Source organism: Halomonas sp. V046, assembly GCF_052645355.1.
The window spans coordinates 114,487-207,400 of the sequence record NZ_JBQXYF010000011.1 but is presented as its reverse complement, the minus strand read 5'-3'; the positions used below and the strand labels follow the sequence as shown (position 1 = coordinate 207,400).

82 protein-coding genes, 3 tRNA genes and 2 pseudogenes (1 of these 87 cut by a window edge) are annotated in these 92,914 nt (G+C 63.1%); 36 read left to right on the top strand and 51 right to left on the bottom strand.

The annotated features are described in order from the left end of the window. Window positions 1–442 precede the first annotated feature (442 nt). From ACUN9Y_RS16260 to hisC, 7 genes are all read right to left on the bottom strand, one after another. Complete coding sequence (locus tag ACUN9Y_RS16260) at window positions 443–808, bottom strand: DUF1428 domain-containing protein (RefSeq protein ID WP_445461770.1); 366 nt, start codon at window positions 806–808, stop codon at window positions 443–445. Then, the gene (locus ACUN9Y_RS16255; RefSeq protein ID WP_445461769.1) at window positions 805–1,200 is read right to left on the bottom strand and encodes a YciI family protein; all 396 of its coding nucleotides are present in this window, start codon (window positions 1,198–1,200) and stop codon (window positions 805–807) included. Before ACUN9Y_RS16255 ends, ACUN9Y_RS16260 begins: the two co-directional genes overlap by 4 nt. 66 nt (window positions 1,201–1,266) lie before the next feature. After that, a complete protein-coding gene (locus ACUN9Y_RS16250; RefSeq protein ID WP_445461768.1) occupies window positions 1,267–2,088 on the bottom strand; it encodes a YciI family protein in 822 nt (273 codons plus the stop codon). Between the two features lie 76 nt (window positions 2,089–2,164). Further along, window positions 2,165–3,379 (bottom strand): RNA polymerase sigma factor, encoded by a 1,215-nt coding sequence (locus ACUN9Y_RS16245; RefSeq protein WP_445461767.1) that lies wholly within the window; start codon window positions 3,377–3,379, stop codon window positions 2,165–2,167. A 210-nt stretch (window positions 3,380–3,589) separates the two neighbouring features. Next, a complete protein-coding gene (locus ACUN9Y_RS16240; protein ID WP_445461766.1) occupies window positions 3,590–4,564 on the bottom strand; it encodes a 2-hydroxyacid dehydrogenase in 975 nt (324 codons plus the stop codon). A gap of 142 nt (window positions 4,565–4,706) precedes the next feature. Then, a complete protein-coding gene (gene gloA2, locus ACUN9Y_RS16235; RefSeq protein WP_445461765.1) occupies window positions 4,707–5,111 on the bottom strand; it encodes an SMU1112c/YaeR family gloxylase I-like metalloprotein in 405 nt (134 codons plus the stop codon). A gap of 71 nt (window positions 5,112–5,182) precedes the next feature. Further along, window positions 5,183–6,238 (bottom strand): histidinol-phosphate transaminase, encoded by a 1,056-nt coding sequence (hisC, locus tag ACUN9Y_RS16230; RefSeq protein ID WP_445461764.1) that lies wholly within the window; start codon window positions 6,236–6,238, stop codon window positions 5,183–5,185. Window positions 6,239–6,362: 124 nt separating this feature from the next. On the opposite strand from hisC, the gene ACUN9Y_RS16225 reads away from it, so the two are divergent. Further along, on the top strand, window positions 6,363–7,259 hold the full coding sequence (locus ACUN9Y_RS16225) for an AEC family transporter (RefSeq protein WP_445461763.1): 897 nt from the start codon (window positions 6,363–6,365) through the stop codon (window positions 7,257–7,259). A 94-nt stretch (window positions 7,260–7,353) separates the two neighbouring features. Then, on the top strand, window positions 7,354–7,812 hold the full coding sequence (locus ACUN9Y_RS16220; RefSeq protein WP_445461762.1) for a copper resistance protein NlpE N-terminal domain-containing protein: 459 nt from the start codon (window positions 7,354–7,356) through the stop codon (window positions 7,810–7,812). A gap of 146 nt (window positions 7,813–7,958) precedes the next feature. On the opposite strand, the gene ACUN9Y_RS16215 is transcribed toward ACUN9Y_RS16220, so the two are convergent. Beyond that, window positions 7,959–8,645 (bottom strand): PspA/IM30 family protein, encoded by a 687-nt coding sequence (locus ACUN9Y_RS16215; protein ID WP_445461761.1) that lies wholly within the window; start codon window positions 8,643–8,645, stop codon window positions 7,959–7,961. 4 nt (window positions 8,646–8,649) lie between these two features. Continuing rightward, window positions 8,650–8,919 (bottom strand): YiaA/YiaB family inner membrane protein, encoded by a 270-nt coding sequence (locus ACUN9Y_RS16210; protein ID WP_445461760.1) that lies wholly within the window; start codon window positions 8,917–8,919, stop codon window positions 8,650–8,652. Window positions 8,920–9,113: 194 nt separating this feature from the next. Between ACUN9Y_RS16210 and ACUN9Y_RS16205 the strand changes: the two genes are divergently transcribed. The 4 genes from ACUN9Y_RS16205 (at window position 9,114) to mnmH (ending at window position 13,809) form a co-directional block, all read left to right on the top strand. Beyond that, entirely contained in the window at window positions 9,114–9,884 is a 771-nt protein-coding gene (locus ACUN9Y_RS16205; protein WP_445461759.1) for a helix-turn-helix domain-containing protein, read from the top strand. A 325-nt stretch (window positions 9,885–10,209) separates the two neighbouring features. Then, complete coding sequence (gene radA / locus ACUN9Y_RS16200) at window positions 10,210–11,586, top strand: DNA repair protein RadA (RefSeq protein ID WP_445461758.1); 1,377 nt, start codon at window positions 10,210–10,212, stop codon at window positions 11,584–11,586. An 82-nt stretch (window positions 11,587–11,668) separates the two neighbouring features. Next, window positions 11,669–12,706 carry a selenide, water dikinase SelD gene (gene selD / locus ACUN9Y_RS16195; protein WP_445461757.1) on the top strand — a complete coding sequence of 346 codons (1,038 nt, stop codon included), beginning with the start codon at window positions 11,669–11,671 and terminating at the stop codon, window positions 12,704–12,706. Beyond that, window positions 12,703–13,809 (top strand): tRNA 2-selenouridine(34) synthase MnmH, encoded by a 1,107-nt coding sequence (mnmH, locus tag ACUN9Y_RS16190; protein WP_445461756.1) that lies wholly within the window; start codon window positions 12,703–12,705, stop codon window positions 13,807–13,809. Before selD ends, mnmH begins: the two co-directional genes overlap by 4 nt. Before the next feature lie 96 nt (window positions 13,810–13,905). Here mnmH and ACUN9Y_RS16185 read toward each other — a convergent pair whose 3' ends face one another. After that, the gene (locus ACUN9Y_RS16185; RefSeq protein WP_445461755.1) at window positions 13,906–14,595 is read right to left on the bottom strand and encodes a type 1 glutamine amidotransferase; all 690 of its coding nucleotides are present in this window, start codon (window positions 14,593–14,595) and stop codon (window positions 13,906–13,908) included. Window positions 14,596–14,669: 74 nt separating this feature from the next. Here ACUN9Y_RS16185 and ACUN9Y_RS16180 point away from each other — a divergent pair, with 74 nt between their 5' ends. Both ACUN9Y_RS16180 and ACUN9Y_RS16175 read left to right on the top strand, forming a co-directional pair. After that, a complete protein-coding gene (locus tag ACUN9Y_RS16180) occupies window positions 14,670–14,963 on the top strand; it encodes an MGMT family protein (protein WP_445461754.1) in 294 nt (97 codons plus the stop codon). A 37-nt stretch (window positions 14,964–15,000) separates the two neighbouring features. Continuing rightward, complete coding sequence (locus ACUN9Y_RS16175) at window positions 15,001–15,585, top strand: YjaG family protein (protein ID WP_445461753.1); 585 nt, start codon at window positions 15,001–15,003, stop codon at window positions 15,583–15,585. A gap of 184 nt (window positions 15,586–15,769) precedes the next feature. Here the strand turns inward: ACUN9Y_RS16175 and hisF are convergent, their stop codons facing one another. From hisF to hisB, 4 genes are all read right to left on the bottom strand, one after another. After that, a complete protein-coding gene (gene hisF, locus ACUN9Y_RS16170; RefSeq protein ID WP_445461752.1) occupies window positions 15,770–16,543 on the bottom strand; it encodes an imidazole glycerol phosphate synthase subunit HisF in 774 nt (257 codons plus the stop codon). 22 nt (window positions 16,544–16,565) lie between these two features. Next, the gene (gene hisA / locus ACUN9Y_RS16165; protein ID WP_445461751.1) at window positions 16,566–17,306 is read right to left on the bottom strand and encodes a 1-(5-phosphoribosyl)-5-[(5-phosphoribosylamino)methylideneamino]imidazole-4-carboxamide isomerase; all 741 of its coding nucleotides are present in this window, start codon (window positions 17,304–17,306) and stop codon (window positions 16,566–16,568) included. A 110-nt stretch (window positions 17,307–17,416) separates the two neighbouring features. Continuing rightward, a complete protein-coding gene (gene hisH, locus ACUN9Y_RS16160) occupies window positions 17,417–18,058 on the bottom strand; it encodes an imidazole glycerol phosphate synthase subunit HisH (RefSeq protein ID WP_445461750.1) in 642 nt (213 codons plus the stop codon). A gap of 56 nt (window positions 18,059–18,114) precedes the next feature. Beyond that, complete coding sequence (hisB, locus tag ACUN9Y_RS16155) at window positions 18,115–18,708, bottom strand: imidazoleglycerol-phosphate dehydratase HisB (protein ID WP_445461749.1); 594 nt, start codon at window positions 18,706–18,708, stop codon at window positions 18,115–18,117. A gap of 169 nt (window positions 18,709–18,877) precedes the next feature. Between hisB and ACUN9Y_RS16150 the strand changes: the two genes are divergently transcribed. The 7 genes from ACUN9Y_RS16150 (at window position 18,878) to ACUN9Y_RS16120 (ending at window position 23,789) form a co-directional block, all read left to right on the top strand. Next, the gene (locus tag ACUN9Y_RS16150) at window positions 18,878–19,327 is read left to right on the top strand and encodes an acetyl-CoA sensor PanZ family protein (protein WP_445461748.1); all 450 of its coding nucleotides are present in this window, start codon (window positions 18,878–18,880) and stop codon (window positions 19,325–19,327) included. Then, on the top strand, window positions 19,324–21,660 hold the full coding sequence (locus tag ACUN9Y_RS16145; RefSeq protein ID WP_445461747.1) for an AsmA family protein: 2,337 nt from the start codon (window positions 19,324–19,326) through the stop codon (window positions 21,658–21,660). The genes ACUN9Y_RS16150 and ACUN9Y_RS16145 overlap by 4 nt, the downstream gene beginning before the upstream one ends. An 89-nt stretch (window positions 21,661–21,749) precedes the next feature. Next, window positions 21,750–22,853: an A/G-specific adenine glycosylase gene (gene mutY / locus ACUN9Y_RS16140; RefSeq protein ID WP_445461746.1), complete on the top strand. Its 1,104-nt coding sequence runs from the start codon at window positions 21,750–21,752 to the stop codon at window positions 22,851–22,853. Between the two features lie 251 nt (window positions 22,854–23,104). Continuing rightward, complete coding sequence (locus ACUN9Y_RS16135) at window positions 23,105–23,377, top strand: oxidative damage protection protein (protein WP_445461745.1); 273 nt, start codon at window positions 23,105–23,107, stop codon at window positions 23,375–23,377. A 95-nt stretch (window positions 23,378–23,472) separates the two neighbouring features. Then, window positions 23,473–23,548: transfer RNA gene (locus ACUN9Y_RS16130), tRNA-Phe, on the top strand. A 7-nt stretch (window positions 23,549–23,555) separates the two neighbouring features. Beyond that, window positions 23,556–23,630 (top strand) — tRNA-Gln (locus tag ACUN9Y_RS16125). Window positions 23,631–23,713: 83 nt separating this feature from the next. Beyond that, window positions 23,714–23,789 (top strand) — tRNA-Thr (locus ACUN9Y_RS16120). A gap of 105 nt (window positions 23,790–23,894) precedes the next feature. Here ACUN9Y_RS16120 and ACUN9Y_RS16115 read toward each other — a convergent pair. The 5 genes and pseudogenes from ACUN9Y_RS16115 to ACUN9Y_RS16095 form a co-directional block, all read right to left on the bottom strand. After that, window positions 23,895–24,395 (bottom strand): hypothetical protein, encoded by a 501-nt coding sequence (locus tag ACUN9Y_RS16115; RefSeq protein WP_445461744.1) that lies wholly within the window; start codon window positions 24,393–24,395, stop codon window positions 23,895–23,897. Between the two features lie 64 nt (window positions 24,396–24,459). After that, on the bottom strand, window positions 24,460–24,648 hold the full coding sequence (locus tag ACUN9Y_RS16110; RefSeq protein ID WP_445461743.1) for a hypothetical protein: 189 nt from the start codon (window positions 24,646–24,648) through the stop codon (window positions 24,460–24,462). A gap of 182 nt (window positions 24,649–24,830) precedes the next feature. Beyond that, window positions 24,831–25,491: pseudogene (locus ACUN9Y_RS16105) on the bottom strand (IS30 family transposase); the annotation flags it as partial. A 101-nt stretch (window positions 25,492–25,592) separates the two neighbouring features. Continuing rightward, a complete protein-coding gene (locus ACUN9Y_RS16100) occupies window positions 25,593–27,185 on the bottom strand; it encodes a sodium:solute symporter family protein (protein ID WP_445461742.1) in 1,593 nt (530 codons plus the stop codon). A 203-nt stretch (window positions 27,186–27,388) separates the two neighbouring features. Beyond that, entirely contained in the window at window positions 27,389–28,696 is a 1,308-nt protein-coding gene (locus ACUN9Y_RS16095; protein ID WP_445461741.1) for an ArgE/DapE family deacylase, read from the bottom strand. A 172-nt stretch (window positions 28,697–28,868) separates the two neighbouring features. On the opposite strand from ACUN9Y_RS16095, the gene ACUN9Y_RS16090 reads away from it, so the two are divergent. The 3 genes from ACUN9Y_RS16090 (at window position 28,869) to ACUN9Y_RS16080 (ending at window position 32,357) form a co-directional block, all read left to right on the top strand. Beyond that, window positions 28,869–29,801, top strand: coding sequence for a LysR family transcriptional regulator (locus ACUN9Y_RS16090; RefSeq protein ID WP_445461740.1), 933 nt, complete (start codon window positions 28,869–28,871; stop codon window positions 29,799–29,801). 882 nt (window positions 29,802–30,683) lie between these two features. After that, complete coding sequence (locus ACUN9Y_RS16085; RefSeq protein WP_445461739.1) at window positions 30,684–31,688, top strand: hypothetical protein; 1,005 nt, start codon at window positions 30,684–30,686, stop codon at window positions 31,686–31,688. A 207-nt stretch (window positions 31,689–31,895) separates the two neighbouring features. Then, on the top strand, window positions 31,896–32,357 hold the full coding sequence (locus tag ACUN9Y_RS16080) for a LysR family substrate-binding domain-containing protein (protein WP_445461774.1): 462 nt from the start codon (window positions 31,896–31,898) through the stop codon (window positions 32,355–32,357). Between the two features lie 131 nt (window positions 32,358–32,488). Here the strand turns inward: ACUN9Y_RS16080 and ACUN9Y_RS16075 are convergent, their stop codons facing one another. Further along, the gene (locus tag ACUN9Y_RS16075; protein ID WP_445461738.1) at window positions 32,489–33,952 is read right to left on the bottom strand and encodes a Na+/H+ antiporter family protein; all 1,464 of its coding nucleotides are present in this window, start codon (window positions 33,950–33,952) and stop codon (window positions 32,489–32,491) included. Between the two features lie 448 nt (window positions 33,953–34,400). On the opposite strand from ACUN9Y_RS16075, the gene ACUN9Y_RS16070 reads away from it, so the two are divergent. After that, window positions 34,401–35,408, top strand: coding sequence for a zinc-dependent alcohol dehydrogenase family protein (locus ACUN9Y_RS16070; protein ID WP_445461737.1), 1,008 nt, complete (start codon window positions 34,401–34,403; stop codon window positions 35,406–35,408). A 620-nt stretch (window positions 35,409–36,028) separates the two neighbouring features. After that, window positions 36,029–38,092 (top strand): DUF2207 family protein, encoded by a 2,064-nt coding sequence (locus ACUN9Y_RS16065; RefSeq protein ID WP_445461736.1) that lies wholly within the window; start codon window positions 36,029–36,031, stop codon window positions 38,090–38,092. A gap of 214 nt (window positions 38,093–38,306) precedes the next feature. Here the strand turns inward: ACUN9Y_RS16065 and ACUN9Y_RS16060 are convergent, their stop codons facing one another. The 3 genes from ACUN9Y_RS16060 to ACUN9Y_RS16050 form a co-directional block, all read right to left on the bottom strand. Continuing rightward, the gene (locus ACUN9Y_RS16060; protein WP_445461735.1) at window positions 38,307–38,537 is read right to left on the bottom strand and encodes a hypothetical protein; all 231 of its coding nucleotides are present in this window, start codon (window positions 38,535–38,537) and stop codon (window positions 38,307–38,309) included. Between the two features lie 341 nt (window positions 38,538–38,878). Next, a complete protein-coding gene (locus ACUN9Y_RS16055) occupies window positions 38,879–39,358 on the bottom strand; it encodes a phosphatidylglycerophosphatase A family protein (RefSeq protein ID WP_445461734.1) in 480 nt (159 codons plus the stop codon). Between the two features lie 214 nt (window positions 39,359–39,572). Beyond that, on the bottom strand, window positions 39,573–40,487 hold the full coding sequence (locus ACUN9Y_RS16050) for a bestrophin family protein (RefSeq protein WP_445461733.1): 915 nt from the start codon (window positions 40,485–40,487) through the stop codon (window positions 39,573–39,575). 102 nt (window positions 40,488–40,589) lie between these two features. Between ACUN9Y_RS16050 and ACUN9Y_RS16045 the strand changes: the two genes are divergently transcribed. Beyond that, the gene (locus ACUN9Y_RS16045; RefSeq protein ID WP_445461732.1) at window positions 40,590–40,940 is read left to right on the top strand and encodes a hypothetical protein; all 351 of its coding nucleotides are present in this window, start codon (window positions 40,590–40,592) and stop codon (window positions 40,938–40,940) included. 313 nt (window positions 40,941–41,253) lie between these two features. On the opposite strand, the gene ACUN9Y_RS16040 is transcribed toward ACUN9Y_RS16045, so the two are convergent. Next, a complete protein-coding gene (locus ACUN9Y_RS16040) occupies window positions 41,254–42,291 on the bottom strand; it encodes a transglutaminase family protein (protein ID WP_445461731.1) in 1,038 nt (345 codons plus the stop codon). Between the two features lie 536 nt (window positions 42,292–42,827). Here ACUN9Y_RS16040 and ACUN9Y_RS16035 point away from each other — a divergent pair. Both ACUN9Y_RS16035 and ACUN9Y_RS16030 read left to right on the top strand, forming a co-directional pair. Continuing rightward, on the top strand, window positions 42,828–44,285 hold the full coding sequence (locus ACUN9Y_RS16035; protein WP_445461730.1) for a circularly permuted type 2 ATP-grasp protein: 1,458 nt from the start codon (window positions 42,828–42,830) through the stop codon (window positions 44,283–44,285). A gap of 4 nt (window positions 44,286–44,289) precedes the next feature. After that, window positions 44,290–45,267 carry an alpha-E domain-containing protein gene (locus ACUN9Y_RS16030; RefSeq protein WP_445461729.1) on the top strand — a complete coding sequence of 326 codons (978 nt, stop codon included), beginning with the start codon at window positions 44,290–44,292 and terminating at the stop codon, window positions 45,265–45,267. A gap of 67 nt (window positions 45,268–45,334) precedes the next feature. Here ACUN9Y_RS16030 and ACUN9Y_RS16025 read toward each other — a convergent pair whose 3' ends face one another. The 8 genes from ACUN9Y_RS16025 to ACUN9Y_RS15990 all read right to left on the bottom strand — a co-directional run bounded on the left by ACUN9Y_RS16025 (window position 45,335) and on the right by ACUN9Y_RS15990 (window position 55,826). After that, the gene (locus tag ACUN9Y_RS16025; protein ID WP_445461728.1) at window positions 45,335–46,306 is read right to left on the bottom strand and encodes an alpha/beta hydrolase; all 972 of its coding nucleotides are present in this window, start codon (window positions 46,304–46,306) and stop codon (window positions 45,335–45,337) included. After that, window positions 46,303–46,806: a GNAT family N-acetyltransferase gene (locus ACUN9Y_RS16020; RefSeq protein WP_445461727.1), complete on the bottom strand. Its 504-nt coding sequence runs from the start codon at window positions 46,804–46,806 to the stop codon at window positions 46,303–46,305. The genes ACUN9Y_RS16025 and ACUN9Y_RS16020 overlap by 4 nt, the downstream gene beginning before the upstream one ends. A gap of 124 nt (window positions 46,807–46,930) precedes the next feature. Next, window positions 46,931–47,461 carry a poly-beta-1,6-N-acetyl-D-glucosamine biosynthesis protein PgaD gene (gene pgaD, locus ACUN9Y_RS16015; protein WP_445461726.1) on the bottom strand — a complete coding sequence of 177 codons (531 nt, stop codon included), beginning with the start codon at window positions 47,459–47,461 and terminating at the stop codon, window positions 46,931–46,933. Beyond that, window positions 47,458–48,711, bottom strand: a complete 1,254-nt coding sequence (pgaC, locus tag ACUN9Y_RS16010) for a poly-beta-1,6-N-acetyl-D-glucosamine synthase (protein WP_445461725.1) — start codon at window positions 48,709–48,711, stop codon at window positions 47,458–47,460. Before pgaC ends, pgaD begins: the two co-directional genes overlap by 4 nt. Window positions 48,712–48,715: 4 nt before the next feature. Further along, window positions 48,716–50,614 (bottom strand): poly-beta-1,6-N-acetyl-D-glucosamine N-deacetylase PgaB, encoded by a 1,899-nt coding sequence (pgaB, locus tag ACUN9Y_RS16005; protein WP_445461724.1) that lies wholly within the window; start codon window positions 50,612–50,614, stop codon window positions 48,716–48,718. A gap of 1 nt (window position 50,615) precedes the next feature. Then, window positions 50,616–52,736 (bottom strand): poly-beta-1,6 N-acetyl-D-glucosamine export porin PgaA, encoded by a 2,121-nt coding sequence (gene pgaA, locus ACUN9Y_RS16000; protein WP_445461723.1) that lies wholly within the window; start codon window positions 52,734–52,736, stop codon window positions 50,616–50,618. Between the two features lie 997 nt (window positions 52,737–53,733). Continuing rightward, complete coding sequence (locus ACUN9Y_RS15995) at window positions 53,734–55,152, bottom strand: ATP-binding protein (RefSeq protein ID WP_445461722.1); 1,419 nt, start codon at window positions 55,150–55,152, stop codon at window positions 53,734–53,736. Next, window positions 55,149–55,826, bottom strand: coding sequence for a response regulator (locus tag ACUN9Y_RS15990; protein WP_445461721.1), 678 nt, complete (start codon window positions 55,824–55,826; stop codon window positions 55,149–55,151). Before ACUN9Y_RS15990 ends, ACUN9Y_RS15995 begins: the two co-directional genes overlap by 4 nt. 132 nt (window positions 55,827–55,958) lie before the next feature. Here ACUN9Y_RS15990 and ACUN9Y_RS15985 point away from each other — a divergent pair, with 132 nt between their 5' ends. The 4 genes from ACUN9Y_RS15985 (at window position 55,959) to ACUN9Y_RS15970 (ending at window position 59,882) form a co-directional block, all read left to right on the top strand. Continuing rightward, window positions 55,959–56,795 (top strand): glycosyltransferase family 2 protein, encoded by an 837-nt coding sequence (locus ACUN9Y_RS15985; protein ID WP_445461720.1) that lies wholly within the window; start codon window positions 55,959–55,961, stop codon window positions 56,793–56,795. Then, window positions 56,792–57,163 carry a lipid-A-disaccharide synthase N-terminal domain-containing protein gene (locus ACUN9Y_RS15980; protein ID WP_445461719.1) on the top strand — a complete coding sequence of 124 codons (372 nt, stop codon included), beginning with the start codon at window positions 56,792–56,794 and terminating at the stop codon, window positions 57,161–57,163. The genes ACUN9Y_RS15985 and ACUN9Y_RS15980 overlap by 4 nt, the downstream gene beginning before the upstream one ends. A 29-nt stretch (window positions 57,164–57,192) precedes the next feature. Then, window positions 57,193–58,923, top strand: a complete 1,731-nt coding sequence (locus ACUN9Y_RS15975; protein ID WP_445461718.1) for an ArnT family glycosyltransferase — start codon at window positions 57,193–57,195, stop codon at window positions 58,921–58,923. 275 nt (window positions 58,924–59,198) lie between these two features. Beyond that, window positions 59,199–59,882, top strand: coding sequence for a fumarylacetoacetate hydrolase family protein (locus ACUN9Y_RS15970; RefSeq protein WP_445461717.1), 684 nt, complete (start codon window positions 59,199–59,201; stop codon window positions 59,880–59,882). A 162-nt stretch (window positions 59,883–60,044) separates the two neighbouring features. On the opposite strand, the gene speA is transcribed toward ACUN9Y_RS15970, so the two are convergent. The 3 genes from speA to ACUN9Y_RS15955 all read right to left on the bottom strand — a co-directional run bounded on the left by speA (window position 60,045) and on the right by ACUN9Y_RS15955 (window position 63,556). Then, entirely contained in the window at window positions 60,045–61,964 is a 1,920-nt protein-coding gene (gene speA, locus ACUN9Y_RS15965) for a biosynthetic arginine decarboxylase (protein ID WP_445461716.1), read from the bottom strand. Further along, complete coding sequence (locus ACUN9Y_RS15960; RefSeq protein WP_445461715.1) at window positions 61,961–62,938, bottom strand: homoserine kinase; 978 nt, start codon at window positions 62,936–62,938, stop codon at window positions 61,961–61,963. Before ACUN9Y_RS15960 ends, speA begins: the two co-directional genes overlap by 4 nt. 345 nt (window positions 62,939–63,283) lie before the next feature. Next, window positions 63,284–63,556 (bottom strand): DUF2782 domain-containing protein, encoded by a 273-nt coding sequence (locus ACUN9Y_RS15955; protein ID WP_445461714.1) that lies wholly within the window; start codon window positions 63,554–63,556, stop codon window positions 63,284–63,286. Window positions 63,557–63,819: 263 nt separating this feature from the next. On the opposite strand from ACUN9Y_RS15955, the gene polA reads away from it, so the two are divergent. Together polA and ACUN9Y_RS15945 are read left to right on the top strand one after the other, a co-directional pair. Next, window positions 63,820–66,624, top strand: coding sequence for a DNA polymerase I (gene polA, locus ACUN9Y_RS15950; RefSeq protein WP_445461713.1), 2,805 nt, complete (start codon window positions 63,820–63,822; stop codon window positions 66,622–66,624). 34 nt (window positions 66,625–66,658) lie between these two features. Continuing rightward, window positions 66,659–67,372, top strand: a complete 714-nt coding sequence (locus ACUN9Y_RS15945; RefSeq protein ID WP_445461712.1) for a haloacid dehalogenase type II — start codon at window positions 66,659–66,661, stop codon at window positions 67,370–67,372. 128 nt (window positions 67,373–67,500) lie between these two features. On the opposite strand, the gene ACUN9Y_RS15940 is transcribed toward ACUN9Y_RS15945, so the two are convergent. The 11 genes from ACUN9Y_RS15940 to ACUN9Y_RS15890 form a co-directional block, all read right to left on the bottom strand. Further along, a complete protein-coding gene (locus ACUN9Y_RS15940; protein ID WP_445461711.1) occupies window positions 67,501–68,667 on the bottom strand; it encodes a glutathionylspermidine synthase family protein in 1,167 nt (388 codons plus the stop codon). Between the two features lie 3 nt (window positions 68,668–68,670). Further along, on the bottom strand, window positions 68,671–69,300 hold the full coding sequence (locus ACUN9Y_RS15935) for a DUF1190 domain-containing protein (protein WP_445461710.1): 630 nt from the start codon (window positions 69,298–69,300) through the stop codon (window positions 68,671–68,673). A 9-nt stretch (window positions 69,301–69,309) separates the two neighbouring features. Beyond that, entirely contained in the window at window positions 69,310–69,720 is a 411-nt protein-coding gene (locus tag ACUN9Y_RS15930) for a DUF350 domain-containing protein (RefSeq protein ID WP_445461709.1), read from the bottom strand. A gap of 24 nt (window positions 69,721–69,744) precedes the next feature. Beyond that, window positions 69,745–70,398, bottom strand: coding sequence for a YjfK family protein (locus tag ACUN9Y_RS15925; protein WP_445461708.1), 654 nt, complete (start codon window positions 70,396–70,398; stop codon window positions 69,745–69,747). After that, complete coding sequence (locus ACUN9Y_RS15920) at window positions 70,391–71,437, bottom strand: potassium channel family protein (protein WP_445461707.1); 1,047 nt, start codon at window positions 71,435–71,437, stop codon at window positions 70,391–70,393. Before ACUN9Y_RS15920 ends, ACUN9Y_RS15925 begins: the two co-directional genes overlap by 8 nt. Before the next feature lie 8 nt (window positions 71,438–71,445). Further along, on the bottom strand, window positions 71,446–72,129 hold the full coding sequence (locus ACUN9Y_RS15915; RefSeq protein WP_445461706.1) for a PspA/IM30 family protein: 684 nt from the start codon (window positions 72,127–72,129) through the stop codon (window positions 71,446–71,448). A gap of 13 nt (window positions 72,130–72,142) precedes the next feature. Then, complete coding sequence (locus ACUN9Y_RS15910; protein ID WP_445461705.1) at window positions 72,143–72,625, bottom strand: DUF2170 family protein; 483 nt, start codon at window positions 72,623–72,625, stop codon at window positions 72,143–72,145. Between the two features lie 673 nt (window positions 72,626–73,298). Then, window positions 73,299–74,339, bottom strand: a complete 1,041-nt coding sequence (locus ACUN9Y_RS15905; protein WP_445461704.1) for a sodium:calcium antiporter — start codon at window positions 74,337–74,339, stop codon at window positions 73,299–73,301. Window positions 74,340–74,468: 129 nt separating this feature from the next. Further along, on the bottom strand, window positions 74,469–75,182 hold the full coding sequence (locus tag ACUN9Y_RS15900) for a sulfite exporter TauE/SafE family protein (RefSeq protein ID WP_445461703.1): 714 nt from the start codon (window positions 75,180–75,182) through the stop codon (window positions 74,469–74,471). Next, window positions 75,179–76,648 carry an amidohydrolase family protein gene (locus ACUN9Y_RS15895; RefSeq protein WP_445461702.1) on the bottom strand — a complete coding sequence of 490 codons (1,470 nt, stop codon included), beginning with the start codon at window positions 76,646–76,648 and terminating at the stop codon, window positions 75,179–75,181. The genes ACUN9Y_RS15900 and ACUN9Y_RS15895 overlap by 4 nt, the downstream gene beginning before the upstream one ends. Continuing rightward, window positions 76,645–78,048, bottom strand: a complete 1,404-nt coding sequence (locus ACUN9Y_RS15890) for a uracil-xanthine permease family protein (RefSeq protein ID WP_445461701.1) — start codon at window positions 78,046–78,048, stop codon at window positions 76,645–76,647. The genes ACUN9Y_RS15895 and ACUN9Y_RS15890 overlap by 4 nt, the downstream gene beginning before the upstream one ends. Before the next feature lie 190 nt (window positions 78,049–78,238). Here ACUN9Y_RS15890 and ACUN9Y_RS15885 point away from each other — a divergent pair, with 190 nt between their 5' ends. Both ACUN9Y_RS15885 and ACUN9Y_RS15880 read left to right on the top strand, forming a co-directional pair. Further along, window positions 78,239–79,186: a LysR family transcriptional regulator gene (locus tag ACUN9Y_RS15885; RefSeq protein WP_445461700.1), complete on the top strand. Its 948-nt coding sequence runs from the start codon at window positions 78,239–78,241 to the stop codon at window positions 79,184–79,186. Window positions 79,187–79,297: 111 nt separating this feature from the next. Then, a complete protein-coding gene (locus ACUN9Y_RS15880) occupies window positions 79,298–79,831 on the top strand; it encodes a hypothetical protein (RefSeq protein ID WP_445461699.1) in 534 nt (177 codons plus the stop codon). Window positions 79,832–80,073: 242 nt separating this feature from the next. Here the strand turns inward: ACUN9Y_RS15880 and ACUN9Y_RS15875 are convergent, their stop codons facing one another. Then, a complete protein-coding gene (locus ACUN9Y_RS15875; RefSeq protein ID WP_445461698.1) occupies window positions 80,074–81,093 on the bottom strand; it encodes a Fe(3+) ABC transporter substrate-binding protein in 1,020 nt (339 codons plus the stop codon). Between the two features lie 211 nt (window positions 81,094–81,304). Between ACUN9Y_RS15875 and ACUN9Y_RS15870 the strand changes: the two are divergent. Both ACUN9Y_RS15870 and ACUN9Y_RS15865 read left to right on the top strand, forming a co-directional pair. Beyond that, window positions 81,305–81,869: pseudogene (locus tag ACUN9Y_RS15870) on the top strand (ABC transporter ATP-binding protein); the annotation flags it as partial. Between the two features lie 89 nt (window positions 81,870–81,958). Further along, complete coding sequence (locus ACUN9Y_RS15865) at window positions 81,959–82,438, top strand: TOBE domain-containing protein (RefSeq protein WP_445461773.1); 480 nt, start codon at window positions 81,959–81,961, stop codon at window positions 82,436–82,438. A gap of 108 nt (window positions 82,439–82,546) precedes the next feature. Here ACUN9Y_RS15865 and ACUN9Y_RS15860 read toward each other — a convergent pair whose 3' ends face one another. Further along, the gene (locus tag ACUN9Y_RS15860; protein ID WP_445461772.1) at window positions 82,547–84,163 is read right to left on the bottom strand and encodes an ABC transporter permease; all 1,617 of its coding nucleotides are present in this window, start codon (window positions 84,161–84,163) and stop codon (window positions 82,547–82,549) included. A 321-nt stretch (window positions 84,164–84,484) separates the two neighbouring features. Here ACUN9Y_RS15860 and ACUN9Y_RS15855 point away from each other — a divergent pair, with 321 nt between their 5' ends. The 3 genes from ACUN9Y_RS15855 to ACUN9Y_RS15845 are packed head-to-tail and all read left to right on the top strand — an operon-like array spanning window position 84,485 to window position 89,330. Then, window positions 84,485–85,090 (top strand): TetR/AcrR family transcriptional regulator, encoded by a 606-nt coding sequence (locus ACUN9Y_RS15855; RefSeq protein WP_445461697.1) that lies wholly within the window; start codon window positions 84,485–84,487, stop codon window positions 85,088–85,090. Beyond that, entirely contained in the window at window positions 85,087–86,265 is a 1,179-nt protein-coding gene (locus ACUN9Y_RS15850) for an efflux RND transporter periplasmic adaptor subunit (protein ID WP_445461696.1), read from the top strand. Before ACUN9Y_RS15855 ends, ACUN9Y_RS15850 begins: the two co-directional genes overlap by 4 nt. A 2-nt stretch (window positions 86,266–86,267) precedes the next feature. After that, window positions 86,268–89,330 (top strand): efflux RND transporter permease subunit, encoded by a 3,063-nt coding sequence (locus ACUN9Y_RS15845; protein WP_445461695.1) that lies wholly within the window; start codon window positions 86,268–86,270, stop codon window positions 89,328–89,330. Between the two features lie 185 nt (window positions 89,331–89,515). Here ACUN9Y_RS15845 and ACUN9Y_RS15840 read toward each other — a convergent pair whose 3' ends face one another. The 3 genes from ACUN9Y_RS15840 to ACUN9Y_RS15830 form a co-directional block, all read right to left on the bottom strand. Further along, window positions 89,516–90,202 (bottom strand): M48 family metallopeptidase, encoded by a 687-nt coding sequence (locus tag ACUN9Y_RS15840; RefSeq protein ID WP_445461694.1) that lies wholly within the window; start codon window positions 90,200–90,202, stop codon window positions 89,516–89,518. 995 nt (window positions 90,203–91,197) lie between these two features. Continuing rightward, complete coding sequence (locus ACUN9Y_RS15835; protein ID WP_445461693.1) at window positions 91,198–92,529, bottom strand: TRAP transporter large permease; 1,332 nt, start codon at window positions 92,527–92,529, stop codon at window positions 91,198–91,200. Further along, window positions 92,526–92,914 carry the 3' portion of a TRAP transporter small permease subunit gene (locus ACUN9Y_RS15830; protein WP_445461692.1) on the bottom strand. It continues 130 nt past the right edge of the window, so only the last 389 of its 519 coding nucleotides appear in the window; its start codon lies off the right edge, out of view — the gene reads right to left on this strand; it ends in the stop codon at window positions 92,526–92,528. Before ACUN9Y_RS15830 ends, ACUN9Y_RS15835 begins: the two co-directional genes overlap by 4 nt.

The following is a 92,914-nucleotide window of genomic DNA, read 5'->3' as shown; positions in this document are numbered from 1 at the left end:
ACTCAAGCTGGTGTCACCGTGCAAACACTGCTGTGCCACCAGCAGTTTGAACCACTCGTCGTATCGGTTGCTCATGAAAACACCCCGAAGGTTGGATGTGGGTGTCCAACTTTCGGGGTGCAGTTCAGGTCCGGCCTGGCTTTTCGTAACGGGGGGGGCTCGTGTCGTTCGTCCCCGCTTTTCTTGTTGCGGCGACGTTGCAACCCGCGATGGGACTCACCCCCATGTGAGCCCTATGTGAGAGCACCCGGAGCGCCGGCCCGTCCGTCAGGCACTTATTGTGAAAAGCCCAATTCCGAGAGGAGTTGGGCTTCTTTTTATAAAGAGCCGCATGCATGGGCTCTCTATACGGTCAGCCCGCTTGTTATCGGTGGGGCCGCGCCAAGCAGCACCCCCTCGGGCGAATCCCGAGGGGGGCGTGAGCTTCCGGCGCCTCACCGGGTCACTCGTCAATGACCACGGCAAAGCCACCATAGATCAACCGCTTGCCGTCGAAGGGCATGGGATTGTTCTGTTCAGACATGCGGGTGTCTTCCATGATCTTCGGCATCGCCTGATCCCGCACTTCCCGAGATGGCCAAGTGACCCAGGCGAAGACCACCGTTTCGTCGTCCCGGCATTGGACCGCCATGGGGAAGGACGTCAGGGTGCCTTGGGGGACGTCGTCGCCCCAACATTCGACCACCTTCAGCGCACCGTATTCCTTGAACACAGTAGCGGCGTCTTGGGCGTGCTTGAGATAGGCCTGACGATTGGCGTTAGGCACTGCTGCCACGAAGCCGTCTATATAGCCATTGACATCGTTCATGGAGTTTCTCCTATTTCGTCGTTGTCGTGCTGGTCATCTTTCGGGGGTAGCTCTCTGACGGGACGCACTTCGATGGTGCCGAAACGGGCCGGAGGAATGCGGCTTGCCAGTCGCAGGGCCTCTGTCAGGTCGAGTGCGTCGAGCAGGTAGAAGCCCGCCAGTTGCTCTTTGGTTTCGGCGAAGGGGCCGTCGGAAACGAGCACCTCGCCGTCCCTGACCTGCACGCTGCTAGCCTCGGCGACACTTTGCAGGGCTTGGCCTGCCACGAAGTGGCCTTGTTGTGTCAGGCGTTCGACGCCGGCGATGCACTCCTGGTTGAGTGCGTGCCATTCGGACTCGCTCATCGCGTTGATCAACTGCTCCTGGTAGTACACCAATGCGACATACTTCATCTCGAGGATCTCTCCGTTTGGTCGTTGTTGGTTCAGGGGCCCGCTCTGCGCAATATGCTTCGAGGCTCAGGGACACTCTTCGCTCGAGCAGGACAGCATCCATTGCACGCCGAAGCGGTCGGTCAGCATGCCAAACCCTTTCGCCCAGAAAGTGGGCTCGAAGGGCATGATCACCTCGCCACCGTCGGCCAGGCGAGCGAAGGCCTCACTGGCCTGCTCGGTATCGTCGTAGTCGAGGAACACCTGGGCCCCCTGGGGGGCCTTATAGCAGTCGCCCCATGCATCGGCGCCCATCACGCGGTGACCGCGGATGTTGAGCGAGGCGTGGGCGATCTGGTCGCGGCAGCTGGATGGGACTTCGCCGGCGGCCGGAGTGTCGCCGAAGCTGAGCATGGCTTCCAGGTGTCCACCGGTGACGTCCGCGTAGAACGCCATCGCTTCCCGGCAAGATCCGGGAAAGCTCAGGTGCACCTGTACCGCTTTCGGCATGCGTTCTTGGGCCAGGTGCTTGTCGAGACCTGATCCAGGTTCGAAGTCTTCCATGGTGGCGTAGCGTCGTAGTTCCAGGGTGGCATTGCCGTCGCTATCTTCACGCGGCCAACGCTTCGCCCATTCGATAGCTTGCTCCAGGGAGTCGACATCGATCACGGTGTAGCCGGCCAGCAGTTCAGTGGTCGCCGGGAAGGGCCCTTCGATGACGCTAGGTGTGGCTGCATGGAAGTCGAGGCGGCAGCCTTCGCGACTGGGTCGCAAGCCGTCGCCGGTGACGAAGACGCCTGCGCGAACCAACTGCTCGTTATAGTTTGCCATGGCCTCCATCAGTTCTTGGCTCGGAAGAACGCCTTGCTCGGTTTGCGCATCGGCCTTGCGCATCATCATGAATCTCATCGCACCACTCTCCTTCGTTGGGGGATATCAAGGAGTCGCGCGGCTCGTCAGGGAATCGACACAGGATCGAATTTTTTTAGTCGAGGTGATTCAGTTCTGCCAGACGGCGGGCGAGGAAGCGTTTCTCCGGGCCTTGGGCACACAGCAATAGAGCCTGTTGATAGGACTGGCAGGCTGCATGGCGGTGGCCTGCACGGCGATGAAGATCGGCCAGGGCGGCGTGGTACAGGTGATAGGTAGCGACATGCTTGTTGCTGGCCAAGGCTTCGAGCAACAGCAGGCCGGCCTCGGGAGTATCGCTCATGGCGACGGCAACCGCTCGGTTGAGAGCGACGACGGGCGAGGGCTGCCAGCGGTAAAGGGCGTCGTAGAGGCGTGCGATACGCTTCCAGTCCGTGGCGCCGGCGGTGCTTGCTTGGGCATGAACGGCGGCGATGGAGGCCTGTAGGGTATACGGGGCGGTGGGCGTCAGCGCCAGGGCTTTTTCGAGCCAGTTCATGCCATCCTCGATCTGCTCCTTGTCCCACAGGTCACGGTTTTGCTCCTCCAGCGGGACCAGGTTTCCCTCCGCGTCCTGGCGGGCGTTGCGCCTGGCGTCGTGCAGCAGCATCAGGGCCAGCAGGGCGAAGACTTCTCCTCGGGGGAGTTGTCGGGCGAGGGCCTGTGCCAGGCGAATGGCTTCGTCTGCCAGGCTCACCGCCACCACCGTCTCACCGTCGCTGCACGAGTAGCCTTCGTTGAAGATCAGGTAGATGACCCTGAGAACGTCGGGTAGTCGGCTTGGCAGCTCGGTGGTATCGGGGACCTCATAGGCAATGCCGGCATCGCGGATGCGACGTTTGGCTCGAACGATGCGCTGGGCCAGGGTCGCGGGCTTCTGGAGCAGGCCATTGGCGACTTGCTCGGTGGTGAGCCCCGCCATTTCGCGCAGCGTCAGGGCCACGCGGTCCGGCGTGGTCAGCACGGGGTGGCAGCAAGTGAACAGCAGCCGCAGAGGGTCGTCCTCGATGGCCAGGGCATCCGGTTGCGTGGCTTCTTCGGTATCAAGAAAATGGGCGTGCCGGCGGGCGGTCTGGCGGCGTCGAATCTGGTCGATGCCGCGGCGGTGCCCGACCCGGATCAGCCAGGCCACGGGATCATCGGGAACGCCCCGCGTCGGCCAGTCAGACACTGCCGCCACGAAGGCTTCGTGCAGGGCGTCCTCGGCCGAGTCGAAGTCGCCCAGGCGACGAATCAAGGTTGCCCGTACCCGCGGCGCGTAGTGACGATAGAGTGATTCGATGGATGGCATGCGTTACCCCTTCGCAAGCGCGACGTCGGAAGCAACCCCGGTTTCAGCGAACGTTCGAAGTCGACGTCAAGACACTAAAACCGTGCCACCAGAAAAACCAGTGGCACCGGGCGGTGGAGTGTCACGGTCCATGGCCACGAGCCCGTGGTGGTGGGGGAGCGGTTCGGCCGTGATCGGCGCCGCGGCCAACTGGGCTCGGCCGCTTCCCGCTTACAGCTCCCCGCTGAGGGCGGCGCCCCGTTCGAAGGCCGCGAGGCTATCGAGGGTCGTGGCCGCTATTTCCGCCAGGGCTTCCTCGGTAAAGAAGCCCTGGTGCCCGGTGACCAGAACGTTCGGGAAGCTGGTCAGGCGGGCGAAGACGTCGTCTTGAGGGATGCTATCGCTGCGGTCTCGGAAGAACAGCTCAGACTCCTGTTCGTAGACATCGATGCCCAGGTAACCCAGCTCTCCGGCCTTGAGAGCTTCGATACAGGCGCGGGTATCGATAAGCGCGCCGCGGCTGGTGTTGATCAGCATTGCCGTATTTTTCATGCGCTTGAACTCCGGCTCCCCGATCCGGTGGTAGGTGTCGTCGGTCAGCGGGCAATGCAACGAGACGATGTCGCTTGCGGCGAGCAGTTCGTCGAGATCGACCTGGGTGAAGTCGCCCTGTCGCGGTTCGTTATCGCAGACCAGTACATGGCAGCCGAAGCCCTTGAGGATACGCACCAGCGCCTGGCCTATCTGGCCATAGCCGATCACACCGGCGGTCTTGCCGGCCAGGTTGAAGCCCAGCAGGCCATTGAGATCGAAGTTATCCTCGCGCACCCGGTTATAGGCCTTATGGGTCTTCCGGCTCAGGGTCAGGATCAGCGCCAGGCAGTGTTCGGCGACGGCTTCGGGGCTGTAGGCGGGGACGCGGCAGACGCGAATGCCGAGTTCCCTGGCGGTCTCGAGGTCGACGTTGTTGAAGCCGGCGCAGCGTAGTGCCACGAGGCGCACGCCGACGATCGACAGGCGCTCCAGCACGGTGCGGTCGAGTTGGTCATTGACGAACACGCAGACGGCATCCAGCCCTTGGCAGAGCATGACGCTGCGCGCATTCAGCGACTGTTCGAAGTGCTCTATCACGACACCGTCACGAGCCCCTTCGGGGTAGAACGGACGTTCATAACGTTGGGCGCTGAAGAAACCGACCTTGAGCATGGCGAGGCCTTCTGTGTGCTATTGGCGGGTGGTCACTGGCAATGGTCGAGGGGGCCGGTGTGAGGGTGCCACGGCCCGGTTGATTGTGGGCGGTCTGTGGGACGCTCCCCTGCGACGTGAAGGATGACGCTATCGCAGGGTGTCATGAGGCCGCCTCGTAGAGCTCGATGGGCGTGCCATCGGGGTCGGCAAAGAAGGTGAAGCTGGCGCCGGTAAACTCGTCTCGTCGGAGGGGCTCGGGCTCAACGCCGCGTTCCCTGAGCAGAGCGATGCACGCCGTGATGTTCGCGGTGGCGAGGGCGAGGTGGCGCAGGCCGCAGGCTTCCGGGTAGCTCGGGCGCGGTGGCGGAGACGGAAAGGAGAACAGCTCGAGTCGAATCTTGCCGGGTAGGCGCAGGTCGAGCTTGTAGCTGTCCCGATCGGCTCTATAGGCTTCGTTGACGATCTCGGCATCGAGCACCTCGGTATAGAAGCGCTTGGCTCGCGTGTAGTCGGCGGTGATCAGGGCAACGTGGTGGACGCTCGACAAGGGCAGGCGAGAGGTCATATCGATTCCTGCTGGGGCAGAGTGGGGGCTCATAAAGGGCGCCACCAGGCGCCCATGGCAGAGAGCGGCGCCTAGCGACAGAGGTCTTCGAGGGCTTCGATCAGGCTCTCCATCTCGTCGTCGGTACCGATGGAGATGCGCAGGTAGTCGCGCAGCGCATCGGTATTGAAGTGGCGCACAAGAATGCCTCGCTGGCGCAGTCCGACGAACACCTGGGCGGCATCGTGCTCGGGATGGGTCACCAGTACGAAGTTGGTCTGGGACGGCAACACGCGAAAGCCGAGTGTCTCCAGGCGGGTGCGGGTGCGCTCGCGAGTTGCCATGACGGCCTCGCGGGTGGCGTCAAAGTGTGCCTTGTCGGCCAGCGAGGCGATGCCGATGGCGCTGGCCAGGGCGTCGACCGGATAGGAGTTGAACGAGTCCTTCACCCGGACAAGGCCCTCGATCAACTCCGGCGAGCCAACGGCGTAGCCCAGGCGCAGGCCGGCGAGGCTGCGGGACTTGGAGAAGGTGCCGGTCACCAGCAGGTTGGGGTATTGGTCGACCAGGCCGACGGCGCTCTCGCCACCGAAGTCGACGTAGGCCTCGTCGACCAGCACCACGCGATCGCTGACCTTGTCGAGCAGCGCGGCGATGGCGTCGTGGCCGTGGCCGTGGCCGGTGGGCGCATTGGGGTTGGCGAAGATGATGCCGCCGCTATCGCCTTCGAAGGCCTTCAGGTCGACTCGCCACTGGTCATCCAACGGATGTGCCTGGCGCTCGATGCCGTACATCGTGCAGTACACCGGATAGAAGCTGTACGAGATATCCGGGGTGGCGAGAGGGCGCGGTTGGCGAAAGAAGGCCTGGAAGGCCAGCGCCAGCACTTCATCCGAGCCGTTGCCGACGAAAACGTGGCCTGCCGGTACGCCGAGGACATCGGCCAGGGCTTCGCGCAGCCCCTGGGATGTCGGGTCCGGGTAGCGGCGCAGGTGGTCGGCGGAAAACTCGCGCAGTACCCGCTCGACCCCTGGGGCCGGCGAGTAGGGGTTTTCATTGGTGTTCAGCTTGATCAGGCGTTCGCGGGGCTGCTCGCCGGGAACGTAAGGCGTCAGCTCCCGCACGGCGGGACTCCACAATTGGCTCATGGTCACTCGCTTGGCAGGGGCGGAATTAACACTTTGGTCATGGTGACCCGAGCGCCTGCACCGCGCAAGTCGCGCGCATGCTACTCTGCGCCAAGCGCAGACGGTTCGCCCCCTAAGGATAATGATGACCGCCCAGATTCTTGCCACGCTGCTGCCCGTCTTTCTGATTTCCGGTGCCGGCACGCTTTATGGCCGCTTTCGCACGCCCGATATCCGCGGGCTCAACACGCTCAATATGGAGCTGTTCGTGCCGATGCTGGTGTTTGCCGTGCTTGCCGACCGCCAGGCGCCGTTGGCCGAGTATGGCCAGTTGGCGTTGGCGGCGGCCGTCGTCGTGCTGGGCTCGGGCTTGCTGGTGTGGCCGGTGGTGAAATGGCTGAAGCTGGAGGTGAAGACCTTCCTGCCGCCCATGATGTTCAATAACTCCGGCAATATGGGCATTCCCTTGCTGATTCTGGCCTTCGGAGAAAAAGCGCTGCCGGCGGCGGTGGTCACTTTTATCGTCGAGATGCTGCTGCATTTTTCCGTGGGCCTATGGATGCTGAGCCCGCAGACGCCGCTGTGGCGATTGTTTCGCATGCCCATTGTGCTGGCGAGTATCGCCGGGCTTGCGGTCAACTTGAGTGGCCTGGTGTTGCCGAGCTGGCTGCTCGAGGCGTTGCACATGCTCGGCGGGGTGTGTATTCCGCTGTTGCTGTTTGCGCTCGGCGTGCGCATGCTGGACATCGACTTCAGCGACTGGCGCACGGGGCTTCTGGGTGCCGTGCTGTGTCCTCTGTCGGGACTGCTGCTGGCTTGGCCGTTGATTGTGTGGCTGGAACTCGACGGCATGAAGGCGGCGACCCTGTGGGTGTTCGCCGCCTTGCCTCCGGCGGTACTCAACTATCTGGTGGCAGAACAGTACCGCCAGCAGCCGCATACCGTGGCGTCTCTGGTGTTGATTGGGAATCTGGGCAGCTTGATCGTCATGCCGATAGTGCTCGGACTGGTCTTTGTGCACGTGTTGCCAGCGGCAGGCTAGGCCGGGGGACTGTGCGCAGAAGGCATGGGAGGTTATGCTGTTCATCAGGCTGCCGTGTTGCACGGCTTGTTGCTCATAGGTTAGGAGGACTCATATGCAATTCAGGACTTTGCTGGCTGGTTCGGCCATGCTTGCCCTTTTGGCCGGTTGTGCCAGTAGTGGCCCGAGCGAGACCGGCACGAGCGGAGAAGCCATTCAGGCTAATTCGGCGACTTACCAGGGCACCCTGCCGTGCCGCAATTGTGATGGCATCGACCTGACCGTCACCATGGAAGGCGACGAGCAAAGCGGCGCGGCTCAGCGCAGTTTTGACCTGACCGCGGCGTACCGCAACCACCCTCAGAATCCGCCGGAAGAAAGCTACGCCGGCAACTGGGATGTGTTGACGGGTACCGCCGACAATCCTGAGGCCACCGTGTACGAGCTGGTGCCCAATGGTGAAGGCCAGACCTACTACTTCCTGCGCGTCAACCCGCAGACTCTGGAGCTGATCGACCCCCAGCGTCGTCGCTTCCAGAACAACAGCATGCTGCAGTTGACTCGTCAGCAGTAACGGCGCTGTTCGTTGTAGGTGTGATTCAGGGCGGCCTTTGGGCCGCCCTGAATCGTTTTCGCGCTAGTGACGACGGGCCGTGTATCCGCTGCTATCGATGAGCGGGGCGGCTCAGCTCTCAACACGGCAGGCCTCGAGGCCGTGGATCACCCCGGCGCTCTCAGACGTGTCAGCACCGCCTGGGCATCGTCTTGCTCGGTCGTGATGCCGGACGCCTGCAGACGCTGCTCGAGGTCGCTGTCATTGGCTTCGTGATCCAGCTCGCGCATCGCCTCCTCGACATCAGCCTGGTGCGTCTGGCGGGTCTTGATGCGCTCCAGAGACTGGGCGATGTCGTCCAAGCCGGTGCGCAGGCTGACGTGGTGCGCCCCCAGCTGCCGGGTGACGTGGGCACTGCACTGGTTGGCCTTGGCAAGCGCCAGTTCTCGCTTGTAGTACGTGAGCCCCCGCGCTGCATCGCGCAGACCGCTGCGCAGGGCCTGTTCCCGGCAGGCCAGCTGTGCCGCGTGCTGGCCCTGTTGCCGCAGCTGCTTTTCGTCCTCGGCGATGCGAGTCGCCAGTTCGAGCGCCAGCGCATCTTCGCTCCGGGCCATGGCAGCGCGGGCTTGGTCTTCTCGGCGGGCGATCTGTTGGGCCAAGCCCGTGTTGTGGCGCTCCAACTGCCGGTGGTGTGCCATCAGGCCCGCCAGTTCGTGCTTGGCTACCCGCATGGCCTGCTCGGTATCTCTCAGCTCCTGAGCCATGATTCTCAGCGCATGAGCATCGACCAGGCGTTCGGCCGGCTCATGGGCGGAGGCTCGCAGCAACGTGCTCATTTTTGTCCAGATCGTCATGGCATCACTCCGCGTATTCTTTCAGCAGCTGCTGGGTTCGGGCGTCGGAAATACGGTTGTGAACCCGCTGACTCTCGTGGTCGTCACGCAGTGTCTTGGACAGGGTGATGGTGGTGCTCACCAGGAAGAGCGAGCAGATCCCGAGATACCCCTTCACCAGCAGGTCAATGGGGGTAATGACGATGCCCACGGCCATGGCGACCACCGCCACGACGAAGGACACCTTGACGAAAAAAAGCCAGCCCGACGAGTTGCTGCGCAGTTCGTTTTCCATGGTCATCTCTCTCATGCGACTAGTGAGTTGAGGGGCGCCGGTGCGCCCCAGCCACCGTGTTGCTTGGCTGGCGAGTACTATGGCCAGCCGCTGTGGCCAGGCGCCAGCGGGATCGAAGAAGTCGCGACCGGTTGGCTATTGGGTAGCGTATTCTGCTACTTTTTCGGCTGTCTTCCGGGAAGGATGCAGAGGCCATGGCTCAGACTGCCGCTATCGTGGATGCGCTCAAGGCCGCTCTGAAGGCCCACGGCCTGACCTACCAACAGGTGGCCAGGGAGCTGGAGCTTTCCGAGGCCAGCGTGAAGCGACTGTTCGCCGAGCGTCAGTTCTCGTTGAAACGCCTGGATCAGGTCTGTGCCTTGATCGGCCTTGAGATCACCGACCTGGTGCGCCAGCTCGAGCCCGAAATCCGCATCGATCAACTCAAGCTGACCCAGGAACAAGAGCTGGTGTCGGACATGGCGCTGCTGCTGGTGGCCTTCTGCGCGCTGAATCGCTGGCGCTTTCACGAGATGCTCGACACCTATGCCCTGAGCGACCACGCGTTGATCTCTCACCTGACCCGGCTCGATCGCATGGGCTTGATCGAACTGCTGCCGGGAAATCGCATCAAGCCGCTGGTCACCTACGACTTTCAGTGGCACAAGAACGGGCCTATTCAGCGGTTCTTCGAGTCCCAGGTGCAGGGGGACTTTCTCGAGTGTCGCTTCGATCGGCCGGGTGAATTGCGCCTGTTCGTCAATGGCATGCTGTCACCGCGCTCCAACGAGGTGATGCACCAGAAACTGCGTCGCTTGGCGCTGGATTTTCGTCATTGTCATCAGGAGGATCTTGCCTTGCCCCTGGAGCAGCGCTTCGGCATCAGCATGATCGTCGCCGTGCGGCCCTGGGAGATCGCGGTCTTTCGTCGCTTTCGTCGTGCCGAGAAGGCCAAGGTGTATCCGGGGCAGGGGCCGCCAGCCTAGGCGCCGTGCGCCGCTGCCTACCCGGACCCGCCGCCGTGTGCCGCCGCCTGCGGCAACTGCCTACTCGGACCCGCCGCCGTGTGCCGCCGCTGGTGCTGGCGTGGGACGGTTGTCGTTGCCGCGCGGGTCGGTTCGAACCCGACGGGCGGGCCTGGCGGAGCATTGGACCCCAGGCAGCGACGGGGTACGCTTGGCGCTGCCGGATAGTGAACGATGTGGCTGGTGACTCGAGGCGCGCCTTGTTCCTTGCCGCGCCAGCCCCGGCCTTCCAGAACACGCCTTAGGCCGTTCAATCACCGACCACCAGCCCAGGAGAGACGTGTCCATGGCCAAGGCCAAGAGCGCCTTCGTCTGCACCGAGTGCGGCGCCGAGTATCGCAAGTGGCAGGGACAGTGCTCGAGCTGTCAGGAATGGAACACCTTGAGTGAAGTCAGGCTGTCGTCGCCGGCGCGGACTGGCTCGGCAGCTACCGGCGCGGGGCGAGGCGGCTATAGCGGCAGCCTGTCCCGTGAGGTAGTCGATCTCGCTAATGTCGACCTCTCGGAGGTGCCGCGACTGTCGTCGACGTTTGCCGAGTTCGACCGTGTGCTCGGCGGCGGTTTGGTGCCGGGATCGGCGGTGCTGCTCGGCGGGCATCCTGGGGCCGGCAAGTCGACGCTGCTGCTGCAGACTGCCTGCAAGCTTGCCCAACAACGCCGGGTGCTCTACGTCACGGGGGAGGAGTCCCTGTCCCAGGTGGCGATGCGAGCCCATCGCCTGCAGCTGCCGACTCAGGGCCTCAAGATGCTGGCCGAGACCAGCGTCGAGACGATACTGGCGGTGGCCGAGCGGGAGCGTCCGGAGGTGCTGATCATCGACTCGATCCAGACCATGCACCTGGAGGACATCTCGTCGGCGCCGGGCGGGGTGGCGCAGGTTCGCGAATCCGCCGCCGCGCTGACCCGCTTCGCCAAGCAGGGCAGCACGGTGCTGCTGCTGGTGGGGCACGTGACCAAGGATGGCACCCTGGCAGGCCCCAAGGTCCTCGAGCACATGATCGATGCCTCGCTGCTGCTCGAGGGTGGCGCCGACTCGCGCTTTCGCACCCTGCGGGGCCAGAAGAACCGCTTCGGTGCCGTCAATGAGCTGGGCGTCTTCGCCATGCTCGAGCACGGCATGAAGGAGGTGAAGAACCCCAGTGCGATCTTCCTGTCGCGCCAGCAGGAGCAAGCCTCGGGTAGCCTGGTGATGGTGGTGTGGGAAGGCACCCGGCCCATACTGGTCGAGGTCCAGGCGCTGCTCGACGAGTCGGCTCTGGGCAATCCGCGGCGGGTCGCGGTGGGGCTGGATGCCAATCGTCTCTCCATGCTGCTGGCGGTGCTGCATCGCCATGGCGGCCTCTTCACCGGCGATCAGGACGTCTTCCTCAACGTCGTCGGTGGGGTCAAGGTGCTGGAAACCAGCGCCGACCTGGCGGTGCTTCTGGCGGTGGTGTCGAGCCTGCAGGGCCGGCCGCTGGCGCGAGAGCTGGTGGTGTTCGGAGAGGTCGGCCTGTCCGGTGAGATACGCCCGGTGCCAAGTGGTCAGGAGCGCATTGTCGAGGCCGCCAAGCACGGCTTCACTCGGGCCATCGTGCCGCGTGGCAACGCCCCCAAGACGTCCCCGCCGGGCATGGAAGTGGTGCCCGTCGACAAGCTTTCCGAGGCCCTGGAGGTGCTGTAGGGGCCGACGGCGGGGCGGCTCTGGGCCGCGTAACCGCGGCCGCGTGGTGTAGAATGGACGAAAATTTTTCAAGGAGATCTCGATGAGCGCGATTCGCCTGACTCAGTACAGCCATGGCGCAGGCTGCGGCTGCAAGATCGCCCCCGATGTGCTCGATGCCATTCTGGCCAAGGCTGGTCCCGGCGCCGGGCATGCGCAGATGATCGTCGGCAACCAGGGGCGAGAGGACGCAGCAGTCTTCGATCTTGGCGATGGTCGCGGCATGATCTCGACCACCGATTTCTTCATGCCCATCGTCGATGACCCCTTCGATTTCGGACGTATCGCTGCCACCAATGCCATCAGCGATGTCTACGCCATGGGCGGCGACCCGGTGATGGCGTTGGCGATTCTCGGCTGGCCCCTGGACAAGCTTGGGCCCGATGTCGCCGGCGATGTGGTGGCCGGCGCCCAGGCGGTGTGTCGTGAGCTGGGGCTGGCGCTCGCCGGCGGCCATTCCATCGACGCCCCGGAGCCGATTTTCGGCCTCGCGGTCAATGGCCTGGTGGATCTCAAGCACCTCAAGCTCAACAAGGGGGCACAGCCCGGCGACTTGCTGTTCTTGACCAAGCCGCTGGGCGTCGGAATGCTCACGACCGCGGAAAAGCAGGGGCTACTGGAGGTCGGCCACCAGGGGCTCGCCCGGGAAACCATGCTGGTCTCCAACCGGATTGGCTCGGCGCTGGCCCGTATCGAGGGCGTGCACGCGATGACCGACGTGACCGGCTTCGGCCTCGCCGGTCATCTGTCGGAAGTGTGTGCCGCCAGCGGCGTGGCGGCACGGATCGATTTTCGCCGCCTGCCACGGCTGGCCGAGGCCGAGGCCTACCGACGCCAGGGCGCGGTACCCGGCGGGACGCGGCGCAACCGTGACGCCCTCGGTGCCAGCCTGCCGGCGATGGACGAGGCGCACTGGCAGTGGCTGTGCGATCCGCAGACCTCCGGCGGCTTGCTGATCTCTGTGCACCCATCCTGGGAAGACGACGTCGAGCGCGTCGGCCGCGCGCACGGCATTGAGCTCGCGCCCTTCGGTGAAGTGGTCAAGGCCGAGGGTGAGGCGCTGATCGAGGTGCGGGGATGAGTCTGCCCCTGGCCCCGGCCGATGTGTCGCTGCTTGAGCAAGGCCGAACGCTGATCGATGTGCGTGCGCCGGTGGAGTTTGCCCACGGCGCCTTGCCCGGCGCCATCAACCTGCCGCTGATGGATGACGAGGAGCGCCAGCGGGTCGGCATCGCCTACAAGCAGTCGGGCCAGGACAGCGCCATCGAACTTGGCAATAGCCTGGTGTCCGGCGAGGTCAAGGCGGCCCGGGTCGAGGCCTGGCGGCGTCAGCTTGAGGCCACGCCAGACGCCATCATCTACTGCTTTCGTGGCGGGTTACGCTCCCAAATCGCCCAGCAGTGGTTGCTCGAGGCCGGCATCGAACGTCCGCGCATCGAAGGGGGCTGGAAGGCCATGCGCCATGCCCTGTGCGAGCGCATCGATGGTGCCGCGAGCCGGCCGCTGCTGGTGGTCGGAGGGCTCACCGGCTGCGCCAAGACCGCGCTGGTGAACGGGCTCGACAACGGCTTGGATCTGGAAGGCTGTGCCCGCCACAAGGGCTCGGCCTTCGGCCGCCATCCACTGCCAGCTCCCTCTCAGATCGACTTCGAGCACGCCATGGGGCTGCGGCTGCTGTCGCTGCCGGGCCCGGTGGTGCTCGAAGATGAATCGCGCCATATCGGCAGCGCCAACATTCCGTTGAGGTTCTGGCAGGGCATGGAACCGGCCCCGCGGATACGCGTGGAAATGCCGCTGGACTGGCGCCTGCGCCAGATCCACAAGGACTACATCGACGACCTGTGGTCGATCTATCAGCATCAATTCGGCGACTGGCTTGGCTGGGCGCTGATGCGCAAGCAGCTCTCCAGCGCCCTCGGACGGTTGAAGAAGCGCTTGGGCAGCGCCCGTCTCGCCCGCCTGTCGCGTCTTCAGGAGCTGGCCTTCCGTGAGCACGAGAGGGGCAATCGCCAGGCGCACGAGGCCTGGCTTGCCCCGCTGCTGACCGAATACTACGACCCCATGTATCGCCACCAGCTCGAGAAGCACTCGGAGCGTCGTTTCCTGCACGTGGGCGACTGGGAGAGCTGCCTGGCTGCCGCCCGACAGTGGAGCGACGACCAGCAGGAGCCGGGCCGCTTTTGAAGACGCCTGGCGGGCCCCGCTCTTGTCGAGCTCGGGCCGCCGCCATGACTCCTCAGGCGCCGTGGCGCGGTGCAATCGAGGGCTCGAGAGCCTGTCTCAGTCGTTTGGTGCCGTACGCAGCCATTGGCTCAGTAGCCGATCGAGCAGCGGGGCCAGGGGGTCGAGGCGCTGGTGTTGCTCGAGGATCGCGTCCTGGCTTTGCACCCGCGGGCTGTTCTCGTGGCCTTCGGGGAGCGGAACGCCCTCGAGGTGAGCGCCAAGGCTCTCGCGGTGGTGATGCAGCAGACAGCCCAGGCCGACGACGCGGCCGGCGTCCCAGGCGAAGCCCAGCAGTGGACTTGCGTCGCTGCCACCCAGGGGCAGGGCATCCTCGGGCAGGCCGAAGACCTGGCGATGCCACAGCAGGGCGGTGAAGTCATCGGGTAGGTCGAACGGGCTGTCGTCGGCAAGCGTGATGGCATGCCAGCCCGCTTCGGCCTGAGTGCCGCGCCCGACGGGGGCATCGAGCGCTGCGGCAATGCGCTGAGCACCGACACCGATGCCAAGCAGCGGTTTGTGGCCGTCGAGCGCCTGTTGGATCAGCTTGCGTTCGGCCCTTGACCAAGGGCTGTCGGCGGCGCCTTCATGGTCGTCGAGCAGGATCAGGGCGTTGCAGTCGCCCAGGCGTGGCACCAGCTCACCCGCATAAAGGTGGAAGATGGTGAAGCTGTGGCCCATGCTGGACAGCCAGTCGCCGATGCGTGCCGGCCCTTGGTGGGGGCGGTGCTGAAGGAGATGAAGATGCATAGGGCCTCGCCGAGACTCGTGAGGCGGTCCAAGGCGGACGGCCTCAAAAAATTGCTGCGATGGCGAAAGGTTACATGAATCCGACCGTTCGAGAACAGATCCTGACCATCCTCGCCGAGATTCCTTGCGGTCGGGTCACCAGTTATGGGCGTATCGCCAAGATGACCGACGGCGCCAGCGCACGCATGGTGGCGAGAGCCTTGCGAGAGCTTCCCGATGGCCACCAGCTGCCCTGGTTTCGCGTGGTGACCGCATCGCGCAAGCTGGCCGATCACGGCGGCGCCGATGAACAGCGTCGACGCCTGATCGATGAAGGCGTCGCCTTCGACGTTCGCGGTCGTATCGCCCAAGAGCGCTTCTGGCCCTAGCGAGGGCCATCACCGATAGGGTTAACAGGACCGATTCATGGCACACCCCGGTTTCAATCAGCGCCTGCAGGCGCTGTCTCGCCCCCAGCAGCAGGCCTTCATGGCGGCGCTGACCGAGCGCTTGCTCCCGAATTACGCGCTTTACGCCGATACCACGGGCCACGGCGACCTCGCCGGGATGCGTGCCATCCTCGACCTGGTGTGGGAGCAATTGAGCGTCAAGAACGCCAAGATCGACTGCGACCTGCAGGCGGAGAAGCTCGCCGAGCTCGAGCCGCCCGCCGCAGACGACAGCTTCGGCGCTCGTCGAGCGTTGGATGCCGTGGTGGCGTTATCGGCGATCCTGGATACCCTGCGAGGGGATTCTCCGGGCGCGGTGCTCGAGGTCAGCCGCGTGTCCAAGTCCGCCGTGCGAGCGTTCATCGAGCTGACCGAAGGAGAAGAAGATGGCGAGAAACTCGCCAAAATGGTCAAACAGCACCCGCTGATGGAAGACGAGAACGACTTCCAGGATGCGGTGCTGGAAGGTGCCGAAGACGAGCTCGGCAAGAAGGAGCTCAAGGCACTGAAGCGGCTCGGACGCAACGATGGCGTGAGCAACCTAGGGCTGACGCTGGACTAGCTGCCCCTCCGTGGAGCCGTCCACGAGGAGCCGTCCGCGATGAGCCTGGCGCCGCCCAGGAGGCGTGCGGGACGCCTTGAACGGTGTCGTCTTGCCCGGCTCGCAAGCGCCCGGCTCGCAAGCGCCAGGGGCCGCACACGGCGGCCCTCGGTGTGCAGTTCCTATCGCTAGCCTTTACTGCCGGCTACAGCCTCATCGTAATGCCTTTCTCGGCCATGTAGCGCTTGGCCTCGGGAATGGTGTGCTCGGCGAAGTGGAAGATACTCGCCGCCAGAACCGCGTCGGCATGGCCTTCGGTGATGCCCTCCACCAAATGGTCGAGGTTGCCCACGCCGCCTGAGGCGATGACCGGGACGCTGACGGCGTCGCTGATCGCACGGGTGACGCCGAGATCGAACCCCACCTTGGTACCGTCCCGGTCCATGCTGGTCAGCAGCAGCTCCCCTGCACCGTATTCCACCATTTTCTGTGCCCACTCCACCGCATCGAGCCCGGTGGGGCGACGGCCGCCGTGGGTGAAGATCTCCCAGCGTGGCGTTTCGCCTTCCGCACTGACTCGCTTGGCATCGATCGCCACCACGATGCACTGGCTGCCGAAGCGTTCGGCGGCCTCGCGGACGAATTCCGGATTGGTCACCGCCGCGGTGTTGATCGAGACCTTGTCGGCGCCTGCGTTGAGCATGGTGCGAATATCGTCGCAGGTACGAATGCCGCCGCCGACCGTCAAGGGGATGAACACCTCACCGGCGATGCGCTCGACCATGTCCACGGTGGTATCGCGATCTTCGTGACTCGCGGTGATATCGAGGAAGGTGATTTCGTCGGCACCCTGCTGGTTGTAGCGCTGGGCGATCTCGACCGGGTCACCGGCGTCGCGGATGCCGACGAAGTTGACGCCCTTGACCACGCGGCCGGCGTCGACGTCCAGACAGGGGATGATGCGCTTGGAAAGTGCCATGACGGATTACCTCGGGTGTCGGTTACTGGCCGGTCAGCTCGTCGCACAGGCGCTGGCCTTCGGCCACGTCCAGGCTGCCTTCGTAGATGGCGCGGCCGGTGATGGCGCCGAGGATGCCGGGTTCGCCAGCCGCGACCAGGGCGCGCAGGTCGTCGAGATTGGTGACGCCGCCGGACGCGATGACCGGTAGGCCGCCTTCACGGGCGAGCTGCGCGGTGGCCTCGACGTTGACACCGTTCATCATGCCGTCCCGGGCGATATCGGTGTAGACGATGCTGGAAACGCCGTCGTCGGCGAAGCGCTTGGCCAGGTCGACGGCCAGCACCTCGGAGACCTCGGCCCAACCGTCGGTTGCCACGCGGCCGTCGCGGGCATCGAGGCCGACAATGATGTGGCCCGGGAAGGCGCGGCACATGTCGGTGACGAAGTCCGGTTCCTTCACCGCCTTGGTCCCGATGATGACCTGAGACACGCCGGACGCCAGGTAGTACTCGATGGTCTCGGCGCTGCGAATGCCGCCGCCGATCTGGATCGGTAGCTCCGGGTAGCGGCGGGCGATGGCGGTGACCGCGTCGCCGTTGACCGGACGCCCCTCGAAGGCGCCGTTCAGGTCGACCAGGTGCAGGCGACGAGCGCCGGCCTCGACCCAGCGTGCGGCCATCGCCACGGGATCATCACCATAGGTCGTGGCGTCATCCATGCGGCCTTGCTTGAGGCGGACGCAGGTGCCGTCCTTGAGATCGATGGCGGGGATTACCAGCATGTTGTGTCCTCTGTGGCACCGGTCGAGCGGCGCCGTGCTTTATGGTGTCTGGGCGTCGCGACGTGACGCATGGTCGGCCGGCCTCAGCGAGACCTTTGCTGCGCGGTCGTTCACGGCGACCACTGGACGAAGTTCTCGAGCAGCGTCAGACCCGCCCGGGCACTCTTCTCCGGATGGAACTGCACCGCGAAGGTGGCATCGCGGCCGGTGGCCACGTGGGCCTCGACGCTGCCATAGCCGGTGGTGCCGAACACCTGGGCGGGATCCGCCGCGGCGACATAGTAGCTATGCACGAAATAGAAGTGCTCATCCTGCTTGATGCCCGCCCACAGCGGATGATCGAGAGGCTGGTGCACCAGATTCCAGCCCATGTGCGGCACCTTCAGACGTGCGCCATCGGCATCCTGCATGTCGGTGGGGAAGCGTTTCACCTGGCCGGGCAGGAAGCCCAGGCAATCGATGCCGCCGTTCTCGTCGCTGCGCTCCAACAGCATTTGCTGGCCGACGCAGATGCCGAGCAGCGGTTTGGATTGCTCGGCGAGCAGTTCGCGAACCAGGCCGGCGAGCTCGGTGCGCTCCAGCTCGCCCATGCAGTCGCGGATCGCCCCCTGACCAGGCAGAACGAGACGCGTGGCGCCGCGGATCGAGCGCGCGTCGCGGGTCACCATGACATTCTCGTGGGTGACGTGTTCCAGTGCCTTGGCAACGGAATGCAGGTTGCCCATTCCGTAGTCGATGACGGCAATGGTCATTGAACGCTCCTTTATGTCGGTACTCCGAGAGAGTGTCTTTCTCTCGGGCGGCGGCCTTACAGACTACCCTTGGTGGAGGGCATGCGTCCCGTCATGCGAGGGTCGGGGGCAGCGGCCATGCGCAGGGCGCGGCCGAAGGCCTTGAAGATGGTCTCGGCCTGGTGATGCGCATTGAACCCCTTGAGGTTGTCGATGTGCAGCGTGACCCGGGCATGGTTGACGAACCCCTGGAAGAACTCCCAGAACAGCTGGGTATCGAAGCGACCGATGGTGGCACGGGTGAATTCGACGTTCATCGCCAGTCCGGCCCGGCCGGAAAAATCGATCACCACCCGGGACAGTGCTTCGTCGAGAGGCACATAGGCGTGGCCATAGCGATAGATGCCTCGCTTGTCGCCGATCGCCTGGTCGAAGGCCTGGCCCAGCGTGATGCCGAGGTCTTCGACGGTGTGATGGTCGTCGATATGCAAGTCGCCCACGACCTTCATGTCGATGTCGACCATGCCGTGACGAGCCACCTGGTCAAGCATGTGGTCGAGGAAGGGAACGCCGGATTCGCCGCTCAGGCGGCCTTCGCCGTCGAGGTTGAGCGTGACGGTGATCTGGGTTTCCTTGGTGTCACGGCTGACCGTGGCAGTACGCTCGGACATGGTGTCTCCTGCGCCGTGGCGCATGTCGAAGTGGGGCATTGGGCCATTTCGGGCCGTCGCGGTGCGACGCACACAAGGCCGCCATTATAGTGAATTGGCGGCCCCATCCGCTACAATGCGGGCATTCTCGCGGTGGCCTGCCGCCACCTCCGGCCAAGGGAGACAGGTTATGCCGGTGACCCTGTACCAGGTTGACCAGCACGTCTGGGACCAGCACGAGCAGGTACGCCTCGATCTGACGCGCATCTACTCGGATGCCCCGCAAGAGCGTCTCCAGGCGTCTCCCGGTGCCTATGTGACGCGTCGGCTGGAGTCCGGCTTCTTCTGGGCGGCACGCTTCAACGATCGCCTGCTGGGTGCCGTCGCGGTAGCGCCGGCGGATGGCATCTGGAGCCTGTTTGACCTGTGCGTGCGCAAGACCACGCGCCGCCGCGGCGTCGGCTCGCGTCTGCTGGGCCTGGTCAGCGCCGAGGCCAACAGTCAGCACCTGAAGCTGCGCGTGGCCGCCTCCCAACTGGAGATGGCCGATCAGGTCCTGCTCAAGCGCCTAGGCTACTACCTGACCCGTGACGGCGACTATTTTCAACTCGACCTCCCCACACAAGAGAGCGGTCAATGAAACGACTTGTAAGAACCCTGCTGGCAGTTGTTGGCGTCCTGGCCTTGGTGCTGGTGGGCGCGGTGGTCTACGTGACGACGTTCTTCAACCCCGAAGACCTGAAGCCGCGGCTGGTGGAGGTCGTGAAGGAGCACAGCGGGCTCGAGCTGTCGCTGGAAGGCCCATTGTCGTGGTCTTTCTATCCACGGATTGGCGTGAGTGTAGAGCAGGCCGAAGCCCGACTGCCCGAGGCCACGGATGACGGCGCGCCGTTCGCCGCTTTCGATCATGCCGCGGTGAGCCTAGCCTTTACCCCCTTGTTGCGCGGTGAGATCGCCGTCGACGGCCTGACCCTGGATGGGCTGTCGCTGAACCTGGCCCGGGACGAGCAGGGCCGCGGCAACTGGGAAAGCCTGGTCGAGCGGCTCGAGGATAAGGGCTCCGACGCCGAGCAGGCACTGGCGCCGGCCAGTGCGGGCCCCAACCCGGATGGCGACGACGGTGGGTTATCCGTGGCGCTCAACATTGCCAGCGTCGAAGTGACCAATGGCACACTCCGGTTGATCAACGCCCAGGGCGGCCGCGAGTGGTTGGCCGAGGACCTCACCATCAGCGGCAGCAACGTCAATCCGACATCGGCCTTTCCGCTGACGTCTGATTTTTCGTTGAAGGTCTTCGATCAGCTCGATGGCGAGGAGCGCACGCCGAGTCTGGATAGCGACATCAGCCTCGACACTCGGGTCAACCTCGGCCTGGTCGAGAAACGCCACGTGCTGTCCAAGTTGACCCTGGAGACCAGCACCCTGCTGGCCGGTGCCGCCGAGGCACAGCAGGCCACCCTGACCAGCGAGGAAGTCGTGCTGGACCTGGGGCAGCAGCGCCTGCACATGGCGCCGAGTCAGCTCGATACCAACCTGATCGACCCGCGCCTGGGCGACAAGCGCCTGCCCCTGACCCTCGGCTTTCAGCTTGAGTCCGATCTCGCCGCGGGCACCGCCCAACTGCGTGAGCTGGCGCTGTCTGGCCCCGACGAGCTCTCGCTCAAGGGCAATCTGAACCTGAGCGAGTTGAAGACCGCACCGAGCTACTCCGGTCAACTGCGTCTGGCACCGATGTCGCTGCGTGCCTGGTTGTCGCGACTCGATGCCCTGCCGCGCATGGCCGATGACGGCGCCCTTGCCGAGGTCGCGCTGACCAGCCCCGTCGAGGGCAACCTGGAGCAGCTATCGCTGAACGGCCTGACCCTGGTGCTCGACGACAGTACCTTTAGCGGCGATATCGGCGCACGATTCGATGGCCGGAGGGTCGATATCGACCTGGAAGGCGATCGCCTGAATCTCGATAGCTACCTGCCGCCTTCTCAGCAGCCGGAGACCGCCTCTCGCCTGCCTGGGGTTGGTGTTGCGGTGGCTCAAGACGACGCTCCGTCGATCCTGCCGGCCGAGTGGCTGGCGCAGCTTGACGAAAGCGTCTCGCTGGTACTTGGCCAGCTGTCTCTCGGCGGACAGGAGTTCAAGGACGTCTCGCTGAACCTTGAAGGGCAGGGTGGTCAGCATCGCTTGACCGACTTCGACGCAGGCTTCCATGAAGGGCGCCTGCAGGCCACTGGCTCGCTGGATGCCACCGCAACGCCGCTGGCGTGGCAGGTCTCACCCACCATCGAAGGCGTTCGCCTGGAGTCGCTGCTGACCTCGCTGGGGGAAGAACCCGCACCGCTGAGCGGCTCCTTCGATGCCGATGGCGAGCTCACCACCCGCGGCAATGCTAGCCACGAGCTGGTTCGTAACCTGAACGGCAGCCTGAGCACTCGTATCCATGAGGGCGCCATTCCACGCGCCAACGTGTCGCGTCAGCTATGCACCGCGGTGGCCCGCCTGGAAGGCGAAACGACGACGCGGGAATGGAGCGAGAACACCCGCTTCGAGCGGATTCAGGCGAGCTTCGATGTTCGCAACGGCGTCGCCCACAACGAGGACCTGCTGATTACCCTGCCGGGTATCGAAATGAACGGCGAAGGCCAGCTCGACCTGGGCTCCAAGGAGTTCGATGCGCGCGGCAGTGCAGGCTTCGTCGACACCGCCGATGCCGCCTGCAACGTCAACCCGCGACTCGAGAAAGTCCCCTTCCCGGTGCGCTGCCAGGGCACGCTCGGCACCGATAGCAGCGAATGGTGTGCCTTCGATGCCGAAGCGTTCCAGTCCAATCTGGGGCAACTTGCCAGCGACGAAGCCAAGCGCCGCCTGCAGGAAGAGGCACAAGACAGGATCGGCGAGGAGCTCAAGGGCCTCGATGATCGTATCGGTGAAAAGGCCGGTGAGGAACTTCGCGATGCTCTGCGTGGTCTATTTAACTGAGCATCAAGCAAGCCAGTCCCTGCGCCGACCCCTGTGTCGGCGCTTTTTTTCGTGTCGCCCATGACCGCTGACTCAAGTTGCTGTTTCTTATGACAGATGCATCCCCCTCCCTGCTCGACTCAGGCGCTCCTGTGCTGGGTCGTACGGCCTTCTCGCAGCGCCTGCTCGACTGGTTCGATCGCCACGGACGTCACGACCTCCCCTGGCAGCACGATCGCACGCCCTACCGGGTCTGGGTGTCGGAAATCATGCTGCAACAAACCCAGGTGGCCACGGTAATTCCCTATTTTGAACGCTTCATGCAGCGCTTTCCTGATGTGGCGGCCCTGGCCGAGGCTAGCCAGGATGAGGTGCTGCATCTGTGGACCGGGCTGGGCTACTACGCCAGGGGCCGGAACTTGCACAAAGCGGCGAGGGTCGTCACGGCAGAGCACGGCGGTCGCTTTCCGGTGCATAGCCTGGACGCCATGGTCGCCTTGCCGGGGGTTGGGCGCTCTACCGCTGGCGCCGTTATCGCCCAGAGCACGGGGGACCGTGCCGTGATTCTGGATGGCAACGTCAAGCGCGTGCTGACTCGGCTTCATGCGCTGGAAGGCTGGGCAGGACGACCGGCGGTCGAGCGCGGCCTATGGCGCCTGGCGGAGCACTACACGCCGCAGGGGCGGGTGGTGGATTTCACCCAGGCGATGATGGACCTGGGGGCGACACTTTGCCGGCGCGGCCAGCCGGACTGTGAGCGCTGCCCCTTCAACGACGTCTGCGTGGCCCATGCCCGTGGCGAAGAGCGGCGTTTCCCCGAGCCGAAGCCCAAGAAGGCCATCCCGGTGCGTACCACGCGCATGCTGGTGCTGCGTGATGCGTGCGGCCACATCCTGCTGGAACAGCGGCCCTCCCAGGGCCTCTGGGGAGGACTCTGGAGCCTGCCGCAGTTCGATGGCGATGACGAGATCGACGACTGGCTGGCGCTGCACGCCCCCTTGGCGAGGCGCGAACAGGCCTGGGCAAGCTTCGTCCACGTGTTCAGCCACTTCCGCCTGGAGATTACCCCGGTGCCGGCAAGCGTCAGTTCATTGGATGCGGTGGGAGAAACGCGCCGATGGTACGATCCCGAACAGCCCGATGCCGTCGGCCTCGCCGCCCCGGTGAAGAAACTGCTCGAGTCCCTGACGCCATTTGCGCTGACACCGCCTTGAGCGGGCCTTGAAACAGCCCTGAGCGGGTCGTGAAGCAAACAGCCTTGAGCGGGTCGTGAAGCAAACAGCCTTGAGCGGGCCTTGAAACAGCCTTGAGACACCCAGGTCCTGTGACCCGCACCAGTCGAGAGGCACCGTCGGGGGCATCGTCATGCAGCCGACGCCCGACGGCCTTATGCCTGCACCTCGGCGCCTGTTACCGTGGGCGCATCCACCCCTCTACCAAGTCGTCGTCCTCCAAGGAGAGCCCCATGAGTCAGACCGTATTCTGCCGCAAGTATCAGAAGGAGCTCGATGCTCTGCCGTTTGCGCCGCTGCCCGGCAAGAAGGGCCAGGAAGTCCAGGCGACGGTGTCGCGTCAGGCCTGGGAAGAGTGGCAGGCCCTGCAAACTCGTCTGATCAACGAGAAGCACCTCAACATGCTCGCCCCCGATAGTCGCAAGTACTTGATGGAGCAGCTGGAACGCTTCCTCGACAACGAAGAGACCGACCAGGCTGAAGGCTACGTGCCGCGTGGTCAGTAGCTTTGCACAGGACGGCTAAGGCCACGCCATCTTGATGAAAGAAAAAGGGTTGACGGGAAACGGAGGAATTGGTTTAATACGTCGCGTTGGCAAGGGGCCAGATAGCTCAGTTGGTAGAGCAGGGGATTGAAAATCCCCGTGTCGGCGGTTCGATTCCGTCTCTGGCCACCAACTCTGCTGGGGTATCGCCAAGTGGTAAGGCACCGGTTTTTGGTATCGGCATGCGCAGGTTCGAATCCTGCTACCCCAGCCACGCCAACCCCCTTTTGGGGGCTTCGCTCAGAGCAGCATTGAGCAGAGTTCCAATGCAGCAAACGGCCTTATGGTCGGTCCCGAGCCGGCATAGCTCAGTTGGTAGAGCAACTGACTTGTAATCAGTAGGTCCCGGGTTCGACTCCTGGTGCCGGCACCATCTAAAAGATGGTTGGGAATCAACAGCTTGCTGCAACATCAAAACCGCCCTTGAAGGCGGTTTTTTTGTGTCTACATAGATAAAACACATAGTTCGGACGGCTTTCTACTCATGAGGCGGGTTAATTTTTTGCAGTGAAGGCCTCTCACTGAAGGCGTGATGAACCGCAACATACAGTTTTCCGGGCTTTTTTAACTGTGCTCGTACTTTTGTGTTTTCGGCTGCTCCCAGCAAGATTCGTCCCACTGTCAATTCTTTTGGCAATCTTTCAACAGCGCTTGGTGTGAGAATCTTAGCGCTGTACTCAGGGCTTGATCGAAAATGATGTGAAATTTTGTGTGGTGCTAGCGTCAGCCATCGCTGAAAACCTGACTTAAAGCGTAGAAGCTGCAATTGGGAAATTGTCGTGGGCTGCTTCCCGGTATTCGCAATCGAAATGTAGGTGACGCGCTCAGCACAGCTGTTGGGCTGAAGTTTAAGTGTATCTAGCTGTACGCGGATTTTCAGCTTTGGACCATCTTGGAAGTGTTTGTAGACCTGCCAAGCCAAAGAGGCAACACCCGTGCATGCGCCGATTGCAGCCACTATACTGATTTCTGTAGACATTCTACTCCTTATCTTTTGCAGTGGTTGATCCTACCAAACATCATATCCGATATGGCGTTTAGAACTATTCCGTTCCGGGCCAGGGCACGATCAGTGTGCTGAGGTCATACACATCCAGCATAGCGGCTGAACGGTGGCCGCTGGCCTCTTGCTTGTCGTGACGGGTGCCTTGGGTGTCGGTGATGCCGCGACGCTTCAAGTCGTGTAGACCGAACCGCTCGTCCTTGGTGATCACCTCTTCCTCGATGGCCATCTTGATCAGCCGCTGCCAGGCGGTGTCCCGGCCCGATTTCCGCAGTTCGCTGTTAGCTCACTGATCTCGGCGTCGTAGAGTTGTGACCGATGATGTTGCGGCTGTAGACATCCGTTATCAGATACAAATTCTGCCAGGTGCCGTACGCCGGGCCGGGAAGCCATGGGTTGTCTCAACACCAAACCCACGGCCGCCGCTGTGGCCGTGGTGCCATCCACTTTCGCCAGGATCACCAATCGCGTGGTGCGTTCCACTAGCGTACCGACGGCAGAGCGATTGTTGGCGCCGATGATGAGATCGCCTTCCCAGTGGCCAGGCATCAGACGATCTTCGACCTCAGGCGGTCGCGCGTGGATGCTGACCGGGTCGGGAATCTGGTTGCGTCGATCCGTGCCACGACTCCGTGACCGTCGCTTGCCGTTGGCCTGCCGCAGGTAGGCGATGAGTTCCTTTTTGAGACTACCGCGGGGCATCCACATAGAGCGCGTTGTAGATGGCCTCATGCGACACCCGTCGATGTGAATCGTTGGGAGACAAGCACTTCAGCGTGCGGGCCATCTGTTGCGGTGGCCGGTACTTGTGCAGCAGATGGGCCACGACTTAAAACAGACTCCCTGTCGGGGTGCAGCTTAGGATGCCGGCGGGGCCGGTGACGCGTTAGGTGAGCCCGATAGCCCGCCAGGCCGGCATGGTAACCTTTGGTGGGAGGCGAGCAATTTTCCGCGACACGGTACTCGGTGCACGGCTCAGATGATGGTCGATGGCCAGAATCGAGTGAGTCGCTCGCATCATCATGATGGTGGCTCGGTCTTCAGCAGTGAGATGGCGGTAGCAATGGATCATGGCAATACCGTACCTGATGAGTCTGGTGTTGCACTTGGCCATTGAAACCGCCGAATGATGCCTGCTTACAAGAGAAGCTGGCGATAGCTTATGGCACTACCTTACATCCCCAGTTTAAAGTACAAGAATGACCAAAGTGAGAAAGATAGCAGCAACATGATTGCGATCATGATCCAAACACCTCTATACTCTTTATACAGCAAGGCACGGCCGTTCTTACGGGATAGAATACTCTCAATGGTTGCCTGAGATGGTAGTTCTTTCCGGATCTCTAGATAACTATTGACTTCATAGGGGCTAGGAGACTTGACTACCGCAACAATGACAAGTGAGAGTGTGCCCAATACACTGGAAATCATTAGCTTGTCGATATTTTCAGGTAATACCACTAAGTTATGGCGCTGAAGCTCACCAACTACGACAAAACTAATGGAGCCCACCAGCATACAAGTCAACGCAGCAGTCGCGTTCATTCTTCTCCATGTCAGCGATGCCACGATAGTGGGCAACCAGGCCACCGCAAAAATCGCCCCCGCATAGATGGATATCCAGTAGATTCCAGCGGGCTTCGCAATTGCCACAGCGCAAACGATAATGGCGACGATAGCTTGGGAGAACCGTCCGAGAATAATTCCTTTATGCTCTGATACTTTCTTGTCAAATAACTTTTCGTAAAGATCTCGGGCTAGCGCAAATCCCGTTAGAACGAAAAGTGTCGAGGCGGTAGACATGATAGATGCCATCAGCCCAGCCAAACCAACTCCCGCCAACGCAGGATTGGTATGCTCCATGAAACCGACGATCATGACGCGATCGAGTGGTTCAATAGAAGGGTCAATAACCTTCATGGCCGAGGCAGCTAAGAACACCATAAGTTGCATGGCTGGTGCGAAAAATATCCCTACGACTGCTACCCTGAGTACAACAAAGTCGCTTTTGGCAGGAAATACTCTCGATACCAAAGCGGGTGTGCAGGCAAAGAACAACACCCAGACCAAGAATTGGGAGACCGACCAGCTCAAAGGGCGCTGTTCAGTTCCCGCCAATGTCCAATATCCACTGTATTTTTCGCCCAAGGCTCTCATGGAATCAAACCCAGCAGTATCCATGAGAAGCGGAGCTATAATGAAGGCAATGGCCAGCATCGAGAAGAACATCATCGTGTCGGTATAGATGACACCATACATGCCAGACAGACTGCAAAAGGCTAATAATGCAAGAGTAAAGGCAATAATGATGACCGGGAACGGTACATCAATGATTTCCGCAAGCACCAGGCCCGCCCCAATTAATTGGATGATGCCGTAGCCTAGAAGTCCGATGACCATCAATACTAAGGCGACAACGCTTACCCACTTATTGTTGAAGCGGTAGTCGAAGAAATCCATCATGGTCTTGCAGTTCAGTGACCGGAGTTTTCTGCCAATGTAAACGACGGCTATTAATGTGCCGACCCAGGCACCAAATGACCCCAACCCCCCAAGAACTACAGGGCCTTCTTTATAAGATATTCCGGCAATGCCCATCAGCGTGACGGCACTTAGGTACGTTGCGGCCAGAGTTCCTACAATCAGAAGGGTAGAACCCTGCTGCCCCATGACATAGAAGTCGTTCTTGTTCTTAATCCTCTTGGTTAAGAGTGCGGCGACGATAACATATGAGGCAAGAACGATCGAAAATATGGATATTGTCATCTTGACACCCGGTTATTTGGTTTCTTTGCCCGCCAAACCTGACGTTTCGCAATCCGGTTCTTTGTTTTTATACACATCTCTAATTACAGGTCTGTATTCTCTCAATAATATGGTGCCAACCCATGCTGCCGAGAATACGGTTGTTAAGAATGCATTGCCAAAGAGCAAGGCGAGGCTTGTGTTCATAGTATCCGCTCCATAGTTTACCTGTTGTCATTTTCTTTGCTAAGATGGGCCTCTTCCACGCCACACCAGTTGGCAATGAACAGTGCAATTGTTTTGGTGACCAGTCTCACTGACTCAATGTCAACTCTTTCATCAAAGCCGTGAATGTCATGTGATTTTGGTCCATATACGAGGGTAGGCATGTCTCCATAAATCGTGAAGACGCGGGCGTCAAGGTATCCCGGAGTGGTGAAGGTTTGGAGCTCACTTTTAAATGCTGTTTGATGACATTCTCTTAATGTCATTTCAGCATCCGATCCTTCTTTCAAAACATACCCTTCAGCGTTAAATCCTGTGTACGTGATTGTGGGAGGGACTCCCCCCATTCTAGGGTCCTCTCTCACTGCCGATTTTAGTGTTTCTTTAATTTCTTTCTTTGCTTGGTCCGTGCTAATTCCCGGGTAGATCGCAGCACGAATATCAAATTCACACCATGGTGGAACGGTGGACGGCCAGTCACCCCCATTGATCTTGCCGACGTTGAAGTTGATCGGGTGCTCAAGATCTTCGAAATAAGGGTGATCGTTTTTTTGACTGTTCCACTGTTCTTCCAGCTTACGCAAAGCGTGGATAGAAGCATAAGCGGCATCGATGGCGTTGAATCCCTGGTCCATCTCGCGCGTATGTGAAGGTTTTCCCGTGACTCTCACCTTAAACCACAGGACACCGACGTTTGCCCTTACCAGCATGTTTTCCTCTGGTTCCGGGATAATAACCGCATCCGCCTGATAGCCGCGCAGCAGTGCGGAAAGCGCACCATTACCCGTGCATTCCTCTTCGACTACGGACTGAAAGTAAATGGGGGCTTGGGGTAGCAAACCCGATGCACGTACGGCATCGTAGGCGGCTAGATTAGCCACGAGGCCCGCCTTCATATCGGCGGCCCCACGTCCATACATCCAGCCATCGATGATTTCAGGATCCCACGGGGAACGGCTCCACATTTCTGCTGGGCCAGTGGGCACTACATCGATGTGGCCGTTGAGAATCAGCGAACGTCCTTTTGATTGGCTAGGTCGATAGGTGCCGACAACATTGAACGCATTTTCATAGGAGACAGTGACAGGTCCAAAGCCTTCGTGGTGTTGTATATCTTCTACATCGATTTTCCATCGGTCCATGGAAAACCCACGTTCAGACATCGCATTGAATAGAAAATCCTGAGCTGTATGCTCTTGCCCCCGAAGTGATGGGTATTTGACAAGTTCTTGAGTAAATTTAAGCTGTTCGTCGAAAAGAAAATCAACCGAGTTTAAAATGCGCTTGACCTGGCTTTCTTTTAGCATATCATGCATCCTAGTTTGAGTTCTGGTGTTAGATATTATTAAGCCCGGCCTTGCGCCTCGTCAATCCATGATTTTTAATGTGCAGTATAAGCAGGGCTAATGGGTTGTAGTAGAATTGGATGGCTCGCAGTAGACTTCAGATAAAAGGTCATTGTTAAAAAGGTGAGGGGAAATGGATAGACTTGACTGGAACCTGCTACGTACCTTCTTGGTCATTGTTCAAATGAGAAGTATAAGTGCTGCCGCCACCAAGCTCCACATTACTCAATCTGCCGTCAGTCAATCACTTAAACGCCTAGAAAACCAACTTGATAGAAAGCTGGTAGAACGAAGTGGTGGACAGTTTATAGTTACTCGCTCAGGTCAGCATGTCTACAAAGTGGCAGAGGCGGCATATAAAGATGTCTCGCGATTGTCGCTTATTCCACTTCTAAAGCAAGATGATGTCGTTGGTAATATAAAGGTTTTAGTGGCTAGTCGCATACAGTCAAATGTGTATGACCACTTTTGGTTGTCGTTCAGAAATAAATACCCTGCTATAGATGTCCATCTAGAGGTGATGCGCAGCGATGACATCATAAATACCGTTCAGAAATCCACAGCCGCCATTGGGATTGGGCTTTCCCCAAGGCGATCCAAAGGCCTTGAGCGAGAACTTTTTCTCAAGCAAAGATACTCCTTGTATTGTGGCGTTAATCACCGGTTTTTTGGGAAAGAAAGCATTCGCCTAGACTCGCTTGTTGATGAGGATTTTGTGTCATTTTCTAGTGATGTGATAGGAGGGAGCCTTTCACCATTGACCATTTTTCGTGATCAGCATGGTTTTACTGGGCGAGTAATTGCTACCTCGCCAAATTATGACGAAATAATACGATTGATGGTTTCTGGCTACGGGATTGGCAGTTTGCCACGTCATAGTGCCGACTTGAAGGTAAGGGAAGGGGTGTTGTGGAAACTACCTCCTGATGAGGGGTTGTGTGATATTGAGCTTTACTTGCTATGGAGGAAAGGTTCGCTAACCTTGGCGGGGCAAGCATTTGTTGATGAGTTTATGTGCCACATGCAGGGCTATACCATGGAGGAGCGGGCCATGTGCGACTTATAGATACAGGGGTTGGATGTTAAGCTGGCGAAGATGGGCTGTATTTTTATTGCTGTCGGAAACTTTCTTCGTCAGTTCGTCCTGGTTGATCTTCCCTGGTTTTAAGCGCCTATTCAAAATTAATCTTGTGATCAGTTCCATAACCATCGAGCAGGTGGTGTACCTCGTCACAGCGTCGGTCAAATTGGAGGTGCGCGTAGGGTCTCGGATGTTCAATTGACGAGGATTTTGGATCAGCTACTTATAGATACTTTCAGACCTCGTGCTTAAAGGCACCAGGGGCCCCCGCTAAAGGCTTCCTGTGTAACCTCCGGCTGAAGGCAAATTCGGCTCCCTCACGCCCGGTCCACCTTCCCAACGCCGCTTTAGGGCGGTGGCGTTGCTGACCGCCAAGGCGCTTCGCAACGCTCGGCGTTGGCGTTGGCGTTGGCGTCGGTCTCGGGGCTCGGATGATTGTTCCACTGGTGGCATTGTTATTGCCATTCGCCGTGTGTCTCTTTCTGGTTCGCATACCTACAGTGGCTTTACGCGTCGTAGCGAGTAGCGGCACTGAGCCTGTCAAACACCATTTTTGCTCCTGAACCTGAACCTGAACCTGCAGCGTTGTTGCGTCCATCGGCTGTCACCGGTCATCAATGCGTTCGAGCCGGTGCACCGACAAGCGTGCCTATTCGCTGATCAACAGCACCTCTCATTCGGATCGCTATGACGTCGCGGATCAACCGAAACCGGAAACCCAGTGAGGGTCAGCATTCGTGCACGGACTGGAAGGAGGCGACTGCACCACCGTCTCCTGGTCATGCAACAGGACAACGTGCCGACCCCGGCGTCATACGCTGGAACAGGTCGTGATTCACTCGCAGCTGTCACTTTGGAGAAAGGTAGATGGAATTTTCGATTGGCTGTAACGGCCGTGGCGTGATGCACGTTGAACCGGTATCGGTCGATGAGCAGTTTCGCATGATCAGGGACTCCGGCGTGTTCGATCATTTCGATCGCATGCCGCAACACGGCCAGGAGCAGGAATACCTGCGGGCGTCGGAAAAGTATGGTGTCCCCATCCGCACGGGGCTGTGGTCCTATGTCGCCGGGCGTGACGAGGCGTTGCTGGAGCAGAACCTGCGCCTGTGCAAAAGCGTCGGTGGCGAGTTCCATAACATCATGCTCTACAACAATCACGCCGAGGGGCATGTCATCACCGATAGTGAGATCGTCGATTTCTACCTTCATGCCTATGAGACCAGCCAGAAAATCGGGATCGATATCGGTTTCGAAGTCCATATCTACATGTGGAGTGAGGATTTTCGGCGCATCAGCCGCGTGGCCCGGCAGGTCGAGGCCCGTGGAGTGCCGTTCCATTTCGTCCTGGATCATAGCCATGTTCTGCTCAAGGTCGACAATGCTGAAGAGCAGGACGCCAGCGGCATCCGGCAAGACGTTGAAACGGGGCGGCTGATCATCGATCCCTACGAGCCGGGCAATGTCCTGGACGAATGGATCGACATGAACATGATCCAGTGGCTACAGATCCGGCCGGTGTCGCCCAACGGTCCGAAGAACCCTTGGCAACTGAAAGAGGGGGGCACCTATGGCCGGGCTTGTCAGTACCCCTTTTTCAGGCCTGCCCCGGGGGAGTGGCATGTCCCGTGGCAGGCGTACCGCGTCGAACCGTGCAAGGAAGTGGTGCGTCGGGTACTGCGTCATCACCGCGATACCGCCGACAGTCCCCTGCGCTATATCACCACCGACATGATCGATATGCCGGACTACGGTGGCGGAGTGCGATATTCGCTGTTCGAACAGAATGTCGCGATCGCCGAGTGGTTCCGCCATGCCTGGAGTGAGATCAAAGCCGAGACATCCGCCGACACTCAGGCGGCTCGGCCGTGACCACTAGAGCTGCTGTTGCTTAAGTCAGGGATGCGCAGCGGGCACAGCAGGATCATGCACGCGATGGTCGGCACCACGGCATTGATGTGGTAACCCGCGAGGTGAGCCAGGCCAGATAGGGCGGCGAGGATGGCAACGGTGGGGAGCGCACTGGTGCGCAGGTTGCCATCGCGCCGGGTGTGGCCATGACGATACCTGCCATTGCCGGTGTTGCCGCCGCCAGACGATGACGAACTCTGTAGCCATTGCCTCTATGAAGATCGTCTTATTCTGGTGACGAGTGCAGGCTCCAGGTTAGCCGAGCATCCCCCAAGGCGTCTGTCGGACCTCAACAGTGAGGGCTTCATCTGGTTCGAGCGTAGCGCGTCCCCCGTGTACCACGACAAGCTGATACATGCCTTTCAGCGTAGGGGGTTCACCCCCCACGTTGTGCAGGAAGGGACCGACAACGCCACGATGCTCTGCCTGGTGGCGGCGGGCATGGGCTGCACGATATTGCCGGAGATGACCATGGCCGGCGCGCCCGACGGCGTGGTGAGCCATCGTCTGACGGATCTCGACCTGACACTTCCCTTGATGCTGGTGTGGCGCAGGGACGCTAGCCTGCCAGCGGTTCGGCGGCTGATCGAAATCGCCGAGTCCCAGGCCCTGGGGCCGGCAACGCGATGACAGCACGGTCGTCGTTGCAGCCATCATGACGTGATAGACAAAAGGCCGCCTCTCGGGCGGCCTTTGTTGTCTCTGGCGCGGGTCGAGTGCCTGTCTGCCGCCCGCAGTATCACCGCATCATCACAGTGTCTTCACAACACCATGGCGGCTATCCAGGCGAATACCAGCATGCCGATGTTGCAGTGGAGGAAGGTCGGGATGACGCTGTCGCGGATATGATCGTGCTGGCCGTCGGCGTTTAGGCCGGCTGTGGCGCCGAGGGTGATGGTCGAGGCCGGTGAGCCGGCGTCACCGAGCGCCGCCGAGGCCCCCAACAGGGCCATTACCGCCAGCGGGTCGAAGCCAAGCGTCAGTGCCAGGGGCACGTAGATGGGAGCGAGGATCGGCACGCTGGCAAAGGAATCGCCGAAGCCGATGGTGATGAAGAGCCCCACGAGCAGCATCACGGCGGCGCCGAGCGCCATGTTGTCGCCGATCAACTCCGCCGAGGCCTTGACCACGGCGTCGATTTCACCGGTGGCAGTGAGCACGCCGGCGAAGCCCGAAGCGATGGTAATGATCACGGCGATCTGGGCCATCATCCGCAGGCCGTCGGTGAAAACGTCATCCTGCTCCTGCCAGCGGAAGATGCCGGAAGCGCCAAGAATCAGAAACCCGACCATGGCGCCGATCAGCAGAGAGTCGAATTTGAGCTGGAAGGTGAGCGCCACCGCCAGGGCGGCGACCGTGATCAGCAGCTGCGTAGGCTTGAGCCTGGGGGCTGGCGGATGGCAGACCACCGGGGCGTCGGCGGGCGGCTCGGCATACTGGCGTGGGCGACGGTAGGTAATGAAGACGGCGACCAGCAGGCCAGCGACTAAGCCCATGACCGGCAGGAACATGGCCTGCGGCGCCATGGCGGCGGTGGCCGTGAGCCCCTGAGCCTCGCCAACGCTGTTAATGTTGGCGAGCAGGATCTCGTTGAGGAAGATGGCGCCGAAGCCGGTGGGCAGCAGCAGGTAGCTTGCGCTGATGGAACACGCCAGGATGCAGGCCACGGCGCGACGGTCGATCTTGAGTCGGTTGAGTACGCCAAGTAGCGGCGGTATCAGGATGGGAATGAAGGCGATATGCACCGGCACCAGGTTCTGGGAGATCAGCGAGGCGAAGATGAACAGTCCGAAGAGCGTCCATTTCACACCCTTGCCGGTGGCCTGCTCGTCGGTCCCAAGGCGTGCCGAGATCGCTCCGGCGAGCAGTTCCAGCAGGCCGCTGCGCGAGAGTGCGACGGCGAAGGCGCCGACCATCACGTAGGTCAAGCCGACCTGGGCGCCGATCAGCAGGTTGTCGTTGAAGGCGGCGATGGCGTCGCCCATGGAGAGTCCTGCGTGCAGGGCACCGAGCATGGCGGCGGTGATCAGGGCGATGGCCACCGGGATGCGCAGCAGGCACAGCGCGATCATGCACACGATGGTCAGCACCACGGCATTGATGTGGTACCCCGCGAGGTGAGCCAGGCCATAGAGGGCGGCGAGGATGGCAACGGTGGGGAGCACTCGCGCTCGGGCGAAGCAATCGCTTGTGCGGGGCGTCTCGACGAGGGTGTTCTCGGGCATGGGGGCTCCGGCTCGGGACAAGTCTTGTTGTCCAGGTGGGGTGTCCAGGAAGAAGTCTCCGCCTGCGATGAACGCGGCGGTGCACCGACGCTTGTCTCTTCTGATGGAAACGTTGAGGGTCGGGCGCGTTTATCGCTAGCGGGCGAATGATACCCTAGAGAGGCCCTGATTGGCTCTCGATAGGGGGCGAGGCGAGACGAGGCTCATGCGCTTGGAACCTTGCCGACGGGATCTGTCCGACGGTGGCAGGCACCCCTCTACTTGCGCATTCGTGTGCAGGAAGTGACGCTAGTCTAGGCTCATTCGGTGGAGGCACCGCGCCGATATGCATCGGCGTGCCGGAAACGCCCCATGAGATGCCCCTGACGACATCGCCGAGCGCAGTCCCGTATCGAGCAGCACAAGGCTCGAGCCCGATGTCGCATTTACCTGCAGTGGAGATGTCCCGATGAAAGTCGTCACCCTGGCAAGCCCCGGAGGCCTCGATCAGCTTCGCGTGGAACAACGCAGTGCGCCCGGGGACCCCGGGCCCGGTGAGATCAAGGTAAGAATCCATGCCAGTTCGTTGAATTTTCATGATTATGGCGTGGTGGCCGGTGCCATGCCCACCGAGGATGGGCGTATCCCGATGTCCGATGGTGCCGGCGTGGTAGCGGCCGTTGGTGAAGGTGTCGATGAGTTCGCGGTGGGGGACTCGGTGGTGTCTACCTTCTTCCCTGAGTGGCTCAGCGGGCTAGCCGAGGTCGGCGACTTCAAGACCGTGCCCGGCGATGGTGTCGATGGCTATGCCCGTGAGGAGGTGGTCCGCCCGGCGACGTGCTTTACCCGTTCGCCCAAGGGCTACAGCCACGCCGAAGCCGCCACACTGACCACGGCAGGGCTGACCGCCTGGCGAGCGCTGGTGGTGGAAGGGGGCATCAAGCCCGGTGATAGCGTGTTGGTGCTGGGCACCGGCGGCGTCTCGATTTTCGCCCTGCAGATCGCCAAGCGACTCGGTGCGACGGTCATTGCCACCTCCTCTTCCGACGCCAAGATCGCCAAGCTCAAGGCGCTGGGTGCCGACCACACGATCAATTACCGTGACGAGCCCGAATGGGGCCAGAAGGTCAAGCAGTTGACCGACGGGCGCGGTGTCGATCATGTCGTGGAGGTCGGCGGACCCGTGACGCTGGCCCAGTCCATCGACGCCGTGCGCATCGGTGGCAGCATCGTGCTGATCGGCGTGTTGACAGGTCAAGGAGGAGAGATTCCCACGGTCAAGCTGATGGCCAAGCAGATCCGTCTTCATGGCGTTATTGTCGGCAGTCGCAAGGACCAGCAGGACATGGTCCGAGCCCTCGAGACGATGGCACTCAAGCCGGTGATCGATAGCCGCTTCGCGCTCGAGGATATCGCCGATGCCTTCCGTCATCAGGAAGCGCAGAAGCACTTCGGCAAGATCTGCCTGGAGTTCTGACCTCGCGACTTGGGCACCACGAAAATCGCCTTTAGTGGCCTGCGAAAAGGCCGTCCTGTGATGGGGCGGCCTTTTCGTTGTACGCCAGGCACGGCGCGTAGCACCGTGACGGGTGCTGACGGTGCAGGACTCAGGGGGCGGCAGCGCAGCTCTCTAGCCGCGTGAATGGCGATATCCTTTGCAAGTTGCTGGGTACGAGATACCGGGAACGGGCGGGGAGGTAGCAAGCCGCTGCCTCATCACACGGCGTGGCCTCACTATCCTGATGCCGCTGTGCTATCGCCTCGTTCTCTGCCGACATCCCGGGCTGTCGAGCTCTCGCAATCCTGTCGAAGTACAAGAGACCTGCCGGCAAGAACAAGCGCTGAAAGGTGTTGAACTTTCGCGTGGAAAGAACGCCGTGTCACACCACTATTTCTGTCTTTATTGATCTCGATTCGGTATGAGGCCGCATTTCCTGGTCGCGGTGTGCCGCGGTGTTTCGCCCATTGGAATGCCTGTGGGTGCCTGCGTAATGTGGAGGATGACTGTCGTCGGAGCCGCATTGCACGAGTATGAGCACGGTACGGCAGGGGAACGTGGGGAATGGCCTCTATCGGCGTCGAGTCGCGGAAAAGCGTATGTCGACTGCCATGCAGAAGCTGATTCATGGTTCAGATATTTCTGGCAGGGAAGCCAAAATGCGCCATCGACTACCTTGGAGGTTTTTTCTTGCGTGGGTTATTGCTGCCGGATGTCTAGTGGCGGCTCTGCAGGCTCAGGCGAATACCATTACCAGCTACACATCGGATGTTGTCGTAGCGCCGGATCGCTCGGTCACTGTGACCGAGCGGTTTGTCGTCAATTCAAGCGGCGCGTCGATGCGGGGCGGTGTATTTCGTGATGTGATGAATGTCGTTGTCGACGGCATGGGCTTCAGCACTACCCAATCGCTAAAGGTATTATCCGTAAAGCGCGATGGCAGCGACGAGCGTTATCGCCTTAGCGCGATTCTCGGCGGCAAGCGTATCCAGTTAGGTGATCGTTATGGCTCGCTGAGCCGAGGGCGCCATCGCTTTGAGATCAGCTATCGAATGAAGGCGGTTGTCGATTTATTTGAAGGCTATGATCAGCTGTATTGGTCGGCCGCAGGGGGGCTCTCCTACCTGCCCATTGTCGAGGCGCAAACCACGGTGTCACTACCGCCGGGGGCTAACATAAAGAGCTTGTCGGCATACTCCAACATCGCTGGCTCGGCGGGGGATCCTGCGCGCGCGGAGCGCCTGTCAAACCGGCAGGCACGCTTTACAGTGCGGGATTCTCTGGCGTCCGGAGACAGGGTGAGTGTTCGAGTGACCTTCGATAAGGGCGTGATACAACCGCCTGGGTTCCTCAGCCTGACGCTGGGATGGTTGAAAGACGGTCATCGCTCCCTTGTACCGAGCCTTTTGGTGCTGTTGGTGCTTGGTTACTACACGATCTCGTGGTGGCGGTTCGGCAGGAGTCCTGAGCGCGGTATTGTCATCCCACGCTTTGCTCCGCCCAAGGACGTGTCACCTTCTCTTGCGCACTATATTTATCACGGTGGTTGGGAGAAAAAGGGGTGCGTGGCGCTCTGTGCGGCGATCTTCTATCTGCTTATCAACAAGCACTCCAAGATTCATGTCTCTAGCGCGCCAACCATGACGCTCAGCCTGAGAAGAAACGACGACGGTGATGAATTACCCCTTGCAGAGAAGGTGGTGTTCTATCGGCAAGCAGGTAAGAAGTCGGTGGCGTTTGGGAAAGTGATATCCCCGGCCATGAATGACACTTGTGGCGCCTTTATCAAGGTTCAGAAGGATGTCTATAGCGGTATCTATTACAGGATAAGTGATGCACAGATTTCTATCGGGTGGGTGGTGGTCGTCTTGTCGTTATTCCTGTTGCTTGGCACAGGGAGCGTGACATTGTATTCCCTTGCCATCGGCTTGTTGTTTGCTGCCATGCTGTCGTTTATATCAAGGGTCTATATTCGCAAGTATCGCCGTGATGAACGTGTGGATATCAAGAAATTTGTCGTCGCAGGCAGCCTGCTCTTTGTCCTTCTGCTGGTGCTTGTCCCATTGGTGGTGACCGGTGTGTCGCACTCGTACGCGTTTAGGTCGGGGACATACCTGGCGTATATGGCGGTGGTGACGATTCCGACGCTTGCCATCGTCTTCTCGCTGATTCGCCTCACCCCCACCGCTCAGGGGGTCGCGGTCATGGACGAGCTGGAGGGCTTGCGGCGCTATCTAGGTGCCACGCAGCAGAACGAACCGGCGTGTCACGATGAGCCGGCTCTCGACCGCGATCGCTTCGAGGCGTTGCTGCCGTATGCCATCGCACTGGGCGTGCATGAACCCTTTGCCAAGCGATGGGATCGGGTGCGTGAAAGACAGGGCGGACCCGAGTATCGGCCGGCCTGGTTTGCTAGCCAGAGCTACTTTTCCGCGACCGCACTCGTATCCACTGTCAATTTCGTGATCGATGGCCTGTCATTTTCCCTGGCGGCGGCTGCCGGTGAACTCACCGGCGATGATGTCGCTTCGGATGTGACCAATATCGGGGGTATCAGCGACGGCGACAGTGGTAGCAGAGGTGACAGCGGGGGATGTAGCAGTGGTGGCGGTGATAGTGGCGGTGGTGGCGGCGATAGTGGCGGCGGTGGCGGAGACTGCTAGCGCACCGGCGCTGTCCTTGGCGGGCGTCATGCCTGCCGAGGCGCCTAGCCGGGCAGCCGTTTGTCCGCGCGGATCGCCTGTTCCAGGTTCATCGCCTTGCACCTGTACGCCGAGCAGTTGGCGCAGCTGACATTCGGACCGTCTTGTTGCTTGATCGGCAGCAGGAACCGGGTATGGCCACAGATCGTACAGCAGAGGTCGAGGGTTACCCGAATCATGACTGAACCTCTCGCCACGCGATGCTCTCCCGCGACATCTTGAGCATCAGTGTTCGCGACAGGTTCAGGGTGCGCAGCGTGTAAGAGGGGGCGAGGCTGTCTTCCCACTGGGAGCGAGTGGCATGAAACTCATCGCATGCCGTGCAGCGCAGCTCGTCCCAGTCGAGGCCGCCCGTGGCGCTGGCTTCGTGATGGCCGCAGCGCGTGCAGTTGATGGGATATGTCATGACCTACCCTCCTTCGAGCGTCAATTGGGGGCGCGAACCGTTGTTGCCCGCGCCTGCCTGCGTTGAGTATCTTCCACATCGGGCATGACGCTTTGATGATATCTGGGTGATGGTTTGCCGTGCCGACGCTGGTCACGTCGTGGTCGTGGGGTGACGGGGCGCCAGCTGCCCGTGACGCCTCGGTGTGAGGGTGATGACGACCGAGGTCCCAGGGCCTTGGCCGGCCTTTCACCGTGACGACGGGGGCGTCAGGGGGCGTCAGGGGGCGTCAGGGGGCGTCGTTGGACCAGAGGTGTTGCCAGGGCCGTAGCAGGATGGCCAGCACCGTGACGACGGGGGCGTCAGGGGGCGTCGTTGGACCAGAGGTGCTGCCAGGGCCGCAGCAGGATGGCCAGCACCAGGGCGGCGTAGAGTGCGGCGATGACATCGTCGCCAACGATACCCAGGCCGCCGCCGATGGTTTCGACTTGCATGACCGGCGGGACCTTGGTGACGTCGAACAGGCGGAACAGCAGGTAGCCCGCGGCTAGCGTCAGCAGACGCGGTGCGGCGGCAAGTCCGAGCACGGCGAGCGGCATGGCAACCCATTCATCGGCGACGATCTGGGCTGCATCGCCGCCACCCAGCCATCCCGATGCCAGGTGGCAAAGCGGCACCGCGAGCACGATCAGCGCCAGGCTGATGGCCCAGCGTTGGCCCACGGGACGGCCCAGCAGCCACCACGCCAGGGGCAGGCCGAGCAAGGAGCCGACGGTGCCGGGTGCCCAGGGAGAATGGCCGAGTCCAAGGCCGGTCGCGAGCCACATCAGCAGATCTTGCATGGTAGAGCGTTCCTCGTGCGGAGCCTGCCTGGCCGAGCAGGGTCGCGATGGTCGTGGCCGGCGGTGTCTGGGCACCGACGACGGTGATGAGCGGCAAGGGTCGAGACTACGGTCGGGACTACTCTCAGGTCGACTCTCAGGTCGACTCTCAGGTCGACTCTCAGGTCGACTCTCAGGTCGACTCTCAGGTCGACTCTCAGGTCGACTCTCAGGACTACAGCAGCACGCCCTGCGCCGGGACCAGGGCGGGGGGCGCGTCGAGGTCGTTGAGCTCGCTGACGGCGCGTTCGATGTTACGGCAAATGGCGCCCAGCGCCAGATCGTTGGGCTGGGTATCGAACGGGTCGGCGATCTGGTCGCCCAGGGCATCGAGGCCGAAGAAGGTATAGGCCAGCACGCAGACGGCAAAGGGCGTGAACCAGCCGATGTTCTCGATCAGACAAAATGGCAGCATGAAGCAATAGATATGCACCACGCGGTGAAGCATCAGAATATAGGGGTAGGGAATCGGTGTCGTCTTGATCCGCTCACACCCGCCCAGCACATAGGTCATGCGGGTGAGCTGTCGATCCATTTCCACCCGCACCATGTCGCTTGCGCCCTGGTCGCTGGCGCGGTCCATCAGGCGGCGCCCGAGGTGCCCCAGTAGCGCGTTCGGAGGGCTCTGCGCATCTAGCACCGAGGCGAACGGGCCTCCGTAAAGCACGCGTCGGGCATCTTCGCCGGGTGCTTGATCGCGCAGGTGGTCCTTGAGCAGGTAGGCGAAGGCCGTGATCGCATCATTCAGTTCACGGCGCTGCGGTTCGTTGTCGGGCAGCAGACTGCGGCCCTGGCGGGCCAGGGTGCGACTGACGATGGCCAGTTCGCCCCACAGCGTGCGTGCCTCCCAGAAGCGCTGATAGGCGGCGGTATTGCGAAAGGTCAGGAAGATGGCCAGCGTCAGCCCCCACAGCGTGAAGGGGGTGGCGGTGAGCACCATCTGGAAGTCGAACAGGCTACCGTGGGTCATGGTAATGATCGAGCTGATCAGTACGGTAAACACGACCTTCTTCCAGATGGCCGGAATGATCGAGCCCTTCAACGAGAACAGGAGTACCGCCGTTGTCGGGGTCTGGGAATTCACGATCATGGCGCCGGCTCCGAAAAATCAGGGCCCGAATAGTAGCACGGGCGCCCGATGCGAGAAGGCCTTTGCCTGGGGCAAAAATGCAGCGTAAGCGGAGACGGAGTGATGAGCTTTCTCGAGATGTCAGACGACGCCTTGTGGCAGATCGCCAATCCGCTCATGGACCACCTGATGGAGGCCTCGGCGCAACGCGACCACGGCGAGCACTGTCGGGATTTCACCGAGCGCATGAAGGCTATCGTTACCCCCGAGCACCTGCTCCGGGTATGCGAGGCCTATCAACGCGAGAAGGGACACTTCACCGAGCGTGAGCCCGTTGCCGTGTTCAAGCGGGCCGACTCGGTGGCGCTGGTGTGGCGACAGCGGTTCAGCCACGCCGATGGCGACTTCGTGGCCGAGATGGTGCTGGTGCATCGCAACGGGCGCTACCTGGTGGACCACGCCATGGTGTTCTAGCTCGTGTGGGTGGCGCTGGTGTGGCGACAGCGGTTCAGCCACGCCGATGGCGACTTCGTGGCCGAGATGGTGCTGGTGCATCGCAACGGGCGCTACCTGGTGGACCACGCCGTGGTGTTCTAGCCCGTGTGGGTGGCGCTGGTGTAGCGACAGCGGTTCAGTCACGCCGATGGCGACTTCGTGGCCGAGATGGTGCTGGTGCATCGCAACGGGCGCTACCTGGTGGACCACGCCGTGGTGTTCTAGCCCGTGTGGTCGACGACCGTGTGACAGCGGGCGGTGCCGGTCGGCCAGCGACCGCCCCCGGGGCCTGCTAGCGCCGGCGTGAGCGTGATGCGTCGCTCGTCCGATGGACCACCGGCCTGACTCGTTGGCTGTCCGCGGTCGCGGCGGGCGAGGGGGCGGTGGCCGGCATGACGAGGGGCGGCGCGCCGATCGGCGCTGCGTTATTGGCGCCGGTGCTCGCGGCGAGATCGTTTTCCGCTTCGGGAATCACGTCCACTTCCACTTCCAGGCGCTGGTGGCCCCCGCCGGTGACCACGCCCTTGAGCGGGGCCACGTCGTCATAGTCGCGGCCCCAGCCCAGGAGCAGGTGGCGCTCGCCTGCCCGGGTGCCATTGGTGGGGTCGAAGTCGAGCCAGCCCCAGCCGGGGATCAGCACCGAGAACCAGGCATGGGAAGCATCGGCGCCGATCAGGCGCGGCTGCCCAGGAGGCGGCAGGGTTTCCAGATAACCACTGACGTATCGCGCGGCGAGACCGACCGAACGCAGCGCCGCAATGGCCAGGTGGGCGAAGTCCTGGCACACGCCGCGACGGTGATGAAGCACTTCCTGGGGCGTGGTTTCCAGGGTGCTGAAGTCGGTATCGTAGGTGAAGTGCTCGAAGATGTGGCGGTTGAGGGCATCGACCGCTTGCACCAGGTCGCGCCGAGGTGACAGACATTCTGCTACCCAGGCGGCGAGCAGGGGCCGGCGCTCGATGAACGCCGAGTTCTGCAGGAAAGGCTGCGCCTCCCGGCTCAGCGCGCAGGTGCCTTTGGCCAGGGCGTCGCGGCACGCTTCCCACGGCAGGGGCCGGCTCGGGGGGGCCGGGCGGGGCAGCGTGGTGACTCGGGCGTGGAGGGTGACCTCCAGGGTCTGGTGTGGGGTATCGATGGCGAACAGCGATACCGCATTGCCGAAGGCATCGTGCCGCGCCATCCGCCGGCAGGGCCCCGGTGTGATAGCCAACTGGGCGTCGTCGACGCGCTGCCAGGGCAGGCTGCGCGGGGTCAGCCGCGCCTCGTTCTCGCTGTGGCTGACGGACTGGCTATAGCGATAGCGGGTGGTGTGACGCAGGCGATAGATCATGCCGCCACTCCGTGGTGCGGCGTGGCACGTAGTGCCGGTAACCTTGCGCCAGGCGGCATCGGAGCGGACTCCGGCGCCACGCAGGCGAGCCGGGGGAGCGGGCAGGCGTCAGACAAGAAAGGGGGGACGACGGGCATGGTGGGGAGCGTTCATCTCGCAGCGTTTGGCCGGCCAGATCGGCATGAGTCGTGACGGCTCAAGATTTACCGTACTCCTGATCGCGTCTCAAGTGCTTCCTTTGCGCCAGCGTTCGGTATCGGGGCAGAGGCTTCTCGCCATGGGGTCATGCTGCCCTGCCTTGGTGCAAGTCATGGGCCGGGTGGTGTCACCGGCGCATGTCGAATGGCTATAGGTTAATCATTCTATCGACTTTCGCCCACGGCAGCGCTGGTTTTGGGCTCTCCCCCCTCGATTCCCTGTCCATTGGTACATCACTTGCTATACAGACTGTAGGGCTCGCGCACGGCGAGCAGGCCGGTGCTGGCACCGGTCGACGCAGAGCGGTCGCTAGCGGCCGACGACGAGAGGTGGTGCCGATGAGTCAGGTCGACTGGCAGCGATATCGCTGCAACGAGTTCTACGATGAACTGATGGCCACACCCGGTATGCCCCGAGACGCCGCCAAGATGTTATGCGATGTGCTCGCCGGCTTCGCGCCGGATGAGCTGGCCGAACGCAAGACGGCTGCCGAGATAGCGATCCGCACCATGGGGATCACCTTCACGGTCTACTCGGAAGGCAGCATGATCGATCGAGCCTGGCCCTTCGATATCGTGCCGCGAATCATCCCCGCCGACGAATGGCGACGCACCGAAGCCGGTCTCAAGCAACGGGTCGAGGCATTGAACCTGTTTATCGATGACCTCTACCACGACCAGAAGGTGATCCGAGACGGCGTCTTTCCCGCCGAGGTGTTGGCAAAGTCGGTCAACTTTCGTCAGCAGTGCGTCGGTATCGATCCGCCTCACGGCATCTGGGCGCACATCTGTGGCTCTGACCTGGTGCGCGGCGGTGACGGCACGCTCTACGTGCTGGAAGACAACCTGCGCATCCCCTCCGGCGTGTCCTACATGCTCGAGAATCGCAATGTGACCAAGCGTGTGTTGCCTGAGCTGTTTGCGTCCGGCCAGATCTTGCCGGTGGACGACTACGTGCCCCAGCTCTATGACATGCTCGCTGGACTGTCTCCGCGTCACTGGGACGATCCCCAGGTGGTGGTGTTGACGCCGGGAATCTACAACTCTGCCTACTACGAGCACGCTTATCTGGCCCAGCAGATGGGCGTTCAACTGGTGCAAGGGTCGGATCTGCTGGTGGATGATGACGACGTCGTCCACATGCGGACGGTGGCCGGGCTGACCCGTGTCGACGTCATCTACCGCCGCGTCGACGATGAGTTTCTCGATCCGGAGGCGTTTCGCAAGGAGTCGGTGCTGGGGGTGCCGGGACTGATGCGAGCCTGGCGCAGCGGCAAGGTCGCGCTGGCCAACGCGCCGGGTGCCGGCGTGGCCGACGACAAGGTCGTCTACGCCTTCGTGCCGGAACTGATCCGTTACTACCTTGACCAGGATGCTCTGCTGCCCAACGTGCCCAGCTACCTGTGCATGCGCGACGATGATCGCCGCTATGTGCTCGAGCATCTGCATGAACTGGTGGTCAAGCCGGCCAACGAATCGGGCGGTTACGGCATGCTGATGGGCCCCCAGGCGTCCCAGGATGAGCGCGATGCCTTCGCCGAGTTGATCAAGGCGGACCCGCGCAACTACATGGCTCAGCCCATGCTCAGGCTGTCGACCACCCCGACGCTGTTCGATGGCGCGCCGGAGCCGCGCCATGTGGACCTGCGCCCCTTCATTTTGTCGGGACAAGATGAGACATACGTGACCACGGGCGGGTTGACGCGGGTGGCGCTGGTCGAGGGCTCGCTGGTGGTCAACTCCTCCCAGGGCGGGGGCAGCAAGGACACCTGGATCGTCGAAACCGGGGAGGAATGAGATCATGCTATCGAGAGTCGCCGAGAACCTGTACTGGATGGCCCGTTACATCGAGCGCGCCGAGGACACTGCGCGCCTGATCAGCGTGACCAGCCACCTGATGCTCGACCTGCCGCGGCGTCAGCCGCTGGGCTGGTCGGCCATGATCGACATCACCGGCGGGACCGAGGCTTTCGCCGCGCTTTACGACGAGCGCAACGACCGCAATGTCGTGCAGTTCCTGTGCGCTGACAGGCGCAATCCCGGATCGATCCTGTCGGCGCTGGCCGAGGCGCGGGAAAACCTGCGAACCACCCGGGACGTGGTGCCGCGGGAGGTCTGGGAAGAGGTCAACCAGCTTTACATGGGCGTCGGTGCCCAGGCCGAGAGCGGGTTGGGGCCAGGGCGTCGTGACGTCTTTCTCAAGCAGGTCACCCGGGGCTGTCAGGCATTGACCGGGTTGATCGAGGGCACCCTGAGTCACGGCATGCCGCGGACCTTCATGACGCTGGGTCGGCAGCTCGAGCGGGCGGACATGACCACCCGAATCATCGACGTTCGCTCGGGCAATCTATTGCCGCGGCATCCCGACGACATCCTGCCGTTTGAACACCTGCAGTGGATGAGCGTGCTCAAGTCGTTGACCGCCTACCAGATGTATCGCCAACACGTGCGCCTGCGGGTCCGAGCCACCGATGTACTGACCTTCTTGTTGCAGGACGCTCAATTGCCGCGAGCGGTGTCGCGCAGCCTCAAGGATGTTGCCCGATCACTGCGGGCCCTGCCGCGCCACGACAGGGCGCTGGCGGCGGCCACCCTGGTGCATGCCGATGTGGCCGAGGCGGACGTCAAGGCGATGGTGCGCTCGCCAGAGGTGCTGCACGAATTCATCGACACGCTGCAGGTCGGGCTTGGTCATTTGCATGACGCCATCGCCCGGACCTATTTCCCCACGCCCTGGGAGGCGTTGAGCGAACCCGAGGCGGCGGCACGCCAGGCTTGAAGGCGGCGGGAGCCGTCGCTGCAGAGCGGCGACGGCCGGGTCATGGGGTCAGTCGCCGTGGGGCCTGCTACTCCCGGCCCAGGAGTCGGTCCAGGAAGGCGAGCTGGTCCGCTACCAGGGCTTCGTGGGCCTGTCCCTGATAGATATCGAAGTGGCCACAGTCGTAGGTCTTCACGACGGCCCTGGCCCCTAGCTTGGCGGCGGCGCGATAGCCTGGCGCGATGGGCGTCACGGTGTCGCGCAAGCACAGCTGCAGCAGCACCGGGCAGCGGATCCTGCCGGCGCGCTTGAGGGGCCGATAAAGGCTCAGGGTCAGCAGCACTCGCGCCGACATGCTGTTGTCGAAGTTGGGTTCGGCAAAGGACAGGACGCCATCGACCGCGCCGGGAGCGGTCAGGGCCGCGTGGCCGCCCGGCTCAGCCACGATGGGCAGGCGCAAGGGGTCGATGCCGGCCAGGCCTCGCAGGCTGTCTTCGATGGCGCTGAGTGCCAGCCGCAGCGTGGGCTTGAGGCCATCACGGCGCAACTTCGCGAGTACCGAGGCCCGCCCGTCCAGCATCGGGTTCTGGGCGATGACCGCGGCGATATCGTGACGCCTGGCGGCGATGTGCATGACGTGGCCGCTGGAAAATGACGTGCCCCACAGCACGAGCGGTGCCGGAGGGTCGAGGCGCTGGGCGAACGCAATGGCGGCGCTCCAGTCGGTCAGCTGGTTATCGACGGTGATCAGCTGGCGCGGCTTGCCGTTGGAGCGACCGAAGTAGCGATAGTCGAACCCCACCACCCGAATACCGGACCGGGACAGCCGACGGGCGAAGTCGATCAGTCCACCATCGATGGTGCCGCCGAGGCCGTGAGCCATCACCAGGGTGGCCCTGGCCGGCTCCTGCTGGGGCACGAACTGCCAGCCACGGCAGACGGTGCCTGCGCTGACGAAGGCCGCCTCATGGGCGCCCGCGGGCAGTTCGAGGTGGGTGCCGCTGCCGTTGTCGGCGCCCTGCTGGCCGCGATCTCGGCGTTGGATCAAGCGTAGCGTCATGGATTCTGTGCCAGGTTGCGGTGAAGAGCAGGCTCGATGGCTCGCGTCATGTACACGCTGTTGGGATCGTCCACATAGTTCCCGAACGGTGGGCATGGCCGAAATCCATGGCGTTCGTAGAAGGCCCTGGCCGGGGCAAAGCCGGGCTGGGAGCCGGTCTCCAGGCTCAACCGACGGTGGCCTCGGCGCCGCGCTTCGTCACCCACATGCGCCAGCAGTCGTGTGGCGACTCCTCGACGCAGGTGGCTGTTGGCGGTGCGCATCGACTTGATCTCGCCATGGCTGGCGCTGATGGTCTTGAGTGCCACGCAGCCCGCCAGCACCTCGCCGTCCCAGGCACCCCACAGCGTCACGTCCGGCGCTCGAAGGCCATCCAGCGTCAGCGCGTGATGGCTTTGCGGTGGTGATTGAGGGGCTAGCGCCTTGAGATTGGCGCGATGGGCGCGAATCAGGGCGATCATGGCGGGGTGACTCAGGTCATCTTCGATAATGCGCAGCACGTCGGCCTCTGGGGCGGTTCGTCGTGCTGTCAGATTAGCCGATTTTTGACCGTCAGGCACCGCCCGCCGCGGCGGGGCAATCCGCGTCGAATCGGGGTATTCGATGCGCATCTGAGCGCGTAAATCAGGAGGCCAAGGCCAAGTCGCTGGCACGGCGACGCGGGGTGTGTGGCCCGGGGGGCGTCGGGTTCCTGCGCCGTGCCGGGAGCTGTTCGACACCTAAGGGGTTGCCGGTGGCATCCATGTTGAGGATCCCGCGCTTGGTTTCGCTGATGGAGGTGGCGAGCTGCAAGGAGGCGCGCATATCGCTGGCCAACACCGTATGGCACAGGGCCGCGGCCTCGCGGGCTTGCTTCAGGCGGCGATCACGGTGGAGCCGCACCTCGGCCCAGGCAACGAAGACGATCAGCCCACCGCCCGCCGACAGCGGCAACCAGATCAACGAACTCTGGCCCTGGAACAGGGCCGATGCCGGTGCCACGGACAGGGCCGACAGCCCCTTGAGTGATGCCGCCAGCGACAGCTCGGCGACCAGGGCGCTGGCCAGAGGCCACAGCATGTAGGCAAAGCCCACCCAGGCGACCAGCGTGACCAGGCTGTAGCACAGCATCACATGGGTCTTCTGGCGGCGGGGAAGGCTGATGATCGGGCTCATGACTTGAATCCTCGGTCGGGGCTGGTCCAGGTGGCGAGCTTGCCGCGCTTGCGACATAGCGTCAGCGGCAGGGCGGCGATGGTGGTGAAGAAGCTGATGACCCAGTAGGCGAGCGGGTACCAGATCAGCCAGTAGTAGAAGCGACTGACGCGGGGCTCGTAGCGGGCATCGATCAGCATGCTGACCATGAACTGGGCCAGACAGATCACACCGAGCAGCAGGCCGTAAGAGCGTGGAGCCAGGCCATTGACGTGAACCTCGGCCGGCAGCAGGCCGAACAGGCTCGCGATCCAAAGCCCAATCAGGGTGGCCATCACATAGGCCCACACCAGGCTAGTGACGTATTCCAGGTACAGCGGCCACATGCGCCACTGGCGGACGGCACACAGGCGATTGGCATAGGTCATGACCACCTCGGTGCCACCCCGGGCCCAGCGCAGGCGCTGTTTCCACAGCCCCTTGAGGGTCTCCGGCATCAGGATGTAGCACAGGGCGTGGGGTTCGTAGCGGATGTCCCAGCCGGCCAACTGCAGGCGCCAGCTGACATCGATGTCCTCGGTCAGCATATCGGTGGCCCAGTAGTCGACGTCGTGCAGGGCCTGCTTGCGGAAGGCGGCGATGACGCCCGAGATGGTGAACAGGCGGCCATAGGCGTGCTGCGCGCGCTTGATCATGCCGATAATCGACGAAAACTCGCCGACCTGAAGCTTCCCGAGCAGCGTCGAGCGGTTGCGGATGCGTGGGTTGCCGGTGACGGCGCCGATCCGCGGGTCCTCGATCATCGGCGCCACCATCCAGCTCAGCGCATGGGGGTGGAGCAGTGCATCGCCGTCGATACACACCAGGTATTCGGCACGCGAGGCCAGCGTGCCCATGCGCAGGGCGTTGGCCTTGCCCAGGTTACGATCCAGGTGCAGGGTGCGAACGCGGTCATGGCGCTCGGCGAGGCGGTCGAGGTACACCGCGGTGTCGTCCGTGCTGCCGTCGTTGATCATGATGATCTCGAAATTCGCGTAGTGCTGCAGGAGCAGGGTCTGGACCACTTCCTCGACGTTGTCGCTTTCGTTGTGGCAGGGCACCAGGATCGACACCATGGGCGCGTCACGCAGCGCAGGCGGCGAATCCACATCGCCGGACCCTCGCTCATAGCGCAGAAAATGATAGAGACCACCGCCCATCCAGAACAAGGCGAGGGTCGCGGGGTAGAAGAAGGCGAAGGCCTGCGCCGCTTCGATGGCATCCTGAAACATGGGCCTAATCCTTCGCGTAGGGGAAGATGGCGTTGGAGATCACGCCGCGAATGGCAGGCACCGGCGGCTCGCCCTGGATGAAGTCGTCCGGGTAGTAGCCCATGTGGCGAACGCCGGCCCGCTCCAGCAGGGTCATCAGCTCGGGGAGGCGCTGGCCAGGCTCCAGGCTGCCGGTGCGCCAGTCCACCGCCTGGAGTTCGAAGATGGTGCTGTCCAGCGCATTGGGGGTCTGCTTGACCGCCTCGACCAGGTCCAACAGCCAGCCGCGGGGATCATCGCTGCCCTCGAACCAGGGCATCGCCATGATCGCGGTGTAGTCGTAGGCGGCATTGAACTGGCCCAGGTCCTGGGCGAACCAGGCCCGGCTTTCTGGCGTCAGGACTGTCGAGGCGAACAGGTTGCGCGAGGTCTTCAGGGCGCTGCGATTGCGCTCCGCGGCCTGCTGCAGTTCCTTGGTGAAGTCGATCAGGTACTGGCTGCGGGCGAGCGGGTCACCGGGGTAGAGCTGCGGCAGCTCCGTCTCGCGCAGCAGGCCATCGTCATGAAAGTGGATGCCGGCGATCGCCGCCGAGGCGGTCAGGTCCTCGTAGAGATCGACGATGATCTCGCGAGCCTCGGCAGCGGTGGGGTCGAGGCGAAACACGCCACCTGGCTCGGGGTCGGGCAGTGCCAGCCGTTCGCGCTGTTCGACATCGGGCAGCTGCCAGGCCAGGACCGGCATCCAGGCGAATACCTCGGCCCCGGTTCGGGTATAGATTTGCCAGGCCACGCGGCTGAACAGATCCGCACGCATCGGCAGGTGGCGGTTGGGGAAGTACACCGCATCGGCGGCATCATCGCCGTCGGGGTCGGCGAAGGCCTGCAGGAAGACGTAATCAGGCTGTAGTCGGTACAGGCGGCTGATCAGGGCATCGAGGTTCTTCGACTGCTGCTCGAGATCGTCGTCGTATAGATAATCGAGATCGATCTGAATGATGCGCTTGCCGGGCTCTCGCTTGGCCAGGCGCAGGTCGCCGACCAAGTCCTCCAGCGACGGGTTGTCCATGATCAGCTTGCGGTCCAGGCCGAGTAGCGACATGCCGGGCTGGAGGTGCTGCACCGAGCTCTGCAGGCCGAAGGTGATCGGCATGCCGGCGTTGATCGCCAGGGTGTTGGTGGTGCGGCTGTAGGCGCCGTAGGGCCAGACCATGACCCGTGGCGCCTTGCCGGTGTGTTGCTCGATTAGCTCGGCGCTGCGGTTCAGGTCGGCCTGAATCCGGTCGAGGTACTGAGCGTCGTCCTCGTAGTCTGCAGCCTGGGGCAGGTATTCCCGGGTGGTGGCAGCGGGCAGGCTGTTCCCTTGGGGGTTGGCGAGGGTACCGCGGTGCAGGTCGTGGGAGTGTGAGGCGATCTCGACGAGCCCCGAGTCACTCATCTCGCGCACCTGGTCCCAGGTCATGAAGTTGTCGCTGGTGAAGGTCTCGCTGCCGTACTCCACGGCGGTCTCGGGGTTCTCGATCCAATTGGTCACCACGGCCACCACGGCCGGGTAGCGATAGGCCTGGAGCAGCGGAAACAGATGGGTGTAGAAACTCTCCAGGCCATCGTCGAAGGACAGCATGACCGGATTGGGCGGCAGCGGTTGGCCGCCTTCGCTGGCGCTGATGACCTGATCGAGGCTGACCACATTGAATTCGTTGTCGCGCAGCCAGTCGAACTGGCGGGTCAGGTTCTGGGTGCTGATCGCGAACTGGTCGGGGTCGCCGTTGCTGGCGACCCGATCGCGAATGTCGTGGTAGCAGAGGATCGTCAGCACGTCGTTGGTCACGGCGCTGGCCGTCGGGATCAGACCGGTGAACAGCATCAGCGCGATACCAAGCCGAGCGATGACGCCATGGCTGCGAGAGTGGAAGGCGTTAGCCATGTCATTGTCCCCAGGTGATGCCGATGTCGAAAGTGAGATGCGTTTCGCGGGTACCGTCGTAGACCGGGCGTGACCACGACACGCCATATTCCAGGTCGCGTCCCGGTGCGATGCCCCAGCGGTGGCGGTAACCCAGGGCGGGAATGGCGTCGCTGCCGAAGCCCTTCTGCCAGGACTGGCCGCCACTGGCACGGAAGAGCTGACTGAAGCGGCGCTCGTAGCGGCTCCAGGTGCGATCCTCCCACTGCACGCCGACTTCCCAGGAGGCACTCTCTTCGGGGTTGTAATAGGCCGTGTCCTGGTCGCTGGCCTGGCCTGCGTAGAGCCCCAGGCTGACGTCGACGGCGGCATCCGGGTTGTCGATCAGACGCTGGCGGCCCCCCAGGGACAGGCTCTCCTGGTGGTTGCCATCGGTGTAATCCATGACATTCACCGCGGCCCGATAGGCTCGCTTCTCATCCGGCTCCCAGCTGACGGCGACCTGGCTTTGGTCGGCGGTGATGCCGAAAAAGCGTGCCTGCAACGAGCCTTCGCGGGAGTGAGTGGCGTGTAGCGCACTGACGTCAACGGTGTCGCTGGCGCGCCAGGCGACTTCGGTCAACCAGGAGGTATCGCGGGAATACTCGTCGTCGCTGCGCTCTACCCGCAGTTCTGCCGACAGACGGTCGTGGGCGTAGCTCACGCCGATGCCGCCGCGGGTATCCTGCACGGTGACCTCGCGAAAGTCGCTGGAATGCTCGTAGCCCAGAGCGCCGACACGCCAGCGGTTGTTGAGCAACGGGGACCAGGCTTCGAGCACATAGCGTTCTTCACGAGAGCCCGTGGGGGAGAGCTCGCCACCGGGCGTATCGCTGTCGCCGACGAAGGCCGTGGCGGTGACGCTCCAGCCGGTAGCCGCGCGCAGGTCTCGCTGCAGGCGCTCGACACGAGGCAGGGTGGCGTCGCGCTCGCGCAGGTCGTCCGCGATCGCCCGGGCTTCGCCGATGCGGTGGCCGGCGATCAGGGCATCTGCCTGGCCCGCCTTGGCGTCGAGTGAGCGTGGGTCGAGCTCGGTCGCACGTTGCGCGCTCGCCAAGGCTTGGCTCTCCCAGCCGCGCTGCAAGTAGACGCTGGCAAGATTGTTGTACAGGCCGGCATTGCGCGGGGCGAGGCTGTTCATCGTCTCGAGTGTCTGTTGGGCGCCGGCCAGATCTCCGCTGTAGCCGCGGACCATCGCCAGCGTGGTGTCGAGAAAGAAGCGATTCCAGTTGGCGGCCGGCTGTTTGGCGTTGCCGACCCACAGCCAGGCCCGCTCCTTCTGTGCTTCGGTTTCCAGGTGCGAGAGCGCCTCACGCCAGCGACCGGCCTCGAGGTAGGCATAGGCCAGGGTAATATGGTCATCGGGAGTCGCTGCGCCAGCGTCCACGACCTGCTCGAGTACCGCGACCGCCTGTTGAGGCCGTCGCGTCTGCAGCAGGGAATCGCCAACGATCTGCAGCGCATAGACCGGAATCTCGATGTCGTCGGCCAACAGGCGCTGGTACTCGGTCACCACCTCCTCGTGGCGTCTGAGTCCGTGCAGGATATAGAGCCGATCCAAACGCTGGCGTAACGGCGTCGCGTCCTGCGGCAGCTCGGCCAGGAAGGCGTTCTGCTGTTGTAGCGCGAGGGGCATGTCGCCGGCCATGGGATCGGGTTGTGCGTCGGGCAGGTTGCCCCAGACGGCGCGCCTGGCGATGTAGTCCTGACGCAAGCCGCTGGCTTCGTCGGCGTTGAAAAGATCGGGGCGCTGCTGGTAGTACCGCCAGGCGAGGCCGGAACTACCCTGGAGCTGCAGGGTGATGGTGCGCTCGCGAAAGGCGGTGTCGTTGCCCGGCGCGACGATCAGCGCTCGTTCATACAGGGCCAGGGCGGGTAGCCAGCGCTGCTCGCGGCGTTCGGCCGATGCCTGATCGAGAAGCTCACTCACGGACTGTGCCGCCTGCGAGGCGGCGGTGTCCGACACATCGGCCGTATCGGTCTGGGCGGCGGCCTGACCGATCGGACCGAGGCCTACCAGCGCAAGTGACGCGTACAGTGAAAAGCGTCCGAGCTTTGCGGGGCGGCGGGAGGCTCGATACTCGGCCGGTTGCGTCGTGTTCATGCCTGGTACTGCCCTCGGTACGGTCAAATGGTCGCGAGCCGGCGAGATGCTGTCGCCACGCGAAGTGCCCCGGGTCGACGACGACCCGGTTGGCAGAGCGCAAGACGCCGGCGTTGGCGCTCATCGTCAGCTCGGCAGGTTCGCTGGGTAGCGTCTCTGGCGGGTAACGGGATCATGCTGCAGATGGCAGGGCGTCGGGATCGTGCTCGGCTTCCTTCATGGCGATGTCACGCGCACGGGAACGAGACCCGAGAAAAGCCGTCCGCATCCTCCGGGTCAGAGCGTGCCGAAACCCGCGAGGCGTGCTGGAGAAAGCGCATCATCGGGAACCGTGGCGGGCTCCGCAATAGGCCCCGTTGGGCGTTGCTAGGGCCAAATGATGAGGGCGTTGGCGTCGCGAGGGCGACGGATTCTGGTGCGAGAAAAAAAGCAGAAAGTCTACTTTCTTGTGCAGTAGCGAGACATGCTTTTCGTCATTACGCTCGTGGGAGCGCCTTGCGGCGAGAAGCGGTGAAAAAGGATGAGTGGTTCTGCGCTGATTCGCTGACATGCGTAGCCCATTGGAGGTAGGCGGCGCGCAGTGGTTGGCGATGCTTCCGGCCGGGACGCCTGGAGGGAGTCGAATCAGCCATGCTTGCTGGCATAGGCAGGGCGCAACCGTGGCTCGATGTTACAACGGGTATTCTCCACGGCGGCGTGATGAATATCATGCTGCCGATGAGCCAGGTAGGTCCGCGGCGGTAGGAAAAAAATCAGCGTGTGCCATTTCAGTTTTTTGTGCCGGTGCATGGCTGTCGGAGCGGGCCAGGTGGTGCTCGTCTAGCTGCGTAGGAAGGAATGATCCCTATCGCACGTAGTGGCGGCGGTGTTCCGCGGTCGCGGTCTGGCCTGGCCTGGCCGGGTCGGGTCGGGTCGGGTCGGGTCGGGTCGGGTCGGGCGTGGGCCAAGCGTTTGCCGAGGGCAAACGCTTGGCGCAGTGGTGCCGGAAGCGATGGCGTCACCGCCGCTCGAGGGCCCAGCACAGGCGGGCGATGAGTCCGCCGCCGGTGGCATTGGCCAGCGTCAAGGTGGCGTCATGGCGTTCGGCCAGGGCAACGACAATGGATAGGCCGAGGCCGCTGCCGGTGGTGCGCTGGTCGCTGGCGCGGCGAAAGCGCTCCGTCACGGTCTTGAGCTGTGCCTCGGGAATGCCGGGGCCGGTGTCTTGAATGGTCAGCGACGTGCCCTCGCCGGAATGGACCAGGCGGACGTCGACTCGGCCGCCGTCCGGGGTATAGCGCAAGGCGTTATCCAGCAGGTTGCGAATCAGAATGCCAAGCTCGATGGCATTGCCGGCGATGACGGCCGGCGGGGTGTCGTGAATCTTCAGCGTTTGTCCGCGGGCGTTGGCCAAGGGCCAGAGTTCGGCGGCCAGGTCGAGCACCAGTGGGCGCAGGTCGACCGGCTCCGTGGCGGCGAACTGTCGGCGATCGACCCGGGCCAGGGTCAGCAGCTGTTCCACGACGCGCTGCAGGCGCTCGATGCCCTGGCGTGCCTTGGGCAGGGCGTTGGCTTCCCCGGCCAGGGCGTTGTCGAGGTGAATCTTGACCCCCGCCAGCGGGGTGCGCATCTCGTGGGCGGCGTCGGCGGTGAAGCGGCGCTCCTTTTCCAGGGTTTCGCTCAGGCGCGCGATGAAATCGTTGAGCGCGCCGCGCAGGCCTCGCAGTTCATGCGGGACCTCGAGCTCGATGTGGCTCAGGTCGTCGGCGCTGCGGTCCTGTACCTGTCGCGACAGCTGGCCGATAGGCGCCAGGCCGCGGCGAATCAGGCGCAGCATCCACCATAGTGCGATGGGTAACAGCAGCAGCATCGGCCACAGGTGGTTGAGCGCGACACGCTCGACGATATCGTTGAAGAATTCCTGCTCGATGCCCAGTCGTAGCCACAGGCCGCGCTGGGCGTCGTGCATGCTGAACACCCGCCAGTGGTTGTCATCGAAAGCAACCCATTCGAAGCCGGTGTCGCTGGGGGCGTCCATGCCGGCCTCCCCCTTGTGCCAGCCGGGGCCGAGCAGCAGGCGTTCACCCTCGGCGTTCCAGATTCCCACGCCCATCTTGCGTTCTTCATGATGGTAGGTCTGGCCGGGGCCTGCATCGGGCTGGTCGGCGAGCGGGTCGTCGAGGGCGTGGGAGGCCGGATACAGTCGTGAGGAAGCCTTGCGCTGGTTCAGCCAGGTGCTCAGTTGACGGTAGTCCGCGGGCGTTGGCGCGTCGGGCAGCATGGCCATCAGGCCGCGCCCGGTGATGCTGAGCTGAGCATCGAGGATTTCCTCGAGCTCGTGGCGGGAAATCAGATAGGCCGCGGTGACCGCCAAGACCGTGATGATGGCCAGGGTAACGGCGAGCGTACGAAAGAGGTAGCGACGAATCGACGTCATGGGCAGGGCGCTTTCAGGTGGTCGATATTGAGGCGATAGCCGATGCCGCGAACCGTGGTGATCATGGCCTTGTCGAGTTTCTTGCGCAGATGGTGGACGTGGACCTCCAGCGCATTCGACTCGAGCTCCTCCCCCCAGCCATACAGCAGGCTTTCGAGACGAGGACGCGACAGCACCATGCCGGGCTGCCGCGACAGCTCCACCAACAGGGCAAACTCGCGGCGGCTGAGCTGAACCGACTGGCCGCGCCAGATGACCTGATGGCCGGTTTCATCGATGGTCAGCTCGCCCAGGTGAGTGGCCGAGCTGGCTCGACCGGCGGCCCGGCGCATGATGACGCGCAGGCGGGCCAGCAACTCTTGCAGGTCGAACGGCTTGAGCACGTAGTCGTCGGCGCCGGCATCGAGTCCTTTGATGCGTGCCTCGATGGCGTCCCTCGCGGTCAGAATCAGAATCGGCAGCGAGCCACGCTGGCGTGCCTGCTCCAGCACCATCAGGCCGTCGATATCGGGCAGGCCGAGGTCCAGCACCATCACCGAAAATGGTTCGGCATCCATGGCGTCGAGCGCCGGACGCCCTTCGCAGAACCAGTCCACCGCATAGCCTTCCCTCTCCAGGGCGGTCTTGATGCCGTCCCCGATCAGCGGATCGTCTTCTACCAATAGCGCGCGCATCGTGGTTTTTTGCCTCACGTCAGATTGCCGGCGGTTGCCACCGGTGGACGACAGTGTTGCCGATGTTCATTAATGGTCCCTTAAGAAAGGTAACGCAAAGTGGCGGCCATCATTCAATGACAGGTATGGATCATGACTGCTGTCACGCTTTCCGTGTTGGTGCCGGCCCACAACGAGGCGGGCAACCTGCCGGCGTTGCTCGACGAGATCGCCGCCGCGCTTCATGGCGTCTCTCACGAAGTCATCGTGGTCGATGACGGATCCAGCGACGAGACCTGGACGCTGCTGGTGGAGCGGGCCCATCGCGAGCCGTCGCTGCGTCCCGTCCATCATCGTGCCAGCGCCGGCCAGAGCACGTCGGTGTGGCAGGCAGCCTGGCAGGCGCGGGGGGAATGGTTGGCGACCATCGATGGCGACGGCCAGAACGATCCCGCCGATATCCCGGCATTGCTCGACGCCGCCATTGCCGAACAGGCCACCCTGGTGGGGGGGCATCGAACCTCGCGCCAGGACACATCACTCAAGCGTTTCTCGTCGCGGGTGGCCAACGGCGTGCGCCGCCGACTGCTTGGCGATGCCACTCCGGACAGCGGCTGTGGCCTCAAGGTGATGCGTCGTGACGCCTTCCTGACATTACCGTATTTCGATCATATGCACCGCTTCCTGCCGGCCCTGATTCGCGCCCAGGGCGGGCGCTGCCTGTCGCGGCCGGTCCATCATCGCGAGCGCGGGGCGGGGCGGTCCCATTACGGCCTCAATAATCGCCTGTGGGTCGGCATCGTCGACATGATCGGCGTGATGTGGCTGCAGCGCCGCTCACGCCTGCCGGCGGCATGCCTGAATGTCGATGGCGCTCTCGATCTGCCCCGGGTCGGTGAAAGGGTTCCCGGTCTTCGCGTCGTGCCCCACACGACGTCAGCGACTCGGGCGGCCGTCAGCGCTGTTCGCGGCAGCGGTGCCATGCCATGAGCCTGAGCCTGAATCTGTGGATGCTGGTCGGCTTCGCCGGTCAGGCGTTGTTCTCGGCGCGCTTCATCGTGCAGTGGCTGGCCAGCGAGAGAGCACGGCGCAGCGTGGTGCCGGCGGCGTTCTGGTTTCTGAGCCTGGGCGGCGGTGCGGTACTGCTCGCCTATGCCATTCATCGCCGTGACCCGGTGTTCATTCTCGGCCAGGGCGCGGGTCTGTTCATCTATCTGCGCAACCTCTCGCTGCTGCGTGGACATCGCAAGCGCAGCCAGGCGCAAGCCGATGCCGACACCGAAACGTCGGCCTCTACCAACGCCACGGCCTCGGCCAACGCCACGGCAACGTCTTCGGCGCCGGACTCCCACGCCTAGATCTAGACCTAGACCACCAGAGGCATCGCATGCTGTCGTCGCTCTTTTCCCCCCACCGCAACGCCACCCTGACCTGGGTGACGTTCGGTGTTCTTGCTGTACTGTTGCTGGCGCTAGGCCTCGGCTGGCGCGACCCTTGGCCCGCCGATGAGCCACGTTTCGCGCTCAACGCCATCGAGATGCTGGTCACCGGAGACTTCTGGATCCCTCATCGCGGCGGTGAACTCTACGCCGACAAGCCACCGATCTTCATGTGGGCCTCGGCGTTTTTCATCTGGCTGACGGGCTCGATGCGCGTCGGTTTCGTATTGCCTTCGCTGTTTGCCGGTCTCGGTACCCTGGCGCTGGTGGTGGACCTTGTGCGTCGTCTCTACGGCCAGCGCATCGCCTGGCTTAGCGGGATTGCCATGCTGGCGACCTTGCAGTTTGTGCTTCAGGCCAAGACCGCCCAGATCGACATGCTGCTGACCTTCTTCACCACCCTGGCCACCTACGGTTTGATGCGCCACGCCGTGTTGGGCCCGGCGCTGGGCTGGTGGCGACTCGGCTTCGCCGCCATGGGCGCGGGGATCCTGACCAAGGGCGTGGGGTTCCTGCCGCTTGCCCTGCTGCCCGCCTGGTGGCTGCTGGGGCGGCGTGGGCATGCCGAGCCGATCACGCTACGCCATCTGCTGGAAGGCGTCGGCTGCCTGTTCCTGGTGGTGCTGGCCTGGGGGCTGCCGATGATCCTCATGACGACGTTCTCCGATGATCCTAGTCTCGCCGCTTACCGCGACAATATCCTGTTCAAGCAGACCGGAGAACGCTACGCCGATGCCTGGGCCCATCTGCGTCCCTGGTACTACTACCTCGTTCAGGTGCTGCCCTGGGCCTGGATGCCGTTGGTGCTGACTTTCCCCTGGGCCGCGCCGAACTGGTGGCGCCGCATCAAGCGGGGCGATGCCAGGGTGTTGCTGCCGCTTTCCGCGGTGGTACTGATGGTGGTGTTCTTCTCGCTGTCGCCGGGCAAGCGCGGGGTCTACATGCTGCCGACGCTGCCGTTGATGGTGATCGCGCTGGCCCCGCTGCTGCCGGGACTCTATCGCCGCCGTGGGCCCAACCGTGCCGGCTTCGTCATGGCCCTGGCCTTCGCGGGTTTGCTGGCTACGGCCGGGGTGCTGGGCCTCGCCGGCTTCGCTCCGCTGGAGAAACTCGCGCATCGTTACGGAATCACGCCCTGGTGGGAGTGGATGGCCTTGGGCATCGTGGCACTGCTCCTCGCGCTGTGGCTGCGTCCACGCCGCGGTCTGATCGTCGTCACCCTGTTCTTCTGGGTGCTGTGGGGCTGGTGGTCGACCCAGGGCTACAGCTGGATGGACCCGGAGCGATCTCCTCGTGACATGATGGCCAGGGTAGCCGCCGATGTCGGGCCCGAGGGCGAACTGGCGCTGCTCAACTTCGATGAGGAAATCCTGCTCCACGCTCGGGTGCCGACGGTGCATTTCGGAGACACGACGCCGATCGAGAAGGAGCTGCCGCGGGCCTGGGCGTGGCTCGCCGAGAATCCGGACAAGCGCTGGATGCTGGTGGTGGACAAGGATGCGCAGGACGTGACCTGCGGTGATCTGGGTCAGGCCCTGGACATGGGCCACCAGAACCGCCACGACTGGCTATTGGTTCCGGGCACTGCCTTTGCCGGTTGCGCCGGTGACTTAGCCTCGGCGCCCTTGTACCTGGCGCCGACCTCGTTACCCGACTCGGGAGCCGCCCGCTACTTTTAACGGCGCGGTCGACGGCAAGCGGACGTGGCCGCGGTGGAAATGGCTCGCGTCGCGGCCATGCCCTAGCGGCCGGCGATAGCCGCAAACCCAAGGCCGACCCAAGGCTGAACCAAGGCCGACCCAAGGCTGATCCAAGACATGGGCGTCGTCTACCGACCATTAGAGGATGGTGGTACGGCGCCGCTGCGATAGACTCCTTCAGGTTCACCGGCGTGTCGCCGGTGCCGTGTGGCGCGCTATCTTGGCCGTCTTGGTGATCATGACAGGAGCTCCCGATGCCCTTCGCCCCCCGTTTCGTTGATGGACACCCCTTTTCTTCGCCCCTGGGCAAGGTGGTTTGCGTCGGGCGCAATTACGCCGAGCACGCGCGTGAACTCGACAACCCCGTCCCCAAGGCACCGATCTTGTTCATCAAGCCGGCCTCCAGCGTGGTGGCGCTGGACGAGCCGGTCGACGGCCCCTTTGCGCGCAGCGATGTGCACTTCGAGACGGAGCTCGCCCTGCTGATCGGCGAGCCGCTGACCGATGCGACGCCCGAACAGGCCGAACGCGCGGTGGTCGGGGTAGGCCTGGCGCTGGACCTGACCCTGCGTGATGTGCAGTCCGAGCTGAAGAAGAAGGGCCATCCGTGGGAGATCGCCAAGGCCTTTGACGGTGCCTGCCCGCTGTCACGGTTCGTTGCCGTCGACGAGGTGCCGCAATGGTCGGCGCTGACGTTTACCCTGGACATCGAAGGCGAGCGCCGCCAGCACGGGGTGGCCGGCGACATGCTGTTTCCGATCCCGGCGCTGTTGGCCGAGATGAGCCGTCATTTCACCCTGGCCCCGGGAGACGTGGTGTTGACCGGTACGCCGGCCGGCGTCGGCGTGCTCGAGCCGGGAACTCGGCTGACCTTTTCCTTGAGCCTCGGGGAGGGCGAGGCCCTGGCCCTGGAGACCCGTGTCGCCGAGCGAGCCTGAGGCCTCTCGCTCCCGATGCTGACACGCTATCGACACGACGAGGCCCCGCCATTGGCGGGGCCTCGTCGTTGTGTTGTTCAACGCCGGGTGAACTAGCGCGGGAGAAAAGTACCGGAGGAGCGCGCGGCAAGAGCCCCGAAAGACGGCCCAACGGCGCTCGGGCTACTCCAGGTAGGTGTAGCCTTCTAGCCCCGCCGACAGCTCATCCATGAACCGGCGTTGCTCCTGTTCATCCAGCTGGCTGACGGCGAGCTGATTGCTCAGGTGATCGCGAAGCACATCGGCATTGAAGTTGACGTAGCCGAGCACGTCGGCGACGCGGTCGCCGCGCTGCAGGTTGCTCAGGACCCAGTCGCCGTTGGCATCCAGTGAGGCATCCACCGCATCGGTATCGCCAAACAGGTTGTGCAGGTCGCCGAGAATCTCCTGATAGGCGCCGACCAGGAAAAAGCCCAGCAGGCGGTCCTCGTCGTCGCGCCATTCCGGCAGCGGCAGGGTCGTCTCCACCCCCTGGCCGTCGACGTAGCTGTCGATCCTGCCGTCGCTGTCGCAGGTGATATCCTGAATCACCCCGCGGCGGCTCGGTTCACGGTCGAGTCCGGCCAATGGCAGCACCGGAAAGATCTGGTCGATGCCCCAGACGTCGGGCACCGATTGGAACAGAGAGAAGTTGACGAACAGCTTGTCGGCAAGCTTCTCGGCCAGTTCGTCGAGGATTTCACGGTGGGCGCGATTGCGCGAATTGAGCCGCTCGCGCAGCTGAGCACAGCTGGCGAAATAGACCCGCTCGCCCTCGGCCCGGGCGGTGAGGTCGGCGAGGCCCAGCACGAAGCGGTCATGCAGGTCCCCCATGTGCTGAAGCAGGCCATGCCAGGCCTCCACCAGCGCCCGTGGCTCAGGATCATCGAGCAGGGCGTCGTGAATCCGCCACAGCCCCATCACCGCAGGCTCCGGGCTTTCCCGCCGCTCGGGCGTGGCCACGTCGACCCGCTCTTCGCCGATGACGTTGGTCACCAACACGGCATGGTGGGCCGTCAGCGCGCGCCCGGACTCGCTGATCAGGTGCGGGTGCGGCAGGTTGGCGCTCTGGCAGATCTGGGCGAAGGCGGCCACCACGTTGCGCGCGTACTCGGCCATGGAGTAGTTGATCGAGCAGAAGCTACGCGAGCGGGTGCCTTCGTAGTCCACGCCGAGCCCGCCCCCCACGTCGACGGTGTCGACCGGTGCGCCGAGTTCACGCAGGTGCTGATAGAACCGCGCGCACTCGCGCAGCCCGCGCAGAATGTCGCCGATGTTGGCGATCTGGGAACCCAGGTGGAAGTGCACCAGCTGCAGGCTGGCGAGGCGATCGGCCTGGCGTAGATGCTCCACCACGGCCAGTATCTGGCCCGCGGTGAGGCCGAACTTCGATTTCTCGCCGCCGGTGCTTTGCCACTTGCCCTTGCCTTCGGAGGCGAGCCTGGCGCGCAGACCGATGCGTGGCGTGACGCCAAGCTGCTCGGCTTCTTCCAGGATCAGCGGCAGCTCGGAGAGCTTCTCGACCACCAGATAGACCCGGTGGCCGAGTTTCTCACCCATCAGCGCCAGGCGTACGTACTCACGGTCCTTGTACCCGTTGCAGACGATCAGTGAAGAGCCGTCGCCCGATAGCGCCAGCACCGCCATCAGCTCCGGCTTGCTGCCGGCCTCGAGACCGACGCGGCCGCGGCCGCGCTCCTGGGTGGCGAGGATTTCCTCGACCACCCGGCGCTGCTGGTTGACCTTGATCGGGTAGACCGCGGTGTAGCCGCCACCGAAGCCTTCCTCGCGCATGGCGCCATCGAAGGCCGCGCACAGGTGTTCGACGCGGTCGTGGAGGATGTCACTGAAACGGATCAGCACGGGCAGGCGCAGGCCGGCCTCGCGAAGCTGGTCGGTCAGCGCGGCCAGTGGAAGGCTAGGGCCTTCCACGGCGTCGCCCAGTGGGCGCACCAAGGCCATGCCGTCGTCATCGACGTCGAAGTAGCCACTGCCCCACTGGTCGATGTTCCAGGTGCGACGGGCGCGCTGTGCGGCGGAGGGCTGAGTGTCCCTGCGGCTCATGGGGCGTTCTCGTTCTGGGGCTTGATGGCTGGCAGCGGCAGGGCGCCGTGTTCGATACGGGCGAGCAGAATACGGCGAAACTGCTCAGGATCATGGGGGGTCAGGTCGTGGGCCGGCGGGTCGACGTAGACCACCAGCAGCCGCGACAGCCAGTAGCGCAGCGCCGTCAGGCGCAGCATCAACGGCCACAGTTCTCGCTCGGCGTCGGTCAGCGGGCGCTGGGCCAGGTAGGCCTGGAGTAGTGCGTCATGGCGCTCGCCGTCGAGGCATCCCTGCGCATCGCAGGCCCAGTCGTTGACGACGATGGCCAGGTCGAACAACAGGTCCCCGGTGCAACCGTTGTAGAAGTCGATGATGCCGCCCAGGCGGTCGCCGTCGAACAGCGTGTTGTCGCGGAACAGATCGCCGTGCAGGGCGCCCTGCGGCAGGTCTGGTGCCTGACCGAGCGCGATCTGATAGCTCTCGACCTCATCCTGCATCAAGGCCTGGTCGTCGGCGGACAGGTACACCAGCACCTGGTGATGCATGGGCGTCAGCCAGTGCAGATCGCGTGGATTCGGGCGATGGCCGGGAAAGTGGTGAGACACGCGGTGCATGCGACCGAGGGCATCCCCGAGGGCGGCGCACTGGGCGAGATTGGGCGCGCTGGGGTGGCGTCCGGGAAGCCGAGGAAACAACAGCGCCGGCTTGCCGGCCAGTTCGTGCAGGGCGATGCCGTCGCGGTCGTGGACGGGGCCCGCCACCGGGATACGGTGCTCGTCCAGGTAGTCCAGCAGTTCGACGAAAAACGGCAGTTCCTCGTGCTCGCCCTGTTCGAACAGGGTCAGTACCAGCTCGCTGCGATCGGTCGTCACGAAGAAGGTGCTGTTCTCCGTACCCGCGGGCACGCCCCGAAGTTCAGTCAAGGTGCCGACATCGAAGCGGCTCAAGAAGTCCGCCACCTGGGTGTCGTCAAGTGGTGTGAATACGGCCATGTGTCGTCTCGCCCGGAAATGCCAAGGCGCCCATTGTAGCGACTTGGCCGCGTGTTGCACGCGAAGAGCGCGGTGATGTCCCCCGGCGCATTCGCAGGCGCCCTGGCAGGCGCGCTGCGCTAGAACACCTTCAGCGACTGGGCCGCGTGTTGCACGCGAAGATGCACGCGAAGAGCGCGGTGATGTCGCCCGGCAGCGAGGCCCAACGCCCTGGCAGGCGCGCTGCGCTAGAACACCTTCAGCGACTGGGCCGCGTGTTGCACGCGAAGATGCACGTGAAGAGCGCGGTGATGTTGCCCGGTAGCGAGGACTAACGACTTGGACCAGCCGGTGGGTGCGTCGCGGTTACTTCACCCAGTTGGGGATATCCACGTTGTTACTCTGGCTGCGCTCGAAGTTGCCATCGCCGGTGCGGTCGACGAGAAAATAGCTGCCGCCGCCATCGGGGTCGATGCGAATCGCGTAGAGCTTGCCGTTGACCCGATACTCGCGCAGCGTCTGGCCGGCTTCCTGGCGGACGCTGATGTCTGGGCTCACTGGCTGGGCCAGCAGGGGCCCCGAGGCGATGAGCAGGGCCGTGGTCACGAGCAGGGCGGAAAGGGTGCGGGGAAGCGTCATGGGGCTGACTCCTGGGGCGAGGATCCGGTGTCCTCGGCGTGGCGTGGCCTGGTGCGGCTCATCGCACGTGACATGCCCGGCCGATTGCGTCTCAACGAATGCCGGCAGGTCATTCACTCTACCGGGGGACGTTGCGTTGCCTGGCACTATATAGGATTGGCACCGGTTTCGAAAAAGCCTCCGGCAAAGCGGGCCGGTGATGCGTATCATGGTAACAAACGCTTAGACTCCATCGCTCATCTCTTGTTCAGGGACGCCGATCCATGGCCGCCAGCCCCATCGTCCTCGTCGACGGTTCCTCCTATCTCTATCGTGCCTTTCATGCCCTGCCGCCGCTGACCACCTCCGAAGGTCAACCCACCGGTGCCGTCAAGGGCGTGATCAATATGCTCAAGCGTCTGATCAAGGACTATCCCGACAGTCCCATGGCGGTGGTCTTCGATGCCCCCGGCAAGACCTTTCGCGATGCCATGTACGCCCAGTACAAGGCCCAGCGGCCGCCGATGCCGGATGACCTGCGCTCCCAGGTGACGCCGCTGCACGAGTGCGTCAAGGCCCTTGGTCTGCCGCTGTTGTGCATCGAGGGGGTCGAGGCCGACGATGTGATCGGGACCCTCGCCAGGCTTGCCACGGAGGCCGGGCGTGACGCGGTGATCTCCACCGGCGACAAGGACATGGCCCAGCTGGTCAATGCCCACATTACCCTGGTCAACACCATGAAGGACGAGACCCTCGATATCGCCGGGGTCAAGGCCAAGTTCGGTCTGCCACCGGAGCTGATCATCGACTACCTGGCCTTGATGGGCGACAAGGTCGACAATATTCCCGGCGTCCCGGGGGTCGGCGAGAAGACCGCCATTGGCCTGCTGCAAGGCATGGAAGGTGGCCTCGACACCATCTATGGCGACCTTGACAAGATCAAGACGCTGTCGTTTCGTGGCGCCAAGACCCTGTCGAAGAAGCTCGAAGAGCACCGCGATCAGGCCTACCTGTCGTATCGGCTGGCGACGATCAAGACCGACTGTGAGCTGGAACTGGGGCTGGACGATCTGGCCATCGCCGCGCCGGACCGTGAGGCCCTGAAACAGTGGTACAAGCGCCTCGAGTTCAAGGCCTGGCTGACGGAGTTGCTGGCCGGTCATGACGAGGGCGTCGATGACGTGGCCGGAGGCACCGCGACGCCTGCGGCAGACTCGGGAGTCGAGGGCCAGGCCCCGTCTGCTGCCGCCGACAGCGGCTGCCGGGGTAGCCGCTGCGATACGGTGATCGTCGAGCAGGCCGAATTCGACCGGTGGCTCACGCGCCTCGGCGAGGCCGATGCCTTCTGCTTCGACCTGGAAACCACCAGCCTCAATTACATGGAGGCCGACATCGTCGGGGTGGGCCTCGCACTCGAACCTGGCGAGGCGGCCTACATTCCGCTGGCCCACGACTACCTGGATGCCCCGGATCAGCTCGACCGCAAGGCGGTGCTCGCGGCCCTGGCGCCCTTGCTCGGTAATGAAGGCATCACGAAGATCGGCCAGAACCTCAAGTACGATATCTCGGTGCTGGCCCGCTACGACATCGCCGTCAAGGGCGAGCTGATGGATACCATGCTCGAGTCCTACGTGCTGGATTCCACCGCGACCCGTCACGATATGGACTCCCTGGCGCTCAAGTACCTTGGCGAGGCCACGGTGAAGTTCGAGGATATCGCCGGCAAGGGCGTCAAGCAGTTGACCTTCAACCAGATCGCCCTCGAGCAGGCGGCGCCTTACGCCTGTGAAGACGTCGACATCACGCTGCGTCTGCATCGGGAGCTGCGTCCCCGGATCGATAGTACCGGGCGATTGGCCGAGGTGCTCGACGAGCTGGAGCGCCCGCTGATCTGGGTGCTGTCGCGTATCGAACGCAATGGCGTGGCGCTGGACGCCGAGCGGCTGCACACCCAGAGCCGTGAGCTCGCCGAGCGCATTCGCGAGCTCGAAGCCAAGGCGTTCGAACTGGCCGGGCGCGAGTTCAACCTGGGCTCGCCCAAGCAGCTCGGCCAGATCCTGTTCGAAGAGCAGGCCATTCCGGTGATCAAGAAGACCCCCAAGGGCGCGCCATCCACCGCCGAGGCGGTGCTCGAGGAGCTGGCCCTGGACTACCCGCTGCCCAAGGTGATCATGGAGCACCGCGGCCTGTCGAAGCTGCGCTCCACCTACACCGACAAGCTGCCGAAGCTGGTCGACAAGGCCACCGGGCGATTGCACACCAGCTATCATCAGGCGGTTACCGCCACCGGGCGGCTATCGTCTTCCGACCCTAACCTGCAGAACATCCCGATCCGCACCGATGAAGGGCGGCGCATTCGCCAGGCCTTCATCGCCCGGCCTGGCTATCGTATCGTCGCCGCCGACTACTCGCAGATCGAGCTGCGCATCATGGCGCACCTGTCCGGTGACAAGGGCCTGCTGACGGCCTTCGCCGAGGGGCGGGACATTCATGCGGCGACCGCGGCCGAGGTCTTCGGCGTGGCGCTCGACAAGGTCAGCGGGGACCAGCGCCGCAGCGCCAAGGCGATCAACTTCGGCCTGATCTATGGCATGAGTGCCTGGGGCCTGGGCCGTCAGCTGCACATCGAGCAGAGCCAGGCCAAGACCTACATCGACCGCTACTTCGACCGCTACCCCGGCGTCGCCCGCTACATGGAGCGCATTCGTGCCCAGGCCGCCGACGATGGCTTCGTCGAGACGGTCTTCGGTCGCCGCCTGTACCTGCCGGAGATCCACTCCCAGAACCGTGCTCGCCGGCAGGGCGCCGAGCGCACCGCGATCAATGCCCCGATGCAGGGCACCGCCGCCGATATCATCAAGCGCGCCATGATCGACGTGGATGCCTGGCTCGCCGCGCAGAGCGGTCAGGATGCCTTCGATGCCTGGATGGTGATGCAGGTCCACGACGAACTGGTCTTCGAGGTCAAGGACGATCAGGTCGAGGCCTTTGTCGATGAGGTCAAGACGCGAATGCAGAATGCCGCCAAGCTCGACGTGGCACTGATCGTCGAGGCCGAGAGCGGCGCCAGCTGGGACGAAGCGCACTGATCGACCCACATTTCCCCCATGACAAGGAGATCGCATGTCGACGCCGACCGCCCCCAGCATTCTCGCCTTCGATGTCTTCGGTACCGTCGTCGACTGGCACGGCTCCATCGTCCGGGAGGTGGAGGCCATGGGTCTTGCGCTTCCCGCCGGTGTCAGTGGCGCCGACTTCGCCCGCGCCTGGCGCTCCGGCTACCAGCCCGCCATGGCTCGGGTGATGTCGGGGGAGCTTGGCTGGACCCTGATCGATGACCTGCACCGGTTGATTCTCGATCAACTGCTCGCGCAATACGGCATTGATCTCGATGAGCCCGAGCGTCGCCACCTCAACCGGGTCTGGCATCGGCTGGCTGCGTGGCCCGATAGCGTCGAAGGGCTGACGCGTCTGAAGCAGAAGTTCACCCTGTGCACGCTGTCCAACGGCAATCTGGGGCTGCTTGCCGATATGGCCAAGGGGGCAGGACTCCCCTGGGACTTGATTCTGTCGGCGGAAGTCTTCCGTGCCTACAAACCGCATCCCGACACCTACCGGGGCGTGGCACGGGTGTTCGATGTCACGCCGGATCGCGTGACCCTGGTGGCCGCCCACCAGAACGATCTCGATGCGGCCCGAGCCTGCGGCCTGGGTACGGCCTATATCGAGAGGCCGATCGAATTCGGCGACGATGCACCCAAGGACGTCTCCGGCAGCGCCGTCAACGATTGGCACGCGACTTCGCTCGTCGATCTCGCCGACCGTTTGGGTGTGTGACGGGGGTGTGTGAAAAAGGGTGCGTGCAAAGAGGGGATGAAGCAGGGGACGAAAATCGCCGCGAGCCCTACGCCTGTCGGTGATCCTCGCGTCAGGGCCCGCATGGCGGCGCCGCCATCGCGACACTCTTATCCCAGGATGACATGAGGCACGTAGCGTGACAGGTCCTGGGTGATGACCGAGGTGTCCTCCCGAATCGAGATGCCGGCGGGTTGGTCGTCGATCAGCCACGATCCCACCAGGGTGTGGTTATCGCCGAAGCGAGGCAGCGGGCAGTAAGCCTGGTAGATGAAGCCCTCTTCCCCATAAGGTCCGGAAGACGCGCAGACGACCTCGCCATCCTTGTGAATGCTGATATTGGCGCCTTCGCGGGCGAAGATCGGCTTCTTGACGAAGTGTGTCAGCGAGGTCGACGCCAGGTCCTCCTCGAAGAACGCCGGCAACAGGTTGGGGTGATCGGGAAACAGCTTCCATAGCAGCGGCAGCAAGGCCTTGTTTGACAGCAGTGCCTTCCAGGGCGGCTCGAGCCAGGCCAGTGGCGTCGCACCCAGGTAACGACCGAAGTCTTCCCTGAGCATGAATTCCCACGGATAGAGCTTGAACATCCAGGTGATGACCCGATCCTCCAGGTCGGTATAGGCGCCTCCCTCGCCGAGACCGATGTCTTCCATGAACACAAAGTGGGTCGGGATGCCCGCTTCGTTGGCACAGTCCTCAAGGTACTGCACCGTGCCGCGGTCCTCCGGGCTGTCCTTGCAGCAGGCCAGGTGCAGGATCTCGCCACGACGGGCCCCGTGCAAGGCAGCGAACCGCCGGACGAGCTTCTCCTGTACCGAATTGAACTGGTCGGCCGAGCGCAGGATCTGCCCGGCGTTGACCTTGTCCTCGAGCCACAACCACTGCCAGAAGCCCGTTTCGTACAGGCTGGTGGGCGTGTCGGCGTTGTTCTCGTAGAGCTTGGCCGGACCGCTGCCAGGGTAAGCGAGGTCGAGTCGCGAGTAGAGGCTGCTGTCGCCGGCGCGCCAGGAATCGGCGATCAAGCCCCAGTGGGCCGGCGGAATGCGGAACTTCTCGAGCCACTCCTCGCTGGCGATGACTTCCTCGACCGCCGCCAGGCACATTCGGTGCAGTTCGGCCGTCGCCTCCTCGAGGTCGCGCTCCACCTGGCGCAGGCTTAGCTGGTAGTACGCCGTTTCATCCCAGTAGGCCTGTCCGTGCATGGTGTGGTAATGAAAGCCGAACTCCCTGGCGCGGTCACGCCAGTCCGGTCGCTGTGCACAGTCGAATCGCAGCATCACTCACCCCCCCCAGCCGCCGCGAGACCCACCGCGAGAGCCGCTTCTCGACCCACCGAGGTTGGACTTTGCCGAGACGATGGAGCCGAATCCCCCACGGGAAATGGTTCGGGTCACCGCCGGCTTCGACTCGAAGGCGGTCCTGCCGACGCCGACATTGCCGTAGCGGCGGCTTCCCTGGAGCCGGCCGTCGGCGGTAGTCCAGCGGTTGTAGAAGGGGGAGGACGGTATGTACGAGGAAAACAGCGCCGATGACTCGTAGCGGCGATTGTCCAGCGCCTTGGCAAACAGGAAACCGCCCATGGCGGGCAGGAACCAGCTTCCAGCCCCCCGCTGCGCCGGCATCCTGACACACTGGTCGGACCCGAATTCGGCTTCGCAGCTGTTCATCGACTGGTACTTGGGCCCGCTGCGAGCGGCTTCGGTCAGCGCTGCTTGGTAGGCGGCTTCGCACTCCTGGGCGAGCGACGGGTTGTCATCGATGCAGTCTTCACTGCTTCGGTAGACCGTGGCGTTGCGCTCGCTGCTGCATCCGGTTGCGGCGATCGCTACGGCGATGCCCAGCGCCACCGGCTTCAACGTGAAACAGGCCTTACGCATCCGCGCAAGGTTGATGGAGGATGACCGTTTCATGATACCCCCTCAATACGACATGCAGGCGGCGTTCAGCAGGCCGACCGCAATGGAGGTGGCACCGAGGATGACCCCGGCAGCGATCTCGTTGTCATTGATGCGCTGAACGATCTTCGGCATCAGCAACAGGCGCACGAGGCCGAAGGCGATCGACTGAGCGGCGAGTGCCACCAGCGACCAGATGACGAAGTCGACCAGAGATACCGAGTTGGAGGCGGCGCCGGCTAGCGCTAGCGAGAAGCCGATGACCGCGCCGGAAAGCCCCGCCGCAGCGGCGATGTTGCCTGCCTTGACCAGCTTCCACTCGTCGTGAGGGGTGATCAGGGTGTAGACGTATTTGAAGGCGATCAGCATGACAAGGGAGAGGAAAAAGTACAGCGCGAAGTTCGCCAGCCCTGAGAGAGTTCCGTAACCTTCCATGGTGCTATTCCTTGCGGGTTATCATTAGGTGAATTGAATGTCGGCCGGAGAAATGTCGATGCCGGTGCTGGTCACGACGCAGCGATCCAGGTTGCCGTCGACGAGCCTCTCTTCGGCGATGTAGAACAGGTATTCGCTACGGCTCTCACCGAGATCCCTTTCGTAGAGCATGCCGAACTGATCGGTTTCTGTGATGTTTCCGTCTCCGCTGTATGTCTTTTCGGTCATGGCGAGCGGTGGCGACTTCTGTCCGGTACTTTCCCAGGTCCGGTGGAAACGGTGGCCCTCCAGCGTCAGGTGAGGCTGGCTGATCTGATTGCGTAGGGTATGGTCCCACTCGGTATCCGAGGCGATGCCAAGCGTCTGGTAGAAGTGCCAGAGTTTCACATCGGTGATGTCGGTTTCCGCTCTTCCGCCATCGATGAAAACCTGAAGAAAGGCATCGTCATCGGTGTAGAAGCGAAGTATCGAACTGCTATCGTCCAGGCGGATCTCTCCCACCGCCTGGATGATCTGAGTGGCGGCGATACCCTCAGTGACAAGAAGAGGGTCGAGGAGGCGGAGTTTCAGCGTGTCGAGGGTGAACGTACCACCGAGATGAAGACCCAGGATCTCCGGGGCGCTGGCGCCCGGGTGATTCTCTGGTTCCTTTCGTCTACCGAAGAGACGCTTAAGCATGTAACGACTCCCATTCGATGTGTTTGATTCTCTCATCCGATATGTAGTACAGAGTCGTCCCCGGGGTAACCGTAAAATCCAGCGCAGGATTGATGGAGATCTGTGAGTCCTCGGGTCGGAAAACGCCTACCAGCGTGGCGTCATGCTGCTCTTTGAGCGCGAGAAAAAGGCGCGCTACGGTGATGCTGGATGTCCCCCGATACAGCGCGGAGTACTGCGTCATTCCCTTATCGGCGTTGAGGAGCTCATAGAGGAGGGCGCTGGACCCGGGGTCCATGGCAGACTTGGCCAGCATCTCGGTAATGACGGCAGGCATCGGTTCGATGTTTGGAAAGTGATTCTTGAGTAGATGGCCCATGCTTTCGTTTGAAAAGTAGGTGATGATATGGGCCGTGGGGGTCTTCGTCGCGATGTACAGTGTCGCCGATGCGGTGATGTCATCATCAAGACAGTCGATAATGACGCAGCCCGCCTTGCCGATAGCGGCCCTCGCCATGTCGTTATCGTCGGTGAAGCTAGAGACCCGAACGAAGCCGATGGATTCCGGCATCGGGTTGTCGATTTCCTGTCGTGCGCACAGGACGATACCTTTCTTGTCGGTATGATCGCTGATCTCACGAACCAATAAGTTGAGAAGTTGGCGGGTACGAATTTCGTTCCAACCGATAACGACAATGTGGTTGTCATAGTCGAGCGATCGTAAGCCTTTCACACCCTTTCTCCATTGGAAGGCAATGTATGCGGTGAGTCGTCCAAGCGTTAGACCAAACAGGCCTAGTCCGAAGGGAATGACGAAGACGGCGGTGATCAACTTTCCGGCGGCGGTTGTCGGTGAGAAGTCGCCATAGCCTACCGTCGATGCCGTCACCACCACCCAGTACAGGAAGGTCTCGCCTTCCAGAATCTGTTGTTCGCCACTCAGTTTCAGCAGTAGCCAGCAAACCGTCAGGTAGCCTAGGGCGATGAGAACTAGGTTGTGCCATTTGACGTGCAGGCAGTGGCGCAGGAGGATTCTTTTAAGCTTGAGAATGATCAGCATAAAATGAATTACTGGCCGAGGATCCGGGCGAGCTCCTCATCGGCATTCTTGTTGCCTCCCTTGATGCCGGCCTCCGAGAGCCGGTGCTCCAGGCTGCTGCCGGACTCGTCGAGGGCCAGCTCTGAGGCGGCTTCGATCTCTGCCTGGTGCTGTTGTTGGCGCTGCTGGATCCTGCCGAGGGACTCGGCGGCGGTCTTCATCTTGCTGTTGGCCCCGAGGTGGCGGGAGGAAATCGACGCCTGTGCCTTGTGCACGGACTCGGTGGCCTTGACGATGTCGACCTGCTGCTCCATGCGGCGGAGGTTGTCGTTGGCTTGACGGATGTTGTTGCGCAGCGTGGTTTCGGACTGGGCGAACGTCGCGGCGAACTGGCGTTCGGTATCGCCTTGAGCGCGGAGTTCGGTGACCTTTGCAGCACATTCGAGTGCCAGATCGGTGTCTCCCTTCTGGCTGGCGCTGCGGGCATGGGTTTCGTAATCTGCCACGGCCTGCTCCAGGCTCTGGGTCTTCTGCTCGGCGAGCTTGCGCTTCGCGATGATCTGCGTCAGCGCGTGGTTCGATCGACGAAGTTCTTCCTTGGCTTCACGAATTTCCTGATCGAGTATTCGCAGAGCCTGGCTATCGGCCGCCGCTTCGGCCACATCGTTTACGCCCCCTTTGGCCGCACTGAACAGCTTTTTCCATACGCTCATGTGATGACTCCAGTCAGTGGATGTGATCTTCGTAGGCTTGAAGGATGGCGGGAACGTTGGTGAACAGGTTCTCGACCTCGGTCAGGATACTGTCCTCACTTGACCCTGTGGATAGTGCGCCGAATGCCATGTAGTAGTCTTCCTTGTCGATCTTCGTAATGCCGATGGCGGTCAAGGGAAACAGTTGGTGAGTCTTCAGGATTTCATCATTGATGATCGTCGCATCCCTGACGTCATTTTTCGCAAAGAGAAGACTCTCTACGAGGATCTGAATGCCGCTGATCGCGACATAGGCGTCGATGCCGTCCTCGTTGGTAATGCGTAGACAATCATCACATTTCTGAATCGACCATCCTGGCCTTTGTATCAACAGGTCTTTGATTTTACAGAGCTGGTTTCCCATCGGGCGTTTCCCTTCCATTGGGCGAGTGTTGGGCCTCGATTCCTGCCTTGTTTTGTGCAGCGACGTTCGACGTTGGTGTCGGTAAGGTTGCATGACGTTCTCAATGCTTGTTTGTCATGGTTTTGAAGTCAATATGGTGGTGCAGGTGGCGGGTTGTTTCTGCTTTTCCTGGCATAATTATCGAGCTTCACTGTCTTGGTCGTGACGTGTGTCAATGGGGTTCTATGCGATATCGCTGTGGGGGATTGATCCTGCTGGCGCCGAGGCGACGTGGGTGTGTCGCGAACGAGGCCGGGTGAGGCAAGCGCATGGCCAGCCAGAGCGTCGCGAGCAAGAGCGTGACAGCAAGGCCGTGACAGCAAGAGCGTGACAGCAAGAGCGTGACAGCTAGGGCGTGACAGCTAGGGCGGCTGAGAGGAGACACCAGGAGGGCCGGCCAGGACGTGGGCAGATTGCGCGAGGGTAGATCGACGGGGATAGTCTGGCGGAGAGAATCGCCAGGATGTCGGGCGAGCGGGGGTTGGCCAGGCACTGGGGGTGGCCAGGCCATCGAGACGACCGTCCTGGTGGACGTTCAGGCGGAGCGGGGAAGGCGAAGAGACCTCAACGAGCGTGACGCCCTTTTTGCGGCACGAGCATCCGGCAAAAAGGCATCCGCGATGAGTCCGTGGGATGACGAAGGCCGCCCGTTGGGCCAGCCGACGTAACCCCGAGAGCCTGGGCCTTGGTCTGTGTCTTAGTCTGTGCCTTAGTCTGTGCCTGGGCCTTAATCTGTGCCCGCGGGCGGCAGATGCGGCACGCTATCGATGACCCCAAAGGTCTCCAGGCTGATCCAGATGATGAACGCGGTGTAGACCAGCAGCAGTACGACGGACTCCTGGCGCGACAGCACCATGTGGGTCCGCATCATCAGAAACAGCAGCACGGTGGCGAAGGTCAGCACCGCCATCATGGGGGCGGCCACCGAGAAGTTGATCATCGCGGTGCCGGCGATCAGCACCCCGGCGGGGATGCACACCAGCAGGTCGAAGGTGTTGCTGCCCAGCACGTTGGCGATGCTGGTCACGCCACGGTTGGCACGGGCGGCACGCACCGAGACGAAGGCGTCGGGGATCGAGGTGCCGGCGGCTACCACGGTGATGCCCCACAGGAAGCTCGGCGTGCCGAAGATCTCGCCGAAGTTCAGTGCCGCCCGAACCAGCCCTTCGACGCCGATGACGATGACGATGAGCGACAGCCCGAGCATGCCCCATTCGCGGGCCGGGCGAATGTCGCTGATATCCTCGTCGGACTCGTGGTCGAGGGTGTCCTGGTACTGGACGAACAGGTAGAGGCCGTAGAGCGCGATCGGCATCAACGCCAGCCAGCGGGTCATTTCCCCCTGGATGGCGCCGCCGTCGCTTTCGACGGGATAGTAGATGGCGGCGAAGGCGAAGGTCAGCGTCAACACCGCCACCGCGATCATGTAGAACTGGGCTTCCTTGTAGACCAGGTCGCGGTTGGCCTCGAGGGGCGACTTCGATGCCAGGCCGCTGAGTGCGGGAATCACGAGAATATTGAACAGCGCGGAACCGACGATGGCCGCCACGCCGAGTTCGAACTCACCATGAACCAGGGTCGAGATCACCGTGGTGGAAAGTTCGGGAAAGCTCGAGCCCACCGCCACCACGATGGCGCCCTGAACGATCTCCGGCAGCCGGTAGTAGGCCGATAGTCGCTGGCTCGAGCTTTCCAGCCAGCCGCTGCCTCGCCAGATCACGGCGGTGGCGACGAGGGCGACGATGGTCCACAGCAGCAGGTCGGGCATGGTGTGTCCTGGGTCGGTACAAAGAGGTAGGCAAGATGAGCCTTACCAGCTTAGCGTTCCGCGAAACCCATGCAACCCGAACCCCTGCAACCCGAGCCTATGCCTTGCCTGAGCGCTACCGGCAGGGCGTCACAACGGCAGCATCAGCACCAGCCCCGAGAGCATGGCGAACAGCAGCACCCCTTGGCGCAGGCGCTTGGCATCGATGCGCTGGTGAATGACGCGGCTGGCAATCGTGCCGATCAGCAGCGGTGGCAACAGCATCATCGCCCACTTGAGCTGTTCGGCATGGACCTTGCCCGCCAGCGCCAGAATCGCCAGAGACAGGACTTCGCCGACCAGAAAGCAGCAGGCGATGGTCGAGCGTAGCTCCGGGCCTGGCCGGTGTTGATACAGCAGGGCGAGGGGAGGCCCGCCGACACCGGTCGCCGTCTCGGTGATCCCGGTGATCATGCCCACCGACAGGCAAGCGCTGCGTCCAGGGCGGAACACCGGCGCGAATAACGCCACCAGCACCGCGAGTACCGTCGACGCACCGATCAGTTGATTGAGCCCGGAGGCGGAGAGCACCAGTAACACCCCGAGGCCTAGCAGGGTGCCGGGCAGGCGTCCTGCGCTGATCCAGGCGGTCCCTCGCCAGTCGATGGCATCGCGCTCGCGCAGCGCCACCAGCAGATTGAGGGGCAACATCAGCACCAGGACGGTGACCGGCAGCAAGCCAGGGGCGAGAAATCCCATGACCGGTGCCACGATCAAGGCGAAGCCGATGCCGATGGCGCCTTGGACGAAGGCGGCAATGCCGGTGGTCAGGGCCAGTATGGCGAGTAGAAGCGGGTCGCTCACGAGGCCTCCCCTGGGCTGCGCGGAAGGTGGCGGTCGCGGTGCTCGAAGGAGCGTGGGTGGATGCGCTGGATCGGTGCGTTGTCGATGGCGGCGCGGGCGGTTTCACGGACCTCCGCCAGCAGCGCCCTGGCGTCCCAGTCCAGCGGCCAACCCTGCCATAGCCGCAAGCGTCCGTTGCTGAACACGGCCTCGATCTGATCGCGGTTGGCGTAGCGCACCAGTTCCCAGGGGCGGTCCCAGGATGGGGTCATTTCGGGAACATCGAGATCGATCAGCAGAAAATCGGCCGCCAGTCCTTCAGCTATCCGGCCGGTCGTCTGTGCCAATCCGGTGGCCTCGGCACAGGCCCCGGTGGCGTGCTCGAGCCAGCGCCAGCCGCCGCCACAGGAGCTATCGCCGCAGGCCAGGCCAAAGGCCAGGCGTTGGCTGGTTTCCGCCGCGTCCATCAGGCGGAAACCGTCGCTGCGGGTGCCATCGGTTCCAAGGCCGAAGCGAATGCCGAGTGCGGCCATCTGCAGCGCTGGCGCCACGGCATTGCCCTTCCAGCTGCTGGCGACGGGATTGAACGCCACCGCGGTATCGCTATCGCGCAGCAGGTTCAACTCGTCCGGGGTCACCAGGGTGGCGTGGGCGATCAGCGTCTGCGGTCCCAGGGCGCCCACCGCGTGCAAATGCTCGAGTGGGCGCTGTCCACGCGCCACCAGTGAGCGCTCCACCGCCTGCAGATGCTCGTTGACGTGGCTCTGGAAGACGGCGCCATGCTCCGCGCATAGCCGAGAAACGTGGCGCAGCATGGGGTCGCTCGCCGCCTCGGGAATCGAGATCGCGAGGGACGGGTGGATGAGGCCGCCGCCGGGCCAGCGGGACAGGTGTTCCTCGGCCCGGGCGATGATGGCATGGCGCTCGGATGGCGTGGCACTGCCGCCCTGGTCATTGCAGATCATGCCAAGCACGCACCGAAGGCCGGTGTCTTCGGCGGCCTGGGCGACGCTGGCGATTTCACTGGCCGAACGGGTGCCGGCATCGACCACGCTGGTGAACCCTCCGCGCAGCGCCTCGAGGGCCGCGAGCTTCGATGACAGGTATAGCAGTCGCTCCTCCAGGCTGGCTTCCAAGGGCACCCAGATGCGCCGGAAGATCTCGGAAGGCTCGCCGAACACCAGCGACTTGCCGAGCGACTGGGTCAGGTGGTGGTGGCTGTCGATGAAGCCTGGCATCAGCAGGCGGTTGGGCAGGGCGATGGGGGACAAGTGCGCGAGCCGGGTGCAGAGCTCATCGCGGGGAGCGATGGCTGCGAAGCGCCCGTGCTTGACGTGGACCCCCATCTGCGTGACGCAGCGGCCGTCGAGCAGCACTTCGTCAGGCAGCAGCAGGAGTTCCTCGGCGTCGAACAGCGCGGCGCTCGGGGTCGCGCCGGGGTGGCCGCCGGCGTCCGAGGGCCGGCGCGTTGGGGAGTCAGGGGTCATGCTTTGGGCTCCTGGTCGGTGGCTGCGGTGACGGGGCTTTCGCGTTTGGCGGATGCGCCATTGCTGAGGTGGTGAAACAGCAGGTTGACGATCACCGCGGTCAGGGTGCCCATGGCCAGTCCATTGCCGAGGATGATCTGAAGGTGTGTGGGAAACTCGGAGTAGAAGCCGGGCACCACGATGGGCAACAACCCCATCGCCAGGGCCGAGGCGAGGACATAGAGGTTGCCGTGTTCGTTGAGATCGACCTTGCGCAGGATATTGATGCCCATGACGCCGATGATGGCGAACACGATCACCGCGGTGCCGGCAACGACCGCGGTGGGGAGGGTGGCGGCCAGGCGTCCGAGGGGGGCGAAGAGCGCGATGAGGATCAGCAGCGCACCGGCGGCAACCGTCACGTAGCGCGAGCGAACGCCGGTGGCGCGCACGATGCCGATGTTCTCGCCGCTGGTGATGATCAGCGAGGTGCCGAGGCAGCCGCCGAACAGTGAACCCAGGGCGTCGGCGCGAATGTTGCGCGGCACCAGCGCGCGAGGGTCGCCGCGCTTGCCGACGATCTCGGCGGTGGCCATGGTCTGGCCGGTGGCCTCGGTCATCGACACCACGCTGAAGATGATCAGTGGCAGCGAGGCGATCACGTCAAACTTCGGCAGGCCGAAGGGAAACAGCTGAGGCAGCGCAACGATGGGGCCGGTGAAGACGCCATCGAAATCGACGAAGCCGAGTGCGGTAGCGATCAGGGCGCCGCAGACCAGGCCGATCATGACCGAGATGCGACGCAGGACGCCGCTGAATACCCGGGCGCAGAGCACGATGGCAGCCATGGTGGTGATCGCCAGCAGAATGCCGGCGGGGTCGGCGTAGCCGGGCGTGCCGGCCCTGCCGGCAATCAAGCCCCCGAAGATCTTGACCAGGTTGACCGCGACCAACAGCAGCATGGTGCCGATGACAATCGGCGGAAAGAAGCGCAGCACCCGGGTGAAGAAAGGCAAGGCCAGGAAGTAGAACAGTCCGGTCAGGATGACGGCGCCGGTGGCCGTCTGCATGTCGGTGGCTTGGGCGATGGCCAGGAAGATGACGATGGGCGCGCCACCCGGCACCTGAACGAAGGGCAAGCGCGCGCCGAACCCGAACGGCCCGAAGGACTGCAGCAGCGTACCGATGCCGCAGGCCAGGAAGGTCGCGCTCATCAGCGGTACCGTCACGTCGGTGCCGAAGCCGAGCGCCTGGCCGACCAGGAAGACCGCGGTGATGGGCGCGGCCGCCATGACCAGTACGTGCTGCAGGCCGAACAGCAGCATCGCCTTCAAGGGCAGGCGTTCGTCGACGGGATCCCGCTGCGTATCGGGAGCGGGGGGATCGGGATGGTCGTGCCGTGAATCCAGGGCAGAAGGCATGTTGGAATCCTCTTTATTGTTGTAGGCAGGGGGCGCGGTGGCCCGGGTACGATGGCGGGGCCAGGGCGGTGTGTCTGATACCCACGCTAGCGTCGACCAACCGTACTGGTCCATAATCGATTTTCGTCTGAACCGTTGCCGAAACGGCAACGGTTCGCTGCATGAGTCTCAGGCTGACCGGGGGATCAAGATGGCGCTGTTAACCACCGCCTTGCGCTACTTCGAGGAAGTCGCGCGTCAAGGTTCCTTGCGCAAGGCGGCGGATCGCCTGCACGTCGCCGCCTCGGCGGTCAACCGGCAGGTCCTCAAGCTGGAAGACGAGCTGGGGGTGCCGTTGTTCGAGCGGCTGCCCCGAGGGTTGAGGCTGTCGTCTGCCGGGGAGCTCTTGTTGTATCAGGTGCGTCAGTGGCAGCGTGATGAGCGTCAGCTACTCGGAGTCCTGAGTGACATCCGGGGCCTTGGCTGCGTCGACATCCGCATCGCTGCGGTGGAGTCGCTGACCGACCTGATTCTGCCCGCCGTGATGGCCCAGTTTCGCCACCGCTATCCGCGGGTTCGCTTTCATCTTGTCACGGGGCTCACCGAAGAAATTCAGCAGCTTACCGCCTCCGGCGAGGCCGATCTCGGCGTCTGCATGAACCCGTCCGTCCACCCGAGGCTGCGTGAAATCCAGGCCGTGGCGCTGGAATTTGGCGCCGTGGTGGCCCCGTCTCATCCCTTGGCTCTGCGCTCACAGGTACGGCTCCAGGATTGTGCCGAATTCCCCGCCATCCTGCCCGACCGCGACATGTATCGTGGCTCGACCCTGGAGCAGGCCCTGGGCCATGGGCAGGTGAACCTGACGCCGGTGGCCGACTGCAGCCGTGTGCTGAGCCTGAAATCCCTGGCCAGGGCGGGGCTTGGCGTGGCCTTTCTCAATCCGCTGGATATCGCTCGTGAGCTGCAGCACGGGGAGCTGGTATTCGTGGCGCTGCGCGACAAGCATGTCACCGATGCTCGCCTGGTGCTGTGTGCCGCTCGAGATCGCGCCATGCCGTTGGCCTTGGCGGTGTTCTGCGAGATGTTGAGCGAGGCGCTGGACGAGCTAGGCAAGGAACATGGCAGCACTCGGCTGGAGGAGAGCAGTATCCAGCGCTGATGCCCATTGGGGCGGATCGAGACATGCCCTGATGACGTGGCTAGTGCTATGGTGTCGGGCAGGGACACGAATCACGGTCGCGAGGGCGGCCATCAAGCCGGAGGCAAGGATATGACACGGGGATTCATGGGGCGTTTTGGCTGGGCCACGCTTGGCCTGTTGACGCTGGCGGGCTGTGCGTCGAGTGGTGGCACCCAGACGGCCAAGGAAATGTTCGACTGCGGCGCGCTCAATCAGGCGGTGGCGAGTGCCGGCAACGAGTTCGCCGACATCAAGGGGCGCTTCGACGATACGCGCCTGACCCGCAGTTGGGAGACCGATGTTCAGGCGTTCGAGGAGTCCTGCGTGATCACCTCGGCTCAGCGTCCCGATCACTACGTGTGTTTCGGGCGCATGGACAGCGACGATCCGCGCGGCGCCCTGGTGGTCGGCGGAGAGGCCTTGGCTCAGTGCCTGGGCGCCGGCTGGGAAGCTACCCGCGACACCGATGACCGCTATCTGTTCAGCCGCCCCGGCACCGAGGCAGTGGTCACTCTGGAAACCTTCCTCAACGACCGTGCACGTCGCATGGGCACGCTGTCGGTGTACCAGAACGTCGAAGATGCCAAGCCCGTTTCTAGCGATGGCCAAGCGCAGGTCAGGTGATGGCCAAGCGCAGGTCAGGCGATGGCTAGACCTGCGCACAGGAAATGGCCAGGCAGGCCGCGATGGATGAACGCCGCCCCGTCTGTCGCTGGCTGATCGATGGAAGTGGGGGCTAGTGCGACGCTCGTTTCGCTGCTTCATGCAGAAGGTTCGTGGCCAGGCCCCCGCGCAACAAGCTAGCCCGCGCCAATGGCGCGGGCTAGCTGTTTTTTTACGGGCGCTGTCAGGCGTTGCCTGAGCGCTTAGCGCCAGCCGACGCGATCGAAGATGCGCACCGCTTCGGGGTTGTTTTCGCCCAGCACATTGACGTTGACCGCGTCTTTCTTGAAGTCGCCCCACGAGGCCAGCACATCGTCGACGCCGACGCTCTCGACGGCGGGGAACTCGTGGTTACCCATGGCGAACAGCTCCTGGGCCTCGTCGGATGCCATGAATTCGAGGAACTTCACGGCGTTGTCGTGGTTCGGCGCGCCCTTGACCAGGCCCGCGCCGCCAACGTTGACGTGGGCGCCGCGGTCGTCCTGGTTGGGGAACAGGATCTGGACCTTCTCGGCGGCCTCGCGCTCGGCATCATCCTCGGAGGTCAGCAGGCGCACGTAGTAGTAGTGGTTGCCCACGGCCACGTCACACTCACCGCTGGCCACCCCCTTGATCTGGTCGCGGTCGCCGCCCTCGGGGTCACGGGCCATGTTGTCGACCACGCCCTGGGCCCACTGCTCGGCGCCTTCCTCGCCGTGGTGCTCGATCATCGAGGCCAGCAGCGACTGGTTGTAGATGTTGTTGGAGGAGCGGATGCAGACCTTGCCCTTGAGGCTCGGGTCGGCGAGCTTCTCGTAGGTGTCGACCTGCTCGGGATCGATGGTCTCGGGGTTGTAGAAGATCGTCCGCACGCGCTGGCTGAAGCCGAACCACTTGCCTTCCGGATGGTGCATGTTGGCCGGCAGGCGCTCGTTGAGCACGTCGGAGTCGACGGTGTCGAAGATGCCTTCCTGCTCGGCGCGCCACAGGCGACCGGCGTCCACCGTGATCATGATGTCGGCGGGGCTGGCCTCGCCTTCGCGCTTGATGCGCTCGATCAGCTGGTCGGAATCGCCTTGCAGCACATTGACCTCGATGCCGGTTTCTTCGCTGAAGGCATCATAAAGCGCCTGGTCGGAGTCGTAGTGACGGGCAGAGTAGATGTTTACGCTGCCGTCGGCATAGGCGAGCCCGGCGCTTCCGGCCAGGGCGATGGCAAGGGCGAGTCGAGAAGTGGTGTGCATGAAAGACCTCGGGTGCGGGGTGAGTGGCGAAATGATAATACGTGTCATTTTGTATTCGTATTGAACTCCCTGTCCACATCCGCGTCAACGCCTCTACCCCCTTCGAGGGCGCGGGCGAGGACAAATTCTCGTCCAGGGGCGCGCTGGGTGAAGAGATTCGCGTTACCATGAGGCAGCCTTTCTTCTCTGCCAACGACACGCGATACGCCCCATGCCATCACACTCTGCCACTGCCGCGTTATCCGAGCCCCGTGCCGACAGCGTCTCGCCGCTGCTTGAGCTGACCGGCATCAGCCATCGCTACGATGGTCGAGCGGCGGTACAGGACGTCGCCTTCGACATGCGCCCTGGCGAAGTCGTCTGCCTACTGGGCCCCTCGGGCTGCGGCAAGACCACGCTGTTACGTATCGTCGCCGGCCTCGAAGCGTTGCAGCAGGGCGAACTGCGCTTTGGGGGGGAGCTGCTGGCGGCGACCGGCAGGCCCCATGTGCCGCCGGAGAAGCGTAGCGTTGGCCTCGCCTTTCAGGATTCGGCGCTGTTTCCGCACCTGAGCGTGCTCGATAACGTGACGTTCGGGCTCAAGGGAATGCCGGGGCGTCAACGCCGTGAACGCGCCGTGGCGCTGCTCGAGCAGTTGGGCATGGCCGATTACGCCGCGGCTTTTCCGCATACCTTGTCCGGCGGTCAGCAGCAGCGCGTGGCGCTGGCCCGCGCCCTGGCGCCGTCGCCGCAGCTGATGTTGCTGGATGAGCCCTATTCAAGCCTCGATGCGCGGCTGCGTGATCGCATCCGCGACGATACTCTGCATGTGTTGAAGAAGGTTGGCGCCGGCACCCTGCTGGTGACCCATGACCCGGAAGAGGCGATGTTCATGGCCGATCGCATCGTGCTGATGCGTGGCGGTCGAATCGTTCAGACTGGTACCCCTCAACAGCTCTATTGCGCCCCCCAGGACCCCTTCGTGGTGACCTTCTTCGGCGAGGTCAATCGCCTCGAGGGGGAGGTCCGCGGTGGCTACGTGCATACCGCGGTAGGGCCGGTGGGGACGCAACTCGACGAGGGCAGTCGCGCTCAGGTGCTGGTGCGTCCCGAGGCGCTCCGGGTGGTCGAGATCGAGGCGCCCGCGAGCCACGAACACCACAGTCACGTGCTGATGGCGCGCCTGCTCGGGCGTACCAGTCTGCTGCACCTGTGCGTGCATGGCGTCGAGGGCCAGGAGGCCCACATGCACGCCCGTGTGCCGGGCGTCTTCCTGCCCCAGGAAGGACAGGCGGTGCAGGTCAGTCTCGACCCCAGTCAGGCCTTCGTCTTCGCTGCCGACGATGACGCCGGAGAGCTGTTGTAAGCGGGCGTCTCCTCGGTCGGTAGCAAAAACGCCCTGTCGCCGGGTGTCAATGTCGCGGCGATGGCCTATCGCCGCGTTTTTCACGTCGGCGTCCCGCGCCCCGTCGACTCAGGCGCCGGTCTTGTGCCCGGGGCGTGAGCGGCGCATCGCCAGACTCAGCAGTACCACCGGAACAATTCCTACGGCGACGATCGCCAGTGACGAGGTCGAGGCCTCGGCCAGGCGTTCGTCGGCGGCCAGGTTGTGGGCGCGCACCGCCAGGGTATCGAAGTTGAATGGGCGCAGGATGATGGTCGCCGGTAGCTCCTTCATCACATCGACGAAGACCAGGATGCCGGCGGCCAGGAGGCTGCCACGCATGATCGGTGTGTGGACCTTGCGCAGGGTGCCGGTGGCGGTTTCACCGAGGGTGCGCGCCGCGGCGTCCATGGACGGCGTGACCTTGCCGAGACTGGCCTCGACCGCATTGAACGAAACCGCCAGAAAGCGCACCACGTAGGCGTACACCAGGATGAACGCCGAGCCACTCAGGATCAGTCCGATCACCTCGCCGGTCGCGGCCTTGTACAGCTGGTTGATGTGGTCGTCGACCCAGGCGAAGGGAATCAGAATCCCCACCGCTACCACCGATCCGGGGATGGCATAGCCGAGCGAGGCGATGCGTGTCGCGGTGCGGGTGATGCCGCCGGGAGTCAGGCGAGCCCCGTAGCTCAACACCACGGCAAGGCTCACGGCGACGAGCGCCGAGATCAGCGCCAGGGTCAGGCTATTGCCGGCATATTCGAGAAAGGCGCCGCCCAGCACGCTGTCCCCCTTCCTGATGGCCATGCGGCCGAGCAGCAGGCAGGGCAGCACGAAGCCGATCATGATCGGCACCGCACAGGCCAACGTCGCGCCCAGCCCGCGGGCACCGGAGAGCCGATATTCGGGCAGTTGCTGGTAGCGGTTGGAGGTGTGATGAAAGCGCCTCTTGCCCCGGGACCAGCGTTCCAGCAGCACGAAGACGATGACGAACGTCAGCAGGCAGGCTGCCAACTGGGCCGCGGCGACCTGCTCGCCGAGGCCGAACCAGGTGCGGTAGATGCCCGTGGTGAAGGTATCCACGCCGAAGTACTGCACGGCACCGAACTCGTTGAGCGTTTCCATCAGTGCCAGCGACACGCCGCCGACGATGGCCGGTCGTGCCAGGGGCACCGCGACCTGCGCGAACATCTGCCAGGGCCCTCGGCCAAGGGTGCGTCCCACATCCAGCATGCACACCGATTGCTCCAGGAAGGCCGCCCGGGCGAGCAGGTAGACGTAGGGGTAGAGCACCAGAGTAATTAGCGTGGCGGCGCCCGGCAGCGAACGGATATCGGGAAACCAGTAGTCCCCTCGGGACCAGCCGAAGGTCGCGCGCAGGGCATCCTGCACCGGGCCCGAGTACTGCAGAAAATCGGTGTAGGCGTAGGCGATCACATAGGTCGGCACGGCCAGGGGCAGCAGCATGGCCCACTCGAACAGGCGCTTGCCGGGGAAGCGGCACATCACCACGAGCCAAGCCGTGCCCGTGCCGATGAGGAAGGTGCCTATGCCCACCGCGAGGGTCAGAAACAGGGTGTTGAGCAGGTAGCGGCTGAGCACGGTATCGGCCAGATGGCGCCAGACCTCGCCCGCGGGCATGACGATATGGCCGAGAATGACCAGCACCGGCAGCGCCACCACGGCGGCGACGACCAGCGTCATCCACCCCCAGCCGGTGAGCAGGCGACGGCGCGGGCGCGAGCCCGTCAGTGAGCGAGGGGAGCTGCTGGTCACGGAGGCACTCCTGAGGATGGAGAGGAACGCGGGACTCACGCACAGAGCCCGAGGCCGGGGAGGGCAGAATGATAACAGTTCGGGTCTGCTGCTGCAGGCGACGGCCCGGCCCGCATGGCTCGAATGGCCCGCATGACGCGCATGGAGAGGGGCGTCAGGCCAGGGCCTCGGCGGAGCACGACGATTTGATACATTGAAAATGAATATTCATTCATTTATCTTTCGGAGACTGACCCTGAGAGCCTCTCCATGCGCTATCGCGACGACACCAAACGCCTCGCCCTGCTCGAGTCGACCCTGGAGCATGTGACCGAGCACGGATTTTCCGCCAGCTCGGTGGCCAAGATCGCCCATGGTGCCGGCGTCTCCCCCGGTACGCTGTATATCTATCACAAGGACAAGGATGGCCTGCTCGAGGCGGCTTTCCTGTACGCCTGTGACCAGCTGATCGATACCGCCCTTGCACACATGGATCCGTCGCTGGACCTGCGCCAACGCCTGCTGCGTATCTGGCGGGCCTTGTTTCAGCTCGCGATGGAGTCGCCACGGTTGTTTCGTTATCACGACATGTTCAGCTATTCGGCATGGATGAACGATTCGCTTCGCCAGCGCAATGATGAGCGCCTGGCGCCGTTGCTCGACGCCCTCGTCGAGGGCCAGCGCAACGGGGTGATAAAGCCGGTGGGCCTGGCCCTGCTCGAGAGTTTCCTGTTTCTGCCGATTTACCATCTGGTCCAGTGTCAGAGCTGCCTTCCCTTCGAGCCCACCGCCGATAACATCGACACCGCCTTTTCCATGGCCTGGGATGCGGTGGCCGTGCGCGTCGAACCTTCTTCTGCGGAGTCGTCATCATGAATCGCCCTCTACTCGCCACGGGCATGTTGGCGCTGCTGGCTGTCTGGGTGCTGACCGGCTGTGAGGCCAAGCAGCCCCCGCTGACCCAGCAGCAGGTCTTTCCGGTGAAGCTCGTCACCCTCGACGGCGGTCGGGAAGGCGGGCTCGCCTACTATCCTGGGCGGGTGCAGGCCTCCGAGCGCTCCGATCTGTCGTTCCGGGTCGGTGGTGAACTGCAGGAACTGGCGGTGCAGCCAGGGGACGACGTCATGGCAGGGGACTTGATCGCTCGCATCGATGACCGCGATGCCCGCAGCCAGCTGGCCAACGCCCGCTCGAGCTACAACCTGGCCGAGGCCACCTACGAGCGCATGCGCATCTCGCTGGAGCGCGGCGCCATCAGTCGCTCACGCTTCGATGAGGCCCGCGCCGAATACCTGTCCGCCGAGTCGCGTCTGGCCCAGGCCAGCGACCAGCTCAGCTACACCGAACTCAAGGCGCCGTTCGCGGGACTCATTGCCAGCGTTCCGGTGGACAACTACCAGGTGGTCGGCGCCCAGCAGACCATCGCCGCCCTGCAGCAACCGGGCAGTATCGATGTCACCTTTCAGCTGCCCGAGCAGCAGATGCGCCGCATCAGCGAGGAGCGAGCCGACGCGGTGCGTTCCGGTGAGACCACGGTGGTATGGATCACCTTCGCCGGCGATGAACGCCGTTACCCCGCCAGCTACAAGGAACATGACAGCAGCGCTTCCGAAGGCTCGCTGAGTTACGAAGTCACCGTGACGCTGGCGGAGCCGGAAGACGTCACGGTGCTGTCCGGCATGAGTGCCACGGTGCTGCTGGACATGAGCGCCCTGACCGGTGAGGAGCGCCATCCCTGGCGGGTGCCGGTCGAGGCGGTGGTGACCCAGGATGACGCGCCCGAGCAGGCGCTGGTATGGCGGTTTGTGCCCGAATCTGACGCCTTGGAAAACTCCGAGGCAGAGTCTGAGCAGGCGTCCAGCGATGGGATCCTGGGCGGTGAGCCGACCGGCCGGCTCGAGGCCGTGCCTGTCACGCCAGGACGCGTGACGGCCCAGGGCATGCTGGTCAGCGGCGATCTCACGGCCGGCGATCGACTGGTCGCCGCCGGCGCTCATTTGATGAATGCGCAGCGCCGGGTGCGCCCCTGGGTCAAGGAAGAAGGTCTCTAACCATGGTCGATTTCTTCCTGCGCCAGCGAGTCATCAGCTGGATGGTGACGCTGCTGCTGGCCATCGGTGGGGTAGTGTCCTTCTTCGGCCTCGGCCAGCTCGAGTTTCCCGAATTCACCATCCGCAACGCGATCATCTCGACGCCTTATCCCGGAGCCACGCCGAAGCAGGTGGAAGAAGAGGTGACCCTGACGCTGGAGAAGGCGATTCAGGAAGTGCCGGATCTCAAGCGGGTGAGCTCGGTCAATGCCGATGGCCTGTCGCAGATCACCATCGAGCTCGAGAACACCGTGCGCGAGTTCGAGCTCGACCAGTACTGGGACCGCTTGCGCCGCAAGATCAATGACGCTCAGTCGAGCCTGCCGCCGGGGGCCGGCTCGTCGATCGTCAACGACGACTTCGGCGACGTCTTCGGCCTGCTCTTCACCCTGAGCGGTGAGGGCTATTCTCAGCGCGACCTGGAGGATCACGCCGAGCTGCTGCAGCGCGAGCTACGCCTGGTCGAAGGGGTCAAGAAGGTGGCGATCGCCGGCACTCGTCAGGAGCAGGTGATCGTGGCCCTCGACCGGGATCGCATGCGCGCACTGAACGTCTCGCCGGGTCAACTCGCCAACCTGCTCAACGCCCAGAACGTGATCGGTGACGCCGGCCACGTCGAACTCGATGGCTTGTCACTGTCGCTGCAGCCGACCGGGGAGTTCGACAGTGTCGCGGCGCTGGAACAGCTGGTGATCGGACGCCCCGACGCCGGCCTGGTGCGCCTGGGCGATATTGCCGAGGTACATCGTGAGCTGACCGACTCGCCGCAGCTGGTCTATCACGCGGGGGGCAGGCCGGCACTCTCGCTCGGCATCTCGTTCGGCTCCGGAGTCAACGTGGTAGAGGTCGGCGAGCGGGTCGAGCAGCGCCTGGAGGCGCTGTCATCGCGGATGCCGCTCGGGATGGCGCTTGCGAGCGTCTATCACCAGCCCGAGGTGGTCGAAAGTGCGGTCAACGGCTTTCTGGTCAACCTCGCCGAGGCGGTCGGGATTGTCATCGTGGTGCTGCTGCTGTTCATGGGCGTACGCAGCGGCCTGTTGATGGGGCTGGTCCTGGTACTGACGATTCTCGGCACCTTCATCATGATGTCGATCCACGGCATCCAGTTGCAGAAGATCTCCCTCGGCGCGCTGATCATCGCCCTGGGCATGCTGGTCGACAACGCCATCGTGGTCACCGAAGGCATGATGATCGGGCTACAGCGTGGTCGCACCAAGCGCGAGGCGGCCCTCGATGTGGTGAGGCAGAATCGCCTGCCGCTGCTCGGCGCCACGGCCATCGCCATCACCGCCTTTGCCCCCATCGGCCTGTCGCCGGACTCCACCGGGGAGTTCATCGGTTCGCTGTTCTGGGTGCTGTGCTATTCGCTCTTTCTGAGCTGGATCACCGCTCTGACGCTGACTCCGTTCTTCTTCGACCTGTTCTATCGCGAGGCCCCGTCGAGCGAGGAAGGGGCAACGGTGGATCCCTACCGCGGCATCGTCTATCGCGCCTTCGGTGCGCTGCTGCGCCTGGCAATTCGCTTTCGCGTCGTGACCATTGTGCTGGCGCTGGCCTTGCTGGCGGGCACCTTGTCCATCGCCGGCCAGGTCAAGAATGCCTTCTTCCCCGATGCCACCACGCCCATGTTCTTCGTCGACGTGTGGCTGCCGGAGGGCACCGATATCCTCGAGACCGAGCGCACCGTTGGCCGGCTGGAACAGGCGGCGCTGGCGATGGATCAGGTCCACCGGGTGACCAGCGTGGTCGGCGGCGGCGCCCAGCGCTTCACCCTGACCTATGCCCCGGAGGACCGCTACGCGAGCTTCGGCCAGTTGATCGTCGAAACTGCTGATCAGGACAGCCGTTCGGCACGCATGGCCGAGGTGATTCGGGTGTTGCGTCAGGACTTTCCTCGGGTCCAGTACAAGGTCCAGGCGCTGCAGGTGGGGCCCTCGGCCAAGGCCAGCATCGAGGCCCGCATCTTCGGGGAGGATCCCGAGCTCCTGCGGCGGCTGGGCGCTAAGGTACGCGATGTCTTCCACGACGAGCCCATGGCCGACAGCGTGCGGCTGTCCTGGAGCAACCGTGAAAGCGTCATCGTGCCGGAGTTTCTCGACGAGCAGGCGCGTCGTGTCGGTGTCACCCGTGACGCTCTGCATCAGGCCTTGCGCCTGAACAATGACGGCGAGCAGGTCGGGGTCTATCGCGAGGGCAGTGACCTGATTCCGATCGTGATGCGCTCCCAGGCCAACCAGCGCCACGACATCGATAACATCGGTGCCGTCAACGTCTGGAGCGAGGAGCAGGGCCGCTATGTGCCGGCGGCGAGCGTGCTGGGCGAGCTCCGCACCGAACAGCGTGACCCGCTGATCAAGCGCCGCGATCGGCAGCGCATGCTGGCCGTCTACGCCGAACCGATGCCGCTGTCGGGTGAGACCGCCGCCAGCGTGCTGGCGCGGCTGCGGCCCAAGGTCGAGGCCATCGAGCTACCCGAGGGCTACCACATCGCCTGGGGCGGTGAGTACGAGACGGCCAGCGATGCCCAGAGCGCGCTGCTGTCATCGCTGCCCATGGGCCTGCTTGGCATGTTCATCATCACCGTGCTGCTGTTTGGTCACTTGCGCCAGTCGCTGGCGATCTGGTCGATCGTGCCGCTGATGCTGATCGGCATCATCTCGGGGCTGGTGTTGCTCGGCGCGCCCTTCACCTTCATGGCCCTGCTCGGCACCCTGAGCCTGATCGGCATGGTACTGAAGAACGCCATCGTGCTGATGGAGGAGATCAACGTTCAGCAGCTCGCCCAGGATAGTCGCTTCGAGGCCGTGGTTCAGGCCGCGGTAAGCCGGGTGCGGCCGGTGGCCATGGCCGCGGTCACCACCATGCTCGGCATGCTGCCGCTGCTGGGCGACGCCTTCTTCGCCAGCATGGCAGTGGTCATCGTCTTCGGCCTGGGGGTGGCCACGCTGCTGACCCTGGTGGTGATGCCGGTGGTCTACTGCGCCCTGATGCGGATTCGCTATGAGCCGGGGCAGACGCCACGTTGAATGCCGCGGGGCCGCGGTGGGCGCCGTTCGAGGAACGTGCGACCAAAAATGGCACGCTATCCGGCTAAGGGCCCTGTTATCCGGCAGGGGCCTGTCTGTCATCCGGCAGGGGCATTGGCCGAAGGGATAACCAGAGCGCCGACCGCCGAGCCGGCAGACGCTGGCGCCGAACCAGACAGACCCGATCAGGCGCGGGAGGCAGATAGCGGCACCGCTACGCCGGTTGTCTCGCCGCGATACCACTCGGTCAAGGCCTGGACGCGGCGAGTGGTTCGTGGATGGGTCGCGAAGATCTTGATGAAGAAGCCGGCGACGGGGGGGACGAGCTGTTCCTGGGCCTGAAAGGCGTCGGGATTCATGCTCGCGTTGAGCTTGGCGCTACCGCAGGCCAGCATCTGCAGGGCAGAGCGTGATGCAGAAAGGTCGCGTGCCAGTTGGCTGCCGGCTCGGTCACAGGTCAATTCGCAGGCACGCGAATAGGCCGAGCCCAAGAATGGCACCATGCGAGCCGGCAGTCGCAGGAAGTGTTTCCCCCCGTCCAGGTGTCCCGCGGCATGATGGGCCATCTCATGGCCGATGACGAAACGTACCTGCTCGTCGGAGTCGGCGTCGATCAGCGCCGAGGTCAACCAGATGTAGCGGCGGCGCCCGACGAGTTTTAGGGCAAAGGCATTCATCATGCCGCCGGAGTTGTAGATAAAAGCCTGGGGCGCTTCGTTAAGGCCGATGGCGGCTGCGCTTTCCTCGACCATTTGCTGAAGATGCGGAAACTGCTGGGGGCCGACCTTGACGTAGTGCCCGAGCATATGTGCCGTGATAAGGGACTTGGCGAAGTAGGACATTAGCCATATGCCGCCAATGTACACGGCCATGATAATGAACCCTGCGGTGCCCGCCAGAACGATAGAAAATAATCCATATAACGCGAACAGGCACCATAGTAGAGCGCCGACGACAAGGCAGATACTTGAGTAGAGTTTTTCTTTCGGGTGGCGTAGTGAATTGATGTCACATGTCATCTGAGTGTTATCCCTGCTGTGTGATGGGGTGATAGAAAAATGGCAAGACTCGTCGGAATGGCAAGGCTCGTCGGAATGGCAAGGTTTGTTCTGAGTGCTGTGCCAGAAAAGCGAGGGGCAGCGCGAATACGACATCGTGAGTCGAACCTATCGTCGTCGAGCGCGGCCATCCGGCTGGCAGAGCTCCTGCTGGCAGAGCTCCTGCGGGTAGCGCTAAGAGCATAGCGAGTTGGTTTTCCGTTTGATGTTGTTCGGCGCAACTGAAAGCTCGATTATTTATTATATGTGGCTATGGAAGAATGCTTGTCAGTCCGGTAGCGAAGCAAATATTGAGTGTGCCGGTTCGGGGTCGTCTGTCGAGTTATCAGGCGGTTGTTGATTTGAATCAGGCGCGGTGTTTTATGCGCTTCTTGATGCCGGGGAGCCGGTGTGCGAGAGCCGCTTTCCCTGGCGATTGCGCGCCCTTTCGAGGCGCCAGCAAGAGTGTCGGTGGTCGGGGCCGTTGCCATCGGGAGGATGGGATGAGCGACGACAAGCCCATCGCGTGATGGACCGCCAAGCGCCAGGCCGGCGTGGTCATGGCCATCGTCAAGGCCAGGACGACGGTGGCTCTGAGGCTCGCCCGAAGACCATCCGTGGCCCGCAGTGGCCAGCAGTGGATCAAGCACACACAAAAAGGCCTGAGCCCCGTGCAAGACAGGGCTCAGGCCATGGCTACCGGTTAAGCGAACCAAGCGTCCAACGCTTGGGGGCCAGGTCTCGACGCAACCGCAGTTGTCGCGGCGAGACCTGGCGGCGAGCTCCGACGCCTAGCTCTGACGCCTAGCTCTGACGCCTAGTTTTAACGCCTAGCCGTAGCCGAGCAGTTTCGAGGGCAGCCCGGTGACCAGCCACGGGAAGTAGGACATCAGCAGGCAGGCCAGCAAGATCAACCCGCAGAACGGGATCACCGCCTTGTACAGGTCCAGGGTCTCGACCTCCGGTGGCGCCACACCCTTCAGGTAGAACAGTGCGTAGCCGAAAGGCGGGGTCAAGAAGGAGGTCTGCAAGACCACCGCGACCATGACCACGAACCACAGCATGTCGACGCCCATGGTCTCGATGATCGGCAGCATGATCGGGAAGCTCAGCAGCACGATGCCGGTCCAGTCGAGGAACATGCCGAGCACGAACACCAGCAGGAACATCAGGATCAGGGCGCCGGTGGTGCCACCGGGCATCGCCAGGACCAGATCGCTGATCACGTCCATGCCGCCGCCGATGGAGAACACCCCGGTGAAGGCCGTGGCCCCGACCAGCACGAACATCACCATGGTGGTGGTCTTGCTCGCCTCGATGAAGGTGTTGTAGCAGGTCGACAGCTTGCGGTCGCCGAAGATCAGAAACAGCACGAAGGCCATGGTCACACCGATGGCCGATGCCTCGGTCGCGGTGGCGATACCGGTGAACAGGGCACCCAGCACGCCAAGAATCAGGCTCATCGGCGGCAGCACGTACTTGCCGAGCATGATCAGCAGCTCCCCGGTGCTGGTGTCGGCGCGCTCGGCGGCGTCCACCGGCGGGCCATAACTCGGCTTGATCAGACACACGATCAACACGTACAGGGCGTACATGGTGCCGAGCATCAGGCCAGGCACCAGGGCACCGGCGAACAGCGCGCCTACCGACACCGGCGAGTAGCTCGCCATCAGGATCAGCATGATGCTCGGCGGGATCAGGATGCCGAGGCAGCCGCTGGCCATGATGACGCCGGCGGAAAGCCCTTTGTTGTAGCCGTACTTGAGCATCGGGGCCAGGGCGATCAGGCCCATCACCGCGATGGAGGCGCCGACGATACCGGTGGTGGCGGCCAGCAGTACCGAGACGATGACCACGGTCAGCGCCAGGCCACCGCGCACCCGTCCGAGCAGCAGACGCATGCTCTCGAACATCTTCTCGGTGACGCCTGAGTCGTTGAGAAAACGCGCCATCAGGATGAACAGCGGAATCGCCACCAGGACGTAGTTGTCCATGGCGCGGCCGTAGATGTTGTTGATGATGATGCCGAGCACCTGGGGGCCGGGGCCGAAGTAGGCGCCGAGCACTGCGGTGCCGCCCAGCACGAAGGCCAGCGGGTGGCCCATGAACAGGCCGACCATCAGGCCGCCGAACATGAAGATGGTGAGCAGTTCCGGGCTCATGACGCGTCCTCCGATGACGGCTCGTCACCGCGCAGTTGCCCCACGGTGCGGATGACGATGGCGATGGCTTGCAACAGGATCAGCACGGCCGAGATGACGAGGACCGCCTTGACCGGGTACACCGGGATCGAAACGATGCCGTAGGTGGACTCCGAACGGCTCCAGGAGCGCTCGAAGAAGGTCCAGCTGTAGATCAGCAGCATGATGATGAAGGGGGTAAAGAACAGCAGGTAGCCGAGCAGTTCGATCAGCGCCTGGCCGCGCCGTGACAGCAGCCGCTTCAACACGTCGACCTCGACGTGGGCGTGATGGCGCAAGCCATAGGCGGCCATCAGCATGAAGTGCGTACCGAACAGCATGGTGGTGACATCAAAGGCCCAGTCGC

Coding starts and splice junctions, on each gene's coding strand:
- polA (WP_445461713.1), top strand. CDS start 63,820: ATGGCCGCCAGCCCCATCGTCCTCGTCGACGGTTCCTCCTATCTCTAT.
- ACUN9Y_RS15925 (WP_445461708.1), bottom strand. CDS start 70,398: ATGCTTAAGCGTCTCTTCGGTAGACGAAAGGAACCAGAGAATCACCCG.
- ACUN9Y_RS15895 (WP_445461702.1), bottom strand. CDS start 76,648: ATGACCCCTGACTCCCCAACGCGCCGGCCCTCGGACGCCGGCGGCCAC.
- pgaC (WP_445461725.1), bottom strand. CDS start 48,711: ATGTTTCAGGATGCCATCGAAGCGGCGCAGGCCTTCGCCTTCTTCTAC.
- ACUN9Y_RS15910 (WP_445461705.1), bottom strand. CDS start 72,625: ATGCAACCTTACCGACACCAACGTCGAACGTCGCTGCACAAAACAAGG.
- ACUN9Y_RS16180 (WP_445461754.1), top strand. CDS start 14,670: ATGAATCCGACCGTTCGAGAACAGATCCTGACCATCCTCGCCGAGATT.
- ACUN9Y_RS16040 (WP_445461731.1), bottom strand. CDS start 42,291: ATGATCTATCGCCTGCGTCACACCACCCGCTATCGCTATAGCCAGTCC.
- ACUN9Y_RS16050 (WP_445461733.1), bottom strand. CDS start 40,487: ATGATCGTGAATTCCCAGACCCCGACAACGGCGGTACTCCTGTTCTCG.
- ACUN9Y_RS16060 (WP_445461735.1), bottom strand. CDS start 38,537: ATGACATATCCCATCAACTGCACGCGCTGCGGCCATCACGAAGCCAGC.
- ACUN9Y_RS15960 (WP_445461715.1), bottom strand. CDS start 62,938: ATGGCCGTATTCACACCACTTGACGACACCCAGGTGGCGGACTTCTTG.
- ACUN9Y_RS16090 (WP_445461740.1), top strand. CDS start 28,869: ATGGATAGACTTGACTGGAACCTGCTACGTACCTTCTTGGTCATTGTT.
- gloA2 (WP_445461765.1), bottom strand. CDS start 5,111: ATGACCTCTCGCCTGCCCTTGTCGAGCGTCCACCACGTTGCCCTGATC.
- ACUN9Y_RS16095 (WP_445461741.1), bottom strand. CDS start 28,696: ATGCTAAAAGAAAGCCAGGTCAAGCGCATTTTAAACTCGGTTGATTTT.
- ACUN9Y_RS15930 (WP_445461709.1), bottom strand. CDS start 69,720: ATGGAAGGTTACGGAACTCTCTCAGGGCTGGCGAACTTCGCGCTGTAC.
- ACUN9Y_RS15915 (WP_445461706.1), bottom strand. CDS start 72,129: ATGAGCGTATGGAAAAAGCTGTTCAGTGCGGCCAAAGGGGGCGTAAAC.
- ACUN9Y_RS15975 (WP_445461718.1), top strand. CDS start 57,193: ATGCTGTCGTCGCTCTTTTCCCCCCACCGCAACGCCACCCTGACCTGG.
- ACUN9Y_RS15940 (WP_445461711.1), bottom strand. CDS start 68,667: ATGCTGCGATTCGACTGTGCACAGCGACCGGACTGGCGTGACCGCGCC.
- ACUN9Y_RS16250 (WP_445461768.1), bottom strand. CDS start 2,088: ATGAGATTCATGATGATGCGCAAGGCCGATGCGCAAACCGAGCAAGGC.
- ACUN9Y_RS16245 (WP_445461767.1), bottom strand. CDS start 3,379: ATGCCATCCATCGAATCACTCTATCGTCACTACGCGCCGCGGGTACGG.
- ACUN9Y_RS16215 (WP_445461761.1), bottom strand. CDS start 8,645: ATGACGATCTGGACAAAAATGAGCACGTTGCTGCGAGCCTCCGCCCAT.
- ACUN9Y_RS16210 (WP_445461760.1), bottom strand. CDS start 8,919: ATGGAAAACGAACTGCGCAGCAACTCGTCGGGCTGGCTTTTTTTCGTC.
- ACUN9Y_RS15945 (WP_445461712.1), top strand. CDS start 66,659: ATGTCGACGCCGACCGCCCCCAGCATTCTCGCCTTCGATGTCTTCGGT.
- ACUN9Y_RS15905 (WP_445461704.1), bottom strand. CDS start 74,339: ATGCCCGACCTGCTGCTGTGGACCATCGTCGCCCTCGTCGCCACCGCC.
- ACUN9Y_RS15860 (WP_445461772.1), bottom strand. CDS start 84,163: ATGACGCTGGTCGTCGCCGCCGTGGTGGCGCTGCCGGTGCTGGTCATT.
- ACUN9Y_RS15955 (WP_445461714.1), bottom strand. CDS start 63,556: ATGACGCTTCCCCGCACCCTTTCCGCCCTGCTCGTGACCACGGCCCTG.
- ACUN9Y_RS16065 (WP_445461736.1), top strand. CDS start 36,029: ATGTCGACTGCCATGCAGAAGCTGATTCATGGTTCAGATATTTCTGGC.
- ACUN9Y_RS15875 (WP_445461698.1), bottom strand. CDS start 81,093: ATGCACACCACTTCTCGACTCGCCCTTGCCATCGCCCTGGCCGGAAGC.
- hisA (WP_445461751.1), bottom strand. CDS start 17,306: ATGCTGGTAATCCCCGCCATCGATCTCAAGGACGGCACCTGCGTCCGC.
- ACUN9Y_RS15840 (WP_445461694.1), bottom strand. CDS start 90,202: ATGGCCGTGTACATTGGCGGCATATGGCTAATGTCCTACTTCGCCAAG.
- ACUN9Y_RS16205 (WP_445461759.1), top strand. CDS start 9,114: ATGGCTCAGACTGCCGCTATCGTGGATGCGCTCAAGGCCGCTCTGAAG.
- mutY (WP_445461746.1), top strand. CDS start 21,750: ATGACAGATGCATCCCCCTCCCTGCTCGACTCAGGCGCTCCTGTGCTG.
- ACUN9Y_RS16220 (WP_445461762.1), top strand. CDS start 7,354: ATGCAATTCAGGACTTTGCTGGCTGGTTCGGCCATGCTTGCCCTTTTG.
- ACUN9Y_RS16085 (WP_445461739.1), top strand. CDS start 30,684: ATGGAATTTTCGATTGGCTGTAACGGCCGTGGCGTGATGCACGTTGAA.
- ACUN9Y_RS16240 (WP_445461766.1), bottom strand. CDS start 4,564: ATGCTCAAGGTCGGTTTCTTCAGCGCCCAACGTTATGAACGTCCGTTC.
- ACUN9Y_RS16135 (WP_445461745.1), top strand. CDS start 23,105: ATGAGTCAGACCGTATTCTGCCGCAAGTATCAGAAGGAGCTCGATGCT.
- ACUN9Y_RS15920 (WP_445461707.1), bottom strand. CDS start 71,437: ATGCTGATCATTCTCAAGCTTAAAAGAATCCTCCTGCGCCACTGCCTG.
- ACUN9Y_RS16070 (WP_445461737.1), top strand. CDS start 34,401: ATGAAAGTCGTCACCCTGGCAAGCCCCGGAGGCCTCGATCAGCTTCGC.
- ACUN9Y_RS15880 (WP_445461699.1), top strand. CDS start 79,298: ATGACACGGGGATTCATGGGGCGTTTTGGCTGGGCCACGCTTGGCCTG.
- ACUN9Y_RS16100 (WP_445461742.1), bottom strand. CDS start 27,185: ATGACAATATCCATATTTTCGATCGTTCTTGCCTCATATGTTATCGTC.
- ACUN9Y_RS16175 (WP_445461753.1), top strand. CDS start 15,001: ATGGCACACCCCGGTTTCAATCAGCGCCTGCAGGCGCTGTCTCGCCCC.
- ACUN9Y_RS15835 (WP_445461693.1), bottom strand. CDS start 92,529: ATGAGCCCGGAACTGCTCACCATCTTCATGTTCGGCGGCCTGATGGTC.
- ACUN9Y_RS16185 (WP_445461755.1), bottom strand. CDS start 14,595: ATGCATCTTCATCTCCTTCAGCACCGCCCCCACCAAGGGCCGGCACGC.
- ACUN9Y_RS15845 (WP_445461695.1), top strand. CDS start 86,268: ATGGTCGATTTCTTCCTGCGCCAGCGAGTCATCAGCTGGATGGTGACG.
- pgaB (WP_445461724.1), bottom strand. CDS start 50,614: ATGGCTAACGCCTTCCACTCTCGCAGCCATGGCGTCATCGCTCGGCTT.
- hisH (WP_445461750.1), bottom strand. CDS start 18,058: ATGACCATTGCCGTCATCGACTACGGAATGGGCAACCTGCATTCCGTT.
- ACUN9Y_RS16045 (WP_445461732.1), top strand. CDS start 40,590: ATGAGCTTTCTCGAGATGTCAGACGACGCCTTGTGGCAGATCGCCAAT.
- speA (WP_445461716.1), bottom strand. CDS start 61,964: ATGAGCCGCAGGGACACTCAGCCCTCCGCCGCACAGCGCGCCCGTCGC.
- ACUN9Y_RS15865 (WP_445461773.1), top strand. CDS start 81,959: ATGTTCATGGCCGATCGCATCGTGCTGATGCGTGGCGGTCGAATCGTT.
- mnmH (WP_445461756.1), top strand. CDS start 12,703: ATGAGTCTGCCCCTGGCCCCGGCCGATGTGTCGCTGCTTGAGCAAGGC.
- ACUN9Y_RS16260 (WP_445461770.1), bottom strand. CDS start 808: ATGAACGATGTCAATGGCTATATAGACGGCTTCGTGGCAGCAGTGCCT.
- ACUN9Y_RS16255 (WP_445461769.1), bottom strand. CDS start 1,200: ATGAAGTATGTCGCATTGGTGTACTACCAGGAGCAGTTGATCAACGCG.
- ACUN9Y_RS16055 (WP_445461734.1), bottom strand. CDS start 39,358: ATGCAAGATCTGCTGATGTGGCTCGCGACCGGCCTTGGACTCGGCCAT.
- hisF (WP_445461752.1), bottom strand. CDS start 16,543: ATGGCACTTTCCAAGCGCATCATCCCCTGTCTGGACGTCGACGCCGGC.
- ACUN9Y_RS15985 (WP_445461720.1), top strand. CDS start 55,959: ATGACTGCTGTCACGCTTTCCGTGTTGGTGCCGGCCCACAACGAGGCG.
- ACUN9Y_RS16030 (WP_445461729.1), top strand. CDS start 44,290: ATGCTATCGAGAGTCGCCGAGAACCTGTACTGGATGGCCCGTTACATC.
- ACUN9Y_RS16145 (WP_445461747.1), top strand. CDS start 19,324: ATGAAACGACTTGTAAGAACCCTGCTGGCAGTTGTTGGCGTCCTGGCC.
- ACUN9Y_RS16075 (WP_445461738.1), bottom strand. CDS start 33,952: ATGCCCGAGAACACCCTCGTCGAGACGCCCCGCACAAGCGATTGCTTC.
- ACUN9Y_RS15995 (WP_445461722.1), bottom strand. CDS start 55,152: ATGACGTCGATTCGTCGCTACCTCTTTCGTACGCTCGCCGTTACCCTG.
- ACUN9Y_RS15885 (WP_445461700.1), top strand. CDS start 78,239: ATGGCGCTGTTAACCACCGCCTTGCGCTACTTCGAGGAAGTCGCGCGT.
- pgaD (WP_445461726.1), bottom strand. CDS start 47,461: ATGAGCCCGATCATCAGCCTTCCCCGCCGCCAGAAGACCCATGTGATG.
- radA (WP_445461758.1), top strand. CDS start 10,210: ATGGCCAAGGCCAAGAGCGCCTTCGTCTGCACCGAGTGCGGCGCCGAG.
- ACUN9Y_RS15855 (WP_445461697.1), top strand. CDS start 84,485: ATGCGCTATCGCGACGACACCAAACGCCTCGCCCTGCTCGAGTCGACC.
- ACUN9Y_RS16035 (WP_445461730.1), top strand. CDS start 42,828: ATGAGTCAGGTCGACTGGCAGCGATATCGCTGCAACGAGTTCTACGAT.
- ACUN9Y_RS15970 (WP_445461717.1), top strand. CDS start 59,199: ATGCCCTTCGCCCCCCGTTTCGTTGATGGACACCCCTTTTCTTCGCCC.
- pgaA (WP_445461723.1), bottom strand. CDS start 52,736: ATGAACACGACGCAACCGGCCGAGTATCGAGCCTCCCGCCGCCCCGCA.
- ACUN9Y_RS16115 (WP_445461744.1), bottom strand. CDS start 24,395: ATGTCTACAGAAATCAGTATAGTGGCTGCAATCGGCGCATGCACGGGT.
- ACUN9Y_RS16025 (WP_445461728.1), bottom strand. CDS start 46,306: ATGACGCTACGCTTGATCCAACGCCGAGATCGCGGCCAGCAGGGCGCC.
- selD (WP_445461757.1), top strand. CDS start 11,669: ATGAGCGCGATTCGCCTGACTCAGTACAGCCATGGCGCAGGCTGCGGC.
- ACUN9Y_RS15980 (WP_445461719.1), top strand. CDS start 56,792: ATGAGCCTGAGCCTGAATCTGTGGATGCTGGTCGGCTTCGCCGGTCAG.
- hisB (WP_445461749.1), bottom strand. CDS start 18,708: ATGTCCGAGCGTACTGCCACGGTCAGCCGTGACACCAAGGAAACCCAG.
- ACUN9Y_RS16225 (WP_445461763.1), top strand. CDS start 6,363: ATGACCGCCCAGATTCTTGCCACGCTGCTGCCCGTCTTTCTGATTTCC.
- ACUN9Y_RS16150 (WP_445461748.1), top strand. CDS start 18,878: ATGCCGGTGACCCTGTACCAGGTTGACCAGCACGTCTGGGACCAGCAC.
- ACUN9Y_RS15935 (WP_445461710.1), bottom strand. CDS start 69,300: ATGAAACGGTCATCCTCCATCAACCTTGCGCGGATGCGTAAGGCCTGT.
- ACUN9Y_RS16110 (WP_445461743.1), bottom strand. CDS start 24,648: ATGGCCATCGAGGAAGAGGTGATCACCAAGGACGAGCGGTTCGGTCTA.
- ACUN9Y_RS15890 (WP_445461701.1), bottom strand. CDS start 78,048: ATGCCTTCTGCCCTGGATTCACGGCACGACCATCCCGATCCCCCCGCT.
- hisC (WP_445461764.1), bottom strand. CDS start 6,238: ATGAGCCAATTGTGGAGTCCCGCCGTGCGGGAGCTGACGCCTTACGTT.
- ACUN9Y_RS15990 (WP_445461721.1), bottom strand. CDS start 55,826: ATGCGCGCGCTATTGGTAGAAGACGATCCGCTGATCGGGGACGGCATC.
- ACUN9Y_RS15850 (WP_445461696.1), top strand. CDS start 85,087: ATGAATCGCCCTCTACTCGCCACGGGCATGTTGGCGCTGCTGGCTGTC.